Below are 111116 nucleotides of genomic sequence, written 5' to 3'. Positions count from 1 at the left end.
CGGCAAGTACCTCAGCGCCGACGAGGCGCAGGCCCGCTTCGGCGCGACCAAGGCGCAGGTCGCCGAGGTCACCCAGTGGCTGAAGGCCGCGGGCCTGACGGTCACCGGCACGACCGCGCACTACATATCCGTCTCCGGTGACGTGGCCGCGACCGAGAAGGCCTTCGGTACGCAGCTGCACAACTACGCCAAGGGGACGCACACGTACCGCGCCCCGTCGGGCACGGCCTCGGTGCCCGCCTCGCTGGACGGCGCCGTGCTCACCGTGACCGGCCTGGACAGCGCCCCGCACAAGGCGACGAAGCAGGACCAACTGCCGCCGCCGGACGCGGTGTTCCGCAACGCGGGGCCGTTCTCCTCGTACTACGGCTCCAAGACGGCGACGACGCTGCCGGACGCGTACGGCAAGAAGGTTCCGTACGCCGTCAAGGGCTACACCGGCAAGCAGCTGCGGGCCGCCTACGGCGCGGGCAAGGCCACCGGCAAGGGGGTGCGGGTCGCGATCACCGACGCGTACGCCTCGCCGACCATCGCGAAGGACGCGGCGACGTACGCGGCCAAGAACGGTGACGCGGGTTACGCCAAGGGCCAGTTGAATCAGGTCCTGCCGAAGAACTACACGCAGACCGAGGAGTGCAGCGCCTCCGGCTGGTACGGCGAGGAGACCCTCGACGTCGAGGCCGTGCACGCGCTCGCCCCGCAGGCCGGCATCACGTACGTGGGCGCCGCGTCCTGCTACGACGACGACCTCCTGGACTCCCTCCAGACCGTCGTCGACAAGCACCTGGCCGACATCGTCTCCAACTCGTGGGGCGACATCGAGGCCAACCAGACGCCCGAACTGGCCACCGCCTACGACCAGGTGTTCCAGCTCGGCGCGGTCGAGGGCATCGGCTTCTACTTCTCGTCCGGCGACAACGGCGACAACGTCGCCTCCACCGGCACCAAGCAGGTCGACACGCCCGCCAACTCGGCGTGGGTGACCGCGGTCGGTGGCACCGCGCTCGCCGTCGGCAAGGGCGACAAGTACCAGTTCGAGACCGGCTGGGGCACGCTCAAGGCCAACCTCGCGGCCGACGGCAAGAGCTGGACGGACTTCCCCGGCGCGTACACCTCCGGCGCGGGCGGCGGCACCAGCAGCACCGTCCCGCAGCCCTTCTACCAGAAGGGTGTCGTGCCGAAGTCCCTGGCGACGGTCAACGGCGGCAACAACCGCGTCGTCCCGGACATCTCGGCCGTGGCCGACCCCAACACCGGCTTCCTGGTGGGCCAGACGCAGACGCTGCCCGACGGCTCGCTCGGCTACGACGAGTACCGCATCGGCGGTACGTCGCTCGCCGCGCCGGTGATCGCGGGTGTGCAGGCGCTGGCGCAGCAGACGCGCGGCGGCCAGGCGATCGGCTTCGCCAACCCGTCGATCTACGCCCGGTACGGCTCGCCGCTGTACCACGACGTGACGGACAAGCCGACCGGCAAGGACCTCGCCGTGGCCCGCGTCGACTACGCGAACGGCTACGACGCCGCGGACGGCCTGCTCACCTCGGTGCGCAGCCTCGGCAAGGACGCGTCCCTGAAGGCCGTTCGGGGCTACGACGACGTCACCGGGGTCGGCTCGCCCGCGCCGGGGTATGTCTCGTCGTTCCGTCGCCACTGATCTGCCGGGTTCTGTAGCGACTGGGACCGCGGGTTCGTCGTGGCTGGTCGCGCAGTTCCCCGCGCCCCTGAGATGCGCACCGCGTGCGCATCTCAGGGGCGCGTTCCCCCTACGGCGCCTGCTTCACCAGCCGGAGGTCGTCGCACCAGCCGTGCCCGGTTCCGGCCCTGGTGTAGCAGTACACCGTCGCCTTGGTGCTGCTCGCGCCCTGAAGGAAACGGCTCCCCCGCGCCAGTCGGTCCCGGTGAAGAGCGGGACGCGGGTCTCCGTGCCGCCGAAGTTCTTGACGCCCACGGCGAGTTGCGTGCGGTCGGCGTCGACGCGGCCCCAGCCGGAGAGCACGTACGTCGTGTTCGGCTGGACGGTCACGAGCTGTTCGGCGGAGGTGTGGGCGCCGGTGAGCTGGGCGGCGTAGCCGCCCGTGTGCGGGGTGGCGGTGCCCACGGTGAAGGAAGTCGATCCCGTCCAGGGCGACTTGGCGCCGGATTCGAAGCCGCCGTTGGTGACGAGGTTCGTGCCCGCGCAGGACGCGTCGTCGAAGGACGAGACCTGGAAGGCACCGATGTCGGGGCGGCAGGCCGACGGGGTCGCCGCGCTCGTGTAGTCGCGCCCGCCGTTGTCGGGGGTGACCAGGCCCGCCTTGAGCGCGGGCGAGCCGGACTTCGGGCGGTAGTCGAGCGGGTCGGCGGAGGCGGGGTCCGTCAGCTGCGGGTCGGCCGTGATCTTTCCGGGGTCGGCGGGCTCGGAGGCCGGGTGGTTGCCGGAGATGACGTTGTTCCGCCAGGTGTGGTCGGCGGGCGTTTGACATGCTCCTCGCCCTGAAGGGCGGGGATTCTGGCCTTCCCTGACGGGGTGCTGTGCCGCTGGGCGGCACGGTGTCCGGTCGGGAATCCGTGGCTTCCTGCTTCTTCGCGCTGTGCCAGAACGGGTTCTGGTCTTATCGGCGCTCCGCAGGCTGATGCCGCCAGTCCGGCGGCCTGTTTGATGTTGCGTGCGGCGTTGGTGTCCCGGTCGTGGACGGTGCCGCAGGCGGTACAAGGTGGAGCAGACCTGGCTGGTCGGCTCGAACCGGTCGATCCTGATGAAGGTGCGGCCGTACCGCTCGGCTTTGTATTCCAGCATGCCGATGAACTGTGCCCAGCCCGCGTCGTGCACGGACTTGGCCAGCCTGGTGCGCGCCAGTCCCTTCACCGACAGGTTCTCCACGGCGATCCCTTGGTTCTCGGAGATCAGCTGGGTGGAGAGCTGGTGGTGGAACTCACGGCGTGCGTCGGCGACCTTGGCGTGGGCGCGGGCGACCTGCAAGCGGGCCTTGGCCCGGTTCCTGGATCCCTTCTGCTTGCGGGACAGCTCACGCTGGGCCTTCTTCAGTTTCTTCTCCGCCCGGCGCAGGAACCGAGGGGAGTCGATCTTCGTGCCGTCGGACAGGACCGCGAAGTGGGTGAGGCCCAGGTCGATACCGACGGTGTTCCCGGTGACGGGCATCCGGACGGCGTCAGCAGCAGGGTCGGTGTCGATGACGAACGAGGCGAAGAACCGTCCCGCCGCGTCCTTGATCACGGTGACCGAGGTGGGGGTGGCGGGCAGGGTGCGGGACCACTTCACCTTCACCGCGCCGATCTTCGGCAGGTCCAGACGCCCAGCGCCGGTGATCTTCCAGCGGGCGTTCGCGGTGAACCGGATCGACTGCCGCTGATCCTTGCGGGACTTGAAACGCGGCACGCCGACCGTCCGGCCCTTGCGGGTGCCGTTGAGGGAAGCGAAGAAGTTGCGGTACGCGGCCTCCACGTCACGCAGGGACTGCTGGAGGACCACGGCGGACACCTCGCCCAGCCAGGCCCGCCCGGCCGTCCGCTTCGCCTGCGTGATCAGCTTCTTCGACAGGTCTCCCAGTTTCGGGAACGGCTGCCCGCCTTTTCGGGCGTCCTCGCGGGCACGCACGGCGTCGTTGAACACGACGCGGGCGCACCCGAACGCCTCCGCCAACGCGGCCTGCTGGACGGTGTTCGGGTACAACCTGAAGGCGTACCTGAGCTGCATGACGATCACACTAAGCAAGCCGAACCCACATCATCACCGGGAACATCCGAGCGAACCGTCACCCCCCAGGCACAAGCACAGTCCGGCTCCGCCGGAACGCTGCCGCGACGCCACCACCAGACTCGCTTCTGGTGCTCATGCCGCTCATGGTGCTCCTTCCAGGGTGGGGACTTTCAGGAGTTCAGGCAGCCCCAAGGAGTGCCCGGCACAAGGGAGTTCGGAGGTCAGGCCACCCGTAGCAGGTCCCCTCGGTCGGTCCGGCCGACCAGCTCGCGCCCGGACACGTACCGCTCGACCTCCTCGGTCGCGTACACGCCGAGCCGTCGCACCTCCGCCCCCTGCGTCCCGGCGATGTGCGGGGTGACCAGCACGTTCGGCAGGGTGAGCAGCGGGTGTCCGGCGGGCAGCGGCTCGGGGGTCGTGACGTCCAGGTAGGCCGACAGGCGGCCCGTCGCGCACTCGCGGGCCAGCGCCTCGGTGTCGACCAGTGAGCCGCGCGCGGTGTTGATCAGCGTGCCGCCGTCGGGGACGAGGCTCAGCATCTCGGCGCTCAACAGGCCTCGGGTCTCCGGGAGTTCGGGTGCGTGCACGCTGACGATGGCGCTGCGCCGGCACAGATCGGCGAGATCCGTCAGCTCCGCGCCGAGGCGTGCGGCCTCGGCCTCGTCGACGTACGGGTCGTGGAGCAGGACCCGGTACGCCGCCGTGTCCGCGTTCAGCGCCTCGATCACCCGGCGGCCGATCCGGGAGGCCCCGATGACGCCGACGGTGCAGCCGTCGGTGCCGGTCCGCTCGGCGAACGCGGGCCAGGCGTCGGGGTAGCGGGCCGCGGCGGTCAGCGCGCTCTTCGCCGCGAAGGTGATCGCGGCGAGGGTGAAGGCGACGACGGGCCCGGCGTTGGCGTCGGCCGCCGACGAGACGGTCAGTCCGCGCTCCCACACCGCGTCCGTGACGAGCGGCCGCACCGAGCCCGCCGCGTGCACGACGGCCCTCAACCGCGGTGCGCGGGACAGTACTTGGCGCGTGAGCGGCGGGCAGTCCCAGCCGGTGACCAGGATCTCCGTGGTGGCGAGCACCTCGACCGCCTCGGGGGTGTCGAGCGGTCCGGTCAGCGGCCGCGGGGCGAGCCGCACGCTCCTGCCGAGCCGTTCGCGCAGCTCGGGCGGGAAGACCCGCTCCACCACCTCGGCACCCATGGCCAGTGCCGCGGTCGGTCGGTATGCCGTCACGCGGGCCTCCCCGTGTCGTCGTGTCGCCAGAAATCTCTGTAACCGGTTACTTCAATGTGTCAGGAGGCTAGGCACTGGCGGCCCAAAGGGTCAAGACATCGCACGGCCAAGGGGGTTGACCGGTTCCTGTAACCGTTTTAGATTCCGGCTCACCTTGTTCCAACGACGGAGGGGTTCCCGTGCCCACGGTGGCGAAGGACAGGCCCGAGACCGGGGTGGTGGAACCCCCCGAGGGGCCGCAAAACGGGTCAATTGACCACATAGAGCAGCGCAGTTCGGCGTGGAAACGGTTTCGGAGCAGTCGGACGTTGCTGCTGCTCATGGTGCCGGGCCTCGTGTACTTCCTGGTCTTCCACTACGGCGCCTTCGTGGGCAACGCCGTGGCGTTCAAGGAGTACGACCCGTTCGCCGGGCTGTGGGGCAGCCCCTGGGTCGGGTTCGGCAACTTCAGCCGGATGTTCGGCGACCCGGACTTCTGGCACGCGACGTGGAACACGCTCTACATCGCCGTGCTGCAGCTGGTGTTCTACTTCCCGGTGCCGCTGGCGATCGCGCTGCTCCTGCACAGCCTGACCTCGGACATCGTGCGCCGCTTCGTGCAGTCCGTCGTCTACCTGCCGCACTTCCTGTCGTGGGTGATCGTGGTCGCCCTGTTCCAGCAGGTTCTGTCCGACACGGGCCTGCTGAACAGCTTCCTCGGCGACTCCGGCCTGCACACCGTCGACCTCATCGGCAACCCGGACGCGTACCGCCCGCTGGTCGTCGCCGAGGTGATCTGGAAGGACGCCGGCTGGGGCACCATCATCTTCCTGGCCGCCCTGATGCAGGTCGACGAGCAGCAGTACGAGGCCGCGGCGATCGACGGGGCGGGCCCCTGGCGCCGCTTCTGGCACGTGACGCTGCCCGCGATCCGCCCGATCGTCGTCCTGCTGCTGATCATGCGGCTCGGCGACATCCTCTCCGTCGGCTTCGAACAGATGCTGCTGCAGCGGCCGTCGGTGGGCCCGGAGGTCGGCGAGGTGCTCGACACCTTCGTCTTCTGGCAGGGCATCGTCGGCGGCGACACCGGATACGCCGCCGCGGCCGGGCTCTTCAAGGGCCTGGTGGGCGCGCTGCTCGTCTTCGTCGCCAACCGGATCGCGCACAAGCTCGGCGAGCAGGGGGTCTACAAGTGAGCACCGCAGTCCGTCCGGCCCGTCCCGCGTGGATGGAGAAGCCGAAGCCCGTCACCCAGGTCGCCAAGGGGATCGCGGTGCTCGCGCTGCTCGCCCTCGTCCTCGTACCGTTCCTGGTGATCGTCTCCACGTCCCTCGCCTCCAACAAGGAGGTGGTGGCGAACGGCGGCTGGGTGCTGTGGCCGACCGAACCGACCCTGCGCGCCTACGAGAACATCCTCAGCGGCGGCATCGTGACGCACGCGCTCGGCGTGAGCGTCGGCGTCACCGTCATCGGTACGTTCCTGTCGCTCGCCTGCACCGCGTTCCTCGCCTACGCGCTCAGCCGCCCCGGCGTCTTCGGCGGCAAGCCCGTGCTCCTGCTCGTCCTGTTCACGTTCCTCTTCCCGCCCGGCATGATCCCGGCGTTCCTGCTGGTGAAGGGGCTCGGCCTGGAGAACATGTACGCGGCGATCGTCGCGCCCGTCCTCATCAACGTCTTCAACCTGATCGTCCTGCGCGGCTTCTTCCAGGGCATCCCCGAGGAGCTGTACGAGGCGGCGCGGCTCGACGGCGCCGGGGACTGGGCCACGTTCTGGCGGATCGCGCTGCCGCTGTCGAAGGCCGCGCTCGCCGTCGTCGGCCTCTTCTACGCGGTCAGCTACTGGAACTCGTGGTTCAACGCCTCCATCTACCTGGAGTCCGACCACTGGCCGCTCTCCCAGGTGCTGCGCATGTACGTGATCGGCGGCGCGCAGATCGCCGACAGCGGGCTGAGCGAGGCCGGCATGGTCTCGGCCCCGCAGACGACGCAGATGGCCGTGCTCGTGCTCGCCACCGTGCCGATCCTGGTCGTCTACCCCTTCGTCCAGAAGTACTTCACCAAGGGCGTGCTCACCGGCGCCATCAAGAGCTGAGCACCTTCAAGAGCTGAGCACCTTCAGGAGCTGAGCCCGTACCGCCGTCTTCCCCACCTCCTTTGTCCGAAGGGTCCTTCACCATGTCCGCGAACATGTCGCGCCGCACCCTGCTGCGCTCCATCGCCGTCGGCGGCGCCGCGCTCGCCGCCCCCGCCGTGCTCACCGCCTGCTCCACCGAGTCGTCCGGCGGCGCCGACGTCTCCAACGCGGGCAAGAAGGCCGCGGCCTGGCCCACGTACACCCCGGGCAAGGGAGCGACGCCCGACCTGGCCGCCACCGCCGAGGGCGTGCAGGCCGGCTTCACCACGTACCCGGGCGACCTGGTGCGGGCCGTCGCCGAGAAGCCCGGCAGCGGCAAGGAGAAGATCAAGGTCCTCACGATCACGTACGGCACCCCGCCCAAGCCCGCGGCGCAGAACAAGTTCTGGGCGGCGGTCAACGAGGCGCTGGGCGTCGAGGTCGAGTTCACCGTGGTCGCCGACGCCGACTACCGCGCCAAGATGGCGACCGTGTTCGCGGGCGACGACATCCCCGACGTCATCAACGTCGGCGGCGGCTACACCCTGCCGCGCGAGGCCCAGTTCGCGAAGACCCGCTGCGCCGACCTCACCGAGTACCTGTCGGGCGACGCGATCAAGGAGTACCCGAACCTGGCGGGCATCCCGACGTACGCCTGGCAGGGCATGGGCCGGATCGCGGGCCGGATCTACGGCGTCCCGGTCGAGCGGCCCAAGCCGCAGGACACCATGTTCTTCAACTCCCAGGCGTTCGCGAAGGCCGGGTACGCGCCGGGCATGTCCACGGACGACTTCGCGGCCATGGCCAAGTCCGCGACCCGCGCCAAGAAGTGGGCCCTGGGCGCCTCCACGACCGGCTACTTCGGCTACAAGACGCACGCCAACTGGTTCGGCGCTCCCAACGAGTTCTCGTACCAGGGCGGCAAGATGGTGCACTTCGGCGGCACCGACGAGTTCAAGGCCGCCCTGGAGTTCATGGCGAAGCTGCGGGCGCAGGGGTCGTACTACCCGGAGGCCACCTCGGTCTCGCAGGTGGACCTCAAGACGCAGTTCTGGAACGGCTCGGTGCTGTCGATGACCGACGGCTTCGCCGCCTACACGTCCAACGCCCAGGGCATCAAGGGCGCCTACGACATGGACGCGCTCGTCCCGTACGCGGCGGACGGCGCGACGACCAGGTACCAGCAGAGCCGCGGCGCCTTCGGCTACACGCTCGTCAAGAAGGCGTCCAAGGAACGCGTCAAGCTGATCCTGCGCGTCCTCGACTACCTGGCCGCGCCGTTCGGCTCCAAGGAGTACGAGCTGACCCACTACGGCATCGAGGGCACCCACTTCGAGCGCGACAAGGACAACAACCCCGTCGCCACCGAGCTGGGCCTGGTCGAGTCGAAGGTCAACGTCCCGTTCGTCTACCTCAGCGACGCCCCGCAGGTCCTGTACGCGCCCGGCTTCCCCGAGATCACGAAGCGGCTCCACACCTGGCAGCGGAAGGTCGTCCCGCTGATGCAGCCCAACGCCCGCTTCGGCCTGCAGTCGGACACGTACAACAAGCAGGGCGCCGCCCTGGAGCAGATGATGAACGACGGGGTCACCGCCGTCGTCAGCGGCCGCAAGAAGCTCTCCGACTGGGACTCCATCTACGCCAAGTGGCAGGCGCAGGGCGGGAAGAAGGTCACCGAGGAATTCGCCGAGGAGTACGCGGCGGCCCACTGACCCGGGACCGCCGAAAGGGACAGCGCACGCGATGATGGTGCGGGGCCGGCACGGACACGGCCCCGCGCCACTGGATTCGAGGAGAGATACGAGTGGGCGAGCGAGCCACCATCCGGGACGTGGCGGCACGCGCCGGCGTCTCGGTGGCGACGGTGTCACGGGTGCTCGCGGGCACCTATCCGACCTCGGCCGCCTCGCGCGCCAAGGTGCTGCGCGCCGCGAAGGACCTGGACTACGTGGCGAACGCGCACGCCCGCGCGCTCGCGGGCGCGGGCCGCAAGACCATCGCGGTGCTGATGCTCGACGTGGTCAGCTCGTTCTACGCGGCGGTCGCGCAGGGCGTGGAGATGGAGGCGGCCCGGCACGAGCGGCTCACCCTCGTCGCCTCGACCGGCGCCGACCCGGCCCGCGAACTGGCCCTGGTCCAGATGATGCGCGAGCAGGCCGCCGAGGCGGTCGTCCTGGTCGGCGGCGTCGTCGAGGACGACGAGTACCGGGCGCGGATGGCCCGGTACGCGCAGTCGCTCGCCGCCGCGGGTTCGCGTCTGGTGCTGTGCGGCCGGCCCGCACCCGCGCCCGACGTGCCCGCGCTCGTCGTCGAGTACGACAACGAGGCGGGCGCGCACGCCATCACCAGCCACCTCCTGGGCGCGGGCCACCGCAGGATCGCGATGATCGGCTACCAGCCGGGCAACACCACCGGCGAGGGCCGGGTGCGCGGCTGTCTGCGCGCCCTGGCGGACCACGGCGTGCCGCGCTCGGACGTGCTGCTGCACGACATCGGCTTCGGCCAGAACAACGGCGACCGGGCCATCCGCGAGCTGCTCGACAAGTGCGACGGCAGGCCGGACTTCACGGCGGTCGTGGCCGGCGACGACCGGGTGGCGGCGGCGGTGGTCAAGGCCCTCGCGGAGTACGGGCTCCGGGTTCCCGACGACATCTCGGTGGTCGGCTACAACGACGACCCGGTCGCCGCCGACATGACGCCGGGTCTGACCACGGTGCACATCCCGGGCGAGGAACTGGGCCGCACGGCCGTCCGTCTGGCCCTCGGCGGCTCGGCCCGCACGGGCCAGCAGCGGCATCTGCTGGGCACGCACATCGTGGTCCGCGACAGCGTGCGCCGCCTCACGCCGTGACCCCTCAGCGGTGGTCGGGGTGGATCCAGCTCGGCTTGCGGAACTTGAGGAAGGCGGCGGGGGCCGCGATGCCGATCAGCAGCAGCCCGCCGCCGACGATCAGCAGGAACCGCCACAGCGGCCCGGTGTCGTAGCCGTCCGGCGGCACGAACCCGATGATCATCGCGATCACCGAGGCGACGAACCCGATGCTCGCGACGGTGGTCACGGCCGGCACGACGAAGCCGCGCTCGACATCGGGCTGCGTCTTCCGCAGCCGTACGACCGCCACGAACATCAGCAGGTAGGCGACCAGATAGATCTGGATGGTGATGACGGAGAACATCCAGTACTGGCTGGAGACGTCGTCGCTGAAGGCGTACAGGATGCCGATGAGGGTGGTCAGCACGCCCTGGGCGACCATCATGTTCTGCGGGACGCCGTACTTGTTGAACTTCTGCAGGTAGGGCGGCAGATAGCCCTCCTGGCGTGCGAGCAGCACCAGGCCCTTCGCCGGTCCGGCGAGCCAGGTCAGCATGCCGCCGAGCGCCGCGCACACCAGCATGACGCCGACGACCTTCGTCATCCAGCCGACCCCGAAGTGGTCGAAGAACGCCTGGAAGGCCTGCATCAGACCGGCGGTCAGGCTGAGCTGCTTCGCGGGCATCACCCAGCTGATGGCGAGCGCGGGGAGGATGAAGATCAGCAGGACGAGCCCGGTGGCCAGGAAGACCGACCTCGGGTACTCGCCGCGCGGGTTGCGCAGGGACGACACGTGGACGCCGTTCATCTCCATGCCCGCGTAGGAGAGGAAGTTGTTGACGATCAGCACGAGGCTGGCGAGGCCCGTCCACGGTGGCAGCCAGTGGTCGGGGCTCATCGGGGCGGCGGACGGGTTGCCCTGTCCGAGGAAGACGATGCCGAGGACGACGAGCAGGACGCCGGGGACGAGCGTGCCGATGACGAGTCCGAAGGACGAGAGCCCGGCGATGGTCCTCGTCCCGCGCGAGCTGACGAAGACGCCCGTCCAGTAGAGGACGATGATGCAGATCGCGACGTACAGGCCGTTCTCGGCGAGGCTCGGGTGGATGACGTACGCGAACGTGGACGCCACGTAGGCGAGCAGGCTCGGGTAGTACGCGATGGTCATCGCGAACTGGCACCACACGGCGACGAATCCGAGCGGCTTGCCGAGCGCCTCGCTGACCCAGCGGTAGATGCCGCCCGTCCAGCCGGAGGCCAGTTCGGCGCCGACGAGGGCGGTGGGCAGCAGGAAGACGACGGCGGGCAGCAGGTAGAGGAAGATCGCGGCGAGGCCGTAGATCGCCATGGTGGGCGAGGGTCGCAGGCTCGCCACGGAGGCGGTGGTCATCAGGCCGAGCGTCACCCAGGAGATGAACTGGCGACGGTCCCCTTCCGCCGCGGCGGCACCCACGCCACCTTGTCCCTGATTGTCCGTAGTCGTCATGCGCTCATGATCGTAGGCGGTCCCGGCCCCCGCACGTCGTCCGATACCGGGTGGGGGTAGGCTGCGGACTGTGAAGCCGCAGCCGACTCCGCCGCCGCAGGGCCTTTTGGGCCCGCGCCGCCGCGGCCGGCTGCTGCTGTTCGTGGCGCTGCTGTTCGGGATCGTCGGCATGCACACGCTGGGGCATCCGACGGGACATGCGACGAGCCACCAGTCGATGGCGGCGCCCATGACCGCGCCCATGGCTGCTCATCCGGATACGCACATCGCGCCGTCCCAGGCCACCGCCGACGAGCACCCGATGCCGGGTGACGGCAGCATGGATCCGCTGGGTGTCTGCCTGGCGGTGCTCGGCTCGTTCACGCTGCTGTTGCTGACGGCGGCGGCGCTGCGGCCGCTGATCGCCCCGGCCGCGCCGGGTCCGGCCCCGCGCGGCATGGCGTTCGCCCAGCGACCCCACCCTCCCCCACCTCGCACGACGTTGTCCCGGTTGTCGGTGCTGCGCATCTAGGCCTGCGCACCTGCGGCTTCGCCTCGCCGCACACGAGCAGACCGACACCGACACCGACTTCACCATCGAGGTGCACCTCGTCATGCGCAGCAATCCCCCCTTCCCGAAGAACCCACTGTCCCGCCGTACCGTGCTCGGGGCCTCGATCGCCGTGGCCGGCACGGGAGTTCTGGCCGCGTGCTCCGGGTCCGGGTCCGGACACGGCAGCCACGGCTCGGCGCCCCAGGGCTACGTGGACCCGGCGGGCCCGGAGGTCGCCGCCGCGGAGAAGAAGCGCGGCTCCGGCGGCTCGGTCCGCGAGGTCGCGCTCACGGCCGCCGCGACCCGCCTCGACCTGGGCGACCGTACGGTCCCGTCCTGGTCGTACGGCGGCGATCTGCCCGGCAGGGAGGTCCGCGTGACGGCGGGCGACACCCTCGCCCTCACCCTCGCGAACCACCTCCCCGCGCCCACCTCCCTGCACTGGCACGGCCTGGCCCTGCGCAACGACATGGACGGCGTCCCGGGCCTCACCCAGAAGCCGATCGCCCCCGGCGCCGGCTTCACGTACCGCTTCACCGTCCCGCACCCGGGCACGTACTGGTTCCACCCGCACTCGGGCACCCAGCAGGACAGGGGCCTGTACGCGCCCCTGATCGTCGACGACCCGAAGGAACCCCTCGCCTACGACAAGGAGTGGGTGATCGTCCTCGACGACTGGGTCGACGGGGTGAAGGGCTCGACGCCGGACGCGGTCCTGAAGGAGCTGCGGGCGGGCATGGGCGGCGGCTCGGGCGGCCACTCGGGCCACGACATGTCGGAGACGGGCGGCATGGCGATGACGGACGGGACCGGCGAGACCGAGCCGTCCGGCCCCTCCCGCATGATGATGGGCGCCACCAGCGAGCTGCTCGGCGGCGACGCGGGCGACGTGAAGTACCCGCACTACCTCATCAACGGCCGTACACCGGCGGCCCCTTCGGTCTTCGAGGCCCGTCCGGGCGACCGCGTCCGGCTGCGCGTCATCAACGCCGGCGGGGACACGGCCTTCCGTGTCGCGCTCGGCGGCCACGAGATGACGGTGACGCACACGGACGGCTACCCGGTGCGGCACGCGAAGACGGACGCGCTGCTGCTCGGCATGGGCGAGCGGTACGACGTGCTGGTCACGGCGGGCGACGGCGTCTTCCCGCTGACGGCGCTGGCGGAGGGGAAGAAGGCCTCGGCGCTCGCCGTCCTCCGCACGGGCGCGGGCGCGACGCCGCCCGCGACGGCACGGCCGAAGGAACTGAGCGGCCGCGTCCTGACCGCCGACCGGCTCAGGGCGGACGCCTCGGTGGCCCTGGCGGCCCGCGCGCCGGACCGCACGATCAAGCTCCGGCTGACCGGCGGGATGGGCGCGTACGACTGGGCGTTCGACAAGAAGCCGTACACCGCGGACCAGCGCCACCCGGTCCGGGCGGGCGAACGGGTCCGCCTGGTCTTCGCCAACTCCACCGCGATGTGGCACCCGCTCCACCTCCACGGCCACACCTTCGCCCTGGCGAACGTGGCGGGCGGTCCCCGCAAGGACACGGCGGTCATCCTGCCGAACGGGACCCTGTCGGTGGACTTCGACGCGGACAACCCGGGCCTGTGGATGCTCCACTGCCACAACGTGTACCACTCGGAGGCCGGGATGATGACGGTGCTCGGGTACCGGGCCTAGAGGCCCTGCAAGCCCGAAGGGGCGGCACCCCGCGGTGGGGTGCCGCCCCTTCCGGCGTCAGCCTCTGTGGACGCGCCGCGTCAGCTCCGTACCGACTCCGCCTCCACCGGCACGTGCCCCGCGACCAGCCGCCCGGTGGTCGCGGCCCCGCGGCGGCGGTCCACCGCGTAGGCGGCGCCGGCCACGCCGAGGCCGAGGACCGCGAGCAGGGCGCCCGCGAGCGCGGGGGACGTCACGCCGAAGCCCGCCGCCAGGGCCAGGCCGCCGATCCAGGCGCCGCCGGCGTTGGCGAGGTTGAAGGCCGCCTGGTTCGCGGACGAGGCCAGGGAGGGGGCCGCCGAGGCCTTCTCCATGACCATCAGCTGGAGCGGGGAGCCCGTCATGAACGCGGTGAAGCCGAGGAGCAGAACGCCGAGGGGCGCGCTCCACTCCGTGCGCATCAGCAGCGGGAACGCCGCAAGCACCACGCCCAGCGAGGTGAGCCCGCCGAAGAGGGTGCCGCGCAGGGAGTGGTCCGCGAGGCGGCCGCCCAGGAGGTTGCCGATCGTGGCGCCGACGCCGAAGAGGGCCAGGAGCAGCGTCACGCTGGACTCCGCGAAGCCCGCGGCGTCCGTGAGCATCGGCGTGATGTAGCTGTACGCGGAGAAGAGCGCGCCGAAGCCCGCGACCGTCGTACCGAGCGCCAGCCACACGGGCAGCGACTTCAGCGCCCTGAGCTCGCTCCGGACCCCCACCGCCGAGCCGTGTCCGTGGTCCGCTGGGACGAGCGCGGCAAGCGCCGCGATGGCGGCCAGGCCGATCGCGCTGACCGCGAGGAACGTCGCCCGCCAGCCGAGCTGCTGTCCCATGGCCGTCGCGACCGGCACCCCGACGATGTTGGCGACCGTCAGGCCGAGGAACATCAGGGAGACCGAGCGGGCCTTGCGTTCGGGGCCGACGAGCGAGGTGGCCACCACCGCGCCGACGCCGAAGAAGGCGCCGTGCGGCAGGCCGCTGACGAAGCGGGCGACCAGCAGCCAGTGGTAGTCGGGCGCCACGGCCGACACCGCGTTGCCGACGACGAACAGCACCATCAGGCCGATCAGGACCCGGCGGCGCGGCATCCGCGCGGTGACCGCCGCGAGCAGCGGGGCGCCGATCACGACGCCGAGCGCGTACGCGGAGACGAGGTGTCCGGCGGCGGGGATGGTGATGTGCAGGTCGTCGGCGACGTTGGGCAGCAGGCCCATCATGACGAACTCGGTCGTGCCGATGCCGAAGGCGCCCACGGCGAGCGCGAGCAGGGCGAGGGGCATGGGGGATCTTCCCGGGAGTGCTGGTGGGGGCGGAGTGAGCGGAATCCGTAAGTTTACGTACGGAACAAAGTCTGCCGCACCCAGTATTCCAGCAGGTTAAGAGCGTGTGTACGACGCGGTGTACGTCACACGTCCACCCGTGCCGCGATCGGCAGATGGTCGCTGCTCGTCCTCGGCAGCGTCCACGACGACACCGGGTCCACGCCCCTGACCATGATCTGGTCGATCCGTGCCATCGGGAACGCGGCCGGCCAGCTGAACCCGAAGCCGCTGCCCGCCGCGCCCTGCGTGGAGCGCATCTGGGAGGTCACCGCGTTCAGGGCGCGGTCGTTCATCGTGCCGTTCAGGTCGCCGAGCAGGATGACCTTGCCGAGCGGCTCGTCGGCGATGGCCTCGCCCAGCGCGTTCGCGCTCTTGTCCCGCTGGCTGGCGGTGAACCCGGAGTCGAGCTTGACCCGCACCGACGGCATGTGGGCGACGTACACCGCGACCCGGCCCTCGGGCGTCGCGACGGTCGTGCGCAGCGCCCGGGTCCAGCCCAGCTTGATGTCGACGGGCTGGGTGTCGGAGAGCGGGTACTTGCTCCACAGCCCGACGGTGCCCTTGACGGCGTGGTACGGGTAGGCGGACGCGAGCGTCTTCTCGTACGTCGGCAGCGCGTCGGTCGTCACCTCTTCCAGGGCGATGACCTGGGCCCCCGACGCGGCGACGGCCTTCGCCGTACCCTCCGGGTCGGCGTTCTCCGCGTTCACGTTGTGGGTGGCGACGGTGAGGTCGCCGCCGTCGTGCTGCTTGTCGGTGAGCAGGCCGCCGAAGAGGTTGAGCCAGACGATCGCCGGGACCAGCACCGCGATCAGCGCGGTCGCCGACTTCCGTACGAAGCCGAGGACCAGCAGCACCGGGATGAACAGGCCGAGCCACGGCAGGAACGTCTCGGTCAGCGATCCGAGGTTGCCGATGGTGTTGGGGATCTGCGCGTGCAGCAGCATGACCAGCGCGAGCAGGATCGCGAGCACCGCGAGGACGATGCCGCGGCGCCAGTAGCCGCGGTCCCGCCGCAACCGGTTCGACAGGCCTCGCAGCCGGGCCCCCGGCCCCTGCCGCTCGGAATCCCTGGGGTCCCCGGTCCCGTACGCCTGCGCCATGCTCTCGTCGCCTCACTGCTGCCGTGCCCGCCGTCGTCGCCCGTCCGACAGTAGGCGATGATCAGCGGCTTTCCGTTCCGTCACACCCGCCGCGGAGGCGGTTCGAGGACGTCCGTACTGCCACGAGGACGAGCGGGATGCCGTTCGGAGTTCCGGACGTGGAGGCTCGCGGGGCGCTCTGTGACGAAACCCGCACATTCGCCCTGCGCCTACTCGGCGTCCGTGACCTGCGCTTTCAGGCCCGCGAGCACGGTGTCGACGATCCGCTCGGAGAGGTCGTCGGCCAGCGGCGCGTCGGATCGCATGACGGAGCGCAGCAGCATCGGCCCGGTGAACAGGTCGGCGGCCAGGCCGATGTCGGTGCCGGGCGGCAGCTCGCCGCGGGCCAGGCCCTGCCGCAGCACCTCGTCCATCGCGCGGCGCCGGGGCGCGACGACGACCTCGTGGTACGCGTCCCAGAGCTTGGGCAGCGGCTTCATCTGCGCGAAGACGTTGTGCAGCAGGGCCGAGGTGCGCAGGTTGAGGCCCCGCCTGCGCATGTGCTCCAGGAGGCGGACCACGTCGTCGCGCAGCGAGACGCCGGGGAGTTCGGGGTCGGGCTCCTCGATGGAGGCGACCACGTCGACGAAGAGCTCTTCCTTGCCGCTCCAGCGCCGGTAGATGGTGGCCTTGCCGACCCCGGCGGTACGCGCGATGCGCTCGATGGACAGCTCGGCGAGCGGCACGCCCTCCTCCAGGAGCCGGATGACGCCCTCGACGATGGCCTGCTCGACGGCCTCGCTGCGGGGCCGGCCCCGGGCGGGCGCCGCGGCACCGGGTGACACCGGGGCGTGGTCGCGCAGTCTGCGACGGCGCATCCGACGCTCGCTCCGCGCCGTGGCCGCGCCGTTCACGCCGTCCGCGCCGTTGACCCTGTCCGCGCCGTCCGCGTCGTTCAAGCCGTCCACGCCCTCCACCTCGCGCACCTTCCGCCACAGCCCCGGAACCTGATCCTCCGATCAGGTTCCGGGGCGATTGTCTCAGTGCCGTCCGTCCACGGACGCGCGCCTCAGCTGCCCGCGCCCACCTTCTCCTGCTCGTCGCGCGGCGCGGCCGGGGCCGTCGGCGCCTTGCCCGGCAGGAAGAGGCAGGTGACGACGGCGCTCAGCAGGGCGACGGCCGCGCCACACAGGGCGGTGACGTGCATGGCGTGCAGGAACGAGTCGTTGGCCGCGCCGACCAGGCCCTGGGCCCGCGGCCCGAGCTTCTCGGCGACGCCGAGCGTGGCCTCGATGGACGCGCCCGCGGTGTCCCGCAGACCGGCCGGCAGCAGGCCCAGCTTGTCCGTGTGGCTTTCGAGTCCGCTGCGGTACGCGGTGGAGAGCACGGAGCCGAGCACGGCGATGCCGAGCGCGCCACCGACCTGCCGGAAGGTGTTGCTGAGGGCGGAGGCGGAGCCCGCCTTCTCGCGCGGCAGCGCCTGCATGATGACGACGCTGGTCGGCGTCATGACGTGCGCCATGCCGGTGCCCATGAGGAAGAAGATGACCTCCAGGAGCCAGATCGGGGTGTCGGCGTCGAGCACGGTGAACGCGGCGAGCATCGCCGCGAGCAGCACGAGCCCGCCCGTGGTCGTGGCCTTCACACCGAACCTGTCGACGACGATCCGGGCCCGCGGCGCGAAGATCAGCTGCGCCACGGCGAGCGGCAGCATCAGGGCGCCGGTCTGCAGCGGCGAGTAGCCACGCACGCTCTGCGTGTAGAAGACGGAGAAGAACGTGACGCCCATCAGCGCGAAGAAGACCAGCGCGATCGCGGCGATGGCGGCCGAGAAGACCTTGTTCTTGAAGTAATTGATGTCGATCGACGGGTGGTCGCTGCGCTTCTCGTAGACGACGAAGCCGGCGAGGACGACGATGCCCGCCACGATCGTGGCGAGGACCGGGGCGCTGGTGAAGTCGCCCTCGTCGCCGCCCTTGATGATGCCGTAGACGAGCAGCACGAGACCGACGATGGACAGCACGACGCCGACGAGGTCGACGCGGCCCGGCTTCGGGTCCTTGGAGTCGGGCACGAGCGCGAGCATCAGCACCACGGCGATGATCACGATCGGCACGTTCACGAGGAAGACCGAGCCCCACCAGAAGTGGTCCAGGAGCAGCCCGCCGGTGATCGGGCCGATGGCGATGGCGAGACCGACGCCGCCCGCCCAGATGCCGATGGCCTTCGGCTGCTCCTCGCGCTCGAAGACGTTCATGAGCACGGCGAGCGTGGCCGGCATGACGAAGGCGGCGCCGAGGCCCATCACCGCGCGGAACGCGATGAGCTGCACCGGCGTACCGGACTCGGCGGCGAGCGCCGAACCGATGCCGAACACGACGAGTCCTCCGATGAGGACCTTCTTGCGCCCGATGCGGTCACCGAGGAGTCCGGCGGTGAACAGCAGCCCGGCGAAGACCAGGGTGTACGAGTTGATCGCCCACTCCAGCTCGCTCTGGGTGGCGCCGAGGCCGGTGGGCGCGGGCGTCGAGATCGTCTTGATCGCGACGTTCAGGATGGAGTTGTCGAGGACGACGATCAGCAGGCTCAGCATGAGCACACCGAGGATCGCCCAGCGACGGCGGTGCACGGCCTCCGGTATTCGGGGGGCCGCGGGAACGGCGGGAGTCGTCATGCGTACAACCCTAGACCCATTTCGATACGGAACCGTCTCGTATTGAAAGTGGCGGGGTGAAGCCTTACCGAGGCTTTACGAAGGACGGCCGAGAAGGGGCGACGGTGAGCCCTGGCGCCGAAGCGGCACGCGATGCCACCATGGGAGGCGATCCGGGGACGCCGTCAGGGCGCCTCGAGACGACGGAATTGAAGGAGCGGTTGCGATGACGCAACACACGCCACTCCAGGCTGCCCAGCCACAGACCACCGACAGCAGCGACGCGGGTACGCGCGACCCGAAGGCGCTGTACGGAGGCAAGGGCTCGCGGCGCATCACGGTGCGCGACATCGGCCTCGCCAAGGAGCGGGCCGAGAAGTGGCCGATGCTGACCGCGTACGACGCGATGACGGCATCGGTCTTCGACGAGGCGGGCATCCCCGTGATGCTGGTCGGCGACTCGGCGGGCAACTGCCACCTCGGCTACGACACGACGGTCCCGGTCACCCTGGACCAGATGATCATGCTCTCGGCGGCGGTGGTGCGCGGCACGTCGCGCGCCCTGATCGTCGGCGACCTGCCGTTCGGCTCGTACCAGGAGAGCCCGACGCAGGCGCTGCGTTCGGCGATGCGACTGGTGAAGGAAGCGGGGGTGGGCGCCGTCAAGCTGGAGGGCGGCGAGCGCTCGCACTCCCAGATCAGGCTGCTCACCGAGGCCGGGATCCCGGTCATGGCGCACATCGGCCTGACCCCGCAGTCGGTCAACACGCAGGGGTACCGCGTGCAGGGCCGCGGCGAGGAGGCGGCGCAGCAGCTGCTGCGGGACGCGAAGGCGGTGCAGGACGCGGGCGCGTTCGCGGTCGTGCTCGAACTGGTCCCCGCGGAGCTCGCCGCCGAGGTCACCCGCATCCTGCACATCCCCACGGTCGGCATCGGCGCGGGCCCCGAGACGGACGCCCAGGTCCTGGTCTGGACGGACGCGCTCGGGCTCACCGACGGCAAGATGCCGCGCTTCGTGAAGACGTACGCGAACCTGCGTTCGGTCATGTCCGACGCCGCGAAGGCGTTTGCGGAGGACGTGATCGGCGGAACGTTCCCTCTGGAGGAGCACTCCGTCCACTGACCCGGCCGGCCCGGCCCGGGTCCCCTTGAGCCATAGCGGCACCACCGCAGCCCGTCGATCTTCCCCCGTCGACGGGCTGCGCCCTTTTCCGGCGCGGCACCGCCCCGGGGCCGCGACCGCACACAACCTGTCGGCGATATATCGGCGCCAGTCGGTCGCTGTAGGTCGTCTGTCGGTGGATTGTCGGTGGCGGCTGGCACCTTGAGGGGCATGACGCGAATCGACAAGACCCCCGACAACAGCACAGGCGGCCGCCCGGTGGCCGTGTCCGTGCGGGGACTGGTCAAGCACTACGGCGAGACCAAAGCCCTGGACGGCGTGGACCTGGACGTGCACGAGGGCACCGTCATGGGTGTCCTCGGCCCGAACGGCGCCGGCAAGACCACCCTCGTACGCTGCCTGTCCACCCTGATCACCCCCGACGCCGGCACGGCGATCGTGGCCGGCTACGACACGGTGAAGCAGCCGCGCCAGCTGCGCCGCGTGATAGGCCTCACCGGCCAGTACGCCTCGGTCGACGAGAAGCTCTCCGGACGCGAGAACCTGTACATGATCGGGCGCCTGCTCGACCTGTCCAGGAAGGACGCCCGCTCCCGCGCGGACAGCCTCCTGGAGCGGTTCTCGCTGACCGACGCCGCGACCCGCCCCGCCAAGACGTACTCCGGCGGTATGCGCCGCCGCCTCGACCTCGCCGCGTCGATGATCGGCCGCCCGCACGTCCTCTACCTGGACGAGCCGACGACCGGCCTCGACCCCCGCACCCGCAACGAGGTGTGGGACGAGGTCAAGAGCATGGTGCGCGACGGCGTCACCGTGCTGCTCACCACCCAGTACATGGAGGAGGCCGAGCAACTGGCCTCCGAACTCACCGTCGTCGACCACGGCAAGGTCATCGCCCGCGGCGGCATCGAGGAGCTCAAGGCGAAGGTCGGCGGCCGCACCCTGCGCATCCGCCCGGCCGACCCGCTGGAGCTGCGCCCGCTGGCCGGCGCCCTGGACGACCTGGGCATCACCGGCCTCGCCACCACCACCGTGGACCCCGACAGCGGCACCGTCCTGGTCCCGATCCTCAGCGACGAGCAGCTGACCGCCGTCGTCGGCGCGGTCACCGCGCGCGGCATCACGATCGGCTCCATCGTCACCGAACTGCCCAGCCTGGACGAGGTCTTCCTGTCCATCACCGGCGAGAAGCCGTCCGCCCCGCAGGACGCCCGCCCCGAACTCGAGGAGGTCGCCGTATGAGTGCCACCACCCTGACTCCGCTCACGGCGCCCACCATCAAGGTCGACGCCGACCCCCAGATCGGTCTGCGCGGCCATCTGCGGCACACCGGCGCACTGATCCGCCGCAACCTGCTGTGGATCAAGCAGGACCCGGAGTCGATGTTCGACGCCGTCCTGATGCCGATCGTCTTCACCCTGCTGTTCGTGTTCGTCTTCGGCGGCTCCATCGGCTCCGCGATGGGCGGCGGCCAGGACGCGTACGTCCAGTACGTGATCCCCGGCATGGTCGCCATGATGTCGATGAACATCGCGCAGGGCGTCGGCACCGGCTTCAACGAGGACTTCCAGAAGGGCATCATGGACCGCTTCCGGTCCCTGCCCATCGGCCGCGGCTCGGTGCTGATGGCCAAGGTCGTCGTCGAGATGCTGCGCCTGCTGTGCGCCACCACGGTCCTGATGATCGTCGCGCTGCTCGTCGGCTTCGACATCACCAGCTGGGCCGGACTGTTCGGCGCGATCGGCCTGACCGCGCTGTTCGGCTCGTCCCTGATGTGGATCTTCCTGGTGCTCGGCGTGACCATGAAGAGCGCGCAGGCCGTGCAGGCCATGGGCTTCCTGGTGATGATGCCGCTGCAGTTCGGCTCGTCGATCTTCGCGCCGACCCAGTCCATGCCGGGCTGGCTGCAGGCCTTCACGAACTGGAACCCGATCTCGGCGCTGGCCGACACCTGCCGCGCGCTGATGACCGGCGGCCCGGTCGCCCACGACCTGTGGGTGACCCTCGGCTGGACGGCGCTGCTGACCGCGGTCATGGCGCCGGTGGCGATCCGCAAGTTCACCAGCAAGAGCTGACACGAGCTGACCGCAGCCGTACGTCAGTCCGTCGACTCGCGTCGCAGCAGGGCGGTGGCCTTCTCCACGGAGAGGCCACCGCCCTCGGCGTTCTCCCGTACGTAGCCGTCGTCGCCCAGCGCCGCGCGTGCGGCGCGCTCGGCCCGCTCCCGCCACTCCCGCTCCATGACGTTGCGCACGTGCCCGGGCGGCAGCGAGGCGTCCGACGCGCCGATCAGCCGGGCGGCCGTCGCCGCGTCGCCGGCGCCGGCGCGCAGCGTCAGCGCGTTCGCCGCGGTGAGCAGGTGGAGGGCCGCCAGGTGCGGTTCGAGCATCGCCGCCAACGGGTCGTCGGCGACACCGAGCGCTTCCTCGGCCTTCTCGAGCGCGAGGTCCGCACACCCCTCCATCGCGTCGAGCATCCCCTCCAGGCCGAGCAGCACGGCCCGGAAGAAGAGCACCTCCGCGACCTTGAACTCGGTGCGCAGCAGCGCCAGGAGCTCGCGCGCCTCCTCGGTCCGGCCCGTCGAGGCGAGCCGGGTGACCAGGAACATCCGGGCCGCCGGCCACGCCTCGTTGTGGAACTTGCGGGCCGGGTCGAGGGTGTCGCGCAGCATCTGTTCGCCGCGCTCCCCCTCGCCCTGCTCGATGAGCACGTTGCCGAGCCGTACCGACAGGATCGCGACCTGGGCGTGCGCGCCCACCTCCTCGGCGACCTCCTGGGCCCGGGTGAAGTCGGCCGCGGCCGCGTCGAAACGGCCCAGCTTCTCGTGCGCCTCGCCGCGCACCGACAGCGCCTCGGCCATCCCCCAGTCGTCGCCGAGCCGGGTGAACAGGGCCAGCGACTCGTCGGCGTCGGCGAGCCCGGCCTCGGCCGTCTCGATGCGGTTGGCCCGCAGGTTGGCGCGCAGGTGCAGCATGTGCGCGAGCTCCCACTCGTAGCCGAGGGCGCGGCAGGTGCGTACCGTCTCGTCGCTCAGCTCCTCCATCCGCTCGCCCTGGCCCGACATCAGGACCGCGAAGTACCAGAGGTGTCCCGGGGGGCGGCAGGACTGGGGCAGGTCGGCGCGGAGGGTGTCCACGATCGTGCGCAGCCGGGCCTGCCCCTCCTCGCCCTGCCACACCTCCAGCTCCATGTCCATGTAGCCGAGCCGCGTCAGGTGCACCTCGCGGCGGGCCTGGTCGAGGAGGTCGCCGGTGAGCGGCGGCGGGACGTCGGTGCAGCGCTGGTACAGCGGCGGTGCGGGGCGCGCGTCCGGGCCGAACGGGTCGGGGCCGAGCGCCGCCGCCTCCATGGTCCAGGTCCGGGCGTCGGTGCGCAGGTCGCGCATCATCCAGAACCACAGCAGGGAGAGCGTCAGGCTGAGCATCTCCTGCTCGTCGCGGGCGGCGGCCGCGCGGCGCAGGGCGGTGCGCAGGTTCTCGTAGTCGCGCTCGATCCGGGCGATGGCCGCGCGCTGGCCCGCACCGCGCAGCAACGGGTCGGTGGCGCGGGCGAGTTCGCGGTAGTACGTGAGGTGGGCGCGCTCGGCGGCGGTCCGGTCGGCGGCCTCGTCCAGCCGGTCGCCCGCGTACTCGGCGACGGTCTCCAGGAGGCGGTAGCGCATCTCGCCGCTGTCGTCGGGGACGGCGACCACGAGCGACTTGTCGACGAGGGAGGACAGGACGTCCATCGCCTCGGGTCCGCAGACCTCCTCGGCGGCGGTCAGGTCGCAGCCGCCGCTGAACACGGACAGCCGGGCGAGGACGGTGCGCTCGGGCGCGTCGAGCAGGTCCCAGGACCAGTCGACGACGGCGCGCAGGGTCTGCTGCCGGGGCAGGGCGGTGCGGGCGCCGGAGGTCAGCAGCCGGAACCGGTCGTCGAGGCGGTCGGCGATCTGCCGCGGGGTGAGCATCCGCAGGCGGGCCGCGGCGAGCTCGATGGCGAGCGGCAGTCCGTCGAGGCGACGGCAGATCTCGGCGACCGCCGCCGCGACCTCCTCCGACTGGTCGACGGTGAACCCGGGGCGCACGGTGGCGCCGCGCTCGCCGAACAGGCGCAGGGCGTACGGCTCCGGGAGCGGCTCCACGGGGTACAGCAACTCCCCCGGCACACCGAGGGGTTCGCGGCTGGTGGCCAGCACCGTGAGCCCGGGGCAGCGGGCCAGGAGGTGCTCGGCGAGGGCGGCCGCGGCCTCGACGACGTGCTCGCAGTTGTCGAGGACGACGACCATGTGCCGGTCGGCGCAGTGCTCCACGAGACGCACCAGCGGGTCGTCGCCCTGGCGTTCACCGGCGACGCGCAGTTCCTCGGCGCCGGCGCCGCGCAGCACGGTCTCGCGGGCGCCGAGTGCGCTCACGACCGCCTCCGGCACGGCGGACGGGTCGCTCACCGGGGCGAGCTCGACGAGCCAGACGCCGTCCGGCGCGGTGGTCGCGCCGAGGCCCTCCGCGGCTTCCTGGGACAGCCGGGTCTTGCCCGCGCCGCCCGGGCCGAGCAGGGTCAGCAGCCGGACGCGGGTGAGGTCGTCGCGGATGGCGTCGATGTCGGCGGCGCGGCCCACGAAGGAGGTGAGGCGGGCGCGGAGGTTGCCGGGGGCGGGAGGTTCGGCCGGGGACGCGGTGCTCCCGCCGGGCGGGGCGGTCCGCGCCGGGCCGTGCGTGCCGCCGTCCGGAAGCGCTCGCGCACTGCCCGATGCGGGGGCGGGGCCGGGCCGGCCGACCGGTGCCGGATCCAGCAACTCCCCGTACAGCGCCCGCAGTTCGGGGCCGGGATCCGCGCCCAGGCGGTCGGCGAGGACGCGCCGGATCTCGTCGTACGCGGCGAGCGCCTCGGCCGTGCGGCCCGCGTCGCGCAGGGCCCGCAGCCGCAGCGCCTGCAGCGGTTCGTCCAGGGCGTACGCGTCGCACAGAGCGGTCAGTTCGGGCAGCGCCTCCTCGGCCCGGCCGAGCGCCAGGCAGGCGGCGAGGCGGGTGCGGCGGGCGTCCAGGTGGCGGGCGTCCCAGCGGGCGGCCTCGCTCACCCGGTCGGGCAGGTCGGCGAGGGCGGGACCGTGCCACAGCGCGAGCGCGTCGTCGAGCAGGTCGGCCGCCTTGGCCGGGTTGCCGTCGGCGAAGGCCCGGGCCCCGTCGGCGGTGAGCCGCTCGAACCGGAACAGGTCGACGTCGTCCGCCGCGACCGCGAGCCGGTAGCCGCCCTCGTCGGAGGCGATCNCCGCCGCGCCGAGGGCCCGCCGCAGCCGCCCCACCAGCGCCTGCAACGCGCCCGGCGCGTCGGCGGGCGGCTCGGCGCCCCACACCTCGTCGACGAGCACCGCCACCGGCACCGGCCGGCCGGGCCGCAGCGCGAGCACGGTGAGCAGGGCACGCAGCCGCGCCCCGCCGACGGGGACGGCCGTGCCGTCGTCGTGGAGTGCCTGAGTGGTGCCGAGAATGCGGTAGCGCACCGGCCCATTGTCCCTGCCTCTCGACGAAGCCATGTCCCCGTGTCGCTCCGAGCGCCGCCACGGCCTCCGCCGGCGGTGTCGCCGTAGAGTCCACAGCTTCCGCCCTGTCCGGAACTCCCGCGCCCGCGCGACACGTTTCCCGCACAGGGCGGGTACGTTCATTGACGCCATTCGACCAGCACTCCGGGAGTCCCACTCCATGACCACGGCCACATCACGACGCGGCGACAGCAGGATCAGCCCCGTCTTCCTCGGCATCGCCGCGATCACGGCCGTCTCGGGCTGGGCGGTGTGGACGGGCTTCGCCGAACAGCCGGGCTTCGCGGTCTTCCTCTTCGTCACGGCGGCCTGGATCGTCTCGCTCTGTCTGCACGAGTACGCGCACGCGCGTACAGCCCTGCACAGCGGTGACATCACCGTCGGCGCGAAGGGCTACCTGACGCTGAACCCTCTCGCCTATTCACACGCTCTGCTGAGCATCGTGCTGCCCGTCCTCTTCGTGATCATGGGCGGGATCGGCCTGCCCGGTGGCGCCGTCTTCATCGAGCGGGGCCGTATCCAGGGCCGCTGGAAGCACAGCCTGATCTCGGCGGCGGGGCCGCTGACGAACGTGCTGTTCGCGGTCGTGTGCACGGCGCCGTTCTGGCTGGGCGCGATGGACGGGGTGCCGGACACCTTCCGGTACGCGCTCGCCTTCCTCGCGATGCTCCAGGTGACGGCGGCGATCCTCAACTTCCTTCCCGTACCGGGCCTGGACGGGTACGGGGTGATCGAGCCCTGGCTCTCGTACAAGGTGAAGCGCCAGGTGGAGCCGTTCGCGCAGTTCGGGCTGCTCGCGGTCTTCGGGCTGCTGTGGATCCCGTCGGTGAACCAGGTGTTCTTCGACGTGGTCGACGCGCTGCTGCGGGCGCTCGGGGTGAACGAGTGGGACACGTACTACGGACAGCAGTTCTACCGCTTCTGGCAGGGCACGCCCGACATCCCCGTCGTCACGCAGTGAGTACGCCCGGGAGGCCCGGGAAAAGTGGATAACGGCCTTCCGGTGACATGAACGGACATACGGGCACCCGATCTTCTCCGTACCGCACCCTCGACAGGTGGGAGAAGACGTGCAGCGCACCAGCAGAACGGCGACGGCGCTCGTGGGACTCTCGGCGGCCCTGACCCTCGCGGCCTGCGGCAGCGACAAGGAGTCGGGATCGGGCTCGGACGACCCGTTCGCCGGCAAGAGCGCCGACCGGATCGCCGCCGACGCGGTCAAGGCCACGAAGGGCGCCGACTCGATGCACCTGAAGGGCACCGTGCGGCAGGCGGAGGGCGGCTCCGCCGTCACCGTCGACCTCTCGGTGGACCAGGACAAGAACTGCGACGGCACCATTGGGGCGGACGGCGCGCGGGCCGACGTCCGGCACACGAACGGCACGCTGTACCTGCGGGGCGACGAGCGGTACTGGCGTACGGCCCTCAAGGGGCAGCCCGGCGGCGACAAGGTCGTGTCGAAGCTTCAGGGCAAGTGGGTGAAGGCCCCGGCCGACGACGCGATGACGCAGGGCCTGTGCGACAAGCAGGGGCTCGTGGCCTCGATGGACGAGGACAAGTCGGAGCGCACCGGCATGAAGAAGGGGGCGACGACCACCGTCGACGGCACGAAGGCGATCAGACTGACGAAGAAGACCGCCGCCGGTGAGAGCCTCGCGCTCTATGTGGCCGCCGAGGGCAAGCCGTACATCCTGCGCGCCACGACGACGGGCGGCAAGGCGCCCAACACGGCCACCTTCAGCGACTACGGCAAGCCGGTCCGCCCGCAGGAGCCGCCGGCCGACGAGACCGTCGACCTGAAGGACCTCGCCAAGGGCGGGAAGGAGCAGGCCTGAGTCAGGCGGTGGGTGCGGTGCCGCCGGCCTTCTCGGCCTTGGCCTTGCGGAAGTAGAACCACGTCATGTTCGACGTGATGCCCGCGATCAGCACCCACACGATCCCGAGGAAGCTGCCCTCGACGAAGGACACCACGGCGGCCACGGCGGCGAGGACGCAGACGACGAGGGCGAAGAGTGCGATGCGGGGCATGGGGTCGGCTCCAATACACGGCTGGTGTTCGCGACCAGTGTCCCCCATGCCCCGCTGACGCCTGAAGGCGCCCCGAACGTACCGGTTGACGTTTATACGTCCGTGACGCGCAGCCCGGCGTGCGCCTTGTAGCGGCGGTTGGTCGAGATCAGGTTGGCGACCAGGGACTCCACCTGGTGGGCGTTCCTGAGCCGGCCCGCGAAGACGCCGCGCATGCCGGGGATGCGGCCGGCCAGCGCCTGCACCACGTCCGTGTCCGCCCGCGCCTCGCCGAGCACCATCACGTCCGTGTCGATCTCGTCGATCTCCGGGTCGGCGAGCAGCACGGCGGACAGGTGGTGGAAGGCGGCGGTGACCCGGGAGTCGGGCAGCAGCGCCGCGGCCTGCTCGGCGGCGCTCCCCTCCTCCGGCTTCAGGGCGTAGGCGCCCTTCTTGTCGAAGCCGAGCGGGTTGACGCAGTCCACGACCAGCTTGCCGGCGAGGTCCTCGCGCAGCGCTTCGAGGGTGGCGCCGTGCCCGTCCCACGGCACGGCGACGATCACGATGTCGCTGCGCCGCGCGCACTCGGCGTTGTCGGCGCCCTCGATGCCGAGGCCGCCCTGGTTGAGTTCGTCCGCGGCGGCCTGTGCGCGCTCCGCGGCGCGCGAGCCGAGGATCACCTTCTGGCCGGCGCGGGCGAACCGGTAGGCGAGGCCCTTGCCCTGCGGTCCGGTGCCGCCGAGCACGCCGACGACGAGTCCGGAGACGTCGGGCAGGTCCCAGGGGTCCTTGGCGGGGGCCTTCTGGGTGCTTTCGGAAGAGGTCGTAGAGGTCATGGAGCGACCTTACTCAGCCGTACGGTCGGCGGAGCGGGCCGCCGACGATCACGGCACGAGGCCGGTGCCGTCGCGGCCGTCGCGAGTCGACCCGTACGGGCGGTCTTCCCGCGAACCCCCGCCCCGATCAGGCCCCTTGAGGCAGCATGCACCCCCATGGACGCCGTACGAGTAGCGCTGCTGCGTGAGGTCCTCGCCGGAACCGAGTGGCCCGCGGCCACCCGTCGCTTCGCCGGGGCGCTGCGCTCCTCGGTGGCCGCGCACGGTGGCGGGCTGCTGCTGGTCGGCACCGAGGAGTACGAGCCCTGGCACCTGGCCGCGCACCTGGTCGACGAGGCGGCCTGGTCCGGCACGCCGGAGCTGTCGCCGACCCTGGTGCGGCACGCGGCACGTCCCGACGACCCGGCCCATCTCGCCGTCGGTCTGGGCCGGTTGGCGGCGGCGCGGCGCGGCGAGACGCTGCTGGTGGTGACCCCGGACGCGGTGGGCGCACCGCTGCTCGAACACGTCCACGACGCCCGCCGGGCCGGGGCCACGGTCCTCGCCCTCGACGCCGGGACGGTCGCCAACACCGACCTGCGCTCCATGGCCCACGACGCGCTGACCGTGCCCGGCGACACGGACCTCGACCTCGACACCGTGCAGCACCTGGTCAGCGCGGCGGCCGGAGAGAACGCGGTGCCGCTGCCGCGGGGACGCAGGCGGTTCCGGGACCGCCTGTCGCGGCTGGCGGACCAGCTGACGGCCCCGCCACCGGCCAGGTGGTGACCTTCGGACGCGTCGCCGGTGCGGGTCTCGTCGTGGCGGGTCTCGCCTACGGCGACTGGTCGCCGTCCTCCCCGCGCTTGGCGGCGTCATGCCACTTCGGGTCGTTCTCCCACTCCAGGTTCCGCTCCCGCGCGGTGTCCATCGCGTGCTGCGCCTCCTCGCGGGACGCGTACGGGCCGAACCGGTCCTTGGCGGGGCACTCGGGGCCCTCCTCGACCTTCTTGTGCTCCAGGCAGTAGAACCATTCGCCCGGCTTGCCCGCGGTCCGCTTCTTGAACAGGGCCATCCCGACTCCTCTCCTCTGAGCGCTCAGGGCCATGGTCCCCCAGTCACGCTCGTTACACTCGCTGACATGTCTGGCCAGTCGCAGTCGTCGCTCCTCGTACCCGGGGAGATCTCCCCCACCCGTTCCGTGCCCGGGAACATCCGGCGCCCCGAGTACGTCGGCAAGCCCGCGCCGACCCCGTACAAGGGCCCCGAGGTGCAGACCCCGGAGACGGTCGACGCGATGCGGACCGCCGGGCGGATCGCCGCGCGGGCGATGGCCGAGGCGGCGAAGGCGATCGCGCCGGGCGTCACCACCGACGAGCTGGACCGGATCGCGCACGAGTACATGTGCGACCACGGCGCCTACCCCTCGACGCTGGGCTACCGCGGCTTCCCCAAGTCGCTGTGCACGAGCGTCAACGAGGTCATCTGCCACGGCATCCCGGACTCCACGGTGCTGCGCGACGGCGACATCATCAACCTGGACGTGACGGCGTACATCGGCGGTGTGCACGGCGACAACAACGCCACGTACCTGGTGGGGGACGTGGACGAGGAGTCGCGGCTGCTGGTGGAGCGGACCCGGGAGTCCCTGGACCGCGCGATCAAGGCCGTGAAGCCGGGCCGCCAGATCAACATCATCGGCCGGGTCATCGAGTCGTACGCGAAGCGGTTCGGGTACGGGGTGGTGCGCGACTTCACCGGGCACGGCATCAACTCGTCGTTCCACAGCGGCCTGATCATCCCGCACTACGACAGCCCGCACGCGACGACCGTGATCCAGCCCGGCATGACGTTCACGATCGAGCCGATGCTGACGCTCGGCACGCACGACTACGACATGTGGGACGACGGCTGGACCGTGGTCACCAAGGACCGCAGGCGCACGGCCCAGTTCGAGCACACCATGGTGGTCACGGAGACCGGCACAGAGATCCTGACCCTGCCGTAGCCGACCCGCCCGTCGCACGAGCCCGCCCCTTTCGGGGCGGGCTTTGCCGTTCACGTTCCCTTGCCCCGGAAGACGGGTACCTTTTTTACCGACAGCCTGTCGGGAAAGCTGATATCTTAGGTTAGGCTAACCTATCCAAACCCCGTCCGCGGAGGTCTTATGGACACCTCGTTCTCCACTCTGATCCGCACCGCCTCGCACGAGCAGCACACCGAGGCGGAGACGTCGACGTTCATGAGCGACCTGCTCGGCGGGGCGCTCGGGGTGGACGCGTACGCGCGGTACACGGAGCAACTGTGGTTCGTCTACAAGGCACTCGAGGGCGGCACAGAGCGGCTCGCGAGCGACCCGGTCGCGGGCCCGTTCGTCCGGACCGAGCTGCTGCGCGTGCCCGAGCTGGAGCGCGACCTCGCGCATCTGCGGGGCGCCGGCTGGCGGGAGACGGTCTCGGCCCTGCCGGCGACCGCGGCGTACGCGGCCCGCGTCGAGGAGTGCGCGCGGACCTGGCCGGCCGGTTATGTGGCGCACCACTACACCCGTTACCTGGGCGATCTCTCGGGCGGCCAGATCATCCGCGACAGGGCGGAGAAGACGTGGGGCTTCGCGCGCAAGGGCGACGGGGTGCGGTTCTACGTGTTCGAGCAGGTCGGGAACCCGGCGGCGTTCAAGCGGGGCTACCGCGAGCTGCTCGACGCGATCGGCGTGGACGAGCTCGAGCAGCAGCGGGTGATCGCGGAGTGCAAGCGGGCGTTCTCCCTGAACACCGGGGTGTTCCAGGCACTGGGCGAGGAGTTCCCGACCGCCGCGTAGGGCGCACCGTCACGGGACTCCGCCCCGGACCCCGCGCCTCAATCGCCGGAGGGGCCTGATCTCGCCGAACCGAGCCGGACCCGGCCGCCCACCTCGATCAGGTCCCCCGGCTGCGGGGCCGTCAGCATCTGCGAGCCGCGGCCCTGCCGGATGTTGAGCGCCCGCCCCAGCTCCGCGGTGAGCAGCAGCGCCGCGGCCCCCGTCGCCTCGTCCTCCACCACGCCGTCGCCGCGCCCCGGGAAGCCCCGGGCCCGCACCCGGCCCGCGGCCTCGTCCTCCCAGGCCCAGGCGTAGATCCACTCCCCCTCCGGGGGCACCGGCAGCGCGTCGATCTCGGCGGCCGAGCCGTACTGGCGCAGCGTGCGCGGCGGCGCCCACTCCGCGCGCGCCTCGATCCAGCTGAACTCCCCGTCCAGGCGCGCCCCGACGACACCGGCGGGCACGACCAGTTCCGGTACGTCGAGCAGCCAGGCGGCGCCGACGCACGGGTACCCGGCGAACGGCAGCCGGGTCGACGGCGTGTAGATGTCGATGACGCCGCGCTCGGGGTCGTCGACGAACACCGTCTCGCTGAAGCCCACCTTGGCCGCGAGGGCCTGCCGCTCGTCCCGGCCGGGCATGCGCGAGCCGTCGCGCACGACCCCGAGTTCGTTGCCGTGCCGGCCGTCGGGGCCGCAGAACACCGCCAGCACGTCGCAGTCGTCGTACTCACTCATGTCGGCAGTGAACCACGCGACACGCTCCACTTGACCAGTCCTTGACCCTCCATGGGGTGGCACTAAGGCAAGGCTCATATAAGTTAGGTCCGCCTTAGTAGAAGCTGTGCGCTTTCTGTACGTCCCTTGGAGCCCGTATGCGAGCCGTCCTCCGACTCCCCGTCGCCACCGCCGTCGCCGCGGTGGCGGCCCTGACCGCTGTCACGGGCTGCACCGAGAAGAGCGACGCCAAGAGCGGCGGCCCCGGCGCGATCAAGGTGACCGCCACCGACGACAGCTGCAAGGTGTCGAAGACCGAATTCCCCTCCGGGCACGTCGAGCTGGCGGTGGAGAACAAGGGATCGCGGGTCACCGAGGTGGAGATCCTCTTCCCGGACGACCGCATCGTCTCCGAGCGCGAGAACATCGGCCCGGGCACCAAGCACACCCTCACCGCCGAGGTGAAGAGCGGCGACTACCGCATCGCCTGCATACCCGGCATGAAGGGCAAGGGCCACCGCCAGGACGTGAAGGTCACCGGCGGCAAGGCGGCCGCCCAGCGCGACCCGCGCCTGGACAAGGCCGTCGCCGAGTACCGGGGCTACGCGCAGGCGCAGGCCGACGAGACGCTGCCGAAGGTGAAGACCTTCACGGACGCCGTGCGCGCCGGCGACGTCGAGGCCGCCAAGAAGGCGTACGCGACCTCGCGCATCGGCTGGGAGCGGACCGAGCCGGTCGCCGAGTCGTTCGGTGACATCGACCCGAAGGTCGACGTGCGCGCCGACGGCCTCGAAGAGGGCCAGAAGTGGACCGGCTGGCACCGACTGGAGAAGGCGCTGTGGAAGGACGGGAAGCTCGGCGCGGGCGAGAAGAAGCTCGCCGACCAGCTGGACGCCGACCTCACCGACTGGCAGCAGCGCGTCGGCAAGGCCGTGATCACGCCCACCTCCATGGCCAACGGCGCCAAGGAGCTCCTCGACGAGGTCGCCACCGGCAAGGTCACCGGCGAGGAGGAGCGCTACTCGCACACCGACCTGGTCGACTTCAAGGCCAACGTCGAGGGCGCGGAGAAGGCGTACGCGCTGCTGAAGCCGGTCGCCTCCGAGAACGACGCGGCGCTCGCCAAGGAGCTCGACCGGCAGTTCGCGGCGCTGGACGCCCTCCTCGACAAGTACCGCGACGACAAGGACTCGTACGACTTCACGTCCTACGACAAGGTCGGCAAGGCGGACCGCAAGGAGCTGTCCGACGGCGTCAACGCGCTCGCCGAGCCGCTGTCGAAGCTGGCCGCCGCGGTCGTGAAGTAGTCCCGCGGTGAACGAGAAGAACACCGAGGAACCTGCCATGACGGACAACTCACCCACCCCGTCCCGGCGTTCCCTGCTCGCGGTCGGTGGTGCCGGGCTCGCGCTCGGGGCCGCGGCCGCGGGCGGCGCCGTCGCCCTGGCCCGCTCCGACGACAAAAGCGGCGAAGGCATGCGGCCGACCGCCGAGTCGGGCGGCGCCGTGCCCTTCCACGGCGCGCACCAGGCCGGTATCGCCACGGCCGTCCAGGACCGGCTGCACTTCGCGGCGTTCGACGTGAAGACGGAGGACCGCGCGGAGTTCGTCCAGCTGCTGAAGGACTGGACGAAGGCGGCCGCCCTGATGACCGAGGGGCGGGCGGTCGGCGAGGGCGCGTACGGCGGACTCGCCGAGGCGCCGCCGGACGACACCGGTGAGGCGCTCGGCCTCAAGCCGTCGCGGCTCACGCTGACGATCGGCTTCGGGCCCTCGCTCTTCGACAAGTACGGGAAGGCGTTCGGGATAGCCGGGCGGCGGCCCGCGGCCCTCGTGGAGCTGCCGAAGTTCCCCGGCGACAACCTCGACCGGACGCGCAGCGGCGGCGACCTGTGCGTCCAGGCCTGCGCCGACGACCCGCAGGTCGCGGTGCACGCGATCCGCAACCTCGCCCGGATCGGCTTCGGGAAGGTCGCCATCCGCTGGTCGCAGCTCGGCTTCGGCAAGACGTCGTCGACGACGCCGGACGCGCAGACGCCTCGTAACCTCATGGGTTTCAAGGACGGCACCCGCAATGTCGCGGGGACGGACACCGCCGCCCTCGACCGGCATGTGTGGGTGAGCGACGCCGGATGGATGAAGGGCGGCTCGTACCTCGTGGCCCGCCGCATCCGCATGAACATCGAGACCTGGGACCGCACCTCGCTGCAGGAGCAGGAGGACGTCTTCGGCCGGGACAAGGGCGAGGGCGCCCCGGTCGGCAAGGCGAAGGAGCGCGACGAGCCGTTCCTCAAGGCGATGAAGCCGGACGCGCACGTGCGGCTCGCGCACCCGGACTCCAACGACGGGGCGACGATCCTGCGCCGCGGCTACTCCTTCACCGACGGCACGGACGGCCTCGGGCGGCTCGACGCCGGGCTGTTCTTCCTCGCGTACCAGAAGGACGTGCGCGAGGGGTTCATCCCGGTGCAGCGGAGCCTGGCGGGGAGCGACGCGCTCAACGAGTACATCCAGCACGTGGGTTCCGCGGTGTTCGCGGTGCCGCCGGGGGTGCGGGACGGGAGCGACTGGTGGGGCCGCGGCCTCTTCGAGGCGAAGGGTGTGTGAGGGATGTTCGCGAACTATCTGATCGGGCTGCGTGAGGGGCTGGAGGCCAGCCTGATCGTCTGCATCCTCGTCGCCTACCTGGTGAAGACGGACCGCCGGGACGCGCTGAAGCCGGTGTGGCTGGGCGTCGCGGCCGCCGTGCTCGTGGCGCTCGGGTTCGGCGCGGGTCTGGAGTTCGGCTCGCAGGAGATGACGTTCAAGGCGCAGGAGGCGCTCGGCGGTTCGCTGTCGATCGTCGCCGTGGGCCTGGTGACGTGGATGGTGTTCTGGATGCGGCGCACCGCCCGCCATCTGAAGACGGAGCTGCACGACAAGCTGGACGACGCGCTGCGCATGGGCACGGTGGCGCTGGTCGTCACCGCGTTCCTGGCGGTGGGCCGGGAGGGGCTGGAGACGTCGCTGTTCGTGTGGACGGCGGTGCACGCCACGAGCGACGGCACGACGGAGCCGGTGATCGGCGCGCTGCTCGGCCTCGCCACGGCGGTGGTCCTCGGCTGGCTGTTCTACCGGGGCGCGCTGCGCATCAACCTGGCGAGGTTCTTCACGTGGACCGGCGGCATGCTGGTCGTCGTGGCCGCGGGGGTGCTCGCGTACGGCGTCCACGACCTCCAGGAGGCCGACTTCATCGGCGGCCTCAACAACCTGGCCTTCGACATCAGCTCGACGATCGCCCCCGACGGCTGGCTGGGCACCCTGCTCAAGGGCGTCCTCAACTTCCAGCCCGACCCGACGGTGCTCCAAGTCGCCGTCTGGTGCCTGTACTTGGTGCCGACGCTGACGCTGTTCCTGCTGCCGCCCGGCCTGCTCTCCCGCAGGGCCGGGGCAGAGCGGGCCCCCGCTTCCCGGTAGGGTTCGCCCCCGGGAAGGGGAAGGTGAAGTCAACGTCATGAGCAAGGTCATGAACAGGCTCGGCAGACCCGCCGCGACGGCGGCAGCGGCGGTGGTGCTGTCCCTCACGGCGAGCGGATGCGTGACCGTGCACGGGGAGCTGGAGGTCGTCCCGACGACGGGGAAGGCCGAGGCCGCGCGCGCTCTGGACGCCTTCGTCACCGCGTACGGGAAGGCCGAGAAGTCGTACGACCGCACGGCCGACGCGAACCACGTCACCGGGGCGCTGGCCGCCATCGACGCGGCGAAGCTGAAGTCGGCGCGCAAGCTCGACCCGGACGGCAACGGGAACTACAAGCCGCTGAAGCTCACCGACGCCAAGTTCACCATCCCCAAGAAGGCGGGCTGGCCGCGCTGGTTCGTCGCCGACACCGACAACAACCGGCTCCCCGGCTACCGCTGGGTGATGGTCTTCACCCGCGACGCCGAGAGCGAGCCGTGGGCGGTGTCGTACCTGACGCTGTTCCGCGACGGCAAGGTGCCGGAGTTCAAGACGGACAAGGACGGTTACGGCGAGGCCGTCGACGCCGGCTCCACGAAGTTCGCGATGCGGCCCGAAGCGATGAGCCGGACGTACGCGGACTATCTGAACCCGAAGAACAGCGCGAGCGACGCGTTCGCCGACGGCCTGCACACCACGCAGTGGCGGGCCACCCGGAAGAAGAACGAGACGCGGCCCGGTCTCGTCACGCAGTACATCGACGAGCCGCTGTCGTCCGGTGACTACGCGCCCGTCGCGCTGCGCACCGCGGACGGCGGGGCGCTCGTGTTCTTCGCGACGCGGCGGTACGAGAAGCAGACCGCGTCCCCGGGAAGCGATCTGCCCTCGATCAATCCGAGCGTGAAGGCGCTGATGACGGGGGACGCGAAGCAGGCCGCGACGTACGGGTACGTGTCGAACCAGGCCGCGCTGGACCCCCTGAAGGGTTCCGGCACGGGCGGGGTGGACGTGGTGGCCCGGGTCGAGGGGATCACGTCGGCCGAGGGCTCCTGAGCCTCCGGCCCGCCGGTGAGGCCCGGCCCGCCTAGGGCCAGGCCGAGGTGTAGTCCGGCTCCGCTCCCGCGTAGCGCGCGCAGGCGTCCGTCAGGGGCTCCAGCAGGGTCAGCGGGTCCGGGAGCGGGTGTTCCGGGCCGCGGAGCCAGCGGACGTCCTGGTCGGCGGGGAGGCGGGCCGGGGGGATCAGGACGTAGCTGCCGCGGCAGTGCCAGCGCATGCCGGGGTGTTCGTCCATCGTCTCGGGGTGGCAGTCCAGCTCGCAGGGCCACCACTCGTCCTCGTCCTCCGGCGTGCCGCGCGTCGCCGTGAAGAAGAGCATGCGGTCGTCGCCGGAGAGGGCGACCGGGCCGACCTCGACGCCGGAGGAGAGCAGGCGGTCGAGGGCTTCCTGACCGGCCTCGGTCGGGACGTCGAGGACGTCGTGGACCATGCCGGTCGCGGTGATGAAGTTGGCCAGCGGCTGGTGCCTGGCCCAGCGCTCGATCTGCCCGCGGTCCGTCGTCGACTGGGTCTGCCAGGCGAAGGAGACCGGGTGCCGGCCGGGCGTCGGGCAGCCGATGCGGTTGCACGAACATCGGTAGTCGGCGGGGTACGCGGCCGGGGCGAGGGGCAGTCCGGCGTCGGCGGCCGCCAGCAGCAGGGACTCACGGTCGGTGTCGGCCGCGGACTCCTTCGGGCCCCGGGCACCCTTCAGCCATTGGGAGATCCGTCCCAGGCCGTACCGTCCGCTCCGCTCCGTGCCCATCTATCCCCTCACCGTCGCTCGTGCCGAACACGTCGACATACGCCGCCTACGAGTACCGGATGAATCCCGGACCAACATGGTCCCACCATCCTGCGCCTCGGGTGGCCACAGTCCACATCCGGGGGTATCGGGGGCGCCACCATGAGGTGTCATTGCCGGAATTGTGGGCATTTGTGGCTCTACCTTGGTCGGCATGATCGCCATGGTCACCTCGGCCCACAGGGCAGTGCCGGTCGTCACTCTCGTCGGTCTGCTCTCCCTCACCGGCCTGGCCTTCGCCCCTCCTCTGGAGTGGGGCAGCGGCCCGCTCACCGTCGACACCCTGCCGCGCGTCACGTACACGGCCCACCGCGGCGGCTCCCTGGAAGTCCCGGAGAACAGCATGTCGGGGCTCGAGGCGGCGTACGCGCGGGGCACCGCGCAGGTCCTCGACTTCGATACGCGGATGCTGCGCGACGGCACCCTCGTCGTGATGCACGACGCGGCACTGGAGCGCACGACGTCCTCGACGGGGCCGGTCCGGGACCTCGACCGGCAGGGCTGGGAGGCGGTGCGGCTGCGGCCGGCGGGGTCGCTGCCGGGCAGCTGGCGCGCCGAGCGGCCGCCGACGGTCGCGGAGGTGCTGGACCGGTTCGGCGGCCGCATCGTGCTGATGCTGGAGGCCAAGGACCCCGACAGCCTCGACCGGCTGGCGCGGCTGATCCGGGCGCGCGGCCTGACCCGTTCGGTGCTGGTCAACTCCAACCGCCCGGCCGTCGCGAAGCGCGCCCACCGGCTCGGCCTGACCTCTCAACTCTGGCGCTCCGCACGGCAGATGAGGAAGGACCGGCCCGAGCGCTGGGCCTCGTACGTCGACGTGCTCGACATGGACCACAGGGCGCGGGACGCGGATCTCGTACGGGCGGTGAGGTCGGGGGTGCCGCGGGTGTGGGCGCACACCGTGAACACGCCGCGGGACCGGGACCGGGTGCTGCGGCTCGGCTGCGACGGGGTCATCTCCGACGCGCCGGGGCTGCTCGCCCGCACGCCTCAGCGGGGCGCGATGCCGTAGAGCGCGTAGTCGACGAGGGTGTCCGTGTACTCGTGGGAGATCGGGCCGGTGAACTGGAGCCAGCGCTGGGCCAGGGGTGAGACCCAGAGTTCGAGGGCGATGCGCGGGTCGATCTCCGCGCGCACCTGGCCGGCCTCCTGGGCGGCGCGCACCCGGTCGACGTACAGCTGGAGCGACGGCATGAGGAGCTTCTCCGTGAAGTTCCGGCCGACCTGCTCGTTGACCACGCCCTCGGCGGCCAGCGCACGGGACGGGGCCTCGAACCGGGGGTCCGTGAGCTGGTCGACGGTGAGCCGCAGCACGGTCTTCAGGTCGGCGGCGAGGTCGCCGGTGTCCGGGATGGCGTACCGGTCGCTCCCGCCCGCCTCGCGCGCCGCCTGTTCGCCGAGATCGAGGAAGGCCTCCAGGAGGACCTCGGCCTTCGAGCCCCACCAGCGGTAGATCGTCTGCTTGCCGACACCGGCGCGGGCGGCGATGCCCTCGATGGTGGTCCTGGGGTAGCCGATCTCGCCGACGAGGGCGAGGGCCGCGTCGTAGATCGCGCGGCGGGAGCGTTCACTGCGGCGGGCGGAGTCGGGCGCCGCCTTCTTGTCGGGGGGCGTCTTCATGGCTGACATGGTTCGAATGTAGCAGCGGGCGAACCGAGACGTGCCGTCTCGTAACCCCTTGACAAGACGATACGTCTCGTTCAGAGTGGAGCACGTCAGTAAGGCGAGACGAAACGTCTCGCCGATGGTGATCGTGATGCCTACCGAGGAAGAGGAGCACACCATGACCCGAGGCGGAGCAGGCGGCATGCTGGGCGTCGGCGGCACCCGCAACCATCTCTCCCGCAAGGCGCTGCGCGGCGGCGGCCGGAGCGGGAAGGTCGGCGGGGGCGTCGATCCGGTGGCGCAGAAGCGGGAGCTGTTGCGCAAGCTGCAGGAGAGGCGCGGCTCGCACGACGCGTCGTGACCCCGCACCCGCGTGAACCACCCGTTCGGTTCACAGCCCGGAGGGCTCCTCCGGCCGCACCATGGGCGACAACAGCCCTGCGGTCGTGAGGAGCCCTCATTGCGTAATCCGCGCATCGCCGAACGGCGCGCCACACCCCGGCGCTACCTGATGTGCCCACCGGCACACTTCGAGGTCACGTACTCGATCAATCCGTGGATGGACCCGGCGAAACCCGTCGACGTCCCCCTCGCCCTCGCGCAGTGGGAGGACCTGCGCGACCGGTACCGCGCGTTCGGCCACACCGTCGAGGTGCTCGACCCGCGGCCGGGACTGCCCGACATGGTGTTCGCCGCGAACGGGGCGACCGTGATCGACGGACGCGTCCTCGGGGCCCGCTTCGCCCACCCCGAACGGGAGTTGGAGGCCGTCGCGCACCTGGAGTGGTTCCGGGCGCACGGGTACGCGGACGTGCACGAGCCCGTGCACGTCAACGAGGGCGAGGGCGATTTCGCCGTCACCGCCTCGTACGTGCTCGCGGGGCGCGGCTTCCGGGCGTCGCCGCTGTCCCACGGGGAGGCGCAGGAGGTGTTCGGGCGGCCGGTGATCGGGCTCGACCTCGTCGACCCGCGCTTCTACCACCTCGATACGGCGCTCGCCGTGCTGGACGACTCCGCCGACGAGGTCATGTACTACCCGGAGGCGTTCTCCGCCGGGAGCCGGGCGGTGCTGCGGCGGATGTTCCCGGACGCGCTCGTCGTGGCCGAGTCCGACGCGGTGGCCTTCGGCCTGAACGCGGTGTCGGACGGGCTGCGGGTGCTGCTGCCGCAGGGCGCGGTGGGGTTGTTCGAGCCGCTCAGGGAGCGGGGGTTCGAGCCGGTCGGGATGGACCTGGGTGAGCTGCTGAAGGGGGGCGGGTCGGTCAAGTGCTGCACGCTTGAGCTGCGGGGCGTCTAGCTCGGACACGACCTGGTTCGCCGGCAGCGGGCCGGTGGGGGTGATCGCGCGGTTCTGCGCGCCCCCGACAGCGAGCTCCGCTCGCTTCGGGGGCGCGCAGAACGCGTCAGTCGACCGGCGTCCAGGCATCGCCCCAGTCCACGTCCCGGGCCTCCTTGTAGCGCGCGCCGTGCTTCTTCGTCACCGTCGTCCGGGTCAGGGCCCCCTCCGCCTCGCACAGGTCGAGAAGCACCTGCCCCTTGCGGATCTGGGGGCGCCGGACCACCCGGGCCCGCGCAGGTTCCGGAGGAAAGCGCGTTGCCGCCACGTACGCGAACTTCTCGTCCTCGTACGGCAGTGAGCCGCTCTTGACCTGGCGGTGCAGGGAGGAACGGCTGACCCGCGCCGAGAAGTGGCACCAGTCCGTGCCGGGGACGATGGGGCAGGCCGCGCTGTGCGGGCAGGGGGCCGCGATGTGCAGGCCGGCCGCGATGAGGCGGTCGCGGGCCTCGATGACGCGGGTGTAGCCGTCCGGGGTGCCGGGTTCGATCACGACCACGGCGCCGGTGGCCGCCCGGGCCGCCGCGTCGACCGCCGCCGCGCGGTCGGCCTCCGTCAGCTCCTTCAGGACGTACGAGATGGTGACCAGGTCCGCCTGCGCGGGGGCCGCCGTCGCGCCGATGCGGGCCCGTTCCCAGGTCACCGACGTCGTCAACTCGGGGTCCGAAGCGGCGAGTTCGCGGCCGAGGGCGAGCGCCGCCTCCGACCAGTCGAGGACCGTCGTGGGGCGCGCGCCGGGCCAGACCGCGCGCGCCGCCCAGACCGCCGCGCCGGTGCCGCCGCCGATGTCGAGGTGGCCGGTGGGCTTCCAGTCGGCCGTCTCGGCCAGCGCGTCCAGGGCGGTACGGACCGCCTCGAAGGTGGCCGGCATCCGGTAGGCCGCGTACGCCGCGACGTCCGCGCGGTCGCGCAGGATCGGGGCGTCGGTGGGGGTGGTGCCCCGGTAGTTCGCGATGAGCCGGTCCACGGCACGGCTCGCCTGGCTCGGCGGGAGCCCTTCCAGGAGGGCGGCGAGGGCGGCGTGGAGGGTATCGGCGGTCACCCGGTGATTTTACGGGGCGCGTCTGCGGGGTCGGCGACGAACCGGACCGCCCGGGCTAGCCGCCGGACGAACCCAGCGGGACCACGGCCCGGGCCAGATGTGTGGCCGCCGCGGCTCGGGGGTCGCTGTCCGGGGCGCGGCGGCGCGGATGGACCGTGTTGGCCAGCAGCACCAGGAACGTGTCCGTCACCGGGTCCAGGACCAGCGACGTACCCGTGAACCCGGTATGGCCGGCGGCCCCCCGCCCCGCCAGCTCCCCCATGAACCAGGGCTGGTCGACGCGGAAGCCGAGGCCCGGGGCGCGCAGCATCAGGTCGACGAAGTCGGGGCCGAGGATGCGGGCGGTGCCGTAGGAGCCGCCGTTCAGCAACGTACGGCACAGGACGGCCAGGTCCTGGGCGGTGGAGAAGAGGCCGGCGTGGCCCGCGACGCCGCCGAGCGCCCAGGCGTTCTCGTCGTGCACCGCGCCGCGCAGCGGACCCCGGTCGGCCTTGGCCCAGGGGCGGCGCTGGTCCTCGGTGGCGGCGGCGTCGAGCCGCGGCCCGTACGAGGTGGCGGTCATCCCGAGGGGGCGGGTGATGCCCTCGTGGATCAGGGCGTCGAGCGGGCGCCCGGTGAGCCGCTCCAGGAGGTGCTGGAGCAGCAGCATGTTCAGGTCGGAGTAGAGGTACTCCCCCACCGGCGAGGACGGGGCCTCGGCACGCAGGGCGGCCAGCCGCGAGGGCCGGTCCGGGGCGTCGTACAGCGGGAGTTCGGGGCGCAGGCCCGAGGTGTGGGTGAGGAGCCGGCGGACGGTGATGCCGTGCCGGGCGGCGCCCGTGAACTCGGGGAGGTAGGCGCCGACCCTGGCGTCGATGCCGAGGGTGCCGCGCTCGATCTGCTGCACGGCGGCGATGGAGGTGAAGAGCTTGGTGAGCGAGGCCAGGTCGAAGGCCGTGTCGAGGGTCATCGGGACACGGGCGGCGGGCGGGAGTTCGACCCCGCGGTCGGCCGCCGCGTCGTACCCCGCGTAGCGCACCGCCCAGCCGCAGACGGCCTCGGCGGCGATCACGGGGCCGCGCCCGGCGAGCAGCACGGCGCCCGCGCACCAGGGGCGCGGGCCCTCGGGCAGGAGCCGCACCTCGCGGACGAGCGCGGCGAGCCGGCCGGCGTCCAGGCCGGCCCGCTCGGGTGTGCCGTGACGCAGTCGTGGGGAGCTCAGACCTCCCTCACCTCCCCTGTGCGCTGCCAGGGGCGGCACAACACCACGAACGCGAGGGCCGCCGCAAGGCCTGCGCCGAGCTGGACCAGTGCCATCGGGACGGCCGTGTGCTCCCCCGCGATGCCGACCAGCGGCGATGCCACCGCGCCGATCAGGAACGACGACGTCCCGAGCAGGGCGGAGGCGGAGCCGGCCGCGTGCGGGGTGCGCATCAGGGCGAGGGCGTTGGTGTTCGGGGTGGCGAGGGCCATCGACGCCATGAGGACGAACAGGCCGGTCGCGACCGGCGCGAGGCCCAGTTCCTCGGGGCTGCCGAAGGTGCCGGTCGCGACGAGGAGCAGGAAGACGGAGGCGGCGACGATGAGGGTGAGGCCGACGGCGAGGACCTTGTCGAGGTTGACCCGGCCGACGAGGACCTTGCCGTTGAGCTGCCCGACGGCGATCAGGCCGATCGAGTTCAGCCCGAACAGGAGGGAGAAGGTCTGCGGGGACGCCCCGTAGATCTCCTGGATGACGAAGGGGGACGCCGAGATGTACGCGAACAGCGCGGCGAACGCGAAGCCGCCCGCGATCATGTACCCGGCGAAGACGCGGTCCGCGAGCAGCCCGCGCATGGTGCGCAGGGCCTCGCCGACGCCGCCGCTGTGCCGCCGCTCGGGCGCCAGGGTCTCCGGCAGGCTCTTCCACACCAGCGCGGTGAGGGCGACGCCGATGACGGTGAGGACGACGAAGACGCCGCGCCAGTCGGTGACGCGCAGGACCTGGCCGCCGATGAGGGGCGCGACGATCGGGGCGACGCCGGAGATCAGCATCAGGGTGGAGAAGAAGCGGGCCATGGCGACGCCGTCGTAGAGGTCGCGGACGACGGCGCGGGCGATCACGATCCCGGCCGAACCGGCGAGTCCCTGGAGCAGCCGGAAGGCGATGAGCAGGGCGGCGCTCGGGGCGAACGCACAGATCGCGGTGGCGGCTACGTACACGAACAGGCCGATGAGCAGCGGCCGCCGCCGGCCCCACCGGTCGCTCATCGGGCCGACCACCAGCTGCCCGAGCGCCATGCCGGTCAGGCACGCGGTGAGGGTCAGCTGGGCGGTGGCGGCGGAGGTGTGCAGGACGTCGGTGACCTCCGGGAGCGCCGGGAGGTACATGTCCATGGACAGCGCCGGCACGGCGGTCAGGCCGCCCAGGACCAGGGTGACGAGGAGACTCGTGCGTCCGGCGCGAACGGGCGCCCGCGGTGCGGAGGTTGGGGAGGCGACCGGCTCCGTGGCCCGTCGCACCACTCTGCTTCCGCTGTCCGTCATCCTGACTCCCTCCCGGCCGTACGTGCGATTACCTATGCTCTCAGCTCGGTGGAGTGGTCGAGACCAACTGGGGTGGCAAGAGATGGCAGCGGAGCGTGTGCGGTGGGGAATTCTCGCGACGGGTGGCATCGCCGCGTCGTTCACGGCGGATCTGCTCGATCTGCCGGACGCCGAGGTGGTGGCGGTGGCGTCCCGCTCGGACGCGTCGGCGAAGGCGTTCGCGGAGCGGTTCGGGATCGGGCGGGCGTACGGCGACTGGGCCTCGCTCGCGGCGGACGAGGAGGTCGACGTGGTGTACGTGGCGACCCCGCACTCGGCGCACCGGCAGGCCGCCGGGCTCTGTCTGGAGGCGGGGCGTGCGGTGCTGTGCGAGAAGGCGTTCGCCCTGAACGCGCGGGAGGCCGGGGAGCTGGTCTCGCTGGCGCGTTCGAAGGGCCTCTTCCTGATGGAGGCCATGTGGATGTACTGCCATCCGCTGATCCGGCGGCTGAAGGCGCTGGTCGACGACGGCGCGATCGGTGAGGTGCGGACCGTCCAGGCCGACTTCGGGCTCGCCGGGCCCTTCCCGCCCTCGCACCGGCTGCGGGATCCCGCGCAGGGCGGCGGCGCGCTGCTCGACCTCGGGGTGTACCCCGTGTCCTTCGCGCACCTGCTGCTCGGGGAGCCGGAGCAGGTCACCGCGTCCGCGCAGCTGTCGGACGAGGGGGTCGACCTCCAGACCGGGATGCTGCTGTCCTGGGCGAACGGGGCGCGGGGGCTGCTGCACTGCGCGATCAACGCCGGTACGGGGGTGACGGCCTCGGTGACGGGATCGGCGGGGCGGATCGACGTCCCCGACGGGTTCTTCCATCCGGAACGGTTCGTGCTGCACCGGGACGGGCGGGAGCCCGAGGAGTTCACCCTGGCGCCGGGGGACGGGCCCCGGGGCTCGATGCGGCACGAGGCGCTCGAGGTGATGGGCCGCCTGCGGGCGGGCGACACGGAGTCCCCGCTGGTGCCGCTGGACGGTTCCCTGGGCGTGATGCGCACCCTGGACCGGGTGCGGGGGGCTGTGGGGGTGCGGTATCCCGGGGAGGGGTGAGGTCTCGTCCCCGCGCCCCTGAAGGCTGCGCGCAGCGCATGCCTTCAGGGGCGCGGGGAACTGCGCGACCAGCCACCGGCCACGCGCACCCGGCAACGAACCGACCGCGGCAGACGAGGATCCGGGACCCTACGCCGGGCGGAGCCCCTGGTCGCCCACGGCGGTGACGAACGACGCCGCCGTGGTGATCGGCGCCCCCGGGACGGTCACCGCGGAGACCGTCTTGAAGTCGGCCCGGGCCTCGCGCTCGCCCAGCTCCACGGTGACGTAACCCCGTTGCCCGTTGTAGTGCTTCATGTGCGGGTTGCGGGCGAGGTAGGCGGCCCAGTTGGACGGCTTCGCGGAGCCGTCCTTGCCGCTGGTGATCGAGGTGGTGACGATCTCCGTGCCGACGGTGGCCGAGTCCGCGTCGGCGGCGTCCCGCTTGATGTCCATGGCGTAGGAGACGTGCACGTCACCGGTGAGGACCATGAGGTTCTCGACGTGGGCGGACCTGGCGCCCTGGAGGAGCCGCTCGCGGGAGGCCGGGTAGCCGTCCCAGGAGTCCATGGAGAGGGTGTCCGTGCCGTCGGGGTTGTTGCGGCGCCCGAAGGTGACCTGCTGCGGCACCACGTTCCACAGCGCGCGGGAGCGCCGCCAGCCGTCGATCAGCCAGCGCTCCTGGGTGAAGCCGGGCAGCGTCTGCGAGGCGGCCTCGGACTCGGGGGTCGGGGACTTCCAGCCGTCACCGTTGGCCTGGTTGGTGCGGTACTGGCGGGTGTCCAGGATGTCGAACTGGGCGAGGCGGCCCCACTGCAGGCGCCGGTAGAGCTGGGCGTCGGGGCCGTGCGGCAGCTGCGGGCGGCGCAGCGGCTGGTTCTCCCAGTACGCGCGGTAGGCGGAGGCGCGCCGCAGCAGGAACTCGGCCGGCGGGTCGTCGTTCTCGGAGGTGTCGTCGGCGTAGTTGTTCTCGGTCTCGTGGTCGTCCCAGGTGACGACGAAGGGGTGCGCGGCGTGCGCGGCCCGCAGGTCCGGGTCGCTCTTGTAGAGGGCGTAGCGCAGCCGGTAGTCGTCGAGGGTCACGGTCTCGCGGTTGAACACGTCGGGCAGGACCCGGTCCGTGTACGTGCGGGCGCCGCCGACGGAGTTGACCGCGTACTCGTAGAGGTAGTCGCCGAGGTGGAGGACGACGTCGACGTCGTCCTCGGCGAGGTGCTTGTACGCGGTGAAGTAGCCGTCGTGGTACGCCTGGCAGGAGACGGCGGCCAGGGTGAGTGCCGGGACGTGGCGCTGCGACGCGGCGGGCGCGGTGCGGGTGCGGCCGGTCTCGCTGACGTGGCTGCCCACGCGGAAGCGGTAGTGGAAGACCCGGCCGGGCGGCAGGTGGCCGACCTCGACGTGCACGCTGTGGTTGAACTCGGGGTGCGCGGTGGTGGTGCCGCGTCTGATGATCCGGCGGAACCGCTCGTCGAGGGCGAGCTCCCACGCCACCTCGACGCGCTCGGCGGGCAGTCCGCCGCCCGCCTCGTAGGGGGTGGGGGCGAGGCGCGTCCACAGCAGCACGGAGTCGGGCAGCGGGTCACCGGAGGCGACGCCGAGCGTGAAGGGATCGGCGGTGATCTTCGCCGCGTCCAGCTCGGCGGCGGCCGCGGTACCGGCCACGGGCAGGTTCACACTGAAGGCTAGCGCGGCGGCGGCGCCCGTGACAGTGAGGAAGCGGCGTCGGGCCAAGTACTGGCCGGCGGCGCGTAGTTCGGGTGTGTGCTGCGGTGTGTGCGACATGGAGCCCCTCCCCTGACGTCTGGTGTCAGGGGAATTGGAGTGCCGCGGGACGACCTCCGACTGTCGCGTACACAACAGCCACATGGCGGATCGGTGACCTCCGGGTGGGCGGTGCCCCGTACGCTGCGCCCCCATGGACGATCAGCACATCTCAACGACGCGGACGGCCGTGGTCACCGGCGCCGGTTCCGGCATCGGCCGGGCCGTCGCCCTGGAACTGCTGGGCGCGGGCTGGCGGGTGGCTCTGGCGGGCCGCCGCACGGAGACGCTGGAGGAGACGGCGGCGCTCGCCCCGGGCACGGACTCCCTCGCCGTACGGACCGACGTGGCGTCCCCCGACGACGTGGCGGCCCTGTTCGCCGCGGTGCGCGAGCGGTTCGGGCGGCTCGGCCTGCTCTTCAACAACGCGGGGACGTTCGGCCCCGGCGGCGTCCCCGTCGAGGAGCTGTCCTACGACGCCTGGCGGCACGTCGTCGACACCAACCTCAACGGGGCGTTCCTGTGCGCGCAGGCCGCGTTCCGGCTGATGAAGGAGCAGGATCCGCAGGGCGGCCGGATCATCAACAACGGCTCCATCTCCGCGCACACGCCGCGCCCGCACTCGATCGCGTACACGGCGACGAAGCACGCGATGACGGGCCTGACCAAGTCCCTCTCCCTGGACGGCCGCCCGTACCGCATCGCCTGCGGCCAGATCGACATCGGGAACGCGGCGACGGACATGACCGAGCGCATGCAGGCCGGGATCCTGCAGGCGAACGGGGAGCTGGCGGCGGAGCCGGTGATGGACGTCTCCGACGTGGCGCGGACGGTGCGGCACATGGCGGAGCTTCCCCTGGAGGCGAACGTGCAGTTCGCGACGGTGCTCGCCACGAACATGCCGTACGTGGGGCGGGGGTGACCGTTCGGGTGCGGGGCTTCTCGCGCAGCCTTCCCCGGGCGGCCCAGCCTCCACCGGACGCGCACCCGCCCACGCGCCCAGGGCCGCCGAAGGCGACAATGCCCCCATGACGACCCCGCTGCGCTACACCGCGTTCACCACCACCCCCGCCGGCGGCAACCCCGCCGGGATCGTCCTGGACGCCTCCGCCCTCGACGACGACGCCATGCTGAAGATCGCCGCCGACCTGGGCTACAGCGAGTCCGCGTTCCTGACCCCGGGGCCGGGCGAGCGTACGTACAACCTGCGGTTCTTCAGCCCGAAGGCCGAGGTCAGCTTCTGCGGGCACGCCACCGTGGCGACCGCGGTGGCGCTGGCGGAGCGGCACGGAACCGGCGACTACCTGTTCCGCACCCCGGCCGGCGAGGTCCCGGTCACCGTCAGCGGCGGCCCGGGCGAGGCCCTGCGCGCGACGCTGACCAGTGTCGAGCCGCACGTGGCGGACGTACGGGACGAGGACCTCGCCGAGGCGCTCGCCGCGCTGGACTGGCCGGCCGCCGACCTCGACCCCGCGTTCCCGCCCCGCGTCGCCTACGCGGGCGCCCGGCACCTCGTCCTCGCCGCCACGAGCAGGGAGCGCCTCGCCGACCTGGCGTACGACTTCGACCGGCTGACCGCGCTGATGCACCGGCTCGATCTCACCACCGTCCAACTGGCTTGGCGGGAGAGCGAGTTCACCTTCCACGTCCGCGACCCGTTCCCGGTGGGCGGCGTGGTCGAGGACCCGGCGACGGGCGCGGCGGCCGCGGCGTTCGGGGCGTACCTGCGGGAGCTCGGCCTCGTGCCGGCCGAGTCCGTCCTCACTCTGCACCAGGGCGCCGACATGGGCCGCCCCGGCGAGCTCACGGTGACGCTGCGGGACGGCGACGCCCGGGTGCGGGTGAGCGGGACCGCCGTACCGATCCCGTAGCCCTCAGCGCCCGTCGCGGCCGAGGATCCGTTCCACCTCGGCCGACTCGTCGGCGGGCAGGGGCCCGTGGGCCACCGACCCCGCGTTCTGCTCGGCCTGCGCCACCGTGCGGAACCCGGGGATCGGCACCGTGCGCGGGCTGCGCGCCCACAGCCAGGCGAGCGCGCCCTGCGCCGGGGTGCGCCCGCCGCCGAGCAGGCCCATGGCGAGCGGGCTGCGGCTGATGCCGGCGAGGCCCAACTCGTCGCACAGGGCGAGACGTTCGGGGGCGTCCTGGAGGACGCTGCAGCGGCGCAGTGCGCGCCCTCGGCGAAGACGCGGGCACGGTCGGGGCCGTCGGTGCTCCAGGCGTAGGCCCGTACGAGACCTTCCCGTACGAACTCCTCGCAGGTGTCGCGGAGTTGAGCGGCGCGCTCCGGGTCCGCCTCGGAGATGTGCAGCTGGTACAGGTCGATGCGACGCGCTCGCTGCGGCCGGTGCCGTACGCGTCGGCCGTGTCGAAGAAGGTGACGCCGAGGTCGAGTGCGCGCCGCACGGCCCGCACCGACTCCTCGTCGTCGACCGGGCCCCAGCCGAGCGGCTGCCCGTCCGGGTCCCCCCACTCACCGCCGATCGCCCAGCACGCCTGCGGACCGTAGGAGTTGGAGCGCACACGAGGTCAACAGGCTCCGCGGAGCAGGATGTTCAGCCCTGGCCCGTCTCGAACCGGGCGACCTTGCCGCCCTCCACCTGGAAGGTCCACCGGGTGCGCATCTCGCCCCAGGCGTCGTTGCGGTAGGTGGCGACGAGACCGCGGCCCTGGGCCGTCTCCTTCTCGACGTCCATGTGGCCGTGCGAGTCGAAGATCTCGCGGTCCGTCCACTCGTCGAGGTTCCGCTCGCTGCCGTCGTCGGCCATCGTCGCACCGGGTGCGAGGGCGGCGCGGAAGGCGTCCTTGTCGTGGGCGTTCAGCGCCGTGACGAAGGCGCGGACCGCCGGATCGCTGAGTTTCGCGGTCTGGATGGGCATGCGGTCAGCGTGGCACCGGGCCCGGGGGCGCGCCACCCGAACGGGCCCGTGCACGAGGTGCGCGGCGCGCCTGCGGTGGACGGTGGAACCATGAAGACGACCTGCATACGTTCCCGGTCCCGTACCCCCTTCCGTACCTCCTCCTGCGTCGACCGCACCGGCCTCGGGCTGCTCGCGCTGCGCGTGGGCACCGGCGGGGTGCTCATGGCGCACGGCGCCCAGAAGCTGCTCGGCTGGTTCGGCGGCGGCGGGGTCTCCGGCACGGCCGCCGCCATGGAGGCCATGGGGTTCGCCCCGCCCAAGCAGAGCGCCCTCGCGGCGGGCATCGGCGAGCTGGGCGGCGGCGCGCTGCTCGCGCTCGGCCTCGCGACACCGGTGGGCGGGGCGGCCGCGGCCGGGACCATGGCGGGCGCGGCGGCCGTGCACGCGCCGAACGGGTTCTTCGCGCAGGGCGGCGGCTACGAGTACCCGGCGTTCCTCGGCTTCGTCGCCGCCGGCCTGGCCGTGACCGGCGCCGGCCGCTACTCCCTCGACCACGCGCTGGGCCACGCCCTCGACCGGCACTGGATGGTGCCCGCGGCGCTCGTCGGGGCCGGGGCCGCGGCGCTCGCGGTGGTCGGGTCGCGGGCCAAGCGGGTGAAGGAACCCGATCCGGAGGCATAGGCTCGGCACCCGTGACGAACGACGCGCACGACAGCCCCCGCACCCCTGACGCACCCGACGACCTCTGGACGACCGTCGACCGGCTGCGCGCCTGGCTCGACGAGAACAACCGGCGGCCACCCCAGGAAGCCCTGCTCCTGCGGATGCTGAAGCTCTCGGAGGAGGTCGGCGAGGCCGCCGAGGCGGTGATCGGGGCCGTCGGCCAGAACCCGCGCAAGGGCGTCAGCCACACCTGGCGGGACGTCGAGGCGGAGCTGTGCGACGTCGTCGTCACCGCGCTCGTCGCCCTCGGCACGCTCACCACCGACGCCCGCGGCGCCCTCACCGCCCACGTGGCGAAGCTCGCGGAGCGGTCCCTCGGCGCGGCGGACAAGGGCTTCACCGGCGGCGTCGTCACCGCGGTCAGCAGCAACGGCACGTACTCCTTCACCAAGCCGAACCGCGACAGCATCACGCTCCTCGCGGGCCTCGGTGTCGACGGCGACGTGCACGCGGGCGTCACCGTGAAGCACCGCTCCCGCGTCGCCCAGGACCCGACGCAGCCGAATCTGCGCCAAGTCCACCTGATGCACGAGGAGTTGTTCACCGAGCTGGCCGGGCAGGGCCACGAGGTGCGCCCCGGCGACCTCGGCGAGAACGTCACCACCCGCGGCATCGACCTGCTCGCCCTGCCCACCGGCACCCTGCTGCGGTTCGGCGACGGCGGCGCGGTCGTCGAGGTCACCGGGCTGCGCAATCCGTGCCTGCAGATCGACGCCTTCCAGGACGGGCTCCTCAAGCGGGTCGTCGGCCGGGACCCGGAGTCCGGCGAGATCGTGCGCAGGGCCGGGATCATGAGCGTCGTACGGGAGGGCGGGGTGGTCAGGCCGGGCGACGCCGTCCACGCCGAACTGCCCGCACACCCGCACACGCCGCTGGAACGCGTCTGACCCCCGAGGCCGAGAGGCCCGTCGCTCGCCGAGCAGCGGGCGGAGCGGACGGGTCGGCGCCCGCACGCGTCAACCCCTGACAGGTGAACGACTACCATCGCCGCCATGACAGACAGGCACCGAACCCCCGAACTCCCGCGCCTGGGCGTGGCCATCGTCACCATGGGCAACCGGCCCAAGGACGTCGACGCGCTCCTGGAGTCGGTGGCCGAGCAGGATGCCGTACCGACACGCGTCGTCCTGATCGGCAACGGCACGGTGCTGCCCGCGTACTCCGGCTACCCCTTCGAGGTCACGACGGTCGAGCTGGACGACAACCTCGGCTGCCCCGGCGGCCGCAACGTCGCGCTGGCCCGGCTGCGCGCGTTCGGTGACGTGGACGTGGCCGTCGAGCTCGACGACGACGGACTGCTCGTCGCCGACGACGTCTTCTCCACCATCCAGCGCCTGTACGCGGAAGACGCGCGGCTCGGCATCGTCGGCTTCCGCATCGCCGACGAGCACGGCGAGACGCAGCGCCGCCACGTGCCGCGGCTGCGCGCCAAGGACCCGATGCGGCGCGGTCTGGTGACCGCGTTCCTCGGCGGCGGGCACGCCTTCTCGATGGAGATGCTCGCCGAGACCGGCGACTGGCCCGCCGACTTCTTCTTCACGCACGAGGAGACGGACCTGGCGTGGCGGGCGCTGGACGCCGGCTGGAAGGTGCTGTACGAGCCCTCGCTCCTGCTGCAGCACCCGAAGACGTCCCCGGCGCGGCACGCGGTCTACTACCGGATGACCGCCCGCAACCGGGTGTGGCTGGCCAGGCGACGGCTGCCGATCCCGCTGATCCCCGTGTACCTGGGGGTGTGGACGGCGATCACGCTGCTGCGGACGCGGTCGCTCGGCGGGCTGCGCGCATGGGCGGCCGGGTTCGTGGAGGGCGTGCGCGCGCCCGCCGGTGAGCGGCGGCCGATGCGCTGGCGCACGGTGTGGCGGATGACGCGGCTCGGCCGGCCCCCGCTGGTCTGACGGCCCGGCCCGGCCACCCCCACCGAGGATGGCCGGGCCGGAGCGGTTCAGGACTGCTGCGCGCGGCGCCTGCGGGTGGCGAACACCGTGCCCGCGCCCGCGGCGACGACCAGCGCGGCGGCCGCGGCGAGCGGACCCGCGGGGACGTCGGCGCCGGTGGAGGCGAGGGAGCCGCCGGTGCCGCCGGTGGTCGAGCCGGTCGTGCCGGTGCCGCCCGTGGTGCCCGCGGTGCCCGAAGTGCCGCCGGACGCAACGCCGTTGGAGCCGCCGGAGCCGGACGGCAGCGTCGCGTCCTCGTCGAGCGAGATCGCGGCGGTGACCGGGTCGAGCGCGGCGCCCGCCTCGTAGAACCCGCCGAACGCCTTGGCGCCGTCGGCGGTGAGCACGGCCGCGGCGCCGTCCAGCTCGACGACGTCGTTCTTCGCGGTCAGATCGCCGGAGCCGACCTTGAGGGTGGCCACGGTCAGGTCGTCGTACGTGGTGACCTTGCCGGTCTTCTGATCCTTGCCGGACACGTCGGCGACGAGCTTGCCGCTGCTCCCCTTCGCCGTCACGTGCAGATCGCTGAACTGCAGGTCGAGCGCGTACGCGCCGCCCTCCTCGTGGCCGAGGAAGCGGACCTTGCCGGCGAACTTCGCGTCGAGCGACTTGGCGTCGGCGTCGTAGCCGCCGCTCGCGTCGCCGAAGCGGTAGACCGAGCCGTTCTTCGCGGCGCCGCCGCTCAGTTCGACCTTGCCGTTCGCGACGGGGCCCGTGATGTACGCACGGAAGGACTCCTTGACGCCCCAGTCCAGGTTGCCGTCGACGATCTCGCCGGAGACCGCCTCGGTGGGCCCGGCGGTGGGGGTGGCCGTCTTGGTGGGGGTCGGCGTCTTGGTCGGGGTCGGCGTCTTGGTGGGCGTCGGCGTCTTCGTCGGGGTCGGGGTCGGCGTCTTCGTCGGCGTGGGGGCGGTCCCGGCGGTGACGGTCAGCGTCGCCGCGTCGAGCGCGGTGCCCTCCTTGTACATGCCGTTGAAGGCCTTGGCGCCGTCCGCGGTGAGCGTCGCCGGGATGTCCTTGAAGGTCATCGCGCCGCCCGCGCCCTGGCCCGGCTTCACGGCGGACAGGTCGAGCGTGGCGAACTCGATGTCGTTCTGGGCGGTGCCGTTGAGGGTGACGTCGGCGTCGATGTGGCCGGTGGTGCCCGAGGTCACCACCTTCACGTCGCTGATCTTGATGTCGAAGCCGTGCGCCGTGGACGCGAACCGGACGGCGCCCCTGAACGCGGTGTCCGTGCCGTGCGTCGCCGTGTCGTACGTGCCCGTGCCGCCGCTGAAGGTGAAGGCGCCGTTGTCGGCGGCCTGCGTGGCCCCGTCGGTCGCCTCGATCGAACCGGCGGCGATACCGGTGACGTACTTGCGGAAGGACTCCTTGATGCCCCAGTCGAGCGTCCCGTTCTTCAACTCGATGCCCGGCGCGGCCCCTTCGGCGGCGATCGCGGGCAGGGCGAGCGCCCCGGCACCGAGCGCGACGACGGTGGCCGTGGCGGCGGCGAGGGCTATGGGGTGTCTGACGATGGCCATGGATTCTCCAACGAACTGATACGGGCTGATGAGAGAGAGGGGGCGCCCCGAAAGGGACGCGGGACTGCGTCGATGTGCGGCTCCGCCGCGTGGGCGCGACCAGCCACCGACGACCAGCGGCGCGCGGCGAGATCAGGCTTTGCGGCGAGAACGAACGACCAGGAACCCGGCCCCGGCCAGCACCACGACAACGGCGGCGACGAGCCCGGCGACCGCTCCCCCACCGATCCCCGACCGCGAACTCACCGCCGCGGCAGCTGACTTGGCGGCGACAGAAGGACTGGTGGAGGGGCCGGGAGACGCCGATTCACCGAGGTCGGGCAGCGCGGGAAGCTTCGCGTCGGCGTCGAGGGCGACCGCGACCGAGACGGGATCCATCGCGGCCCCGGCCTGGTACATCCCGCCGAAGGCCTTGGCCCCGGCGGCGGTGAGCGTGGCCGGCGCCTCGCTGACCTCGACGAGTCCGCCCTTCGCCGCGAGGGCACCGGCCTTGAAGGTGACGAGCGCGGTGCCCTCTGCGGTCCTGCCGCCGCTGGTCACGTCGGCCCGCAGTGTGCCCTTGCCGTCGTCGACGGAGACGGTCACGCCCCCGAGCCTCAGGTCGAGCCCGTGCTTGCCGGTGAACCGCACGGAACCGGTGAACTCGGCGTCCAGCGACTGCTTCTTCTTGTCGTACGTGCCTTCGCCCTTCGGGAAGCGGAACAGCGCGCCGCCGTCCCGCGCCCCGCCGCCGAGGTTCCACTCGCCCTGGGCGATGTCCCCGGTGACGTACTCGCGGAAGGTGCGCCGCACGCCCCAGTCGACGGCCCCGTCACGGACCTCGCCGGAGGCGTCCTGCTTCGCCTCCTCCTTCTTGGACTCGGCCTTCTTGGTGGCCGTGGCCGAGGGCGTCGCCCTCTTGGGCGCGACGTCCGCGGAGAGCGTGACCGGGTCGAGCGCGGTGCCCGCCGTGTAGTAGCCGGCGAAGGACCTGGCGCCCTGCGAAGTGAGCGTGGCGGGAAGGTTGTTGAGGGTGACGGTGTTGGTGGTGGCCTCGTCGCCCTTCATGTCGATCCCGCCGAGGGAGAGGGAGGCGAAGGGCACCTGGCGGGACGACGTGACCGCCCCGGTGCCCTTCGCCCTGCTCACGACATCGACGTACAGCGTCCCGGCGCCGCCCGCGATGCGGACGGTGGGGTTGCTGATCGTCATGTCGAGTTCGTACGACCCGTCGCTCTTCTTGTGGCCGACGAAGTGCACGCCGCCGGAGAAGGAGGACGAGAAGGCGCCGGTCGATCCGTCGTACGAGCCCCGGGCCGAGTGGAAGCGGAACTGGCTCGCGCCGACGGTGGCGGCGCCGCCCGTCAAGGAGTAACTCCCCTTCGCGATGGGCCCGGTGAGGTAGCTCTGGAACGACGACTTCACCCCCCAGTCGAGCCGGCCGCCCTGCACCGTGCGGGCCGCCGCGTGCGCGTCGGCGACGGGGAGCAGGGCGCCGAGCAGCGCGGTGAAGGCGGCGACGGCGAAGACGCGTAGGCGTATCTGTATCCGTGCGCGTCGGGGCATGACGGTTCCTCCGGAACGGGACTCCAGCACCAGGCGTCACCAGACCCTGGCGACTTAGGTAAGGCTAACCTAAACTATGATCGGTTCCATCAACAGCCCCTCTCACCACGACAGGACGGTCACCGCGTGCCGACGCCCGCCGCACCCGCCCCCGCCGCACGCGCCCCTCGGCGGACCGGCGCGCTGATCTCCGTTCTCGCGACGGCCCTCGCGCTGCTCGTCACCGCCTGCGGCTCCTCGGGCGGCACGTCCGACGACACGGCCGGCGCCCCGGCCAGGGCCGAGGCGTCCACCGCGAACCGCCTGGAGCCGCTCGCCTCGACGCCCGTGCCGCACCTGCCGGTCACGGTCGCCTCGGCCGACGGCGAGAAGGTCACGGTGAAGAAGGCCGACCGGATCGTGCCGCTGTCCGGCAGCCTCAACGAGATCGTGTTCACGCTCGGGCTCGGCAAGAGCGTCGTCGCCCGCGACATCACCGCCACGTTCACGCAGGCGGCGAAGCTGCCGGTGGTCACCCGCAACCACGACGTCTCCGCGGAGAGCGTGCTGTCCCTCGAGCCGGACCTGGTCCTGGCGGAGGCCACGACCGGGCCCGACGAGGCGATGCGGCAGATCCGCGACGCGGGTGTCCCGGTCGTCGTGGTCGACCCGGCGAAGGGCCTGTCCGACGTCGGCCCGCGCATCCAGGCCGTCGCGGACACGCTCGGCGTCCCGGCCGCGGGCAAGGAGCTGACGCAGCGCTCCGAGGACCGGATCGCCGCCGTGCGGAAGGACATACCCGGGCACAAGGACAAGCCGCGGGTCGCCTTCCTCTACCTGCGCGGCTCGGCGTCCGTCTATCTCCTCGGCGGCAAGGAGTCCGGCGCGACGTCGCTGCTCGAAGCGGCGGGCGCGGTCGACGCGGGCGCGGCCTCCGGTCTGAAGAAGGACTTCACGGCGATCACCAGCGAGGCCCTCGCGAAGGCGGCGCCGGACGCGATCCTCGTCATGACCAAGGGACTCGACTCCGTCGGCGGCGTCGACGGCATGGTCAAGATCCCCGGCGTCGCGGAGACCCCGGCGGGTGTGGACCGCAGGGTGGTCTCGGTCGAGGACGGCGTCCTGCTCAACTACGGCCCGCGCACCGACCAGGTGCTGCGCTCCATCGTGGAGCAGCTGTACGGGAAGGACGGTGCCTGAGATGACGGTGCCCGAGACGACAGCGCCCGAGCCGGCCGCGGCGGCCACCCTGCCCGCAGCAAAGCGGCAGACTCCGAACGCTCCCGCTCCTCAACGCCGCAGCGCCGCCTGGCTGTTGACGGCCGGCCTCGCCGCGGCGCTGCTCCTGCTCGCGCTGCTCTCCTCGGGCATCGGCGCCTACCACATCGCGCCCGCGGACATCCTCGCCTCCGTCCAGCACCGCATCGGCCTGGGCGGCCACGCCCTCGACCGGGTCGGTGAGTCGGTCCTGTGGAACGTCCGCCTGCCCCGCGTCGTCCTCGCCCTCCTCGTCGGCGCCTCGCTCGGCTGCGCGGGCGCGCTGATGCAGGGCGTGTTCGGCAACCCCCTCGCCGAGCCCGGGGTCATCGGCATCTCGTCGGGCGCGGCGGTCGGCGCGGTCGCCTGCATCGCGCTCGGCCTCAACTTCCTCGGCACGTGGACGATCACGGTCTGCGCGTTCGTGTCGGGCCTGGCGACGGTCCTGATCGTGTACGTGATGTCGCGCTCGGGCGGCCGCACGGAAGTCGTCACCCTCATCCTCACCGGCATCGCGGTGAATGCCTTCGCGGGCGCCCTGATCGGCCTGTTCCTGTCCTACGCGGATGCCGCCGCCGTCAACCAGATCACGTTCTGGCAGCTCGGCTCGCTGGCGCAGGCGACCTGGCCGAAGGTACTCGCCGTGCTGCCCTGCGCGGCGGTCGGCCTGCTGGTCGCGCCCCTGTACGCGCGCAAGCTGGACCTGCTCTCGCTCGGCGAACGCCCGGCCCGCCACCTGGGCGTGGACGTCGAGAAGCTCCGCGTCACGCTGATCCTCGTCATCGCGCTCCTCACGGCGGCGGCCGTGGCGGTGTCCGGCGTCATCGGCTTCGTCGGCCTGGTCGTCCCGCACCTGCTGCGGATGCTGGCGGGACCCGGGCACCGGTTCCTCGTCCCCGGCAGCGCGCTCGGTGGCGCGGTCGCCCTGGTCGGCGCGGACCTCGCGGCGCGCACGGTGGCGGCGCCCGCCGAACTCCCCATCGGTGTCCTCACCGCGCTCACCGGCAGCCCGTTCTTCTTCTGGCTGCTGCGCCGCACCCGCCGCAAGCAAGGAGGCTGGGCATGACCGTCCTGAGCACACTTCTGCGCGGGCCGCGCGCCCGCACCCTGCCCGAGCGGTACGCCGCCGGGGAGACCGTCGCCGACCTCCGCGCCCTGCACGTGGAGCTGGGCGGCCGACCGGTCCTGTCCGGCGTCGATCTGACGGTGCGGGCGGGCGAGGTGCTGGCCCTGGTCGGCCCCAACGGCGCCGGTAAATCCACCCTGTTGGCGGCGCTGGCGGCGGACCTGGCACCCACGTCCGGCGAGCTGACCATCTGCGGCCGCCCGGCCACGGACTGGCCCGCGGCCGAACTGGCGCTGCGTCGCGCCCTGTTGCCCCAGGCGGCGACGCTGTCGTTCCCGTTTCCCGTGGCGGACGTCGTCCGGATGGGCCGGGCCCCCTGGGCGGGCACACCGCACGAGGACGACGACGACGCGGCGATCGCGGCGGCGCTCGCGGCGACGGACACGACGGCCTTCACCGACCGCCCCTTCTCGGCCCTGTCCGGCGGCGAACGCGCGCGGGTGGCCCTGGCCCGCGTCCTCGCCCAGTCCGCCCAGCTGCTGCTCCTGGACGAGCCGACGGCCGCCCTCGACCTGCGCCACCAGGAACTGGTCCTGCGGGTCTGCCGCGAACGGGCCGCCGCCGGAGACGCGGTGGTCGTCGTCCTGCACGACCTGGGCCTGGCCGCCGCCCACGCGGACCGCACGGCGATCCTGCACGCGGGTAGCGTCACGGCGGCGGGCCCACCGGAAGAGGTCTTCGAGGCGGACCTGCTCAGCGAGGTCTACCAGCACCCGCTGGAGGTCCTCCCCCATCCGCGTACCGGAGCTCCCCTGGTGGTGCCGGTGCGGCCCTAGATGCTTGGCTGGCCGCATGGTTGTCGTCGTCACGAGTGTCATAGCGGTCCTGGGTACGTTGCTGGGCGCGGGCCTGAGTCATGCGCTGCAGAGCCGCACGGCGTCCCGCACCCAGCAGTCGGCCCGCGCCGAGCGGCTGCGGCAGGAACGGATCGACGCGTACTGCGCGTTCGGCGGGGCGCTCACCAACCTGCGGCGCGGGCAGATGGACCGCTGGTACCGCCGCCAGGAGGACCGGGCCGACGACCCGGCCGACGAGCACGAACTGCGGCGCGAGGCACAGCGGTTGCGGGCGGCGGCGATGGAGGCGCTGTTCCGCGTCGAGCTGCTCACCGACGCCCCGGAGCTGATCGGGCTCGGCCGCCGGGCGCTCGACGCGGTGGACCACATTCCCCGGGCCGCCGACCGGGACGAGATGCGAACGGTGCGGGAGGACTCCCGCGCCCTGATCCACGCGTTCATCGCGGCGTCGCGCCCGCACGTCCGGCTCTCGTAGAAGACGTGACTGCCCGTCAGATGGCGTCCAGGCTCCGCCCGGTGGTCCGCGGCCCGAGCAGCCGCACGTTCACGCACAGCAGCACCATCAGCACACCGGACCCGCTGAACACGGCGGTCGCGCCGAGGTCGTCCAGCACGTCGAGGGCGACGAACGGCAGCACCACGGACGTCAGCCGGGACAGCGAGTACGCGATGCCGATGGCGCTGGAGCGCAGGCCGGTCGGGAAGATCTCGGTCTGGTAGACGTGGAAGGCGTTGGAGAAGACGTTGCTGCACACGGTGAGCAGGAAGCCCGCGGCGACGATCAGCCAGGACGCGGAGGCGAACCCGAAGACGAGCCCGAACGCGGCGATGCCGAGCGCGGAGACGATGATGAGGCTGCGCCGCTCGATCCGGTCGATGAGCGGCACGGACAGCGCGGAGCCCACCGGGTAGCCGAGATAGCTCAGGGCCGCGTAGGTCAGGGACTCGGTGACGGTGTGCCCCTTGGCCTGGAGGACGACCGGGGCGAGCGAGCCGAACCCGTAGTAGCCGACGGTCTGCAGGACCTGGAAGATCCACCACATGACGGTGCGGCGCGCGTAGGGCGCCCGGAACATGCGCTTCAACGGGACGCGGGCCGCGGCGGCGGGGGCGGCCTCCCGCACGGGCCGCGCCTCGGCGGCGATGCCCACCCGCGCCTCGATGTCCCGCACGACGGACTCGGCCTCGTCGTACCGGCCCTGCGCTGCCAGCCACCGCGGCGACTCGGGCAGCCGGGTCCGCAGCAGCTGGATGAACGCGGCCCCGAGCGCCCCCGCCACGAGCAGCCACCGCCACCCGTCGACCCCGAACAGCTCGTGCCCGGCGACGAGCCGGGCCCCCAGCAGCGCCGCGACCGGCACCCCGACGAAGCCGAAGGTGTAGGCCCAGGCGATGTACCGGCCGCGCACGGCACGCGGCAGGAACTCCGCCAAGTACGTGTCCACGAGCACGAGTTCGGCCCCGAGCCCGAGCCCGGCGAGGAACCGCAGCACGGACAGCTGCGTGGCGTCCTGCGCGAAGGCACAGGCCAGCGAGAAGACGGAGTAGAGCCCCAGATTCACCAGGAACATCCGCCGCCGCCCGAGCCGGTCGGCCAGCACGGACAGCACATTGGCCCCGACGAACATCCCGAGGAACCCGGAGGCGATCAGCCACGACTTCTGCGTGTGCGTGAGCGCCCACGGCTCGGCGAGCGCGGCGGCGAGCACGCCGCCGAGGAACACCTCGTACAGGTCGAAGAAGGCGCCGATGCCGACGACCGCGGTCAGCCGGCGGTGCCACGGCCCGATGGGCAGCCGGTCCAGCCGGTGTGCGGGGTCGGTGGCCTCATACGTGCCCGGGGCGGACCCGGTGCTCTCCTGCGTGCTCACCCCGACAAATTAACTGCACATGACACGTAAATGAAAGGGTTGTTTCACGTGCTGGAATCCCCCGGAGCGGGGGAAAGGAGGGGGCAGCAGACGAGTCGGGCTGTACGCCGGGTTTTGTACCGCGGGTCCTCACGGACGTCGCGGCGACGGCCATCCATCTAGGACCGGCGTTGCCACCGGCCTCGTGCGGTCTACCCGCGAACTCGGGCGGGCAGCCCTCGAACGTTCGCGCAGGAGCACCGGGGTGCTCCCTCTTGACCTTGCTCCAGGTGGGGTTTACCTAGCTGCTCAGGTCACCCTGAGCACTGGTGGTCTCTTACACCACCGTTTCACCCTTACCCGGCGCCGAAGCACCGGGCGGTCTGTTTTCTGTGGCACTGTCCCGCGGGTCACCCCGGGTGGCCGTTAGCCACCACCTTGCCCTGTGGAGCCCGGACGTTCCTCGGGAGGTTCCGGAGAACCCCACGCGACCGCCCGCCCGGCTCGTCTGCCGTGCGGCCATCCTACCCGGCCACGATCAGAGGAACGCCGCCGTCTCGAGTTCGAAGGCGAAGGGCTCCGGCAGCTCCATGGGCTTGCCGAAGGCCCGGGTGCAGTGCTCCCGGTAGTCGTCGCCCTCCGGGTCCCGGAACAGGGTCACAGAGGAGACCTCGCGGTCGATGAGCAGGTGGAGAGGGATGCCGCCACGGGCGTAGCAGCGGCGCTTGGTCTCGCGGTCGAGCTGTGGCTTGGTGGACGTCACCTCGACCACCATGGCCACGCCCTCGCAGGGCATCCACGAGCCTGCGCCACGGAAGAGGCGGCGCTCCGTCGGTGCGAAGGTGCCGTCCGGGATCACGTGATTCTTGGGGCAGGCGCCTCCGCTCTCCAGCTTCAGGCCCTTGTTCCCGGAGAAGTCCATATCGGTCCTGGATCGCCTGGCCACTTGCTTCGAGACCAGATTGATGTAGTCCTCGTGGTCCCCGTCCGGTGGCGGCGTCACGACGATCTCCCCCTCGATCAGCTCCGCCCGGAATCCCTCCGGGGCGTCCAGCGCGAGGAAGCCCTCCAGCAGCACCTCTGCCTGCGTGAGCGGTTCGTGTGCCATGGCAGTCATGTCACGCTCCCCCTTCGATCGCTCGTCAGGCTGGGGCATCGATGGATCTCCTGTCGTCGAGATCGGGACCCGTTCCCTCGATCGTGGCACAGCCCGGGCCTCGGCGGCCCTCAGCCGCGCAACGCCCCCGCCCCCGTCCGCCACGCCAGGTCCAGATCCGCGCCGTCCGGAAACCGGCCGTGGATCTCCAGGATCACCATGCCGTGGGCGAAGGCCCAGGCCGCGCGGGCCAGGTCGAGGTCGTTGTCGCAGGTCCGCATGAGGGGGGCCGCGGCGCGGTCCTCCAGGCCCTCGGGCAGGGCGTGGCGGGGCAGCGGGCGTTCGGTGGCGAGGCAGTAGAGGTGGGGGTGGGACAGGGCATAGGCGCGGTAGGCCGACATCAGCGCCGGCAGCGAGCCGGGGGCCGTGCGCTCCGCCTCCTCGCAGGCCTCCGCCGACTCCGTGAGCATCTGCGCGACGAGTTCGGCCTCGACCGCGTACTTGTCGGGGAAGTGCTTGTAGAGGGACGGGGCCTTGATGCCGAGGCGGTCGGCCAGGGCGCGCATCGTGAGGGCGTCGGGGCCGGACTCCTCCAGCAGGGTCCTGGCCTCCGCCGCGATCTGGGCCGCCCTCGGGGTCAGCCGCCGCATCTTCGCCTCAGGCACGCTGGAAGCCTTCCTTCGTCCGCAGTCCGTAGCCGAAGGCGCGATCGTACGAGATGTGGGCGAGCCAGCCGCACAGGCCCGCGAAGATCGGCGCCCAGGCAAGGGGGAGCAGCGTGTACGCGACCATCAGCGCCAGCGGGATCAGGGCGCGGTGGGCCGTGTTGTAGAACGGCACGGCCTTGGCCGGCAGTTGCCCCTTCTCCACGGGGCCGGGCGCGCCCACCGCCGCGAAGAAGGTCAGGTCGGGCGCGATGAAGAACACGATGGCGAACGTCCCCGCGAGCCAGCCGTGGTTCACGCCTTCCAGGACCGCGAAGGCCGACCAGAAGAGGGCGTTCACCAGCCAGGCGGTGCGGCGGGCCGTGCGCAGAAAGGGCGTGAGCGAGGTCGCGGCGGTGGGTGCTGTCGTGCTCATGGGGTCCTCCCGGAGATTCGGCGCGGCGTGACCTTCAGATGCGGCTAACAGCGTTAGCCCAAGCCATGCGAGAACCGTACGGCTAACACCGTTAGCCGTCAAGGGGTGCCCGCCCGGCACCGGGTCCGCTTGACCCTCCCGCAGCGTCAACGTTTCTACTGAGGGCATGCGGATCGGAGAGCTCGCCGGGATCGTCGGTGTCACCACGCGTGCCGTGCGGCACTACCACCACCTCGGGCTGCTCCCCGAACCCGAGCGGCTCGGCAACGGCTATCGGGAGTACGGGCTGCGGCACGCCGTCGAGCTGGCCCGGATCCGCCGGCTGACCGAGCTGGGGCTCGGGCTCACCGAGGTGCGGGACGTGCTGGCCGACGACGCCGGGCGCGACCTCGCCGAGGTGCTCGCCGAGCTCGACGCGGACCTCGCCCGGCAGGAGGCGGCCATCCACGAGCGGCGGACCCGGTTGCGGGCGCTGCTCGACGAGGCGGAGCGGCAGGGTGGCGGGCTGCCCAAGGACGGCCCGCTCTCCCCCGAACTCGCGGCGTTCTTCGCCGAGTTGGGGGACGTCGACCTGGATTCGCCGATGGCCGCGAAGGACCGTGAAGTGCTGGCCCTCGTCGACGCGACGGCGCCGCCCGAGTCGCGCGCGCAGCTGATGGCCGCCCTGGTGCCCACGCTCACCGCGCCGGGCGCACTGGACGCCGCGCACACGGTGTACACGCTGCTCGATGCGCTCGCCGACGCCGGACGCGACGACCCGCGCGTGCCGGAGGCGGCCCGCGCCCTGCTCGCCTGCCTGCCGCCCGGCCTGCCGACGACGACGGAGGGCATCGAGCAGCCCGCGCTCCTCGGCGCCTTCCTCTCCGAGTTCTCCCCCGCGCAGGCGGAGGCCGTACGCCTCGCGCTACGCCTGGCCACCGAAGCCACCGAAGCCACCGAAGCCACCGAAGAGGGTGACCCCCGATGAGCGCACTGGCGAGAACGCTGACGCGGGCGCTGCGGCACGAGGCGCGCGTACTGACGAGCTACGGGATGTGGGTGACGCGGCGCCGGCACGGGGTCCCGGCGGGAGCCAGCGCCTTCGGGTACGCGCGGGGGCAGGCGGTGATGATGTACGCGTTCGCGTTCGTCTGCGTCGTCGAGTCGCTCGGGATGTGGGCGCTGCTGAAGGACCATCCGGTGCTGCACCGTGTCGTCCTCGTCCTCGACGTCTACACCCTGGTGATGGTGCTCGGACTGCACGCCGCCTCCGTCACCCGGCCGCACGTGGTCACGGCCGACGCGCTGCGGGTGCGCCGGGGCGCCCACGTGGACCTGCGGATACCGCTGGAGCTGATCGCCGAGGTGCGGCGCGAGAACCGGTTCACGCACACCCCGCGCGACGGCGAGCTGAACCTCGACGTCGGCTCACAGACCGGCGTCACGGTCGAACTCACCTCCCCCGTACGGCACTTCACGTTCCTCGGGCGCCCGAAGGACATCCGGCTCGTGCGCCTGTACGCGGAGGAGGCCGACGAGCTGGCCCGCGCGCTCACGCGGGCGCGAACAGCACCTTCGCCCGCCCCGGATCGGCCTGCGTGAGGCGTACCCGCAGCTGCTCCCCCAGGGGCAGCGCGGAGGAGCCGCCCTCGATGCGGGCGACCACGGCCGGCGCGGTCAGCTGCACGGTCCCGACGGCCGGTTCGCGGTCCTTCACGTCGACGACCACCGCGTCGAACATCTCCCCGATCCGGTCCTTCAGGAGCGCCGCCTCGACGATGTCGACGCTCTCGCGCTCCACGGAGTTCGCGCGCCGCGTGCCCTCGGCCATCTCCTTGGGCAGCTCGGGCAGGGCGGACAGCACCCAGTCGGGCGGGTCCTGTCCGGCGCACGCGGCCAGGCACAGCTCGGAGGCGTACCGGTCGACGAGGCGGCGCAGCGGCGCGGTGCAGTGCGTGTACGGCGCGGCGACCGCGGCGTGCGCGGTGAGCTCGGGCAGGACGCCGCCGGTGAACTCCGTGTAGCCCGCGCCGCGCAGCAGCGTCGTGCATTCCTGGAGGAAGGCGGCCTGGTGCGGGTCGGTGGGGTCGAGGGAGCGGACGAGGTCCGAGTACGGGACGTGGTGCGGCCAGTCGATGTGCAGCGCCTTGGCGGTGCGGCGCAGCCGGCCCACGGCTCCGTCGGGAGCGGCCGGCAGGGTGCGCAGGATGCCGTTGCCGGAGGCGAGCATCAGGTCGGCGGCCGCCATGCCGGTGAGCAGGGAGATCTGGGCGTTCCAGGAGTCGGCGGGCAGCGGGGCGCGGAAGGCCAGTTGGTAGCCGCCGTCCGCGCTGACGATCTCCTGCTCGGGGACGTCGAGGGAGATGCCGCCGCGGTCGGCCTCCAGCTTCTCGCGCAGTCGGCCGATGTCGCGCAGCAACGCGACGGGTTCCTCGGCGCTCCCCTCGTCGATCGCCTGCTGCACGCCCGCGTAGTCGAGTTTCGCGCGGCTGCGGACGAGGGCGCGTACGACGTCGGTGGCGACCGTGCGACCGTCCGCGTCGAGGTCGATCGTCCACAGGACCGCCGGACAGGTCTGGCCGGGGAGCAGACTGGCCGCGCCCTCGCTCAGCACCGGCGGGTGCAGCGGGGTCTTCTCGTCGGGGAAGTACAGGGTCGTCACGCGCCGGTGGGCCTCGGCGTCGAGCGCGCCGCCGGGGGCCACGAACGCGGCGACGTCGGCGATCGCGTACCGCACGCGGTAGCCGCCCCCCTCGCGCCGCGACAGGTGCATGGCCTGGTCGAGGTCGGTGGAGGTGGGCGGGTCGACGGTGAAGAAGGGGATCGCCGTCTCGTCGCGCTCGGGCAGCTTGGGCGCACCGGCGGCGGCCTCGGCCTCCGCGAGCACCGCGGCGGGAAACTCCTCGGGCACGTCCAGCTGCGTACGCAGGTCGCACAGCGCGGCACCGAGCGGCTCCTGCGCTGCGCCGGTCACACGGAGGTGGCGGCGGGGCATGGCACCGAGCCTAGGTCCCGGTGGCGACGTCGGCACGCCGTACGCTGGGCCGTCGATGAACCTGTCGTTCCGTACGTGTATGAGGAGAGCCCGTGCTTGTGCTGTTGCCGCCGTCGGAGGGTAAGGCCGCTTCCGGACGCGGGGCACCGCTGAAGCCGGAGGGGCTCTCGCTGCCGGGGCTCACCGGGGCACGGACCGCCGTCCTGGACGAGCTGGTGGAGCTGTGCGCCTCGGACGAGGAGAAGGCGCGCGAGGTGCTCGGCCTGAGCGAGGGGCTGCGGGGCGAGGTCGCGAAGAACACCGAGCTGCGGACGGCGGGGGCGCGCCCGGCCGGGGAGATCTACACCGGCGTGCTGTACGACGCGCTGGACCTGGCCTCGCTCGACGCCGCCGCGAAGAAGCGGGCCGCGCGGTCGCTGCTCGTGTTCTCCGGGCTGTGGGGCGCGGTGCGCGTGACGGACCGGATTCCTTCCTACCGCTGCTCGATGGGTGTGAAGCTGCCCGGGCTCGGCGCGCTCGGCACGTACTGGAAGGCGCCGATGGCCGAGGTGATGCCGGAGGCGGCCGGGGACGGGCTCGTGCTCGATCTGCGGTCGGCGGCGTACGCGGCGGCCTGGAAGCCCAAGGCCTCCGACGGCGGGATCGCCGAGCGGACGGCCGGGGTGCGGGTGCTGCACGCGCCGACCCGGAAGGTCGTCAGCCACTTCAACAAGGCGACCAAGGGCCGGATCGTACGGTCGCTGCTCACCTCCGGCATCACACCGGCCGGCCCGGCCGAACTCGTCGACGTACTGCGGGAGTTGGGGTACGTGGTGGAGGTCGAGGCGCCCACGAGGGCGGGGCGGGCCTGGAACCTGGACGTACTCGTGGACGAGATCCACTAGCCGACAGGACCAGACGCGTTGCAGCATGCGCAATGACCTTTGCGCATGCTGCGCGACGCGGGGCAGGATGGGGGCATGACCTCGTCTGCCCCTGTCTCTCATGCCTCCGGCGCCTCCGTGCTGGATCTCGCGCCCGTCGTCCCCGTCGTCGTCGTGGAGGACGCCTCCGACGCGGTGCCGCTCGCGCGGGCGCTCGTCGCGGGCGGCCTGCCCGCGATCGAGGTGACCCTGCGCACGCCCGCCGCGCTCGACGCGATCCGCGCGATAGCGGCCGCGGTGCCGGACGCGGTCGTCGGGGCGGGGACGGTCATCTCGCCCGCGAACGTCGCCGACGCGGTGGCGGCCGGGTCGAAGTTCCTGGTGAGCCCCGGCTGGACGGGCACGCTGCTGGCCGCCATGAAGGCGTCCGGTGTGCCGTTCCTGCCGGGCGTCTCGACGACGTCCGAGGTCGTCGCGCTCCTGGAGCATGGCGTCACCGAGATGAAGTTCTTCCCGGCCGAGGCCGCCGGCGGCGCCGCCTACCTGAAGTCCCTCGCGGGGCCGCTGCCGCAGGCCCGGTTCTGCCCGACCGGCGGGGTCTCCCCGGCCAACGCGGGCTCGTACCTGAAGCTGAAGAACGTCGGCTGCGTGGGCGGGAGCTGGATGCTGCCGGCCGACGCGATCGCCGCGAAGGACTGGGACCGGGTCGAGGCGCTGGCCCGCGAGGCGTGCGCTATCGCAGGTGAGCCGTCTCGTTGAGCAGGCGCACGCTGGCGTTGCCGTCGGCGTAGTACGCGATCTCGGTGAGCGAGGCCGCCGCGAGTTCCATCTTGAACAGGGACTCCGGCGGGGCGCCGAGCGCGAGCCGGACCAGGGTCTTGATCGGCGTCACGTGCGAGACCAGGAGGACGGTGCGTCCCCGGTGGGTCCCGGTGAGGCGGTCGCGGGCCTCGGCGACCCGCTCGGCGACCGCGGCGAAGCTCTCGCCCCCGCCCGTGGGGCTCGCGTCCTGTGAGGCGAGCCAGGCGTTCATGTCGTCCGGGTGGCGTTCGCGTACGTCCTTGAAGGTCAGGCCCTCCCAGGCGCCGAAGTCCGTCTCGCGCAGGCCGTCGTCGGTCATGACGTCGAGGCCGAGGCGGGTGGCCACGGCCTCGGCCGTCTCCCGGCAGCGCCTCAGGGGCGATGCCACGATCGCCTGGATCGTGGCCCGGTGGTGCAGTGCGGCCGCGACGAGTGCCGCTTGGCGGCGGCCCGTCCCGGAGAGTTCCGGGTCGGTGCCGCCGCTGCCGCTGAAGCGCTTCTGCGGGGTGAGCGCGGTTTCGCCGTGGCGGAGCAGGACGAAGGTGGTCGGGGCGCCGAGGTCGGGGGCCTTCGAGGTCGCCCCCGCCGCCCCCTCATTGCTCGCGTCCTTGCCCGCGCCGTTACCCGCGCCCCTGACGGGACTCACTCCCTAGAGCCCCGACTCCGAGGTGCGGACCAGGATGCGGCGGCAGTTCTCGCAGCGGACCACGGCGTCGGGGGCGGCCGCGCGGACCTCGTTCAGCTCCGTGATGTTGAGCTCCAGGCGGCAGCCCTCGCAGCGGCGCTGGTAGAGCTTGGCGGCGCCGACGCCGCCCTCCTTCTCGCGCAGCTTGTCGTAGAGCTTGAGCAGGTCGGCCGGGACGGCGGCCGCGACGGTCTCGCGGTCCTTGGTCACCTTGGCCGCCTCGGTGTCGAGCTCGCCGGAGGCCTGGTCGCGACGGGCCGTCGCGTCGTCGGCCTTCGCCTGGACGGAGCCGAGACGGTCGGTGAGCTCGGCCACCCGCTCCTGCGCGGACTCACGGCGCTCCATGACCTCGAGGACGACGTCCTCCAGGTCGCCCTGGCGCTTGGCGAGCGAGGCGATCTCGCGCTGCAGGTTCTCCAGGTCCTTCGGCGAGGTGACCGCGCCGGAGTCGAGGCGCTGCTGGTCGCGGTGGGCGCGCTGGCGGACCTGGTCGACGTCCTGCTCGGCCTTGGTCTGCTCGCGGGCGCAGTCGCTCTCCTCGGTCGTCGCGGCGACGTGCAGGTCACGCAGCTGCGCGAGGTCCTTGTTGAGCGACTCGATCTCGGCGTGCTCGGGCAGCGACCTCTTCTTGTGCGCGAGCTGCTGCAGGCGGACATCGAGGTCCTGGACGTCCAGGAGACGGATCTGGTCGGCGGGCGCGGCGTTCAGTTGGGGGCTCCAAAAGTAGAGAGGGAATCAAGAAGGGGTGCGCGTAGCGCTCGCTGCAAGGGCGGTGGTGGGCGACGGGTGGGCGGAGGCCGCGTGGGCGGTCCAGGGGTCGGTGACCGTCCGCGAGACGTGGACCCGCAGGTCCCAGCCCTCGCGATCGGAGACTGCTTCGAGCTGGCTCGCCGCCAGCTCGCACCAGGGCCACTCCGTGGCCCAGTGTGCCGCGTCGAGCAGCGCGAGGGGCCCCGCGGAGAGATTCTCTCGGGCCTCGCTCACCGGGTGGTGGCGCAGGTCGGCGGTGAGGAACGCGTCGACGCCGGAAGCCCGTACGTCGTCGAAGAGGCTGTCGCCCGAGCCGCCGGAGACCGCGATCGTGCGGATCGTCGCGTCCAGGTCACCCGCGACGCGGATGCCCTGGGCGGTGGCGGGGAGGCGGTCGGCGGCGCGGCCCGCCAGTTCGCGCAGGGTCAGGGGCGCGTCGAGTTCGCAGACGCGGCCGAGACCGCGGCGGCCCGTGGGGTCCGTCGGGTCGGGGACCAGGGGGCGTACGACGCGGACGCCGAGGGCGCCCGCGAGGGCGTCGGAGACCCCCGGGTCGGCCTTGTCGGCGTTGGTGTGCGCGACGTGCAGCGCGACGTCGTGCTTGATCAGGGTGTGCACGACCCTGCCCTTGAAGGTGTCCGCCGCCACCGTCGTCGTACCGCGCAGGTAGAGCGGGTGGTGCGTGATCAGCAGGTCGGCGCCCAGCTTCACGGCCTCGTCGGCGATCTCCTGGACCGGGTCGACCGCGAAGAGCACCCGGCGGACCTCGGCGTCCGGGTCGCCGGCGACCGTGCCGACCGCGTCCCATCCCTCGGCGAGGGAGGCGGGCCAGAGCGTGGCGAGCGCGGAGGTTACTTCAGACAGACGGGGCACGCAGACAGGTTACCTGCGCCGCGTGCCCCGACCGTAAGCGTGGCTACTTGACCAGGTCCGCGCGAAGGTCCCCCAGGACCTCGTTCGCGGCCGTGACGCCGAGACCCAGGTACCAGGTCTCGTCCGGGACGTCCTTGGCCTGCCCGGCCTCGACGGCCTTCAGGTTCTTCCAGAGCGGGTTGTCCTCGGCGCTCGCGCGCTTGGTCTTGTTCGCGTCGCCGTAGACGCCGGTGAAGATCCAGTCGGCGTCCGCGGAGTCGATCTTCTCCGGGCTGATCTCCGTCGCCAGGTCGTTGATCTGCTGGTTCTTGGGGCGCGGGATGCCCGCGTCGTCGAGGATCGTGCCGATGAAGGAGGCCTTGGCGTAGAGGCGGATGCGGTCCGGCATGTAGCGGAGCATCGTCACCGTGGGGGCCTTGCCGCCGTTGGCCCTCTTCACGTCGGCGCCGAGCCGCTTCACGTTCTTCTCGTACGCGGCGAGGTTCGCCTCGGCCTTCGCCTTCTCGTCGAGGGCGGACGCGTTGAGGAGGTAGTTCTCCTTCCACGTGAAGCCGGGGCGGATGGAGAAGACGGTGGGGGCGATCTTGGAGAGCTGCGGGTAGAGCTTGGCGGCGCGCAGCTCGCTGCCGAGGATCAGGTCGGGGTGGAGGTTGGCGATGGCCTCCATGTTGAGGGCGTTGATCGTGCCCACGTTCTTGGGGCTGCCCGCGTCCTTCTTCAGGTAGGACGGGATGCCGTCGTCGCCCTCGGTGGGGGCGTAGCCGACGGGCTTGACGCCGAGGGAAACAACGTTGTCGAGCTCGCCGACGTCGAGGACGACGACCCGCCGCGGCTTCTTCGGCAGCTCCGTCTTGCCCAGGGCGTGCGTGACGGTGCGCGGGAACTGGCCGGCCCGCGCCGTCGTGCCCATCCTCGCCGTCTGACCGGCGGCCTTCGAGAAGTCGTCGCCGCCCTGCGCCACGGCCTTGGAGCCCGCGCCGTTGTCGCTCTTGGCCGATCCGGAGGAGTCGGCGTCGCCGGAACCGCAGGCGGTGAGGGCGAGGGCGGCGGCCGCGGTGGCGGCCACGGCCACGGCGCGGGTGCGGCGGCGTATGAGCATCGACTTGCTCCAGATTCGGGCGCACAGAGAGTGCACAGCCATTGGTTAGGGGACCCTAACATCACGCTCACCTGGGCTCTGTCGCCACTCCCCCGGCACCCCCAGCACACCGGGCACACGGCTTTCAGCCGATTACGGGCACGGCCACCCTTTGGTGTGAAGCGGCGGCCCGCAGATGCCACGAAGAGGCATACAAAAACTAGCTTCGGCCATGGAGAACAGGAGTACAGGGGGACAACCGGAGGTGGCAGATCCCCATGACGGCCTTGGTCATCGAGACGGCGCCGGAGACCCGGCCGCGACCGCCGCGCACCGGCTGCGTGATCACCACGGACGCGTCGTACGCGGCTCGGCTCGCGTACGACGGGACGTCCTGGTTCCCGCAGCGGTGGACCCTGGACGGACCCGAGCCGTACGCGGTTCCGCTGCCCGTCAATCAGCCGGAGGAGCCCGGCACCGACGTGCTGCCGCTGACCGACGGCCGGGTGCTGATCCGGCGCGGGGCCGACGGCAGCCGCCACCTGTTCTCGCTGCTCTACCCGACCGGGCCCGGCACCGGTGAGGTGCCGCTCGGGGCCGTGGAGTGCGCCGAGGACGCGGAGCTGACGCTGCTGCCGCCCGCGCCGGACGGGTGCAGCGCGTACGCCCTGGAGGTGGGCGAGAAGTCGACGCAGGTGTGGCTGGTGGCGGGCGGCGCGTTCGGGCCCGAGCACGTGGCCGAGGTGCCGGGGCGCTGCTCGGGCGGGGTGTGGCTGGACCGGACGGGGCGGCTGCTCGCGCTCGACCGGGAGCCGGTGGACGGCGGTCCCGTGAAGACGGTGGCGGTGGATCTGGAGCGCGGGGGCGAGGTCTCTCCGCTGCTGCAGATCGCCGAGGACAGCGACGACCGGCTGCTCCTCGCCGACCTCGACAGCGGGCTCATCCTGGTCCGCTCGGACGCCGCGACGCCCGGCGAACTCCGGCTCGGGTGGGGCGTGTTGGGTTCCACGCTGCCGATCCGGTTTCCGCAGGGGCTGCGCGTCGCGGACTGCGAGGTGACGCCGTTCGCCGTACAGCCGGGACAGACGCTGATGCCGGAGAGCTGCGCGGTGGCGCTGCGGGTCGAGAGCACGGCCGGGGCCGCGGAGGGGCTGCCGTGGCTCGGGGTGTGGCGGCCGGTCGAGGGAACGTTGCATCAACTGGCGGCGCCCGGCGGCTGGCTGGCCGGAGCGGGGTTCTGGTCGCGCGAAGGTGTGCTGTCTCTTCCTTATGTGACGGAGGAGGTGTCGTGCGGGCTCGCCCGGGTACCCGCCCCCGAGCCTCCGGAACCGGCACCGGAGCAGCCGCCCGCACCCGAGGCGCCCGTCGCACCGCGCCCCGTGCCGTTGGGGAAGGCGCCTCTCGGTGGGCGCAAGGCGGATGGTTAGACTCGCCGGGCTGTAAGTTACGGATCTTGTAAGGGTTTACGGGGTGAGTTTTCCGATGACGGAAAGCAACGGAATGAACGCAGGGACGCAGACCGTGGAGCGCGGCGAGCACAGGGAGACCGCGGCCTCCGGCGGTTCCGGACGGCACCGCGGCACGGTCACCGTGTCGGCCGCGCAGGGCGAGCAGGCCCAGCCGCACGGGCGGCATCGCGGGGCGCGGGCCGACGAGGCGTAGGTCCACGCGCTCGCACCGATGACGAGTGAGGGGCCCGGCAGCTGCCGGGCCCCTCACTCGTACGGCAGGGCTGCCCGTCAGCCGTGCCTGAGGCCGAGCACCTCGGCCGCAGCGAACGTCTCGTTCGGCGGGCGGTCCTTGTAGTGCGGGGTGAGCAGCGCGTCGAGTTCGTCGTACGTGAACGCGTCCTTCTCGGTGTCGAACTTCGCCTGGACGCGCGGCCGTTCGACGATGGCGACGATGCCGCCGTGCACGACGAGCAGCTGGCCGTTGACGTTCGACGCGGCCGGTGCGGCGAGGTAGCCGACGAGCGGGGCGACATGCTCGGGCGCGAGCGGGTCGAGGCCCTCGTCGGGCTGGGCGAACCCGGCGAAGACGTCCTCCGTCATCCGGGTGCGGGCCCGGGGGCAGATGACGTTCGCCGTGACGCCGTACTTGGCGAGGGCGAGGGCGGTCGAGGTGGTGAGACCCACGATGCCGCCCTTCGCCGCCGCGTAGTTGGGCTGGCCCGCCGAGCCCGCGAGGAACGCCTCCGAGGAGGTGTTCACGATGCGGCCGTAGACCGGGCCGCCGGCCGCCTTGGAGCGTTCGCGCCAGTGGCGGGCGGCGAAGTGGGTGGTGTTGTAGTGGCCCTTGAGGTGGACGTGGATGACCGAGTCCCACTCGTCCTCGGTCATCGAGAAGATCATGCGGTCGCGCAGGATGCCGGCGTTGTTGACCAGGATGTCGAGCTTCCCGTACGTGTCGATCGCCAACTGGACCAATTGCTCGGCCTGTTGGTGGTCGGCGACGTCGCCGGTGTGGGCCGTGGCCGCGCCGCCCGCGTCGCGGATCTCCCGGGCCACCTGTTCGGCCGGGGTGGCGTCGGCCTCCCCCGAGCCGTCCCTGCCGGGTTGGCCGAAGTCGTTGACGACGACGTCGGCGCCGAGGCGGGCCAGTTCCAGGGCCTCGGCGCGGCCCAGGCCTCGGCCGGCTCCGGTCACTATCGCGGTGAGGCCGTTGAGCGGCGTTGACATGGTGCGGTTTCCTCTCGCCGATGTACCGGTTCGTCGTGGCCGGGGTCTTGGGGGCGCCGGCCTGTCTAGATCTCGATGCAGGTCCTCAGGGCGGAGCCCGTCCTCATCTGGTCCAGCGCCTCGTTGATCTCCGCCAGGGGGACGCGGTGCGTGATGAGGGACTCCAGGTCGATGCGGCCCGCCCGCCACAGGGCGATGGCGCGCTCGTACGACGTGAGGACGTCGCCGCCGCCGTACATGGAGGGCAGGATGCGCTTCTCGTCGAAGAAGAGCTCGAACATGTTGAGCTGCAGGTGGTCGTCCATGGCGCCCGCGCCGACGACCACGAGGGTGCCGCCGCGCCGCGTCGTCTCGTACGCCGTGCGGGCCGTGACCGACTTGCCGACGACCTCGAAGACGTAGTCGAAGCCCTCTCCGGCGGTCAACCGCTGCTTGGCGTCGCCGAGTTCGTCCGGTGAGACCGCTTCCGTCGCGCCGAACCTGAGTGCCGCCTCGCGCCGCGAGAGCACCGGGTCGACGGCGACGATCTGCGCGGCGCCCTTGAGCCGTGCGCCCTGGATCGCCGAGATGCCGACGCCGCCGCAGCCGATGACCGCCACCGACGAACCGGCCGCCACGTCGGCGGTGTTGATGGCCGCGCCGAGCCCGGTCGTCACACCGCAGCCGATCAGTGCCGCGATGTCGAAGGGGACGTCGTCGGGGATCGGGACGGCGCAGCCCGCGTCGACGACGACCTCCTCGGTGAACGTGCCGGTGCCCGCGAAGCCGAAGACGTCGCCGCCGGGGCGCTTGAAGTTCGGGGTGCCCGCGTTCATGAACCCGGCGAGGCAGAGCTGGGTCTGGCCGCGCTTGCACGACGGACAGGTGCCGCAGGCGGGCAGCCAGCACAGCAGGACGCGCTGACCCGGCGTCAAGTGCGTGACGCCGTCGCCGACTTCGAGGATCTCGCCCGCGCCCTCGTGACCCGGGATGAAGGGCGCCGGCTGCGGCAGCACGCCGTTCATCGCCGAGATGTCGGAGTGGCACAGACCCGTCGCCCGTACCCGGATCTTCACCTTGCCGGGGCCGAAGCCGGCCGTCTCGACGTCGTCCAGTACCTCGAGTTTGTCCTGGCCTGTCTCGTGCAGTACGGCTGCTCGCATGGGTGCGGCTCCTTCACGTGAACGTACGGGACTGACGTACGGGGATCAGGTGTGGTCGATGACCGTGTCCGCCAGGACCGGTGCCTCGTCGCGCTCCACCGCCGACACCGTCACCTGGATCCGGCCCGGCCCCTGCCACATGCGGACCCGCAGCGTCTCGCCGGGGAAGACGACGCCCGCGAAGCGGGTGCCGTAGCGGGTGATGCGGGAGACGTCGCCGCCGAGGCAGGTGTCGACGACGGTCTTGAGCGTCATGCCGTAGCTGCACAGTCCGTGCAGGATCGGCTTGTCGAAGCCGGCCAGCTTGGCGAACTCGGGGTCCGCGTGCAGCGGGTTCCAGTCGCCGGAGAGGCGGTAGAGCAGGGCCTGGTCCTCGCGGATCGGGCGGTCGACCGTGCGGTCCGGCTCACGGGCCGGGACCTCAAGTCGCTCCGAGGGGCCGCGTTCGCCGCCGAACCCGCCTTCGCCGCGGACGAAGATCTGCGCGTCGGACGTCCACAACGGCCCCTCCTCGTCGGTGACTTCGGTGCGCAGGACGAGGACGGCCGCCTTGGTCTTGTCGTAGACCGCCGCCACCCGGGAGGTCGTGGTCGCACTGCCCTTGACGGGGATCGGGCGGTGCAGCTCGATGCTCTGGCTGCCGTGCAGCACGTGCGCCAGGTTCACGTCGATGCCCGGTGAGGAGAGGCCGCCGACGACGCCCATGCCGGCGCCCGCGACCGTCGCGAAGCTCGGCAGGACGTGCAGCTTCGACTCGAGGGTGTAGCGCAGCTCGTCGGGGTCGGTGGCGGGGATTCCGGCACCGAGACCCAGGTGGTAGAGCTGGATGTCCTTGTGGTCCCAGGTGATCTCGGCGGACCTGGGCTCGGCGGCCACGGCCTTCGCTGCGTCGATGGGCATGGGGCAAACGCTCCTAGGGCTGACTGGTCGAGCTGGTCAAGACCTCGGTGCGGCCGTCCGCACCGTCGGCCGCACCGAGGTCGTCACGGGCCAGGGTAGAACGTGTTCTCATCCACCCGGCGATCCCCATGTATAGCCAAGCGGGGGTGGGTTGGGAAGGGGCGGGCCGCACCTTTCTGACTGTGCGTCAGATGGCGTCGTGGGGCAACCGCTGTGACATTTGTACCGGCGGACCGTGGACAACCCGCATCTGCCGCGCCCCCGCCCCCGCTCCGTACCGTCACCACCATGACGACAAAGACACCGGCGGTGTCCTTCACGGGGGCCGTCAAGACGTTCGGGGACGTACGCGCCGTCGACGGTCTCGACCTGCGGATCGGCGCGGGCGAGACGGTCGCGCTGCTCGGCCGCAACGGCGCCGGCAAGTCCACCGCGATCTCGCTGCTGCTCGGCCTGGACGAGCCGGACGAGGGGACGGTCGAGCTGTTCGGTACGCCGCCCGAGGCGTCGGTGCGGGCCGGGCGGGTCGGCGCCATGCTGCAGGAGGGCCGCGCCGTGCCCCGGGTCACCGTGGCCGAGCTGGTCGGCTTCGTGGCCCGCCGCTACCCCGCCCCCATGGACGTGCGGGAGGCGCTGCGGCTCGCCGGGATCGAGGAGCTCGCGGACCGCCGGGTCGACAAGCTCTCCGGCGGCCAGACGCAGCGCGTGCGGTTCGCCGTGGCGCTCGCCGGGAACCCCGCGCTGATCGTGCTCGACGAGCCGACGGCGGCGCTCGACGTGGAGGCCCGGCACGCCTTCTGGGCGTCGATGCGGGCATACGCGCGGCGCGGGCACACGGTGCTGTTCTCCACGCACTACCTGGAGGAGGCCGACGACAACGCCGACCGGATCGTCGTCATCGACCGGGGCCGCCTCGTCGCCGACGGCAGCGGCGAGGAGCTGCGCCGGGCCGGGGGCGGCAGCCGCGTCTCCTTCGACCTCGCCGGGCGGGGCACGGAAGGGCTCGCGCTGCTGCCGGGGGTGGTCTCGGTGGAGATACGCGGCGACCGGGCCCGGCTGCGCTCGGACGACTCGGACGCCACCGTCGTGGCGCTGGCCGCCCTGGACGCCGTACGGAACCTGGAGGTCGCCCCGGCCTCCCTCGACGACGCCTTCATGGCACTGACCGCGGGCGACCGCCTCGACCGGCTGGAGCGTGTGTGATGGGGGACTACCTGCGGCTCGAAGTGCGGCGCACGCTGCGCGACGGACGGTTCGTGATCGGCACCGTGGCGATGCCGGTCCTGATGTATCTGCTGTTCACCAACATCGGCGCGAACGACAGCGGTTGGAAGACCGCCTCGATGATCGGCATGGCCGCGTACGGGGCGCTCGGCGCGGCCCTGAACACCGCGGGCGGGGTCGCGGAGGACCGGGCCGTCGGCTGGCTGCGGCAGCTGCGGATCACCCCGATGTCGCCGCGCGAGGGGGTGATCGGGCGGGCCCTGACCGGGGCGGTGACGGTCCTTCCGGCCATCGCCGTGGTGCTGCTCGCGGGCGCGCTCGTGAACGGCGTACGGATGGACGCCTGGAAGTGGCCCGCGGTCGCGCTGCTGCTGTGGCTGGGTTCGCTGCCCTTCACGATGCTCGGCCTCGGCAACGGCTACCGGATGACCTCGCAGGCCATGGGCGGCGTGAACATGCTCTGCTACCTGGGGCTCGCGGTGCTCGGCGGGCTGTGGTTCCCGGTGGCGCTGTTCCCGGACTGGCTGCGGGAGGTCTCGTCCTTCACGCCCACCAACCGCTTCGCGCAGCTCGGCACGGCGGTCGCCGACGGGCACGCGCCGTCGGTCGCCGCCCTGGCGATCATGGTGGGCTGGCTGCTCGCCTTCGGTTCGTACGCTGTGGTGTCGTACCGCAGGGCAGCGCGGACCATCTGAGACGTGAGCGTGGAAGCAGAACGGGGAGTCGGGTCATGGCGTTGAGGCAGCAGTGGCGGGCGTGGCAGATCGCGCGCGACGAGTGGAAGGCCGAGAACGCGCGGGTCAAGGCCGAACAGCGCGCCTGCCGCAAGGAGGGCAGGCCGGTCGCGGCGGTGGGCCCGTCGCTCAACGGGTTCACGATGCTGCCGTGGCTGCTCATGGGCCTGGGCGCCTTCTCGAACCTCGTCCAGGGCAGGACCCCCAACCCGTGGATCGGCGGCGCCGCGCTGCTGACCTTCAACTCTCTTTACATCTATGTGGTCTTCCGGGCGTTCCACAAGCAGACCCGGGAGGCGACGTCGACCCGGGTCGCGCTCGGGCTGATGGCCGTGCTGACGTGCGCGCTCGCGGGCGGCTACGGCGGCAGCTGGCTGGCGTTCTTCCCGCTGCTCGGCCTCGCCGTCGGCGCGCTGGCCCGGGGCCGCGACATCGGGCGGATCGGCCTCGGCCTCAGCATCCTCGCCGGGGTCGTCGGCGGGCTGCGCGAGGGCTGGGACGCGATCAGCGTCTTCTACGGCACGTTCCTGTCCACGATGGTGACGGCGGCGATCCTCTCGCTCGCCGAGACCGTACGTGAACTGCGCGAGGCCCGTGAGGAGTTGGCCCGCCAGGCCGTGGAGAAGGAGCGGCTGCGCTTCTCCCGCGACCTGCACGATCTGCTCGGCCACACCCTGTCGGTGATCGTGGTGAAGTCGGAGGCGGCGCGGCGGCTCGCGCCGCGCAGCATGGACGGCGCGCTGGAGCAGATCACCGACATCGAGGCGGTCGGCCGGCAGGCCCTCACCGAGATCCGCGAGGCCGTCACCGGCTACCGCGAGGGCAGCCTCGCCACCGAACTGGACCGGGCGCGCTCGGCGCTGACCGCCGCCGGCATCGAGCCGGTCGTACGGCAGTCGGGGCCGCCGCTGTCCGCGCAGACGGAGGCGCTGCTCGGCTGGGTGGTGCGCGAGGCGGTCACCAACGCGGTCCGCTACAGCGCGGCGGGCTCGTGCACGATCACGGTCGAGGGGACGGAGGAGCGGGTGCGGCTGCGGGTCTCCGACGACGGGGCGGGGACGCCCGCGGAATGTGCGGCGCCCGGCATCGGCGGGACGGGCCTGAAGGGACTCACCGAACGGCTCGCGACGGCGGGCGGTTCGCTCACCGCGGGCCCCGGCCTGCGCGGCGGCTTCACCGTGACGGCCGAACTCCCGGTCGGCGAGGGCGAGTCGGCGCGGGACGCGGACCTGGCGCAGGCGAGCACGTAAGGTCTCCCCCTGTGACAGAGATGCCTCAGGACCACCGCCCGGCCAAGAGCGTGCGCGTTCTCCTCGCGGAGGACCAGGGCATGATGCGGGGCGCGCTCGCGCTGCTGCTCGGCCTCGAGGAGGACATGGAGGTCGTCGCGCAGGTCGCGGCCGGTGACGTCATCGTCGACAAGGCGTTGGAGTGCCGTCCCGACGTGGCCCTCCTCGACATCGAACTGCCGGGTCGCAGCGGCCTGGACGCCGCCGCCGACCTGCGGGACCAGGTGCCGGACTGCCGGGTGCTGATCCTCACGACGTTCGGGCGGCCCGGGTATCTGCGGCGGGCCATGGAGGCCGGGGCCGCCGGGTTCCTGGTCAAGGACGGCCCCGTCGAGGATCTCGCCGAGGCCGTCCGCAAGGTGCTGCGCGGGGAGACGGTGGTCGACCCGGCCCTCGCCGCGGCGGCGCTGTCGGCGGGGCCGAGTCCGCTGACCGCGCGGGAGGCGGATGCGCTGCGGGCGTCCGCGGACGGGGCGACCGTCTCCGACATCGCGGCGAAGCTGCACCTGTCGGAGTCGACGGTGCGGAACTATCTCTCGTCGGCGATCGGCAAGACGGGGACCCGGAACCGCATGGAGGCGATGCGCTCCGCGCGTCAGCAGGGCTGGTTGTAGGGCGGCCGGGCGGGATCGGCGAAGCCGTAGTCCTGCCAGCGCCGCAGCACCTTTTCCCGCACGTCCTCGGGGAACGACGTCCGGAACGACGCCGCCACGCCCCGGGGCTCGCCGGTGAACTGTTCGGGCAGCAGACAGCTCAGCACCGACTTGCCGCCCCGCCCCGCGCGGACCTCGCTCTCGGTCTCGAAGGCCGGCGATCTGCCGACCGGCCTCGCCGGGCTCGGTCCCCTGGCCCGGCGGCTCGATCAGGCGCACACCCGGCTCTGGCACGAGCAGGTCGACCGGGATCTGACGGGACCGCAGTTCACGGTGCTCAGCCTGCTGCCGTGCACGGGGCGATGGACCAGGGCACCCTCGGCTCACTGGCCCGTCTCGACAAGTCGACCGCGGCGCCGCTGCTCGGCCGGCTGCGGCGGCGCGGGCTCGTGGAGATCACCAAGGACAGCGCCGACCGGCGGCGCAAGCTGGTGACCGTCACCGAGGAGGGGGCGGAGCTGGCGACCGGCCTCGCCCCCGCGGCGGCCACCGTGAGCGAACAGTTGCCGGCGCTGCCGGCGCCCGGGGACCGCGAGGAGCTCTTGCGGCTGCCGCGCCGGACGCTCGACGACGAGGACTGAGCCGCACCGGGGGCCGCGGGGTTCCGCTAGGAAGCCCTGTTCCTCGGCATCCAGAGGAGCAGGACGAGGACGGCCACCACCAGGATGCCCGCGCCGGCCTGGAACGCGGCCGCGTATCCGTCGGTCAGCGACTCGGCGTCCAGGCCCCCCGCGGAGCGGCTCGCCGCGACGGTGGAGAGGATCGCCAGGCCCAGCGAACCGCCCAGCGTCCGGGACGTGTTGATCAGGCCGGAGACGAGCCCGGCGTCCCCCGGCGCCGCGCCCGACGTCGCCAGCGAGGCGAGCGGCGTCATCGCGAAGCCGGCGCCGGCCATCATCACGATCCCGGGCAGCATGATGGTCACGACGTACGAGCCGTGCGCGCTCATCGTCGACTGCCAGGCGAACCCGGCGGCGGTCACCAGAACCCCGGCCACCGCGACATTGCGCGCCCCGAAACGCGGCATCAGACGCGGCGCGATCTTCGACCCGGTGACGACCGCGAGGGAGCTCGGCACCAGGGCGAGACCGGCCTGGATCGGGGTGTAGCCGAGGACGTTCTGCGCGTACAGCGTCATGAAGAACCACATGGCGAACGAGCCCATGCCGCACACGAACATCGCCGCGTTGGCGGCCGCCACGGACCGCACCTTGAACAGGCCGAGCGGCATGAGCGGCAGCCGGGTGCGCGCCTCCACGACGAGGAACGCGGCGAGCAGCGCGAGCGCGATGCCGAGCGGGACGAGGGTGTCGGCCGAGCCCCAACCGGCCGCCTCCGTCTGCACGATGGCGTACGCGAGGGTCGCGGTGCCCGCGGTGACGAGCAGCGCGCCCGGCAGGTCGAGGCGGCGCTCGCCGCCCGCGCGGGACTCCTTGATCCAGCGGGCGGCGGCCGCGAACACGGCGGCGCCGAGCGGAACGTTGATGAGGAGCACCCAGCGCCAGTTGATGCCCTCGGTGAGGACGCCGCCGACGAGTCCGCCGGCCGCGCCGCCGCCCGCGCCGACCGCGGTCCAGGTGGCGATGGCCCGGGCCCGTGCGGCGCCTTCCGGCACGGCCGAGGTGAGGATGGTCAGCGTGGAGGGGGCGAGGACGGCGGCGCCCAGGCCCTGCACGGCGCGTGCGGTGAGCAACTGCCAGTCGGCCTGAGCGAGTCCGCCGGCCAGCGAGGCGAGCGTGAACAGACCGAGGCCGACGAGGAACATCCGCTTGCGCCCGAAGAGGTCCCCGGCCCGGCCGCCGAGGAGCATGAAGCCGGCGAACGCGATCGAGTACGCGTTGACCACCCACTGCAGGCCCGTCGGGCTGAGGCCGAGGTCGGCGCGCATGGACGGCAGCGCGACATTGACGACGGAGACGTCGAGGACGACGAGGAACTGTCCGGCGCAGGCCACGGCCACCACCAGCCAGGCGGGCGGGGCGGTCCTGCGGGAACGTATCCCGGCGCCGTCGGCGTCGGCGGCCTCGTGGGCCGAGGGGGAAGTCTGCGGCATGAGTGTCATGGTCCCAGGCGGCCGGTACCCCGTACATCAGGATTTCGGGGCATCGGGCATGGTCCGTAGGTCATACGTCCCGGGACCTAGGTCGGCTCTCGGGATCCCTGGGGATCTCCCGGCGAGCCTCCGGGGTCGATGACGGAAGGCCTTGTTAGAACTCTGGTCAACTCGTGTACCTGTTGGTAACTTTCGGCGCTGTTACCGACAGGTACACCCCTGTCGACCCGCGCTCCACTAGGCGAAGCCGAGGACACACATGCACCGCACCGCACTCGGGACACTGGCCGGCGCAGTCGTCACCGTTCTGGCCGTCACCGCCTTTCCCCCGGTCGCCGCCGCGGCCGCACCCGCGGCCTCGTCGGCCGCCGCGAGCGACTCGTTCTACACCTACGACGGCAGCGCTCCCCTGGCCTCGTACGCGCCGGGCGCCGTACTGAAGACGCGGACGCTGCAGTACCACGTCCTCGGCATCCCCACGCCGGTCAAGGCGACGCAGCTGCTCTACCGCACGGTGGACGCGCAGGGGCGGCCGTCCGCCGGTGTGACGTCGATCGTGCGGAGCCCGAACGGCGACGGCAGCAAGGCGGTCTCGTACCAGTCCTTCTACGACTCCCTCAACCCCGAGGACGCGCCCTCCCGCGCGATCGCGGGCGACGTCTCCCTCGGCGGCCTGATCGCGAACGGGGAGTCGCTGCTCCTGGTGCCGCTGCTGCTGTCGGGCTACAACGTCGTCATCCCGGACAGCGAGGGGCAGACCGCCGACTTCGCCGCGGGGCCCGAGTACGGGACGAACACCCTGGACTCGATCCGGGCCGCCGGCCGGTCCCCGCAGACGGGTCTCGACTCCGAGACCCGGTTCGGCCTGGCCGGCTACTCCGGTGGTGCCATCGCCACGCACTGGGCGGCCGTGCTCGCCCCGGAGTACGCGCCGGACGTCAACCGGAGACTGGTCGGCTTCGCCGAGGGCGGGCTGCTCGTCGACCCGGCGCACAACCTCAAGTACATCGGCGGCAGTTCGCTGTGGGCGGGCGTCGCGCCCATGGCCGTCATCGGGGCGGCCCGCGCGTACGACATCGACTTCACGCCCTACCTCAACAGCTACGGCCAGGAGGTCTTCAAGAAGCTGGAGTACGGGTCGATCGTCAACGCCCTGGGCCAGTACCCGGGGCTGACGTGGAAGAAGATGGTGAAGCCGCAGTACGCCGACCCGAACTCGATCCCCGCCTTCGTCGACGCCGTGAACAAGCTCAACCTGGGCTCGGCCGCGACCCCGAAGGTTCCCGGGTACATTGCACAGGGCGGCGGAGGGGTCTTCGAGGGGACCCTCAGCAACCTTCCGGGCATCGGGCGGGGCGACGGCGTCATGGTCGCCGGGGACGTGCGTTCGCTGGTGCGGCAGTACTGCGACAAGGGCAATACGTCGATCAAGTACCAGCAGTACGACGCCCTCAGCCATGTGGGCACCGCCGTGCCGTGGGCGCCCGTCGCCCTGGACTGGCTGAACGACCGGTTCGCGGGCAGGTCGGCGCCGTCGGACTGCGGCCGGGTCCCCGCGGGCAACTCGCTGGCACCCGAGGTGCCGACGACGGGCTCCTGACCCGCTCCCCACGGCGGGGCCGCACCGGCCCCGCCGGACGGGCCCTAGCCCCGCCGCACCATCGTCACCACGGCCGCGCCGCCGAGCCCGATGTTGTGCGCGAGTCCGACCCGCGCCCCCGGCACCTGTCGGCCCCCCGCGGAGCCCCTCAACTGCCAGGTCAGTTCCGCGAGTTGGGCGATGCCCGTGGCGCCGAGCGGGTGCCCCTTGGAGATGAGGCCGCCGGACGGGTTCACCACCCAGCGGCCGCCGTACGTCGTCGCGCCCGACTCCACGAGCTTGCCGGACTCGCCCGCATCGCACATGCCGAGGGCCTCGTACGTCAGCAACTCGTTGACGGAGAAGCAGTCGTGGAGCTCGATGACGTCGACGTCGTCGATGCCGAGCCCGGACGTCTCGAAGACCTGGCGGGCCGCCTCGCGCGACATGGGCTGCCCGACGACGTCGATGCAGGAGCCCGAGTCGAAGGACTCGGCGGTGTCCGTGGTCATCGACTGGGCGACGATCTCCACCGCCTTGTCGCCCAGGCCCCTTTCCTCCACGAAGCGTTCGGAGACGACGACCGCGGCCGCCGCGCCGTCCGAGGTGGGCGAGCACTGGAGTTTGGTGAGCGGCATGTGGATGGTCTTGGCGGCGAGGATCTCGTCGACGGTGTACGCGTCCTGGAACTGCGCGTAGGGGTTGTTGACCGAGTGACGGTGGTTCTTGGCGCCGACGGCCGCGAGCTGCGCCTCCGTCGTGCCGTACTTCTCCATGTGCTCGCGCGCCGCGTCACCGAAGATCTGGGCGGTCGGCGGGGACATCTCGAAGCCGTGCCGGGCGGCCATGATGCCGTAGTGGCGGGCGACCGGTGACGTCTTGAAGTCGCCGCCGTCCGCTCCCCCGCCGAGCGCGCCGCGCCGCATCTTCTCGAAGCCGAGCGCGAGCACGCAGTCGCTGATGCCGCCCTCGACGAACTGGCGGGCGAGCATCAGGGCGCTCGACCCGGTCGCGCAGTTGTTGTTGATGTTGTAGACCGGGACGCCGGTCAACCCGAGCTCGTAGACGGCCCGTTGACCGGCCGTGGACGCCTGGAAGCAGTAGCCGACGGGGACCTGCCGCACGTCCTCGTAGGCGATCCCGGCATCGGCGAGCGCGGCGCCGCCCGCCTCCTTCGCCATGTCCCAGTACTGCCAGTCCCGGGTCTCGGGCTTCTCGAACTTGGTCATGCCGACGCCGACGATGTACGACTTCATGGCTGCACGCCTCCTGCCAGTATCTGACGATGCGTCAGATACTGGCAGGAGGGATCGGTTAACGGAAGGCCGCGTGCCCCGTGAGAGCCTGACCGAGCGCGAGGGTGTGCATCTCGGTGGTGCCCTCGTAAGTGAGCACGGACTCCAGGTTGTTGGCGTGCCGGATGACCGGGTATTCGAGGGAGATGCCGTTCGCGCCGAGGATGGTGCGGGCGGTGCGGCAGATCTCGATGGCCTCGCGGACGTTGTTCAGCTTGCCGAAGCTGATCTGGGCCGGATGCACGCCCGCGTCCGAGTCCTTGAGCGCCGACAGGTGCAGGGCGGTCAGCGTCGCCTTGTGGAGTTCGAGCGCCATGTCGACCAGCTTCTGCTGGGTGAGCTGGAAGCCGGCGATCGGCTTGCCGAACTGCTCGCGCTGCAGGGCGTATTCGCAGGCCGACTGCCACGCCGAGCGGGCCGCGCCGGTGACGCCCCAGACAATGCCGTAGCGGGCCTCGTTCAGGCAGGTGAGGGGTGCGCCCACGCCGCGCGCCGCGGGGAGTCGCGCCGACGCCGGGAGCCGTACGCCGTCCAGGACCAGCTCGCTGGTGACCGACGCGCGCAGCGACATCTTGTGCTTGATGAGCGGCGCCGAGAAGCCGGGGCTGTCGGTGGGGACCACGAATCCCCGTACGCCGTCCTCGGTCTGCGCCCAGACCACGGCGACGGCCGCGACCGAGCCGTTGGTGATCCACATCTTGCGCCCGTCGAGGATCCAGTCGTCGCCGTCGCGGCGGGCCCGGGTCGTCATGGACGCCGGGTCGGAGCCGTGGTCGGGCTCGGTCAGGCCGAAGCAGCCGATGGCCTCGCCCGCGGCCATCCGGGGCAGCCACTCCTGCTTCTGCTCCTCGGAGCCGAAGCGGTGGATGGCGAACATGGCGAGCGAGCCCTGCACGGAGACGAAGGAGCGCAGGCCCGAGTCGGTGGCCTCCAGCTCGCGGCAGGCGATGCCGTAAGCGCGGGCCGACATCCCGGCGCAGCCGTAGCCCTCCAGGTGCATGCCGAGCAGGCCCATCTTGCCGAAGTCCCGGGCGAGTTCGGCGAGGGCGGGCAGCTCGCCGCTCTCGAACCAGTCGGCGATGTGCGGCTCGACCTTGTCGTCGAGGTACTGGCGGACCGTGTCGCGCACGGCGCGCTCCTCGTCGGTGAGGAGGGCTTCCAGGTTCAGCGGGTCGAGGGCGTCGAGGGCGGGGAACGGCATGGGGGTCAGGCTCCTTGCTGAGGACGCTGAGGACGGGTGTCGTGCTGGCCGAGGGTGGGCGGTGCGGTGCGCACGGCGGGCCGTACGCCGTTGAAGCTGACGGGGAAGGCGACCTGGCGGACCGGGCCCGCCACGGGGTGCTCGACCTCCTGGACCATGCCGAGGGCGGCGGTCTGCGGGCAGGCGTAGACCTCGTCGAGGTGGCGGATGGGGGCGACGGGCACCCCGGCCGCCTTCAGTGCGTCGCACCACTCACCGACCGTGCGCCGGGCGAGCGCGTCCGTCAACCGGGCGTTGAGATCGGCCCGGTGGGCGACGCGGGCGGCGTTCGTCGCGAAGCGCTCGTCGTCGGCGAGGCGGTCGAGGCCGAGGGCCGCGCACAGCTTGCGGAACAGGGCGTCGCTGCCGACCGCGATGACGAAGTGCCCGTCGGACGCCTCGTACGCCTGGTACGGGACGAGGCTCGGGTGGCCCGAGCCGAGCCGGGTGGGGCGCTCCCCGGTGGCGAAGTGGGCGGTGGCCCAGTTGGCGTGCAGGGCGAGCTGGGTCTCGTACAGGGAGGTCGTGACGTACTGGCCGCGGCCCGTGCGCGCGCGTTCGACGAGGGCGGAGGTGATGCCGATGAGGCCGAAGAGGGCGGCGCCGAGGTCGCCCATCGCGAAGCCCGCCTTGACGGGCGGTCCGTCGGGCTCGCCGGTCAGGGACATCAGCCCGGCGGCGGCCTGGGCGACCATGTCGTAGCCGGGCTCGTCGCGCAGCGGTCCCGTCTCGCCGAAGGCGGAGATGTGCAGGACGACGAGGCGCGGGTGGCGCTCGGTGAGTTCGCGGTAGTCGAAGACGCGGGCGAGGGTGCTGCCCGGCCGGAAGTTCTCCACCATGACGTCCGCGTCGGCGAGCATCCGGTGCACCTCGGCCTGCCCGTCGGCGGACTTGAGGTCGAGGGTGACGGAGCGCTTGTTGCGGTTGGCGGCCAGGTAGTACGTGGCGTCCTCGCCCTGGAACGGCGGGCCCCAGCGGCGCGTCGGGTCGCCGCCCTCGGGGTGCTCGACCTTGGTCACGTCGGCGCCGAGGTCGGCGAGGGACATGGTGGCGTACGGCCCCGCGAGGATCTTCGACAGGTCGACGACCTTGATCCCGGCGAGCGGTACGGCCTGCGGGGCGGCTTGCGGTCCTGCTTGCGGTACGTCCTGCGGCGGCTCAGACATGGTGATCACTCTGCCCCCGGCATTAAGTGCTGTCCAAGACCGATACCCGCGGCCAGTGAGCTGCTACGCCACATAATCGGGCGGAGTCGGCAGAACGCGCTCCGCCACGTCCAGGACCGCGGCGAGGGCCGCGCTGTCGTTCCCGGTGCGCCAGGCGAGCGCGATCGGCAGCGTGGGCACGCCCTCCCCGGTCAGCGGCCGGAAGACGACGTGCTCCAGGTGGATGGAGCGCGCGGACCCCACGACCACGGCCACCCCGACGCCCGCGCCGACGAGCGCGAGCAGGTTGTACGAGTCCGGCGCCTCCTGCGCGATCCGCGGCGCGAACCCGGCGTCGTGGCAGCCCTGCACCATCGCCTCGCGCACGGCCGAGCCGCGGGCGACGGGGAAGGTGACGAACCGCTCGTGCTGGAGCTCGGCGAAGGTGACTCCGTCCTGGGCGGCGAGCCGGTGCCCCTCGGGCAGCGCGCACACCAGGGACTCGGCGCGCACCACGCGGGCGGTGATCCCGCGCCGCACGGGCAGCGCCGCGACCCCGAGGTCGATGGTCCCGTCGGTGAGCCGCGCGAGGGCCTCCCCGGTGAAGATCTGACCCTCCAACACCAGCTCCACGCCGGGGAGTTCGGAGTTCACGGCGCGGGTGAGCGCGGGCAGCGCGGAGTAGGCGCTGGCCCCGCCGAAGCCGACGGTGACCCGGCCGGTCTCGCCGAGGTGGGCGGCGCGGACGGTGCGGCGCAGGGTGGCGGCGTCGGCGAGGAGGGCGCGGGCCGGTTCGAGCAGGGCGCGGCCCGCGGGGGTGAGCCGGACGGTCCGGGTGGTCCGCTCGAAGAGCTGCACCCCGAGATCGCGTTCGAGGAGCCTGATCTGCTGGCTGAGCGGCGACTGGGCCATGTGCAGACGCTCGGCGGCCCGCCCGAAGTGCAGCTCTTCGGCGACGGCGACGAATCCGGTGAGGTGTTTCAGCTCCACGGGGGTGACGATACGGGTGCGTCGTGGGGGGGGCGGGGGTGCTACGGGTGCGGGCCCGGTGGGGGCTGGTCGCGCAGTTCCCCGCGCCCCTGATCCACCGCCGTAGCTCCGGAGCGCCGCGTGTACGCGCGGGTGCGTGAGGGTTCTCGCGCAGTTCCCCGCGCCCCTGGAAGCGAGCTCCGCTCGTCCAGGGGAAGCTGCGCGGAGCGCATGCTTCAAGGGAGGCGCGGCGAAGCCGCTGCCTCAGGGGCGCGGGGAACTGCGCGACCAGCCCCCACCGGCCCGCACCCGAGAACACCCCCCTGATCCCCCTAATCCCCCTAATCCCGCGGCAACCCCAGAATCCGTTCCGCCACCACATTGAGCTGCACCTGCGTCGTGCCCCCGGCGATCGTCAGGCACCGCGACAGCAGGAACCCGTGCAGCGCCCGCTCCCCCGGCCCCTCCCGCAACGCGCCCGCGGGGCCGAGGAGTTCGAGGGCGAGTTCGGCGACTTTCTGCTGGTGCGGGGTCTGGACGAGTTTGCGTACCGAGGCACCGGCACCCGGGCCCTCCCCGGCGACCTGCCGCATCGTCGTGCGGAGCCCGATGCAGGCGAGCGCGTGCGCCTCGGCCGCGAGGGCGCCGATCCGGGCGCGGTAGGCGCCGTCGAGGTCGCCGGCCCGCGCGAGCAGCGCTTCGAGACCGGTGTCGAAGGTGAGCTGGTCGGCCATGTGGACGCGTTCGTTGCCGAGGGTGTGCCGGGCGACCCGCCAGCCGTCGTCGACGTCGCCGACCACCGCGTCCGCGGGCAGCAGGACGTCGTCGAAGTAGACCTCGTTGAAGAGGGCGTCGCCGGTGATCTCGCGCAGCGGCCGGACGTCGATGCCGTCCGTGTTCTTCATGTCGATGAGGAAGTACGTCAGGCCCTTGTGCTTGGGGGCGTCGGGGTTCGTGCGGGCGAGCAGGATGCCGTGGTCGGCCCACTGCGCGGCGCTCGTCCACACCTTCTGCCCGTTGATCCGCCAGCGCCCGTCCGGCAGCCGTTCCGCCCGGGTGCGCAGCGAGGCCAGGTCGGATCCGGCGCCCGGTTCCGAGAAGAGCTGGCACCACAGCAGGTCGCCGCGCAGGGTCTCCGGGAGGTACCGCTCGCGCTGCGCCTCGGTGCCGTAGGAGAGGAGGGAGGGGACGACCCAGGTGGCGATCCCGAGGTCGCTCACCTTCACTCCGGCCGCCTTCAACTCCCCCTGGACGGCGAGCTGTTGGACCGGTCCGGCGCCGAGTCCGTACGGTGCGGGAAGGTGCGGCGCCGCGTATCCGGTGGGCGCGAGGGCGCGGCGCGCTGCGGCCGGGTCGAGGCCGCGGGCGCGCTCGGCGACAGCGCGGGCGCTCTCCCGGTACGCCTCCGCCTCGGCCGGCAGGTCGAGCCTCAGCTCCCGGCGCGCACCGGACTCGGCGAGGCGCACGGCGCGCAGCCGGTGGGCGTCGCCCGCGCCGAGCAGCTGCCGGGCGACGACGGCCCGCCGCAGATAGAGGTGGGCGTCGTGCTCCCAGGTGAAGCCGGTGCCGCCGAGGATCTGGATGCAGTCCTTGGCGCAGCCGTACGCGGCGTCGAGCGCGGTCCCGGCGGCCAGCGCGGCCACCAGGCTCCCGACGTCCGAGGCGGAATCGGCGCCCGAAGCACGCTCGGCCTCCGGGGCGGAATCGGCGTCCGAGGCGGGCTCGGTCTCCGCGGCGGGCTCGGTCTCCGCGGCGGGCTCGGTCTCCGCGGCGGGCTCGCCGAGTGCGCGGGCCGCGTCCCAGACCAGCGCGCCCGCCTGCTCGACGCGGACGAGCATGTCGGCGCAGAGGTGCTTGACCCCCTGGAACTGTCCGATGGGCCGCCCGAACTGCTCGCGCACCTTCGCGTGCTCGGCCGCGGTGCCCAGCGCCCACGCGGCGGTGCCGCAGGCGTCGGCGGCGAGCAGCACGGCGGCGAGGTCGCGGACGAGAGAACTGTCCACGGACAGGATCCGGTCGGCGGGGACGGCGGCGCCGGACGCGGTGACCTCGGCGGTGGGCCGGGTCGGGTCGGCGCTCTCGTGGGCCCGCACGGTGAGCCCGGCCGTGGCGGCGTCGACCGCGACCCACACCGCGCCGCCCGCGCTCTCGGCGCCGAGGACGAGCAGGTCGGCGTCGGCGCCGGAGAGGACGGGCGGCGCGGTCCCGTCGAGCACGAGTCCTTCGGGCCCGGCGACGGCGGTGAGCCCGCCGGCCCCGAGGGCGACGGCCCCGATCCGCGCACCGGCGGCGAGCTCGGCGGCGAGGTCCCGCCGCCCCGCGCGCCGCAGCACCTCCGCCGCGAGCACGTCGGCGAGGAACGGGCCGGGCAGCGCCGCCCGGCCCGCCTCCTCGACGACCACGGCGAGATCGAGCAGGGTCCCGCCCCCGCCCCCGTACGACTCGGGCAGGTGGACCCCGAGCAGGCCCTGTCCGGCGAGGCCGTCCCAGTGGGGCGGGCGGTGGCCGGGGGCGGGCGGGGCGTCGAGGAGTTTGCGCACCTCGTCGGGCGGCACGCCGCGCGCGATCCAGCCGCGTACCGCGTCCGCGAGTTCCCGCTGGTCCTGAGTGATGGCTATGACGGAGCTGCTGGCGGTCCCCATGCGGCGCACGGTAGAACACGTTCCAGTAGAGCGGAAGACCAGATCTGACGTTGAGTCAGAAACGACCGCCCCGCGGCCGGAGCGCGACCGTCGCACGACCACCCCACGACCGCCTCGCGACCGCCTCGCGACCGCCCCACGACCATGGACCCGCCTCATGGAGAAGGCGGAAGCGCCCCATGTAATGAAAAGGTCAAGGTTTCCGTTCGTACGACGATCGTCGGAATAGTTGCCCGAGGGGACAGGTTCGACTTACACGCAACCCGCCCGCACGCCGATGTGCCGCATGTGACCCCCGACCCGCCTTCCGGAGGCCTCCCCTGATGTCCCAGCCGACGACCACTCCCCGCCGAACAGGCGGCGTCGTCCCCGTCCTCGCCTTCGCAGGCATCGTCGTCGCGGTCATGCAGACCCTGCTCGTGCCGGTGATCAAGGACCTGCCCGAGCTGCTGAGCACCGCGCCCTCGAACGCCACCTGGGTCATGACCTCGACCCTCCTCGCCGGCGCCGTCGCGACCCCGATCATGGGCCGCCTCGGCGACCTCGCGGGCAAGCGCCGGATGCTGCTCGCCAGCCTCGCGATCATGGTGATCGGCTCCCTGATCTGCGGCTTCACCGACCAGCTCCTGGTCATGATCGTCGGCCGCGCGCTGCAGGGCTTCGCCATGGGCGCGATCCCGCTCGGCATCGGCCTGATGCGCGACATGCTGCCGCGCGAGAAGCTCGGCTCGGCGATGGCCCTGATGTCCTCCTCGATCGGCGTCGGCGGCGGCCTGGCCCTGCCGCTCGCCGCGCTCGTCGCCCAGCACGCCGACTGGCACGCGCTGTTCTTCGGCGCGGCGGCCCTCGGCGTCGTCTCGATGGCCCTCACCCTCGTCTTCGTCCCGGAGAGCCCGCTGCGCGCGCAGGGCACCTTCGACTACGCCGGCGCCATCGGCCTCTCGGCCGGCCTGGTCCTCTTCCTCCTGCCCATCACCAAGGGCAGCGACTGGGGCTGGAGCAGCGGCACGACGCTCGGCCTGTTCGCGGCGGCGCTGGTGGTCCTCGTCCTGTGGGGCGTGATGGAGCTGCGTCTGAAGGCGCCGCTGGTCGACCTGCGTACCACGGCCCGCCGTGAGGTCCTGCTCACGAACCTGGCCTCGATCATGGTCGGCGTCGCGTTCTACGCGATCTCGCTCGTCCTGCCCCAGCTGCTCCAGCTCCCGACGGCCACCGGCTACGGCCTCGGCCAGTCGATGGTCGTCGCGGGCCTGTGCGTGGCGCCGCTCGGCCTGACGATGATGTTCACGGCCCCGGTCTACGCCCGCCTGTCGGCGACGTTCGGCCCGAAGGTCACGCTGATCCTCGGCATGCTGATCATCGCGATCGGCTACGGCGCCGGGCTCGGCCTGATGAGCGCGCCCTGGCAGACGATCATCATCGCCGTGGTGGTCGGCGCGGGCATCGGTCTCGCGTACTCGTCTCTCCCGGCGCTGATCATCGGCGCGGTGGACCCGTCCGAGACGGGCGCGGCCACCGGTCTGAACACCCTGATGCGGTCGATCGGTACGTCGGTTTCGTCGGCGGTGATCGGCATGGTCCTGGCCAACACGGCGAACCACGTCGGCGGCGTCGCGATCCCCACCCTGCACGGCTTCCGCGTCTCGTTCCTGATCGCCACGGCCGCGGTCGCGGTGGGCGTGCTCCTTGCGCTGTGCCTGCCGAAGCGCAAGGTGGCCGTCGTCCAGCTGCGGGCCAGCAGCGAGGAGGAGGCCAACCTGGCGCACGCCGAGGAGGCCCTGGCCCACTTCCGCGGCCAGGTCGTGGACCCGGCGGGCATGCCCGTCACCCACGCCAAGGTGACGCTGATCGACCGTCGCGGCCGCCAGGCGGGCGCGGCCCTCACGGACGCCGAGGGCCGCTACGCCCTCACCGTCCCGTCGGGCGGCTCCTACGTCCTCGCGGCGACGGCGGCCGGTCACGCACCGCGCGCCTCGGCGGCGACGCACCACGGCGAGAACCGTGCCGTGGACGTGGACCTCGCGCTGGAGGCCGTAGCGGTGCAGCAGGTGTAACGGCCCCTGCGGGAGGCCCTGTTGGGCGTGTGCCGAGAACGCGTCGCGCTGGTGCGCGGCGCGTTCTCGCGCTTTCATGGCACGCTGACACGCGTCGGCATCAGGCGACCGAGGGGGAATGGGCCGTGCAGCGTTACGACCGGTTACGCGAGATCCTTGCGCTCGACCCCGAGCGCGACTACGAGAAGATCTACGGGATCAGCACCACCTACGAGTTCCCCTGGGACTTCACCCAGGCACTCGGCTTCGCCCTGTACCGCACGTATGCCGTGCCGAGCATCGGTCAACTCCTGGCACGGACGGGCGAGTTCACCGAGCGCGCGCAGAAGCGGTACGACGACACGGTGCTCATCCTCGACGCCGTCGGCGAGCACGGCATGGACGCGGAGCAGGGCCGCACCGCGATCCGCCGCATGAACCAGATGCACCGCAGCTACGACATCCCGAACGACGACTTCCGCTACGTCCTGGCCACGTTCGTCGTCGTCCCCAAGCGCTGGCTCGACGACTACGGCTGGCGACCGCTGTCGGAGCCCGAGACACGGGCGTCCACGAACTACTACCGGGCTTTGGGCAAACGCATGAACATCCAGGACATCCCGGAGACGTACGCGGAGTTCGAGGAGTTCATGGACGACTACGAGCGCCGCAACTTCGCCTACGACAAGGGCGGTTACGCGGTCTCGGAGGCGACGCTCGACCTGATGGCGTCCTGGTACCCGGGTCCGCTCGGCACCGCGATGCGCAGGGCGTCGGTGTGCCTGATGGACCCGCCGCTGCGCGAGGCCTTCGGCTACCCGGCCCCGCCCGCCGCGCTCCAGGGTGCGGTACGCGGCGGAATGCGGCTGCGCGGGCGGCTGATCCGCCTGCTGCCACCCCGCCGCGAGCCGCGCTTCGCCCGGCAGAGCCCCAACGTGCGGGGGTATCCGAACGGGTATCGGGTGGCGGAGCTGGGCACCTTCCCCAGCGGCTGCCCGGTCCCGCACGGCGACGAGGCGACCGGCTGATCCGGCCGGAACCTCTCGCGGCGCGCGCAGCCCCTGGGAGCACCGGCCGATCTTGCCGGACCCTGGCAGCCGAAGCCGCCTCTGAACTGCCGTGGCCCCCACTGCGTTCCTCCGCTCCGACGGGCGGAGGATGCGGTTCAGGGGGCGAACGATGACAACGACACGGGCGAGAGCAAGAGCCAGGGCCACCGCCGGCATCAAGGGCAGGCCGCCGAGCACGGCCGGCCGGACGCGTCGCATCGGAGCGCTGCTGCTCCTGGCCTCGGTGGCGTCGATGACGCTCTGCTGGTTCACGTTCACCACGTGGCTGCCCCACGACCGGGAGCGCTACCGCGACTACCGAGCGGCCGAGACGTGCCCCGCGCGTGTGACGGTGCGGGAGCAGCGGCAGAAGGACTGTCTGGTCCTCGGGCGCCTCACCGTCGTGAAGGCGGTGACCGACCACGGCGGAAAGACTCCCCACTACGAAGTGACGCTGAAGGACCGGGACTTGTGGCAGGGAGAGGTGGACTTCAGCGATCCGGAGCCGCTGTTCGAGCGGCTGAGGGCGGGCGACCGGGTCACGGCCACGGTCTGGCGGCGCGACATCACGGCGCTCGACAGGGACGGCGTCGTGCAGAGCACCATCGACGCGCCCCGCGACGAGTTGCAGATGAACGCCGCGTTCGGACTGCTGGCCGCGCTCGTCGCGGCGGAGGCGGCCGCGTTCGGTGCGGCACGCCTGGTCAGCCCGCGCAGCCACGCGCCCTTCGCCTGGGACCCGTACGGCAGGCGCCTGCTCCTCACCATCCTCCTCGCCTGCTGCGGCGTGGGATTCCCGGCGGTGTGGGCCGGTACCCCGTGGTGGACTGTGCCCGCGATCGTGGTGCCGGTCGTGGCGGGCGCGGCGGTGGTGCTGTACCGCCGCGGGCGGTGACGATCAGCCGAGGTCGAGGTCCCAGGTCTGGCCGGTGAGGTCCGGCCCGAAGTCGCGGCACGGCTCCTCGGCGGCGAGGGTGAACCCGAAGCGCTCGTAGATCCGGCGGGCGGACACCAGATTGTCGGTGGTCCACAGGGTCACGCTCCGGTAGCCCACCTCGCGGGCGAAGGCCAGCGCCCCCTCGACGAGGCGGGTGCCGAGGCCCAGGCCCCGCGCGGCCGGGGCGACGAGCAGGACGCGCAGCTTGGCCACGCCGGGCCGGTCGGCGGCGACCAGGAACACGCAACCGGCACGCTCTCCGTCGACCTCGGCGATCCAGGCCGCCTCGGTGACCGGCGAGTGCTTCGCCGCGTAGTCGCCGACGACCTTGGCCACCAGGGCCTCGAAGGCGGTACTGAAGCCGAACTGCTCGGCGTACAGCTCGCCGTGGGCCATCACCACCCAGCCGAGGTCACCGGGACGGTCGGCGCGGCGCACCACGACCTGCCGCTGACGGGCTTCCTCCGACATCGCACACTCTCCGCAACCAACGGCCGCCATCCGGCCACCCAACGTCACTGACACGACCGTGTCAGTTGACTTAGGCTAGATCCATGCCCCCGAAGACGGCAAACCCGTCCACGAAGCCTTCCGCCCGCCAGGTCGAACTCCTCGAAGCCGCCTACCGGTACGCGCTCACCCACGGCCTCGCCGACCTGTCCCTGCGCCCCCTGGCCGAGGCCGTCGGCTCCAGCACCCGGGTGCTGATGTTCCTGTTCGGCAACAAGGACGGACTCGTACGCGCACTGCTGGAGCGGGCCCGCGCCGACGAACTGGAGCTACTGGCCGACCTGCGCCGGACCGGCCGCCCGACAGGGCTGGCCCCGGCCGCCGAGCAGGTGTGGGCCTGGCTCGCCGCCGACGAGCACCGCGCGCTGCTGCGCCTGTGGGCCGAGGCGTACGCCCGCTCCCTCGTCGAGCCCGACGGCCCCTGGGCCGGGTTCGCCGCGGCCACCGTGCGGGACTGGCTCGACGTCCTGGCCGCCTGCCAGCCCCGGCCGGAACGGGACAGCGAGGACGGCGCCATGCGCCGCACCCTCACGCTGGCGGTGCTGCGCGGGGCCCTGCTCGACCTGCTCGCGACCGGCGAGGAACGCCGGACGACCGCCGCGGTCCACCGGCACCTGACACTTCTGGACGCCGCGAACATCCCGGACGGCTCGACGCCAAGCGCCTGACCTGCTCATTCGCACTCGACATCACCGCGTGACGCCACCGGCACCGCACGCGGCGCCATAAATCACTCGTCATGGCATCACGCGTGTGCCATAGTGGCACCACCGAGAACGCGCAGTCGCGCGGCCGGTCATCGACGGGGGCGGATCATGGAGACGGCGGAGCAGGCGAGGACAGCACAGAGCGGGCAGCGGCAGGAGGCGGCACCCGGCGCCTTCGTGGCGTTCGCCCGGTTCGTGCTCTGCGGCGGCGGGGTCGGCGTCGCCTCCAGCTTCGCCGTGGCGGGCGTCGCCTCCTGGCTCCCCTGGGCCCTGGCCAACGCCGTGATCACCGTGGTCTCCACGCTGCTCGCGACCGAGCTGCACGCGCGGTTCACCTTCGGCGCGGGCGGGCGCGCGACCTGGGGCCAGCACGTGCAGTCGGCCGGGTCCGCGGCGGCGGGGTACGCGGTGACCTGCGCGGCGATGTTCGTCCTCCAGCAGTTGGTGGCCTCGCCCGGCGCGGTTCTGGAGCAGGTCGTCTACCTGTCCGCCTCCGCGCTCACCGGCGTCGCGCGGTTCGCGGTGCTGCGTCTGGTGACCTTCGCTCGCGGGCGGGCGCGGCAGGTCCCGGCCGCGCGCCCGGTGCCCGCGACGGTGGCCCGGGCGACCCTGTGCCGGGCCGCCTGAGCATCTGCCGGGTCCCCGCATCGCGGCCGGCTGCGGGCCGGTGGGGGTTGGCCGCGCAGTTCCCCGCGCCCCTGAAAGATCCGCATCTGCCCCATCGCCGCCTCGTCGCGATCTGACGGCCGGTGGGGCTTCTCGCGCAGTTCCCCGCGCCCCTGAAGCATGCGCTCCGCGCAGCAGGACCGCCGGCGGAAAGCCGCGGACGAATCGGCGACCCGGCAGACGCGCAGGCGAAAGGGGCGCGGGGAACTGCGCGGCCAAGCCCCACCGGAGCCGCACCCGGCAGACCCGCCCGCGCCTCCATACGGCAGCATGGCCATCATGACCACGACGAGTCCCGCGCCCCGCCCCGACGTCCTCGCCGCCTTCGAGAAGGCCAAGGGATTCATGCCGCTCGGCGAGGGCCTCGCCCTGTACGCCGCCGCGGTCGAGGCCGCCGCGCTGGGGCTCCCGCTCCTCGAAGTCGGTACGTACTGCGGGCGTTCCACGCTGCTGCTCGCCGACGCCGCCCGCGCGGCCGGGGTGACGGCGCTGACCGTCGACCACCACCGCGGCAGCGAGGAGCAGCAGCCGGGCTGGGACTTCCACGACCCGGAGACGATCGACCCGGTCGTCGGACGGATGGACACGCTCCCCACCTTCCGCCGCACCCTGCACGCGGCCGGCCTGGAGGAGCACGTCGTCGCGCTCGTCGGGAGGTCGCCGCAGGTCGCCGAGGTGTGGGGCGGGAAGCTCGGGCTGGTCTTCATCGACGGCGGGCACACCGACGAGCACGCCACCGCCGACTACGAGGGCTGGGCCCCGCACGTCGCGGACGGCGGGCTGCTCCTCATCCACGACGTCTTCCCCGTCAAGCACGACGAGTGGACCGGACAGGCCCCGTACCGCGTGTACCTGCGGGCACTCGAGTCCGGGGCGTTCACCGAGGTCTCGGAACACGACTCCCTGCGCGTCCTGAAGCGAACCGGCGCGGGGATCTGAAGGCGCGGTTAAGGTCGAGTACGTGTCATACGTGGGCCCGGACGGGGACGACTTCGAAGACTTCTACGGCGACGACGATCCGCGGCAGGGACGCCGCGGGCGCCGGTTCGCCGGCCGCCCCGTGCTGGTCACCTTCGCCGCCCTCGTGCCGACCGCGCTCGCGGCCTGGCTGCTGTGGCAGGTGGTGAGCGGCCCGGAGGAGAACGAGCCGCCGAAGGTGCTGCCCGCCCCCGCCGGGTCGTCGGCGTCGCCCGCCTCCCCGACCCCGAAGGCCGAGAAGCCGAGTTCCGCGTCGCCCTCGACGTCGTCGGCCTCCCCCTCGCCCTCCAAGTCGAAGACCACGCAACCCTCCAAGCCGGCGGCCGGCGGCTCGGGCCCCCTGCGCGGCAAGGTCGTCGTCATCGACCCGGGTCACAATCCGGGGAACTTTCGGCACACGGCCGATATCAATCGGAGCGTGAACGTCGGCAACGGCAGCAAGGAGTGCGACACCACCGGCACCTCCACCAACGGGGGTTACACCGAGGCCCAGTTCACCCTGGACGTCGCCCGCCGCATGCGCACCATCCTCGAACAGCAGGGCGCCACCGTGCGGTTCACGCAGAACGGGGACCGGGCGTGGGGCCCGTGCGTCGACGAGCGGGCCCGGATCGGCAACGCGGCGAAGGCCGACGCCGTCGTCTCCGTGCACGCCGACGGCTCCGCCGCGGGCAACCGCGGCTTCCATGTGATCCTTCCCGCATCCGTGCACGCCGGCAGCGCCGACACCCGCGCGATCGTGGCGCCCTCGCGGAACCTCGGCGAGCGCGTCGCGGGCAAGTTCATCCAGGTCACGGGCCAGCCCCCGTCGAACTACATCGGCAACGGAACCGCCCTCGACACCCGCTCCGACCTGGGCGGACTCAACCTGTCGACGGTTCCCAAGGTCTTCATCGAGTGCGGCAACATGCGGGACAGCCAGGACGCCTCCCGGCTCACCTCCGGCGCCTGGCGGCAGAAGGCGGCACAGGGCATCTCTGAGGGAATCGTGAGTTTCCTGCGCGGGTAGCTGTCACCTGTGGATCTCGGCAGACACCCTCGGGACACGGGCGATAGTGTCACCCGTACGTACCATGTGGGGCCACCCCTGCGCTATGCGCCGCCTCCATCGATGACCGGACGACAGACGAAGGACTCCCTGAAGTGAATATCCGCTCCCTCACTCGAGGCGACGGCGTGGTGATCGGAGCAGCGGTGTTGCTCATCATCGCCTCGTTCCTCGATCTCTACTCGTTCGACAACGCCCCGGACAGCGCGGACTTCCCCAACGCGTGGGAAAGCGGCCCGGTCCTGATGGGTGTCGTACTCGCGGGGATCATCGGCGCCGCGCTCATCGTGGTGAACCGTGGTCTGCCGCAGCCGCGCAAGGTCGCCGGTCTCGACCTCGGGCAGTTCGGCATCGCGGCCACCGTGTTCGCCGCCTGGGGAGCGCTCGGCAACATCTTCGACCCGATGGGCGGCTTCGACAATTCCGGCGGGAGCGGCGCGAGCATCGACGCCGGCATCGGCCTCATCCTCGCCCTGATCGCGACCCTGGTCATGGCCGCCGCGGCCATCGCCACCGCCGCCGTCCCGGCCCTCCAGGCTCCCCTCCTCGGCGCCCCGCGCCCGCAGCAGCCGCAGCCCTACGGCGGCCAGCCGCAGGGTGGCTACGGCTACCCGGGCGCTCAGCAGCCCGGCCCCGGCCAGCCGTACGGTGCGCAGCCGGGTCAGCCCGGTCCCGGCCAGCCGCAGCCCGGTCAGCCCGGCCCCGGTCAGCCCTACGGCGCGCAGCCGCAGCAGCAGGCCGCCGCTCCGGCGCCGCAGCCCGCCGCCCCGCAGGGTGGCGCCTCGGACTTCTCGCCGTTCTGGTTCGCCGTTCCGGTGCCGCGTCCGCTGTACGGCGAGGACGGCAACCCGACGCCGATCGCCGAACTGGCCCCGGGTACCTGGTACTTGGCCGTCGAGCAGCGCGGCCCCGGCCTGGTCGCCCAGACACAGGACGGCCGTCGCGGCGTCCTTCAGGACACCACCGGGATCCAGCGCGGCTGACCCGCACGGCACCCGCTCAAGGCCCCTCGCCCACCTTCCGGGCGCGGGGCCTTTCGCGTACAGTCGCCCACGCAATCCACGATCTGACGCATCGTCAGACATCGGTGCCGGAGGAGAGGCTGACCGCATGCGCCTGGGACTCGCACTCGGCTACTGGGGACGCGGGCCGAACCCCGATCACCTCCAACTCGTGCGCGATGCGGAGGAGTTGGGATACGACTCGGTCTGGACCGCCGAGTCCTGGGGCAGTGACGCGTTCACCCCGCTCACCTGGTTCGCCGCGCACACCTCCCGCATCCGGCTCGGCACCGCCATCGCGCAGATGGCCGCCCGCTCCCCCACCACGACCGCGATGCACGCGCTCACCCTCGACCACCTCTCGGGCGGGCGGATGATGCTGGGCCTCGGGCTGTCCGGGCCGCAGGTCGTCGAGGGCTGGTACGGGCGTCCCTTCCCCCGGTCCCCGCTGACCGCCACGCGCGAGTACGTGGACGTCGTACGGCAGGTGCTGAAGCGCGAGGGGCCTGTCGAGGTCGCCGGGAAGTTCCACGCGCACCCCTACCTCGGCGACGACGGCACAGGACTCGGCAAGGCCCTGAAACCCATCACGCACCCGCTCCGCGCCGACCTCCCGGTCCTGCTGGGCGCCGAGGGCCCGAAGAACATCGCGCAGACCACGCGGATCGCGGACGGCTGGCTCCCGCTGTACTGGTCGCCGACCCGCACGGATGTGTACCAGGCCTCGCTCACCGACCTCCGCGACAACTTCATGATCGCGCCCATGGCCCGCGCGAAGGTGTGCGACGACGTCGCCGAGGGACTGCTGCCCGTCAAGGCCATGCTCGGGTTCTACATCGGCGGCATGGGCCACGCGACCCGCAACTTCCACGCCGATCTCATGGCGCGGATGGGGTACGAGGCCGAGGCGCGGCGCATCCAGGAACTGTTCGCCGAGGGGCGGCGGGAGGAGGCGGTGCTCGCCGTGCCGGACGCGTTCGCCGACGAGATCTCGCTCGTCGGGCCGCGTGAACGCATCGCCGAGCGCCTGGAGTTGTGGCGCAAGGGCCCGGTGACCGATCTTCTGGTCCTGTCCCCCGACCCGCTCACCCTGCGCACCCTCGCGGAGCTCAACTCCTGAGGCCCGCGATTGTCAGTGGGCGCTCGTACTCTTCGTTCATGGCCGGGGAGACCGGCTGTGACCTGGGAGGGGTGTGCCATGGGCGGCGACGCGTGGGCGATGACGGGGGCGTACCAGGCCGATCTGGCGGCGGCGTTCCGCGGCGAGCAGGAGAAGGCGCTGGCCGAGGACGACCACGGCTTCGGGAGCCGCATGGTCGAGGAGCTGTGGCGGGACCCGGAGTGGCAGGAGTACATCTTCACCGGGGGCACCGGCACGGTCCTGGACCAGGCCTATGCGGTCGAGGCCGGATCGACCGACGACGGCCCGTGCATGAGACCCCTGACCGAGGACGAGATACGCGCCTGGTGTCCGGGCGGGCGGCCCACCCACGACGCGTGGGAGGCCGCCCTGGACTCCGGAGCCCTGGAGTATCCGGGGCGCGGCTGCGGGAACTGCACGGTGCTCTACGAGGAGGGGCGGCCCGCCCGGATCGCGTACTGGGGGGTCACCTGCGACTGATCCCGACCGGCCCCCGGGACGTCACGAGCCGGAGTTGAGCTGGGACAGCGACGGCACCTTGTCCGTCACCGTCGCGCCCGCGTCCTTGCCCGCGTTCTTCACGGAGTTGATGACGTCGTCGAAGGTCGAGGCCACCGAGTCGGTGCCGTCGCCCTTGCGCAGCTTGCTCGGCAGGTCCTTGAGGGACGCGATGCCGGCCTCCAGCGGGGCGACCGCCTTGGACAGGGTCGGGTCGCCCTTGGCGTTGTTCACCGCCGCCTTGAGCCGGTTGTAGGTGAAGGCTCCGGCGAGGCCCGCCTTGACGAGGGCGAACTTCTGGCCGTCGGCGCCCTTCTTGAACTTGCCCGCCTTCCACGGCTTCACGATCCACTGGTAGGTGGCGCCGGCCGCGAGGCCCGCGTTCGCCACGAAGCGGGTCTTGGCGAGCTTCTGGCGTTCGGCGGTGCTGGACGGGGACGCCGACGACGAGACGCTCTCGTCGGAGCTGCCGCACGCGGTCGTGCCGGCGAGCAGGGCGCCGGACATGAGGACGGCCACGACCGCACGCCGCACGGGAAGAGGGAAGCTGAGCACCGCGGGTACCTCCGGGGTGGGACTGCACACGTCCCCGCAGCGTCACCCGCCGCCCGCACTCCCGCCACTTGGGCGCGACCGTCCGGGTTTCATCGAACAAGTTGCGGTCAAACGGTGACTATGTCCTCTACTCGCAGCGGCAACAGCGCGGCCCGAGCCATCGTGGTCGTTGCCGACATCATGGCGCTGATACTCGGTCTGTGGATCCTCATGTACCTGCTCGATGCCAACCGCGGCAACGACCTGGTCCAGTTCATCCACGATGCTGCCAGCTGGCTGGCCGGCTGGTCCTACGATCTGTTCACCTTCGACGAGGCCTGGGCCCGCGTGGTCGCCGGATACGGTCTGGCCGCCGTCGTCTACCTGGCCGTCGGCCACGCCATCGCCGGCCGACTGCGCTGATCCGCCCACCGCACAGGCCCTAGCCGCAGCAGTCGGGTTCCACGCCGCCCGGCAGGGCCTCTCCCCCGAACACCGAGCACGTCGCCTCGTCTCCCCCCAGCGCGGCGACGGCGAGCAGCACGGACCCGGCGGTCCACGCGGTCAGCTCCTCCGGCCAGATCGCCCGGTCCTCGAAGACGTAGCCGGTCCAGTACAGGCCCGTCTTCGGATCCCGCAGGTGCTGGATGTCCTGCAGGATCGTGAGCGCGCGGTCGGACTCGCCCATCGCCCACAGGGCGAGGGCGAGTTCGGCGCTCTCACCCCCGGTCACCCACGGGTTGGGCACCACACAGCGCACCCCGAGGCCGGGCACCACGAAGCGGTCCCAGTCGGACTCGATGCGTTCCTTCGCCTCGGCGCCGCGCAGCGCGCCGCCGAGGACCGGGTAGTACCAGTCCATCGAGTAATGGTTCTTGTCGAGGAAGCGGTCCGGGTGGCGCCGGATGGCGTGCCGCAGCGAGCCGACCGCCAACTCCCAGTCGGGCTGCGGCTCTTCGCGCTGGTCGGCGATGGCGAGCGCGCACCGCAGGGCGTGGTGGACCGATGAACTCCCGGTCAGGAGCGCGTCGTTGACGGGTGTTCCGTCGTCCTCGCGCTTCCAGCCGATCTGTCCGCCGGGCTGCTGCAGCCGCAGCACCCAGGCGACGGCCGCGCACACCGTCGGCCACATCCGGTCGAGGAACGCGTCGTCGCCGGTGGAGAGGTAGTGGTGCCAGACGCCGACGGCCACGTACGCCACGAAGTTGGACTCGCGGCCGCGGTCCGTGACGTCGCGCGGGTCGCCGTCGTGATAGGCGGCGTACCAGGAGCCGTCCTCGTTCTGGTGCCGGGCCAGCCAGTCGTAGGCGCGCTCGGCGGCCTCGTGCTCGCCGGCCACGTCGAGGGCCATGGCGGCCTCGGTGTGGTCCCACGGGTCGAGATGGTGGCGGCGGAACCACGGAATGGCGCCGTCGGGCCGCTGGACCGCCAGCACGCCCTGCACCGTCCGCGCGACCTGATCGGCCGTCAGAACGCCTTCCAGGACGAGGAGTTCGGTCCGCTCAGGGCTGCTCACTCAGAGGCCCCGGCGGCCTTGGGCAGGTGCGGCTTGGTGGCGTAGGCGACGAAGCTCTTGCCGACGACCGGGTTGAGCAGCTGCTCGGCGACCCGGGTCACGGCGGGCTTCTTCATGATGTCCCAGACCAGGAGCTTGTGGTACGCCTTGACCGGCAGCGCCTTGTCGTTGTCGACGCCGAACGCGCACTTCAGCCACCAGTAGGGGGCGTGCAGGGCGTGGGCGTGGTGGGTGCCGTACGGCTTCAGCCCGGCCTCGCGCATCTTCGCGAGCAGCTCGTCCGCCTTGTAGATGCGGATGTGGCCGCCCTCGACCTCGTGGTACGCGTCGGACAGCGCCCAGCAGACCTTCTCGGGGCCGTAGCGCGGGACCGTCACCGCGATGCGCCCGCCCGGCTTCAGGACGCGCACCATCTCGGCGAGCACTCCCTTGTCGTCGGGGATGTGCTCCATGACCTCACTGATGATGACGACGTCGAACGACTCGTCGGGGAAAGGGAGTTGGAGCGCGTCGCCCTCCATGGCGGTGGCCGTGGCGCCCGCCGGGGCCTCACCGGCCTCCTTCATGGCGGCGAACCACTTGGCGACCTCGGCGATCTCTTCCTTGTTCTGGTCGAGAGCGACGACCTGTGCCCCGCGCCGGTAGCACTCGAACGCGTGCCGTCCGGCCCCGCACCCGAGATCGAGGACGCGGTCGCCCGCGGCGAGCGGGAAACGGGTGAAGTCGACGGTCAGCACGTGGCCCTGCTTTCCTCTGGGGTTTCCTGGTGAGGTCGTACGGAGGAGTCGTGGGAGGGTGCGGCGGGGGCCGCCGCCATCGCCTCGCGGTACAGCTCGGCGGTGCCCTGCGCGGCCCGCGCCCACGTGAAGCGGTCGAGCACCCGGGCGCGGCCCGCGGCGCCGAGGCGGGCCCGCAGCGCGGGGTCGCCGAGCAGTCGGCTCAGGCCCGCGGCGAGCGCGCCCGCGTCGCCCGTCGGCACGGCGAGGCAGGTCTCGCCGTCGGGTCCGGCGACCTCGGGGATGGCGCCGCCCGTGGTGGCGACGAGCGGGGTGCCGGTGGCCATGGCCTCGGCGGCGGGCAGCGAGAAGCCCTCGTAGAGCGACGGCACGCAGGCGACCTGCGCCGAGCGCACCAGGTCGACGAGTTCGGCGTCGCTGATGCCCTTGACGAACTCGACGGAGCCCTCCAGCCCGTACCGCTCCATGGCCACGGCGACCGGGCCCTCCGTGGGGCGCTTGCCGACGACGACCAGGTGGGCCTCGGGGTGTTCGGCCCGCACCTTGGCGAGCGCCTCGACGAGGAACACGAGGCCCTTGAGGGGGACGTCGGCGCTGGATGTCGTGACGATGCGGCCCGGTACCTCGGGCACGGCCGGATTCGGCGAGAAGAGGTCCGTGTCGGCGCCGATGTGCACGACGCCGATGCGGTCGCGGCGCACGCCCAGGTGCTCGACGATCTCGTCGCGGGACGTGCCGGAGACGGTGACGATCGACGGCAGGCGGCGCGCGACGCGCTTCTGCATGTTCGTGAACGCGTACCAGCGGCGCTTCGACAGCCGCTGCTGCCAGTTCTCGGCGGCGTCCAGTTCCAGCTGCCGGTCGACGGTGATGGGGTGGTGGATGGTGGAGACGAGCGGGGCGCCCAGCGAGGAGGGGCCGCCCAACAGGCCGTATCCGAGCGTCTGGTTGTCGTGCACGACGTCGAACTCGCCGCGTCTGGCCCGCAGATGGCGGCGGGCGCGCAGCGAGAACGTCAGCGGCTCGGGGAAGCCGCCGGTGCGCATCGTGGCGAACTCGAGGGCGTCGACCCAGTCGCGGAACTCGTCGCGTTTCGGCGTACGGAACGGGTCGGGGCTGCGGTAGAGGTCCAGGCTCGGCAGCTCGGTGAGGCTGAGCCCGGCCACGGCACCCCCCTCGGCGACCTCGTCCAGGACGGGGTAGGGCTGTGCGCCGATGACCTCGACCCGGTGGCCGAGGCGGGCCAGCTCACGGGAGAGGTGACGTACGTACACGCCCTGGCCACCGCAGAACGGGTTGCCCTTGTACGTGAGGAGAGCGATGCGCAACGACTCCGCGGTCACTCCAGGCCACCCTTCTCTCCTGCTTGCCCGTGGACATCCCGGCCTGCCAGTGGACACTACGTGGGGACGCTAATCTAGAACAAGTTTCAGACTTGATCGTTCAATGGGGATCGAATCTACCGGCTGGTAGCCAAGCAGTGGCAGGCGGATCGGGTGATTCACGCCACGGCCTGGGCGACGGGACACGGAAACGGACACATGACAGCTCCGGACGCCAGAAACGGCAGTGTTCAGGGGGGACCCGCACTCACCGAGCGGCAGGAGGCGCGGCGCCGCCGCATCCTCCACGCGAGCGCCCAGCTCGCGTCGCGCGGCGGGTTCGACGCGGTGCAGATGCGGGAGGTCGCCGAGTCGTCCCAGGTCGCGCTCGGCACGCTGTACCGGTACTTCCCGAGCAAGGTGCATCTGCTGGTCGCCACCATGCAGGACCAGCTCCAGCACATGCACACGACGGTGCGCAAGCGCCCGCCGGCCGGTGAATCGTCCGCCGAGCGGGTCGCCGAGACGCTGATGCGGGCCTTCCGCGCGCTGCAGCGCGAGCCGCATCTGGCGGACGCGATGGTGCGCGCCCTGACCTTCGCGGACCGCAGTGTCAGCCCCGAGGTCGACCAGGTGTCGCGGCAGACGACGGCGATCATCCTCGACGCGATGGAGCTCGACGACCCGACGCCCGCGCAGCTGTCCGCGGTCCGGGTCATCGAGCACACCTGGCACTCGGCACTGATCACCTGGCTGTCCGGGCGGGCGTCGATCGCCCAGGTGAAGATCGACATCGAGACGGTGTGCCGGCTGATCGAACTGACGACACCGGACCGGGACTAGGCCGTGTCCGCGGCCTCCAGGCCGCTCCACTCGCGCCCGGGGCCGGTGGCCGCCCAGTCGTCGAGCAGACGCCGCGTCTCGGCCTCGGGGGCGGCGAAGGAGACCGTCTGCGCTCCCGCGTGGAGGGTGCCGCCGTTCCCCTCCCCCGACTCCACCGACTCCGCCGTCTCCACGGTGCCCTCGCTGCAGCACGCGCAGAGCATCCGGACGGCGGACGCCGGTTCCGCCCCGAAGTCGTGCTCCGTGAAGAGCTCCAACAACGCCTCCAGGTCGGCCTCCTGGGCCACGCTCACGGTGGCCTGCCACGTGGGCAGGTCGGAGGGCTCGAAGAGCAGCAGTTCGTCGAAGACGGGGTAGGTGTTCCCGCCGGAGACCCGCTCGCCGTTGGGCGCCCCGTCGTGCACGACGATCTCGCCGAACCGGCGGCCGCCGGTCACCGGCACGTTGAGGACGCGCGCCCGGGTCGGGCAGAGCCTGCGTCCCCACACGACCTCCTGCTGCCCGTCGGTGTCGAGCCGGACGGCGACCGGCCCGAGGTCCTGCTCGATCGGCCCCTCGCCCGGGTTCAGCGCGATGCCGAAGCCGTCCCAGGCGTCCCGGGCGGTCGCCCAGTCGCGCAGGATCGTGGCCGCGATGCCGAGGTTCCAGAAAGCCGGGTCGTTCGTGCCGCGTTCGGCGCGGGCGGCGGCCTCCTTGCCCAGGGCGTACGCCTTGTCCCAGTCGCGCAGGAACTTGTGGGCGAGGGCGGCGTCGTACCACCACGCCGCGCTCGGTTCCTCGTCGGGGAAGTGGGCGAGCACGCGCTCGTACAGCTCGGCCGCGCGCGCCCACTCCTCCTTGTCCCACGCCTCGTACGCCTGGTCGATCAGCCCTCTGGCCTCGGCCTTGTCCATCGTGTCCCACCCCTGCTCGAAGATCCGCAGGAGCGTAACCCGGCCCGCGCGGCCCTCAGTCCTCGGGCGGGAAGACGACCTCTCCCGAGTCGAGGAGCGTGATGGTGATGGCCTCGACGGGGCAGCCCTCCGCCGCCGCGAGGACCTTCTCGTTGGCGTCCGTCTCGGGGTCCGCCGGGTGGGACTGGCGGGCCGAGTCGAGACGGAAGGCGCCGGGGGCGTGGTTCACGCACATGCCGGAGCCGATGCAGACCCCCCGGTCGACCTCCACGTGCCACCGGTCCCCCATGGTCAGCCCTCCTCCGGCTCGTACCCGGCAGGCAGGTGGATCATCTTGTGCTCCAGGTAGGCGCTGAAGCCCTCGGGCCCGAACTCCCGCCCCACGCCGCTGTTCTTGTAGCCGCCGAACGGGCCGAGCATGTCGAGGCTGAAGGTGTTCACGTTGTACGTGCCCGTGCGCACCTGCCGCGCGACGTCGATGCCGTGGGCGACGTCTGCGGTCCAGACGCTGCCGCTGAGCCCGTAGTCGGAGTCGTTGGCGATCTTCACGGCCTCGGTCTCGTCGCCGTACGGGAGCAGGCAGATGACCGGGCCGAAGATCTCCTCCCGGGCGATCCGCATGCTGTTGTTCACGTCGCCGAAGAGGGTCGGCTCGACGTACCAGCCGTGCTCCAGGCCGGACTTCGTGGGCGCGCCGCCGCCGGTGAGGACCTTGGCGCCCTCCTCCTGGCCGATGCGGATGTAGTCGAGGTTGCGCTGCTGCTGGCGCTTGGCGACGAGCGGGCCGACCTGGGTGGCCGGGTCGAGCGGGTCGCCGACGACGAGCGCGGACGCGGCGGCGGTGAAGGCCTCGGCGAACTCGTCGTAGCGGGCGCGGGGAAGGAGGATGCGGGTCTGGGCGACGCAGGCCTGGCCGTTGTTCATCCAGGCGGCCGGGACGACCCCGGCGACGGTGGACTCGACGTCCGCGTCGGGCAGGACCACGGCGGCGGACTTGCCGCCCAGTTCCAGGGTGACGCGGGTGAGGTTGCGGGCGGCGACCTCCATGACGCGTTTGCCGGCCGCGACCGACCCCGTGAAGGAGATCTTGTCGATGCCGGGGTGCCCGACCAGGTACTCGCTGACCTCGCGGTCGGCGGGGAGGATGGAGAGCACGCCCTCCGGCAGCCCGGCCTCCTTGGCGATCTCGCCGAGGATGTACGCGTCGAGCGGCGATTCGGGCGACGGCTTGAGGACCACGGTGCAGCCGGCGAGCAGCGCGGGGGCGAGCTTGGCGGCGGCGACGAACTGCGGGACGTTCCACGGGACCACGGCCGCGACGACACCGACCGGCTCACGGCGTACGAGGAGTTTGCCGAGGGCGCCGTCGCGGGCCTCCTCGTACGTGAAGTCGCGCGCGACGTTGATCGCCGAGTCCCAGACCATCATCGCGCCGAGCGCCTGGGCGAGGACGGCCCAGGAGTAGGGCGAGCCGTTCTCCTGCGAGATGACCTTGGCGATCTCCTCGTGGCGTACGGCGATCGCGTCCTTGATCCGCGACACGACGGCGATCCGCTCGTCGAGGGTCATGCGCGGCCAGGGGCCCTCGTCGAAGGCCTTGCGGGCGGCGGCGACGGCGCGGTCGACGTCGGCGGGCGCGGCGTGCGGCACGCGCCCGAAGACCTCGCCGGTGTGCGGGGAGACGACCTCGATGACGTCCTTGCCGAGGGGATCGGTCAACTCCCCGCCGATGAACAGCTGTCCGTGTTCCACGAGCTCGGTCATGAGGAACCCTCCGCGACCACTTCCGACGACTTCCGGGCAAGACTTCTGACGGTGTTTCAGAACTGATACCAGTTCTAGTTGCGATGCGGAAGGGTGCCGCGGGCCCCGGCCGTAGGGTGCGACGGTGACGACGAGCGAACCGATCCGCACCGAACGCCTCACCCTGCTGCCGCTGGCCGTGGAGCACGCCGACGAGATGGCGGGCGTGCTCGCCGACCCCGCGCTGTACGCCTTCACGGGCGGCGGGCCGCCGACGCCCGAGGCGCTGCGCGCGCGGTACGTCCGCCAGGTCGCCGGAGCGCCGGAACCCGGCACGGACTGGCTCAACTGGGTGATCCGTGACCGCACTTCGGGCCGCCTGGCGGGGTATGTGCAGGCCACGGTGGAGGCCGGGACGTCGGCGGACGTGGCCTGGGTCGTGGGCACCGCGTGGCAGGGCCGGGGCGTCGCGCGGGAGGCGGCGCTCGGGATGGCGCGGTGGCTGGCGGCGCGGGGCGTGCGCGAACTCGTCGCCCACATCCACCCCGGGCACCACGCGTCGGCGCGGGTGGCCCGCGCGCTCGGGCTCGTGGCGTCGGGCGTGACGGACGACGACGGGGAGATCATCTGGCGCGGGGAGACGGTCGACCCGGGCGACTATTGAAACGAGTTCTACAAGTTCCATTACAGTGACGGGAGTTCGGCGCGGCGACTGGTGCCCTCGGGTGACGGAGCGGTACCCCGACGGAAATGGCAGAGGTGACGCAGGTGACGCAGGTGACCGATCACGGCGGGGGCGTGCAGAGCATCCGGGTCCCGATCCCCGACAACCCCCTCGGCTACACGCTCATCTACGTGCTCGACACCGACGCGGGCCCCGTCCTCGTGGACACCGGCTGGGACGACCCGACGTCCTGGGACACGCTCACCGCGGGACTCACCGCGTGCGGCACCTCGGTCGCCGACCTGACCGGCGTCCTGATCACCCATCACCATCCGGACCACCACGGCCTGTCGGCGAAGGTGCGGGACGCGTCCGGGGCGTGGATCGCGATGCACGAGGCGGACGCGGCGGTGGTGCGGCGCACCCGCGAGAACCCCCCGTCGCGCTGGTACGGGTACATGGCCTCGAAGCTGCTCTCGGCCGGGGCGCCCGAGGACCATGTGGCCCCGCTGCTGCGCGCCCGCGACGAGGGCCGCCCGCGCCGCCTGCCCGGCCTCGACCCGGCGCTGCCCGACCGCACCATCACCCCCGGCGACCTGCTCCCCCTGCCGGGCCGCCGGCTGCGCGCGATCTGGACACCGGGCCACACCCCGGGCCACGTCTGCCTGCACCTGGAGGAGGACCACCCGGCGCAACTCCCGGGAAATGGACGCCTGTTCAGCGGTGACCACGTGCTGCCCGGCATCAGCCCGCACATCGGCCTGTACGAGGACCCGTCCGTCGAGGAGGGCTCCACCGACCCGCTCGGCGACTACCTCGACTCCCTGGAACGCGTCGGCCGGCTCGCGCCCGCCGAGGTGCTCCCCGCCCACCAGCACACCTTCACCGACGCGCCCGCCCGCGTACAGGAGTTGCTGGACCACCACGAGTCGCGCCTGACCGATCTGCTCGCCCTGCTCGCACAGCCGCTCACCCCGTGGCAGCTCGCGGAACAGATGGAGTGGAACCGCCCGTGGGCCGACATCCCGTACGGCTCGCGGAACATCGCCGTCTCGGAGGCCGAGGCGCACCTGCGCCGCCTGGTGAAACTGGGCCGGGCGGAGGCCGTGGTGGGCAGCAGTCCCGCGACGTACGTGGCGGCGCGCTGACGCGGTCGCGCGCCGTCCGTCCGTCGGCCCCGACCCGGTCGAAGGATCTTTGCCGTGCGTGGATGGTCGGGCTGTGCGCGCAGGCGTATGGTCCGGTCCCAAGAGCTCTTCTGAGCTGGAACGACAAGGGGGCGGCCGCCGATGGCGCCGGACGAGGCTGTGGTCGGCTGTACGGGGAAGCTGGTGCTCGGCACGCGTGGTGCGGACGGGCCCGGTGAGGTGCTGGTGCGGGTCAGAGGCGGGACCGAGACGTTTCTCGCGTTCTCGGACGAGCCTTTGGAGCGCGGGTCGACCGTGCTCGTGATCGAGTCGCGCGGTACCCGGCAGGTCGTGGTCATGGCCTGGACCGATCCTCTGCTCGCCGACGGCGAAGGCGGCGCCCGCTAAGGAGACGTCAAAGGATGTTCGGATATCGCGTTCCCGCACCCGACGAGGCGATGCTGATCTCGGGCGGCAGGCGGGGACTTGGGGGAGCGCCGTTCCGCGTCGTCACCGGACACGGGAAGTTCGTCCTGCCCGTGTTCCGCAAGACCCGCTTTCTGTCGCTGGCCATGGCGGAGGCGGAGGTCGTCGAGAAGTGCGTGACCAAGCAGGGCATCGCCCTGACCGTGCGGGCCGTCATCGCCTTCAAGGTGGGCAATGACCACGAGTCGATCGTCAACGCCGGGCAGCGGTTCCTCTCGGACCAGGAGCAGATGTCCGTGCTCACCGGGCGGATCTTCGCCGGGCATCTGCGCTCCATCATCGGATCGATGACCGTCGAGGAGATCGTCACCGAGCGGCAGAAGCTCGCGACGGAGGTCCTCGACACGTCGAAGTCCGAGATGGCGAAGATCGGGCTGCACGTCGACTCGCTGCAGATCCAGTCCATCGACGACGGGGCCACCGGGTACATCGAGGCCATGTCGCAGCCCCACAAGGCCGCGATCCAGCGGGCCGCGAAGATCGCGCAGGCGCAGGCCAACCAGGCCTCCGTGGAGGCGGAGCAGGCGGCGGCCCGCAAGCAGGCCGAGTTCGCGCGGCAGACCGCGATCGTGCAGGCCGAGTACGACGCCGAGGTCGACCGGGCCAAGGCGCAGGCCGACCAGGCGGGGCCGCTGGCGCTCGCCCACGCGCAGCAGGAGGTGCTGGCGGCGCAGACCGAACTCGCCCTGAAGCAGGCCGAGTTGCGGGAGCAGCAGCTCGTCGCGGAGGTCGTGAAGCCGGCGCAGGCCGACGCGGAGCGGATCCGTGTGCTGGCCCTCGCCGAGGCCGAGCGGATGAAGATCCAGGCGGAGGCCGCGGCCTCGTACGACCGGGTCGCGCTCGACCGGATGCTCATCGATCAGTTGCCGCAGATCGTGAAGGAGGCGTCGGCGGGGCTCGCGGGCGCGAACGTGAACGTGCTGAACGGGGCGGACGGCCTCGGGGAGATCGCGGCGGGGCTCGTCGGGCAGGGGCTCACCATTCTCGACTCGGTGCGGAAGAACTTGAACGGGGAGGACGGGTCGGCGGCGCCGGGGGCGGCCATGGAGCGGTATCTGGGTGGGCCTCGCGGGTCGGACGACGGTCCCGTCGACGTCCGCTGACCCAGACTCCGCGTCTGCCCCGCGAGGGTTTCGTCGCTGGCTGACGGCCGGTGGCCCTGCTGCGCGCCGTTCCCCGCGCCCCTGAGGCATGCGCT

Annotated in this window: 107 protein-coding genes, 1 other RNA gene and 4 pseudogenes (1 of these 112 cut by a window edge); 60 read left to right on the top strand and 52 right to left on the bottom strand. The window is 72.0% G+C overall.

All coding sequences use genetic code 11. The features are described from left to right. Positions 1-1654, top strand: partial view of a S53 family peptidase gene (locus B072_RS0114080; RefSeq protein WP_018530598.1) — the 3' portion only. The gene continues 260 nt to the left of window position 1, outside the view; 1654 of the gene's 1914 nt are visible here — the last part of the coding sequence; its start codon lies off the left edge, out of view; its stop codon occupies positions 1652-1654. Between the two features lie 123 nt (positions 1655-1777). On the opposite strand, the pseudogene B072_RS48160 reads toward B072_RS0114080, so the two are convergent. From B072_RS48160 to B072_RS0114060, 4 genes and pseudogenes are all read right to left on the bottom strand, one after another. Next, positions 1778-2155 (bottom strand): annotated as a pseudogene (locus B072_RS48160) (carbohydrate binding domain-containing protein); the annotation flags it as partial. 200 nt (positions 2156-2355) lie between these two features. After that, positions 2356-2739, bottom strand: a pseudogene (locus tag B072_RS49955) (hypothetical protein); the annotation flags it as partial. Then, a pseudogene (locus tag B072_RS48680) lies at positions 2708-3694 on the bottom strand (RNA-guided endonuclease InsQ/TnpB family protein); the annotation flags it as partial. The pseudogenes B072_RS48680 and B072_RS49955, both read right to left, overlap by 32 nt. Positions 3695-3918: 224 nt before the next feature. Then, positions 3919-4890 carry a hydroxyacid dehydrogenase gene (locus B072_RS0114060; protein WP_018530595.1) on the bottom strand — a complete coding sequence of 324 codons (972 nt, stop codon included), beginning with the start codon at positions 4888-4890 and terminating at the stop codon, positions 3919-3921. Between the two features lie 353 nt (positions 4891-5243). On the opposite strand from B072_RS0114060, the gene B072_RS0114055 reads away from it, so the two are divergent. From B072_RS0114055 to B072_RS0114040, 4 genes are all read left to right on the top strand, one after another. Further along, entirely contained in the window at positions 5244-6098 is an 855-nt protein-coding gene (locus tag B072_RS0114055) for an ABC transporter permease (RefSeq protein ID WP_043243969.1), read from the top strand. 32 nt (positions 6099-6130) lie between these two features. Next, on the top strand, positions 6131-6994 hold the full coding sequence (locus B072_RS0114050) for a carbohydrate ABC transporter permease (protein ID WP_018530593.1): 864 nt from the start codon (positions 6131-6133) through the stop codon (positions 6992-6994). Between the two features lie 83 nt (positions 6995-7077). Then, positions 7078-8727 carry a sugar ABC transporter substrate-binding protein gene (locus B072_RS0114045; RefSeq protein WP_234018851.1) on the top strand — a complete coding sequence of 550 codons (1650 nt, stop codon included), beginning with the start codon at positions 7078-7080 and terminating at the stop codon, positions 8725-8727. 92 nt (positions 8728-8819) lie between these two features. Beyond that, on the top strand, positions 8820-9866 hold the full coding sequence (locus B072_RS0114040; protein WP_018530591.1) for a LacI family DNA-binding transcriptional regulator: 1047 nt from the start codon (positions 8820-8822) through the stop codon (positions 9864-9866). A 4-nt stretch (positions 9867-9870) separates the two neighbouring features. Here B072_RS0114040 and B072_RS0114035 read toward each other — a convergent pair whose 3' ends face one another. Continuing rightward, positions 9871-11313: an APC family permease gene (locus B072_RS0114035; protein WP_026245805.1), complete on the bottom strand. Its 1443-nt coding sequence runs from the start codon at positions 11311-11313 to the stop codon at positions 9871-9873. A gap of 70 nt (positions 11314-11383) precedes the next feature. Here B072_RS0114035 and B072_RS0114030 point away from each other — a divergent pair, with 70 nt between their 5' ends. Continuing rightward, on the top strand, positions 11384-11824 hold the full coding sequence (locus B072_RS0114030; RefSeq protein ID WP_063746445.1) for a DUF6153 family protein: 441 nt from the start codon (positions 11384-11386) through the stop codon (positions 11822-11824). Between the two features lie 82 nt (positions 11825-11906). Continuing rightward, the gene (locus tag B072_RS0114025; protein WP_043243965.1) at positions 11907-13511 is read left to right on the top strand and encodes a multicopper oxidase family protein; all 1605 of its coding nucleotides are present in this window, start codon (positions 11907-11909) and stop codon (positions 13509-13511) included. A gap of 80 nt (positions 13512-13591) precedes the next feature. On the opposite strand, the gene B072_RS0114020 is transcribed toward B072_RS0114025, so the two are convergent. From B072_RS0114020 to B072_RS0114005, 4 genes are all read right to left on the bottom strand, one after another. After that, complete coding sequence (locus B072_RS0114020; RefSeq protein WP_018530587.1) at positions 13592-14806, bottom strand: MFS transporter; 1215 nt, start codon at positions 14804-14806, stop codon at positions 13592-13594. 125 nt (positions 14807-14931) lie between these two features. Further along, a complete protein-coding gene (locus B072_RS0114015; protein WP_018530586.1) occupies positions 14932-15951 on the bottom strand; it encodes an endonuclease/exonuclease/phosphatase family protein in 1020 nt (339 codons plus the stop codon). A 209-nt stretch (positions 15952-16160) separates the two neighbouring features. Then, a complete protein-coding gene (locus B072_RS0114010) occupies positions 16161-16907 on the bottom strand; it encodes a TetR/AcrR family transcriptional regulator (protein WP_018530585.1) in 747 nt (248 codons plus the stop codon). A 92-nt stretch (positions 16908-16999) separates the two neighbouring features. Next, positions 17000-18604 carry a DHA2 family efflux MFS transporter permease subunit gene (locus B072_RS0114005; protein ID WP_026245802.1) on the bottom strand — a complete coding sequence of 535 codons (1605 nt, stop codon included), beginning with the start codon at positions 18602-18604 and terminating at the stop codon, positions 17000-17002. 205 nt (positions 18605-18809) lie between these two features. Here B072_RS0114005 and panB point away from each other — a divergent pair, with 205 nt between their 5' ends. The 3 genes from panB to B072_RS0113990 all read left to right on the top strand — a co-directional run bounded on the left by panB (position 18810) and on the right by B072_RS0113990 (position 21781). Beyond that, positions 18810-19706, top strand: coding sequence for a 3-methyl-2-oxobutanoate hydroxymethyltransferase (gene panB / locus B072_RS0114000; RefSeq protein ID WP_018530583.1), 897 nt, complete (start codon positions 18810-18812; stop codon positions 19704-19706). A 210-nt stretch (positions 19707-19916) separates the two neighbouring features. Then, positions 19917-20948, top strand: coding sequence for an ATP-binding cassette domain-containing protein (locus B072_RS0113995; RefSeq protein ID WP_018530582.1), 1032 nt, complete (start codon positions 19917-19919; stop codon positions 20946-20948). Next, a complete protein-coding gene (locus B072_RS0113990; protein WP_018530581.1) occupies positions 20945-21781 on the top strand; it encodes an ABC transporter permease in 837 nt (278 codons plus the stop codon). Before B072_RS0113995 ends, B072_RS0113990 begins: the two co-directional genes overlap by 4 nt. Before the next feature lie 23 nt (positions 21782-21804). Here B072_RS0113990 and B072_RS0113985 read toward each other — a convergent pair whose 3' ends face one another. Further along, positions 21805-25218 (bottom strand): AfsR/SARP family transcriptional regulator, encoded by a 3414-nt coding sequence (locus B072_RS0113985; RefSeq protein ID WP_026245801.1) that lies wholly within the window; start codon positions 25216-25218, stop codon positions 21805-21807. A gap of 166 nt (positions 25219-25384) precedes the next feature. Here B072_RS0113985 and B072_RS0113980 point away from each other — a divergent pair, with 166 nt between their 5' ends. Both B072_RS0113980 and B072_RS0113975 read left to right on the top strand, forming a co-directional pair. Beyond that, complete coding sequence (locus tag B072_RS0113980) at positions 25385-26185, top strand: site-2 protease family protein (RefSeq protein ID WP_018530579.1); 801 nt, start codon at positions 25385-25387, stop codon at positions 26183-26185. 109 nt (positions 26186-26294) lie between these two features. Further along, positions 26295-27059, top strand: coding sequence for a hypothetical protein (locus tag B072_RS0113975; RefSeq protein WP_018530578.1), 765 nt, complete (start codon positions 26295-26297; stop codon positions 27057-27059). Between the two features lies 1 nt (position 27060). Here B072_RS0113975 and B072_RS0113970 read toward each other — a convergent pair whose 3' ends face one another. Then, on the bottom strand, positions 27061-27252 hold the full coding sequence (locus tag B072_RS0113970; protein WP_018530577.1) for a hypothetical protein: 192 nt from the start codon (positions 27250-27252) through the stop codon (positions 27061-27063). A 92-nt stretch (positions 27253-27344) separates the two neighbouring features. Continuing rightward, entirely contained in the window at positions 27345-28067 is a 723-nt protein-coding gene (gene npdG, locus B072_RS0113965; protein WP_018530576.1) for an NADPH-dependent F420 reductase, read from the bottom strand. A 156-nt stretch (positions 28068-28223) separates the two neighbouring features. On the opposite strand from npdG, the gene B072_RS0113960 reads away from it, so the two are divergent. Further along, positions 28224-28835: a hypothetical protein gene (locus tag B072_RS0113960; RefSeq protein ID WP_018530575.1), complete on the top strand. Its 612-nt coding sequence runs from the start codon at positions 28224-28226 to the stop codon at positions 28833-28835. Between the two features lie 46 nt (positions 28836-28881). On the opposite strand, the gene B072_RS0113955 is transcribed toward B072_RS0113960, so the two are convergent. Beyond that, positions 28882-29121 (bottom strand): hypothetical protein, encoded by a 240-nt coding sequence (locus tag B072_RS0113955; RefSeq protein ID WP_018530574.1) that lies wholly within the window; start codon positions 29119-29121, stop codon positions 28882-28884. Between the two features lie 66 nt (positions 29122-29187). On the opposite strand from B072_RS0113955, the gene map reads away from it, so the two are divergent. Next, positions 29188-30054 (top strand): type I methionyl aminopeptidase, encoded by an 867-nt coding sequence (gene map, locus B072_RS0113950; protein ID WP_026245800.1) that lies wholly within the window; start codon positions 29188-29190, stop codon positions 30052-30054. A 159-nt stretch (positions 30055-30213) separates the two neighbouring features. Next, positions 30214-30864, top strand: a complete 651-nt coding sequence (locus B072_RS0113945) for a heme oxygenase (biliverdin-producing) (RefSeq protein ID WP_018530572.1) — start codon at positions 30214-30216, stop codon at positions 30862-30864. Between the two features lie 38 nt (positions 30865-30902). Here B072_RS0113945 and B072_RS0113940 read toward each other — a convergent pair whose 3' ends face one another. Further along, a complete protein-coding gene (locus B072_RS0113940) occupies positions 30903-31580 on the bottom strand; it encodes a PhzF family phenazine biosynthesis protein (protein ID WP_026245799.1) in 678 nt (225 codons plus the stop codon). Between the two features lie 137 nt (positions 31581-31717). On the opposite strand from B072_RS0113940, the gene efeO reads away from it, so the two are divergent. The 4 genes from efeO to B072_RS0113920 are packed head-to-tail and all read left to right on the top strand — an operon-like array spanning position 31718 to position 36048. After that, positions 31718-32866, top strand: coding sequence for an iron uptake system protein EfeO (gene efeO, locus B072_RS0113935; protein ID WP_018530570.1), 1149 nt, complete (start codon positions 31718-31720; stop codon positions 32864-32866). 37 nt (positions 32867-32903) lie between these two features. Then, positions 32904-34166: an iron uptake transporter deferrochelatase/peroxidase subunit gene (gene efeB, locus B072_RS0113930; protein WP_026245798.1), complete on the top strand. Its 1263-nt coding sequence runs from the start codon at positions 32904-32906 to the stop codon at positions 34164-34166. A gap of 3 nt (positions 34167-34169) precedes the next feature. Continuing rightward, positions 34170-35015 (top strand): iron uptake transporter permease EfeU, encoded by an 846-nt coding sequence (gene efeU / locus B072_RS0113925; RefSeq protein WP_018530568.1) that lies wholly within the window; start codon positions 34170-34172, stop codon positions 35013-35015. Positions 35016-35052: 37 nt separating this feature from the next. Then, positions 35053-36048 (top strand): hypothetical protein, encoded by a 996-nt coding sequence (locus B072_RS0113920; protein WP_018530567.1) that lies wholly within the window; start codon positions 35053-35055, stop codon positions 36046-36048. A 31-nt stretch (positions 36049-36079) separates the two neighbouring features. Here the strand turns inward: B072_RS0113920 and B072_RS0113915 are convergent, their stop codons facing one another. Then, positions 36080-36796, bottom strand: coding sequence for a bifunctional DNA primase/polymerase (locus B072_RS0113915; RefSeq protein ID WP_018530566.1), 717 nt, complete (start codon positions 36794-36796; stop codon positions 36080-36082). Positions 36797-36989: 193 nt separating this feature from the next. Here B072_RS0113915 and B072_RS0113910 point away from each other — a divergent pair, with 193 nt between their 5' ends. Further along, the gene (locus tag B072_RS0113910) at positions 36990-37847 is read left to right on the top strand and encodes a glycerophosphodiester phosphodiesterase (protein WP_018530565.1); all 858 of its coding nucleotides are present in this window, start codon (positions 36990-36992) and stop codon (positions 37845-37847) included. Here B072_RS0113910 and B072_RS0113905 read toward each other — a convergent pair. Then, positions 37826-38455: a TetR/AcrR family transcriptional regulator gene (locus B072_RS0113905; RefSeq protein ID WP_018530564.1), complete on the bottom strand. Its 630-nt coding sequence runs from the start codon at positions 38453-38455 to the stop codon at positions 37826-37828. The genes B072_RS0113910 and B072_RS0113905 overlap by 22 nt on opposite strands. 163 nt (positions 38456-38618) lie before the next feature. Here B072_RS0113905 and B072_RS0113900 point away from each other — a divergent pair, with 163 nt between their 5' ends. Together B072_RS0113900 and ddaH are read left to right on the top strand one after the other, a co-directional pair. Beyond that, positions 38619-38801, top strand: coding sequence for a DUF6243 family protein (locus B072_RS0113900; protein WP_043243962.1), 183 nt, complete (start codon positions 38619-38621; stop codon positions 38799-38801). A gap of 99 nt (positions 38802-38900) precedes the next feature. Continuing rightward, positions 38901-39737, top strand: coding sequence for a dimethylargininase (ddaH, locus tag B072_RS0113895; protein ID WP_018530562.1), 837 nt, complete (start codon positions 38901-38903; stop codon positions 39735-39737). Between the two features lie 106 nt (positions 39738-39843). Here the strand turns inward: ddaH and B072_RS0113890 are convergent, their stop codons facing one another. Genes B072_RS0113890 through B072_RS0113880 form a run of 3 tightly spaced genes read right to left on the bottom strand, consistent with a single transcriptional unit; the run spans position 39844 to position 43323 of the window. Beyond that, positions 39844-40818: a small ribosomal subunit Rsm22 family protein gene (locus tag B072_RS0113890; protein WP_018530561.1), complete on the bottom strand. Its 975-nt coding sequence runs from the start codon at positions 40816-40818 to the stop codon at positions 39844-39846. Between the two features lie 55 nt (positions 40819-40873). Beyond that, positions 40874-42058, bottom strand: coding sequence for a serine hydrolase domain-containing protein (locus tag B072_RS0113885; RefSeq protein ID WP_026245796.1), 1185 nt, complete (start codon positions 42056-42058; stop codon positions 40874-40876). Beyond that, a complete protein-coding gene (locus B072_RS0113880; RefSeq protein WP_043243923.1) occupies positions 42016-43323 on the bottom strand; it encodes a multidrug effflux MFS transporter in 1308 nt (435 codons plus the stop codon). Before B072_RS0113880 ends, B072_RS0113885 begins: the two co-directional genes overlap by 43 nt. Positions 43324-43405: 82 nt before the next feature. Here B072_RS0113880 and B072_RS0113875 point away from each other — a divergent pair, with 82 nt between their 5' ends. Then, the gene (locus B072_RS0113875; protein ID WP_018530558.1) at positions 43406-44404 is read left to right on the top strand and encodes a Gfo/Idh/MocA family protein; all 999 of its coding nucleotides are present in this window, start codon (positions 43406-43408) and stop codon (positions 44402-44404) included. Between the two features lie 129 nt (positions 44405-44533). Here the strand turns inward: B072_RS0113875 and B072_RS0113870 are convergent, their stop codons facing one another. Further along, positions 44534-46165 carry an alkaline phosphatase D family protein gene (locus B072_RS0113870; RefSeq protein ID WP_018530557.1) on the bottom strand — a complete coding sequence of 544 codons (1632 nt, stop codon included), beginning with the start codon at positions 46163-46165 and terminating at the stop codon, positions 44534-44536. Positions 46166-46298: 133 nt separating this feature from the next. Here B072_RS0113870 and B072_RS0113865 point away from each other — a divergent pair, with 133 nt between their 5' ends. Together B072_RS0113865 and B072_RS0113860 are read left to right on the top strand one after the other, a co-directional pair. Then, entirely contained in the window at positions 46299-47066 is a 768-nt protein-coding gene (locus B072_RS0113865; RefSeq protein ID WP_018530556.1) for an SDR family oxidoreductase, read from the top strand. 106 nt (positions 47067-47172) lie between these two features. Next, positions 47173-48015: a PhzF family phenazine biosynthesis protein gene (locus B072_RS0113860; protein ID WP_018530555.1), complete on the top strand. Its 843-nt coding sequence runs from the start codon at positions 47173-47175 to the stop codon at positions 48013-48015. Positions 48016-48018: 3 nt separating this feature from the next. On the opposite strand, the pseudogene B072_RS43160 reads toward B072_RS0113860, so the two are convergent. Together B072_RS43160 and B072_RS0113845 are read right to left on the bottom strand one after the other, a co-directional pair. Continuing rightward, positions 48019-48667, bottom strand: a pseudogene (locus B072_RS43160) (aldo/keto reductase). Positions 48668-48699: 32 nt separating this feature from the next. Continuing rightward, positions 48700-49023, bottom strand: a complete 324-nt coding sequence (locus tag B072_RS0113845) for a nuclear transport factor 2 family protein (protein ID WP_018530552.1) — start codon at positions 49021-49023, stop codon at positions 48700-48702. Between the two features lie 90 nt (positions 49024-49113). Here B072_RS0113845 and B072_RS0113840 point away from each other — a divergent pair, with 90 nt between their 5' ends. From B072_RS0113840 to B072_RS0113830, 3 genes are all read left to right on the top strand, one after another. Next, the gene (locus tag B072_RS0113840; RefSeq protein WP_018530551.1) at positions 49114-49686 is read left to right on the top strand and encodes a DoxX family protein; all 573 of its coding nucleotides are present in this window, start codon (positions 49114-49116) and stop codon (positions 49684-49686) included. Between the two features lie 332 nt (positions 49687-50018). Beyond that, a complete protein-coding gene (locus tag B072_RS43155) occupies positions 50019-50615 on the top strand; it encodes an MOSC domain-containing protein (protein WP_051127181.1) in 597 nt (198 codons plus the stop codon). 105 nt (positions 50616-50720) lie between these two features. Next, positions 50721-51626 (top strand): glycosyltransferase family 2 protein, encoded by a 906-nt coding sequence (locus B072_RS0113830; protein ID WP_043243921.1) that lies wholly within the window; start codon positions 50721-50723, stop codon positions 51624-51626. 47 nt (positions 51627-51673) lie between these two features. Here the strand turns inward: B072_RS0113830 and B072_RS0113825 are convergent, their stop codons facing one another. Both B072_RS0113825 and B072_RS0113820 read right to left on the bottom strand, forming a co-directional pair. Then, positions 51674-53188: an HtaA domain-containing protein gene (locus tag B072_RS0113825; protein ID WP_018530548.1), complete on the bottom strand. Its 1515-nt coding sequence runs from the start codon at positions 53186-53188 to the stop codon at positions 51674-51676. A gap of 132 nt (positions 53189-53320) precedes the next feature. Next, positions 53321-54733 carry an HtaA domain-containing protein gene (locus B072_RS0113820; RefSeq protein ID WP_018530547.1) on the bottom strand — a complete coding sequence of 471 codons (1413 nt, stop codon included), beginning with the start codon at positions 54731-54733 and terminating at the stop codon, positions 53321-53323. 126 nt (positions 54734-54859) lie between these two features. On the opposite strand from B072_RS0113820, the gene B072_RS0113815 reads away from it, so the two are divergent. The 4 genes from B072_RS0113815 to B072_RS0113800 are packed head-to-tail and all read left to right on the top strand — an operon-like array spanning position 54860 to position 58367. Beyond that, positions 54860-55912 carry a heme/hemin ABC transporter substrate-binding protein gene (locus B072_RS0113815; RefSeq protein ID WP_018530546.1) on the top strand — a complete coding sequence of 351 codons (1053 nt, stop codon included), beginning with the start codon at positions 54860-54862 and terminating at the stop codon, positions 55910-55912. A 1-nt stretch (position 55913) separates the two neighbouring features. Further along, positions 55914-57035, top strand: a complete 1122-nt coding sequence (locus tag B072_RS0113810; RefSeq protein WP_018530545.1) for a FecCD family ABC transporter permease — start codon at positions 55914-55916, stop codon at positions 57033-57035. Further along, a complete protein-coding gene (locus tag B072_RS0113805) occupies positions 57032-57871 on the top strand; it encodes a heme ABC transporter ATP-binding protein (protein WP_018530544.1) in 840 nt (279 codons plus the stop codon). The genes B072_RS0113810 and B072_RS0113805 overlap by 4 nt, the downstream gene beginning before the upstream one ends. A 16-nt stretch (positions 57872-57887) precedes the next feature. Then, positions 57888-58367 (top strand): hypothetical protein, encoded by a 480-nt coding sequence (locus B072_RS0113800; protein ID WP_018530543.1) that lies wholly within the window; start codon positions 57888-57890, stop codon positions 58365-58367. Between the two features lie 16 nt (positions 58368-58383). Here B072_RS0113800 and B072_RS0113795 read toward each other — a convergent pair whose 3' ends face one another. From B072_RS0113795 to B072_RS0113780, 5 genes are all read right to left on the bottom strand, one after another. Then, a complete protein-coding gene (locus tag B072_RS0113795; protein WP_018530542.1) occupies positions 58384-59763 on the bottom strand; it encodes an MFS transporter in 1380 nt (459 codons plus the stop codon). 87 nt (positions 59764-59850) lie between these two features. After that, positions 59851-60249: RNase P RNA component class A (gene rnpB / locus B072_RS45530), an RNA gene on the bottom strand. A 31-nt stretch (positions 60250-60280) separates the two neighbouring features. Beyond that, a complete protein-coding gene (locus B072_RS0113790; RefSeq protein WP_018530541.1) occupies positions 60281-60850 on the bottom strand; it encodes a Uma2 family endonuclease in 570 nt (189 codons plus the stop codon). Positions 60851-60969: 119 nt separating this feature from the next. After that, complete coding sequence (locus B072_RS0113785) at positions 60970-61488, bottom strand: TetR/AcrR family transcriptional regulator (RefSeq protein WP_043243954.1); 519 nt, start codon at positions 61486-61488, stop codon at positions 60970-60972. 7 nt (positions 61489-61495) lie between these two features. After that, positions 61496-61918, bottom strand: coding sequence for a DUF4260 family protein (locus B072_RS0113780; RefSeq protein ID WP_018530539.1), 423 nt, complete (start codon positions 61916-61918; stop codon positions 61496-61498). Between the two features lie 166 nt (positions 61919-62084). Between B072_RS0113780 and B072_RS0113775 the strand changes: the two genes are divergently transcribed. Together B072_RS0113775 and B072_RS0113770 are read left to right on the top strand one after the other, a co-directional pair. Further along, positions 62085-62885 carry a MerR family transcriptional regulator gene (locus tag B072_RS0113775; protein ID WP_018530538.1) on the top strand — a complete coding sequence of 267 codons (801 nt, stop codon included), beginning with the start codon at positions 62085-62087 and terminating at the stop codon, positions 62883-62885. Continuing rightward, positions 62882-63499 carry a hypothetical protein gene (locus tag B072_RS0113770; protein WP_018530537.1) on the top strand — a complete coding sequence of 206 codons (618 nt, stop codon included), beginning with the start codon at positions 62882-62884 and terminating at the stop codon, positions 63497-63499. Before B072_RS0113775 ends, B072_RS0113770 begins: the two co-directional genes overlap by 4 nt. On the opposite strand, the gene B072_RS0113765 is transcribed toward B072_RS0113770, so the two are convergent. Continuing rightward, entirely contained in the window at positions 63450-64892 is a 1443-nt protein-coding gene (locus tag B072_RS0113765) for an RNB domain-containing ribonuclease (RefSeq protein WP_018530536.1), read from the bottom strand. The two genes, B072_RS0113770 and B072_RS0113765, sit on opposite strands and share 50 nt — an antisense overlap. 92 nt (positions 64893-64984) lie before the next feature. Between B072_RS0113765 and yaaA the strand changes: the two genes are divergently transcribed. Together yaaA and eda are read left to right on the top strand one after the other, a co-directional pair. Next, positions 64985-65776, top strand: coding sequence for a peroxide stress protein YaaA (gene yaaA / locus B072_RS0113760; RefSeq protein ID WP_026245789.1), 792 nt, complete (start codon positions 64985-64987; stop codon positions 65774-65776). A gap of 75 nt (positions 65777-65851) precedes the next feature. Beyond that, positions 65852-66514, top strand: a complete 663-nt coding sequence (eda, locus tag B072_RS0113755; RefSeq protein ID WP_026245788.1) for a bifunctional 4-hydroxy-2-oxoglutarate aldolase/2-dehydro-3-deoxy-phosphogluconate aldolase — start codon at positions 65852-65854, stop codon at positions 66512-66514. Here the strand turns inward: eda and B072_RS43150 are convergent. The 4 genes from B072_RS43150 to B072_RS0113730 are packed head-to-tail and all read right to left on the bottom strand — an operon-like array spanning position 66489 to position 69963. Continuing rightward, the gene (locus tag B072_RS43150) at positions 66489-67202 is read right to left on the bottom strand and encodes a histidine phosphatase family protein (RefSeq protein WP_018530533.1); all 714 of its coding nucleotides are present in this window, start codon (positions 67200-67202) and stop codon (positions 66489-66491) included. The two genes, eda and B072_RS43150, sit on opposite strands and share 26 nt — an antisense overlap. Positions 67203-67205: 3 nt before the next feature. After that, complete coding sequence (locus B072_RS0113745; RefSeq protein WP_026245787.1) at positions 67206-67949, bottom strand: zinc ribbon domain-containing protein; 744 nt, start codon at positions 67947-67949, stop codon at positions 67206-67208. 27 nt (positions 67950-67976) lie between these two features. Next, the gene (locus B072_RS0113735) at positions 67977-68864 is read right to left on the bottom strand and encodes a Nif3-like dinuclear metal center hexameric protein (protein ID WP_018530530.1); all 888 of its coding nucleotides are present in this window, start codon (positions 68862-68864) and stop codon (positions 67977-67979) included. Between the two features lie 43 nt (positions 68865-68907). Beyond that, positions 68908-69963, bottom strand: coding sequence for an ABC transporter substrate-binding protein (locus B072_RS0113730; protein WP_018530529.1), 1056 nt, complete (start codon positions 69961-69963; stop codon positions 68908-68910). 257 nt (positions 69964-70220) lie between these two features. Here B072_RS0113730 and B072_RS0113725 point away from each other — a divergent pair, with 257 nt between their 5' ends. Both B072_RS0113725 and B072_RS48140 read left to right on the top strand, forming a co-directional pair. Next, positions 70221-71369 (top strand): hypothetical protein, encoded by a 1149-nt coding sequence (locus B072_RS0113725; RefSeq protein WP_018530528.1) that lies wholly within the window; start codon positions 70221-70223, stop codon positions 71367-71369. 73 nt (positions 71370-71442) lie between these two features. After that, complete coding sequence (locus B072_RS48140; protein WP_018530527.1) at positions 71443-71604, top strand: hypothetical protein; 162 nt, start codon at positions 71443-71445, stop codon at positions 71602-71604. A 77-nt stretch (positions 71605-71681) separates the two neighbouring features. Here the strand turns inward: B072_RS48140 and B072_RS0113715 are convergent, their stop codons facing one another. The 3 genes from B072_RS0113715 to B072_RS0113705 form a co-directional block, all read right to left on the bottom strand. After that, positions 71682-72620: a 3-oxoacyl-ACP reductase gene (locus B072_RS0113715; protein WP_018530526.1), complete on the bottom strand. Its 939-nt coding sequence runs from the start codon at positions 72618-72620 to the stop codon at positions 71682-71684. Positions 72621-72685: 65 nt separating this feature from the next. Beyond that, positions 72686-73762, bottom strand: a complete 1077-nt coding sequence (locus tag B072_RS0113710; protein WP_018530525.1) for a Zn-dependent alcohol dehydrogenase — start codon at positions 73760-73762, stop codon at positions 72686-72688. A 45-nt stretch (positions 73763-73807) separates the two neighbouring features. Further along, on the bottom strand, positions 73808-74662 hold the full coding sequence (locus B072_RS0113705; RefSeq protein ID WP_018530524.1) for a MaoC/PaaZ C-terminal domain-containing protein: 855 nt from the start codon (positions 74660-74662) through the stop codon (positions 73808-73810). A gap of 288 nt (positions 74663-74950) precedes the next feature. Here B072_RS0113705 and B072_RS0113700 point away from each other — a divergent pair, with 288 nt between their 5' ends. The 4 genes from B072_RS0113700 to B072_RS0113685 are packed head-to-tail and all read left to right on the top strand — an operon-like array spanning position 74951 to position 78523. Further along, positions 74951-75865, top strand: a complete 915-nt coding sequence (locus tag B072_RS0113700) for an ABC transporter ATP-binding protein (RefSeq protein ID WP_086020350.1) — start codon at positions 74951-74953, stop codon at positions 75863-75865. Beyond that, entirely contained in the window at positions 75865-76581 is a 717-nt protein-coding gene (locus tag B072_RS0113695) for an ABC transporter permease (RefSeq protein ID WP_018530522.1), read from the top strand. Before B072_RS0113700 ends, B072_RS0113695 begins: the two co-directional genes overlap by 1 nt. Positions 76582-76616: 35 nt before the next feature. After that, the gene (locus B072_RS0113690) at positions 76617-77870 is read left to right on the top strand and encodes a sensor histidine kinase (protein ID WP_018530521.1); all 1254 of its coding nucleotides are present in this window, start codon (positions 76617-76619) and stop codon (positions 77868-77870) included. A 20-nt stretch (positions 77871-77890) separates the two neighbouring features. After that, positions 77891-78523, top strand: a complete 633-nt coding sequence (locus tag B072_RS0113685) for a response regulator transcription factor (protein ID WP_018530520.1) — start codon at positions 77891-77893, stop codon at positions 78521-78523. Here B072_RS0113685 and B072_RS48135 read toward each other — a convergent pair. Then, positions 78505-78669: a hypothetical protein gene (locus B072_RS48135; protein WP_018530519.1), complete on the bottom strand. Its 165-nt coding sequence runs from the start codon at positions 78667-78669 to the stop codon at positions 78505-78507. The genes B072_RS0113685 and B072_RS48135 overlap by 19 nt on opposite strands. A 183-nt stretch (positions 78670-78852) precedes the next feature. Here B072_RS48135 and B072_RS43145 point away from each other — a divergent pair, with 183 nt between their 5' ends. Beyond that, complete coding sequence (locus B072_RS43145) at positions 78853-79143, top strand: winged helix DNA-binding protein (RefSeq protein ID WP_234018849.1); 291 nt, start codon at positions 78853-78855, stop codon at positions 79141-79143. 26 nt (positions 79144-79169) lie between these two features. Here B072_RS43145 and B072_RS0113670 read toward each other — a convergent pair whose 3' ends face one another. Continuing rightward, positions 79170-80624: an MFS transporter gene (locus B072_RS0113670; RefSeq protein ID WP_106432869.1), complete on the bottom strand. Its 1455-nt coding sequence runs from the start codon at positions 80622-80624 to the stop codon at positions 79170-79172. 250 nt (positions 80625-80874) lie between these two features. Here B072_RS0113670 and B072_RS0113665 point away from each other — a divergent pair, with 250 nt between their 5' ends. Then, the gene (locus B072_RS0113665; RefSeq protein WP_018530516.1) at positions 80875-82215 is read left to right on the top strand and encodes a lipase family protein; all 1341 of its coding nucleotides are present in this window, start codon (positions 80875-80877) and stop codon (positions 82213-82215) included. 44 nt (positions 82216-82259) lie between these two features. Here the strand turns inward: B072_RS0113665 and B072_RS0113660 are convergent, their stop codons facing one another. The 5 genes from B072_RS0113660 to B072_RS0113640 form a co-directional block, all read right to left on the bottom strand. Beyond that, positions 82260-83450: a lipid-transfer protein gene (locus B072_RS0113660; protein WP_018530515.1), complete on the bottom strand. Its 1191-nt coding sequence runs from the start codon at positions 83448-83450 to the stop codon at positions 82260-82262. Positions 83451-83508: 58 nt separating this feature from the next. Then, entirely contained in the window at positions 83509-84690 is a 1182-nt protein-coding gene (locus tag B072_RS0113655) for an acyl-CoA dehydrogenase family protein (protein ID WP_018530514.1), read from the bottom strand. A 5-nt stretch (positions 84691-84695) separates the two neighbouring features. After that, positions 84696-85895: a CaiB/BaiF CoA transferase family protein gene (locus B072_RS0113650; protein WP_051127176.1), complete on the bottom strand. Its 1200-nt coding sequence runs from the start codon at positions 85893-85895 to the stop codon at positions 84696-84698. Between the two features lie 63 nt (positions 85896-85958). After that, positions 85959-86864, bottom strand: coding sequence for a LysR substrate-binding domain-containing protein (locus B072_RS0113645; protein ID WP_018530512.1), 906 nt, complete (start codon positions 86862-86864; stop codon positions 85959-85961). 320 nt (positions 86865-87184) lie between these two features. Then, the gene (locus B072_RS0113640) at positions 87185-89485 is read right to left on the bottom strand and encodes an acyl-CoA dehydrogenase (protein WP_018530511.1); all 2301 of its coding nucleotides are present in this window, start codon (positions 89483-89485) and stop codon (positions 87185-87187) included. Between the two features lie 323 nt (positions 89486-89808). Here B072_RS0113640 and B072_RS0113635 point away from each other — a divergent pair, with 323 nt between their 5' ends. The 3 genes from B072_RS0113635 (at position 89809) to B072_RS0113625 (ending at position 93462) form a co-directional block, all read left to right on the top strand. Beyond that, entirely contained in the window at positions 89809-91539 is a 1731-nt protein-coding gene (locus B072_RS0113635; RefSeq protein ID WP_018530510.1) for an MFS transporter, read from the top strand. Between the two features lie 125 nt (positions 91540-91664). Continuing rightward, positions 91665-92546: an oxygenase MpaB family protein gene (locus tag B072_RS0113630; RefSeq protein WP_018530509.1), complete on the top strand. Its 882-nt coding sequence runs from the start codon at positions 91665-91667 to the stop codon at positions 92544-92546. Positions 92547-92697: 151 nt separating this feature from the next. Next, a complete protein-coding gene (locus B072_RS0113625) occupies positions 92698-93462 on the top strand; it encodes a hypothetical protein (RefSeq protein ID WP_158689188.1) in 765 nt (254 codons plus the stop codon). Positions 93463-93465: 3 nt separating this feature from the next. On the opposite strand, the gene B072_RS0113620 is transcribed toward B072_RS0113625, so the two are convergent. Further along, positions 93466-93975, bottom strand: coding sequence for a GNAT family N-acetyltransferase (locus B072_RS0113620; protein ID WP_018530507.1), 510 nt, complete (start codon positions 93973-93975; stop codon positions 93466-93468). A gap of 83 nt (positions 93976-94058) precedes the next feature. Here B072_RS0113620 and B072_RS0113615 point away from each other — a divergent pair, with 83 nt between their 5' ends. The 7 genes from B072_RS0113615 to B072_RS0113585 all read left to right on the top strand — a co-directional run bounded on the left by B072_RS0113615 (position 94059) and on the right by B072_RS0113585 (position 100035). Then, entirely contained in the window at positions 94059-94682 is a 624-nt protein-coding gene (locus B072_RS0113615) for a TetR/AcrR family transcriptional regulator (RefSeq protein WP_018530506.1), read from the top strand. Between the two features lie 147 nt (positions 94683-94829). Continuing rightward, positions 94830-95348: a hypothetical protein gene (locus tag B072_RS0113610; RefSeq protein WP_018530505.1), complete on the top strand. Its 519-nt coding sequence runs from the start codon at positions 94830-94832 to the stop codon at positions 95346-95348. 309 nt (positions 95349-95657) lie between these two features. After that, on the top strand, positions 95658-96326 hold the full coding sequence (locus B072_RS0113605) for a class I SAM-dependent methyltransferase (protein ID WP_018530504.1): 669 nt from the start codon (positions 95658-95660) through the stop codon (positions 96324-96326). A gap of 22 nt (positions 96327-96348) precedes the next feature. Then, positions 96349-97374: an N-acetylmuramoyl-L-alanine amidase gene (locus tag B072_RS0113600; protein ID WP_420707536.1), complete on the top strand. Its 1026-nt coding sequence runs from the start codon at positions 96349-96351 to the stop codon at positions 97372-97374. Between the two features lie 134 nt (positions 97375-97508). Further along, positions 97509-98396, top strand: a complete 888-nt coding sequence (locus B072_RS0113595; RefSeq protein ID WP_026245785.1) for a hypothetical protein — start codon at positions 97509-97511, stop codon at positions 98394-98396. 127 nt (positions 98397-98523) lie between these two features. Continuing rightward, positions 98524-99534, top strand: coding sequence for an LLM class F420-dependent oxidoreductase (locus tag B072_RS0113590; RefSeq protein WP_018530501.1), 1011 nt, complete (start codon positions 98524-98526; stop codon positions 99532-99534). Between the two features lie 78 nt (positions 99535-99612). Next, positions 99613-100035: a hypothetical protein gene (locus tag B072_RS0113585; RefSeq protein WP_018530500.1), complete on the top strand. Its 423-nt coding sequence runs from the start codon at positions 99613-99615 to the stop codon at positions 100033-100035. A 21-nt stretch (positions 100036-100056) separates the two neighbouring features. Here B072_RS0113585 and B072_RS0113580 read toward each other — a convergent pair whose 3' ends face one another. Then, positions 100057-100560, bottom strand: coding sequence for a hypothetical protein (locus B072_RS0113580; protein WP_051127180.1), 504 nt, complete (start codon positions 100558-100560; stop codon positions 100057-100059). Positions 100561-100728: 168 nt separating this feature from the next. On the opposite strand from B072_RS0113580, the gene B072_RS0113575 reads away from it, so the two are divergent. Continuing rightward, a complete protein-coding gene (locus tag B072_RS0113575) occupies positions 100729-101010 on the top strand; it encodes a hypothetical protein (RefSeq protein WP_026245784.1) in 282 nt (93 codons plus the stop codon). 19 nt (positions 101011-101029) lie between these two features. Here B072_RS0113575 and B072_RS0113570 read toward each other — a convergent pair whose 3' ends face one another. From B072_RS0113570 to B072_RS0113560, 3 genes are read right to left on the bottom strand one after another with little or no spacing between them, the layout of a single operon-like run. Beyond that, positions 101030-102103: a prenyltransferase/squalene oxidase repeat-containing protein gene (locus B072_RS0113570; RefSeq protein ID WP_018530497.1), complete on the bottom strand. Its 1074-nt coding sequence runs from the start codon at positions 102101-102103 to the stop codon at positions 101030-101032. Next, complete coding sequence (locus B072_RS0113565) at positions 102100-102840, bottom strand: class I SAM-dependent methyltransferase (RefSeq protein WP_018530496.1); 741 nt, start codon at positions 102838-102840, stop codon at positions 102100-102102. Before B072_RS0113565 ends, B072_RS0113570 begins: the two co-directional genes overlap by 4 nt. Further along, positions 102834-104183 (bottom strand): glycosyltransferase family 4 protein, encoded by a 1350-nt coding sequence (locus B072_RS0113560; RefSeq protein WP_018530495.1) that lies wholly within the window; start codon positions 104181-104183, stop codon positions 102834-102836. Before B072_RS0113560 ends, B072_RS0113565 begins: the two co-directional genes overlap by 7 nt. Before the next feature lie 198 nt (positions 104184-104381). Between B072_RS0113560 and B072_RS0113555 the strand changes: the two genes are divergently transcribed. Then, the gene (locus B072_RS0113555) at positions 104382-105005 is read left to right on the top strand and encodes a TetR family transcriptional regulator (RefSeq protein ID WP_018530494.1); all 624 of its coding nucleotides are present in this window, start codon (positions 104382-104384) and stop codon (positions 105003-105005) included. Here the strand turns inward: B072_RS0113555 and B072_RS0113550 are convergent. From B072_RS0113550 to B072_RS0113540, 3 genes are read right to left on the bottom strand one after another with little or no spacing between them, the layout of a single operon-like run. Beyond that, on the bottom strand, positions 105002-105898 hold the full coding sequence (locus B072_RS0113550; RefSeq protein WP_018530493.1) for a tetratricopeptide repeat protein: 897 nt from the start codon (positions 105896-105898) through the stop codon (positions 105002-105004). The genes B072_RS0113555 and B072_RS0113550 overlap by 4 nt on opposite strands. A 55-nt stretch (positions 105899-105953) precedes the next feature. After that, a complete protein-coding gene (locus tag B072_RS0113545) occupies positions 105954-106187 on the bottom strand; it encodes a ferredoxin (protein WP_018530492.1) in 234 nt (77 codons plus the stop codon). Positions 106188-106189: 2 nt separating this feature from the next. Further along, positions 106190-107662, bottom strand: coding sequence for an aldehyde dehydrogenase (locus B072_RS0113540; RefSeq protein ID WP_018530491.1), 1473 nt, complete (start codon positions 107660-107662; stop codon positions 106190-106192). Between the two features lie 124 nt (positions 107663-107786). Between B072_RS0113540 and B072_RS0113535 the strand changes: the two genes are divergently transcribed. The 4 genes from B072_RS0113535 (at position 107787) to B072_RS0113520 (ending at position 111021) form a co-directional block, all read left to right on the top strand. Next, positions 107787-108305 (top strand): GNAT family N-acetyltransferase, encoded by a 519-nt coding sequence (locus B072_RS0113535; RefSeq protein WP_018530490.1) that lies wholly within the window; start codon positions 107787-107789, stop codon positions 108303-108305. 86 nt (positions 108306-108391) lie between these two features. Next, positions 108392-109453: an MBL fold metallo-hydrolase gene (locus tag B072_RS0113530; protein WP_202538731.1), complete on the top strand. Its 1062-nt coding sequence runs from the start codon at positions 108392-108394 to the stop codon at positions 109451-109453. 141 nt (positions 109454-109594) lie between these two features. Then, positions 109595-109840, top strand: coding sequence for a hypothetical protein (locus B072_RS0113525; RefSeq protein ID WP_018530488.1), 246 nt, complete (start codon positions 109595-109597; stop codon positions 109838-109840). Positions 109841-109854: 14 nt separating this feature from the next. Further along, complete coding sequence (locus B072_RS0113520) at positions 109855-111021, top strand: flotillin family protein (RefSeq protein ID WP_018530487.1); 1167 nt, start codon at positions 109855-109857, stop codon at positions 111019-111021. Positions 111022-111116 lie beyond the last annotated feature (95 nt).

It is taken from the genome of Streptomyces sp. HmicA12 (genome assembly GCF_000373565.1).
GTDB lineage: Bacteria > Actinomycetota > Actinomycetes > Streptomycetales > Streptomycetaceae > Streptomyces.
The sequence above is the reverse complement of the archived record's forward strand: the minus strand, read 5'-3'. Positions and strand labels throughout refer to the sequence as shown.

Coding starts and splice junctions, on each gene's coding strand:
- B072_RS0113805 (WP_018530544.1), top strand. CDS start 57,032: ATGACCGTCCTGAGCACACTTCTGCGCGGGCCGCGCGCCCGCACCCTG.
- B072_RS0113865 (WP_018530556.1), top strand. CDS start 46,299: ATGGACGATCAGCACATCTCAACGACGCGGACGGCCGTGGTCACCGGC.
- B072_RS0113575 (WP_026245784.1), top strand. CDS start 100,729: ATGTCCTCTACTCGCAGCGGCAACAGCGCGGCCCGAGCCATCGTGGTC.
- B072_RS0113920 (WP_018530567.1), top strand. CDS start 35,053: ATGAGCAAGGTCATGAACAGGCTCGGCAGACCCGCCGCGACGGCGGCA.
- B072_RS0113905 (WP_018530564.1), bottom strand. CDS start 38,455: ATGAAGACGCCCCCCGACAAGAAGGCGGCGCCCGACTCCGCCCGCCGC.
- B072_RS0113670 (WP_106432869.1), bottom strand. CDS start 80,624: ATGACACTCATGCCGCAGACTTCCCCCTCGGCCCACGAGGCCGCCGAC.
- B072_RS0114025 (WP_043243965.1), top strand. CDS start 11,907: ATGCGCAGCAATCCCCCCTTCCCGAAGAACCCACTGTCCCGCCGTACC.
- npdG (WP_018530576.1), bottom strand. CDS start 28,067: ATGACCTCTACGACCTCTTCCGAAAGCACCCAGAAGGCCCCCGCCAAG.
- B072_RS0113650 (WP_051127176.1), bottom strand. CDS start 85,895: ATGTCTGAGCCGCCGCAGGACGTACCGCAAGCAGGACCGCAAGCCGCC.
- B072_RS0113620 (WP_018530507.1), bottom strand. CDS start 93,975: ATGTCGGAGGAAGCCCGTCAGCGGCAGGTCGTGGTGCGCCGCGCCGAC.
- B072_RS0113900 (WP_043243962.1), top strand. CDS start 38,619: ATGACCCGAGGCGGAGCAGGCGGCATGCTGGGCGTCGGCGGCACCCGC.
- map (WP_026245800.1), top strand. CDS start 29,188: ATGTCTGGCCAGTCGCAGTCGTCGCTCCTCGTACCCGGGGAGATCTCC.
- B072_RS0113990 (WP_018530581.1), top strand. CDS start 20,945: ATGAGTGCCACCACCCTGACTCCGCTCACGGCGCCCACCATCAAGGTC.
- B072_RS0113710 (WP_018530525.1), bottom strand. CDS start 73,762: ATGCGAGCAGCCGTACTGCACGAGACAGGCCAGGACAAACTCGAGGTA.
- B072_RS0113610 (WP_018530505.1), top strand. CDS start 94,830: ATGGAGACGGCGGAGCAGGCGAGGACAGCACAGAGCGGGCAGCGGCAG.
- B072_RS0113660 (WP_018530515.1), bottom strand. CDS start 83,450: ATGAAGTCGTACATCGTCGGCGTCGGCATGACCAAGTTCGAGAAGCCC.
- B072_RS0114060 (WP_018530595.1), bottom strand. CDS start 4,890: ATGGGTGCCGAGGTGGTGGAGCGGGTCTTCCCGCCCGAGCTGCGCGAA.
- B072_RS0113910 (WP_018530565.1), top strand. CDS start 36,990: ATGATCGCCATGGTCACCTCGGCCCACAGGGCAGTGCCGGTCGTCACT.
- B072_RS0113580 (WP_051127180.1), bottom strand. CDS start 100,560: ATGTCCGGCGCCCTGCTCGCCGGCACGACCGCGTGCGGCAGCTCCGAC.
- B072_RS0113685 (WP_018530520.1), top strand. CDS start 77,891: ATGCCTCAGGACCACCGCCCGGCCAAGAGCGTGCGCGTTCTCCTCGCG.
- B072_RS0113530 (WP_202538731.1), top strand. CDS start 108,392: ATGGCAGAGGTGACGCAGGTGACGCAGGTGACCGATCACGGCGGGGGC.
- B072_RS0113550 (WP_018530493.1), bottom strand. CDS start 105,898: ATGGACAAGGCCGAGGCCAGAGGGCTGATCGACCAGGCGTACGAGGCG.
- B072_RS0113820 (WP_018530547.1), bottom strand. CDS start 54,733: ATGCCCCGACGCGCACGGATACAGATACGCCTACGCGTCTTCGCCGTC.
- B072_RS0113700 (WP_086020350.1), top strand. CDS start 74,951: ATGACGACAAAGACACCGGCGGTGTCCTTCACGGGGGCCGTCAAGACG.
- B072_RS0113635 (WP_018530510.1), top strand. CDS start 89,809: ATGTCCCAGCCGACGACCACTCCCCGCCGAACAGGCGGCGTCGTCCCC.
- eda (WP_026245788.1), top strand. CDS start 65,852: ATGACCTCGTCTGCCCCTGTCTCTCATGCCTCCGGCGCCTCCGTGCTG.
- B072_RS0113875 (WP_018530558.1), top strand. CDS start 43,406: ATGGCAGCGGAGCGTGTGCGGTGGGGAATTCTCGCGACGGGTGGCATC.
- B072_RS0114050 (WP_018530593.1), top strand. CDS start 6,131: ATGGAGAAGCCGAAGCCCGTCACCCAGGTCGCCAAGGGGATCGCGGTG.
- B072_RS0114035 (WP_026245805.1), bottom strand. CDS start 11,313: ATGACGACTACGGACAATCAGGGACAAGGTGGCGTGGGTGCCGCCGCG.
- B072_RS0113730 (WP_018530529.1), bottom strand. CDS start 69,963: ATGCTCATACGCCGCCGCACCCGCGCCGTGGCCGTGGCCGCCACCGCG.
- B072_RS0113980 (WP_018530579.1), top strand. CDS start 25,385: ATGACCACGGCCACATCACGACGCGGCGACAGCAGGATCAGCCCCGTC.
- B072_RS0113545 (WP_018530492.1), bottom strand. CDS start 106,187: ATGGGGGACCGGTGGCACGTGGAGGTCGACCGGGGGGTCTGCATCGGC.
- B072_RS0113915 (WP_018530566.1), bottom strand. CDS start 36,796: ATGGGCACGGAGCGGAGCGGACGGTACGGCCTGGGACGGATCTCCCAA.
- B072_RS0113655 (WP_018530514.1), bottom strand. CDS start 84,690: ATGCCGTTCCCCGCCCTCGACGCCCTCGACCCGCTGAACCTGGAAGCC.
- B072_RS0113790 (WP_018530541.1), bottom strand. CDS start 60,850: ATGGCACACGAACCGCTCACGCAGGCAGAGGTGCTGCTGGAGGGCTTC.
- B072_RS0113880 (WP_043243923.1), bottom strand. CDS start 43,323: ATGACGGACAGCGGAAGCAGAGTGGTGCGACGGGCCACGGAGCCGGTC.
- B072_RS0114015 (WP_018530586.1), bottom strand. CDS start 15,951: ATGGCGCAGGCGTACGGGACCGGGGACCCCAGGGATTCCGAGCGGCAG.
- B072_RS0113590 (WP_018530501.1), top strand. CDS start 98,524: ATGCGCCTGGGACTCGCACTCGGCTACTGGGGACGCGGGCCGAACCCC.
- efeB (WP_026245798.1), top strand. CDS start 32,904: ATGACGGACAACTCACCCACCCCGTCCCGGCGTTCCCTGCTCGCGGTC.
- efeO (WP_018530570.1), top strand. CDS start 31,718: ATGCGAGCCGTCCTCCGACTCCCCGTCGCCACCGCCGTCGCCGCGGTG.
- B072_RS0114055 (WP_043243969.1), top strand. CDS start 5,244: ATGGTGCCGGGCCTCGTGTACTTCCTGGTCTTCCACTACGGCGCCTTC.
- B072_RS0113780 (WP_018530539.1), bottom strand. CDS start 61,918: ATGAGCACGACAGCACCCACCGCCGCGACCTCGCTCACGCCCTTTCTG.
- B072_RS0113520 (WP_018530487.1), top strand. CDS start 109,855: ATGTTCGGATATCGCGTTCCCGCACCCGACGAGGCGATGCTGATCTCG.
- B072_RS0113770 (WP_018530537.1), top strand. CDS start 62,882: ATGAGCGCACTGGCGAGAACGCTGACGCGGGCGCTGCGGCACGAGGCG.
- B072_RS0114005 (WP_026245802.1), bottom strand. CDS start 18,604: ATGACGACTCCCGCCGTTCCCGCGGCCCCCCGAATACCGGAGGCCGTG.
- B072_RS0113615 (WP_018530506.1), top strand. CDS start 94,059: ATGCCCCCGAAGACGGCAAACCCGTCCACGAAGCCTTCCGCCCGCCAG.
- B072_RS0114020 (WP_018530587.1), bottom strand. CDS start 14,806: ATGCCCCTCGCCCTGCTCGCGCTCGCCGTGGGCGCCTTCGGCATCGGC.
- B072_RS0113605 (WP_018530504.1), top strand. CDS start 95,658: ATGGCCATCATGACCACGACGAGTCCCGCGCCCCGCCCCGACGTCCTC.
- B072_RS0113725 (WP_018530528.1), top strand. CDS start 70,221: ATGACGGCCTTGGTCATCGAGACGGCGCCGGAGACCCGGCCGCGACCG.
- B072_RS0113955 (WP_018530574.1), bottom strand. CDS start 29,121: ATGGCCCTGTTCAAGAAGCGGACCGCGGGCAAGCCGGGCGAATGGTTC.
- B072_RS0113845 (WP_018530552.1), bottom strand. CDS start 49,023: ATGCCCATCCAGACCGCGAAACTCAGCGATCCGGCGGTCCGCGCCTTC.
- B072_RS0113690 (WP_018530521.1), top strand. CDS start 76,617: ATGGCGTTGAGGCAGCAGTGGCGGGCGTGGCAGATCGCGCGCGACGAG.
- B072_RS0113585 (WP_018530500.1), top strand. CDS start 99,613: ATGGGCGGCGACGCGTGGGCGATGACGGGGGCGTACCAGGCCGATCTG.
- B072_RS0113555 (WP_018530494.1), top strand. CDS start 104,382: ATGACAGCTCCGGACGCCAGAAACGGCAGTGTTCAGGGGGGACCCGCA.
- B072_RS0113775 (WP_018530538.1), top strand. CDS start 62,085: ATGCGGATCGGAGAGCTCGCCGGGATCGTCGGTGTCACCACGCGTGCC.
- B072_RS0113945 (WP_018530572.1), top strand. CDS start 30,214: ATGGACACCTCGTTCTCCACTCTGATCCGCACCGCCTCGCACGAGCAG.
- B072_RS0113705 (WP_018530524.1), bottom strand. CDS start 74,662: ATGCCCATCGACGCAGCGAAGGCCGTGGCCGCCGAGCCCAGGTCCGCC.
- B072_RS0113525 (WP_018530488.1), top strand. CDS start 109,595: ATGGCGCCGGACGAGGCTGTGGTCGGCTGTACGGGGAAGCTGGTGCTC.
- B072_RS0113715 (WP_018530526.1), bottom strand. CDS start 72,620: ATGTCAACGCCGCTCAACGGCCTCACCGCGATAGTGACCGGAGCCGGC.
- B072_RS0113870 (WP_018530557.1), bottom strand. CDS start 46,165: ATGTCGCACACACCGCAGCACACACCCGAACTACGCGCCGCCGGCCAG.
- B072_RS0113960 (WP_018530575.1), top strand. CDS start 28,224: ATGGACGCCGTACGAGTAGCGCTGCTGCGTGAGGTCCTCGCCGGAACC.
- B072_RS48140 (WP_018530527.1), top strand. CDS start 71,443: ATGAACGCAGGGACGCAGACCGTGGAGCGCGGCGAGCACAGGGAGACC.
- B072_RS0113825 (WP_018530548.1), bottom strand. CDS start 53,188: ATGGCCATCGTCAGACACCCCATAGCCCTCGCCGCCGCCACGGCCACC.
- B072_RS0113640 (WP_018530511.1), bottom strand. CDS start 89,485: ATGGGGACCGCCAGCAGCTCCGTCATAGCCATCACTCAGGACCAGCGG.
- B072_RS0113540 (WP_018530491.1), bottom strand. CDS start 107,662: ATGACCGAGCTCGTGGAACACGGACAGCTGTTCATCGGCGGGGAGTTG.
- efeU (WP_018530568.1), top strand. CDS start 34,170: ATGTTCGCGAACTATCTGATCGGGCTGCGTGAGGGGCTGGAGGCCAGC.
- B072_RS0113995 (WP_018530582.1), top strand. CDS start 19,917: ATGACGCGAATCGACAAGACCCCCGACAACAGCACAGGCGGCCGCCCG.
- B072_RS0113665 (WP_018530516.1), top strand. CDS start 80,875: ATGCACCGCACCGCACTCGGGACACTGGCCGGCGCAGTCGTCACCGTT.
- B072_RS0113830 (WP_043243921.1), top strand. CDS start 50,721: ATGACAGACAGGCACCGAACCCCCGAACTCCCGCGCCTGGGCGTGGCC.
- B072_RS0113695 (WP_018530522.1), top strand. CDS start 75,865: ATGGGGGACTACCTGCGGCTCGAAGTGCGGCGCACGCTGCGCGACGGA.
- B072_RS0113860 (WP_018530555.1), top strand. CDS start 47,173: ATGACGACCCCGCTGCGCTACACCGCGTTCACCACCACCCCCGCCGGC.
- B072_RS0113810 (WP_018530545.1), top strand. CDS start 55,914: ATGACGGTGCCCGAGACGACAGCGCCCGAGCCGGCCGCGGCGGCCACC.
- B072_RS0113800 (WP_018530543.1), top strand. CDS start 57,888: ATGGTTGTCGTCGTCACGAGTGTCATAGCGGTCCTGGGTACGTTGCTG.
- B072_RS0113765 (WP_018530536.1), bottom strand. CDS start 64,892: ATGCCCCGCCGCCACCTCCGTGTGACCGGCGCAGCGCAGGAGCCGCTC.
- B072_RS0113970 (WP_018530577.1), bottom strand. CDS start 27,252: ATGCCCCGCATCGCACTCTTCGCCCTCGTCGTCTGCGTCCTCGCCGCC.
- B072_RS0113785 (WP_043243954.1), bottom strand. CDS start 61,488: ATGCGGCGGCTGACCCCGAGGGCGGCCCAGATCGCGGCGGAGGCCAGG.
- B072_RS0113840 (WP_018530551.1), top strand. CDS start 49,114: ATGAAGACGACCTGCATACGTTCCCGGTCCCGTACCCCCTTCCGTACC.
- panB (WP_018530583.1), top strand. CDS start 18,810: ATGACGCAACACACGCCACTCCAGGCTGCCCAGCCACAGACCACCGAC.
- B072_RS0114045 (WP_234018851.1), top strand. CDS start 7,078: ATGTCCGCGAACATGTCGCGCCGCACCCTGCTGCGCTCCATCGCCGTC.
- B072_RS0113940 (WP_026245799.1), bottom strand. CDS start 31,580: ATGAGTGAGTACGACGACTGCGACGTGCTGGCGGTGTTCTGCGGCCCC.
- B072_RS0113625 (WP_158689188.1), top strand. CDS start 92,698: ATGACAACGACACGGGCGAGAGCAAGAGCCAGGGCCACCGCCGGCATC.